Genomic DNA, 112,047 nt, shown 5'->3' on the forward strand with positions numbered 1-112,047 from the left:
CCCCCCCCCCCCCCCCCCCCCCCCCCCCCCCCCCCCCCCCCCCCCCCCCCCCCCCCCCCCCCCCCCCCCCCCCCCGCTACGGGAGTCACCCCCGCGGCGAGCGCGGAGTCCTGCGTTTGACGGCGTGCCGGCGCGGCGAGCGTGTCACGCGGGGGCGCAGGCGGGTTACCGCGGCTTCACGGCGCGGCTTGGCCTGGACTGGGCCGCGGGCGAGATCCATCAGCATGCGCAGCGCCTCGACCACCGAGCGCTGGCGCACGGCGGAACGGCCGATCGCGCCAAAGCGATGCTCGCGGTGAACGATGCGTCCGTCGCGCGCGGCGGCGGCGAAGTGGACGAGGCCAACCGGCTTGCCAGGCGTGGCACCGCCAGGGCCGGCAATGCCGGTGATGGCGACCGCAAGATCGACGCCGGCACGCTCCAGCGCACCGACCGCCATAGCTGTTGCGGTCTCCTTGCTGACGGCGCCGAAATTCGCAAGCGTGCCGGCCTCGACGCCGAGCATGGCGCGCTTGGCATCGTTGGAATAGGTGACGAAGCCGCGATCGATGACGTCTGACGAACCGGGGATGTCGGTCAGCGCGCCCGCGACGAGACCGCCGGTGCAGGACTCCGCGGTCGCGATCGTCAGCTTGCGCATCCGGCACAGATCGAGCAGCGAGCGGGAGAGGGCGCGTGCGTCGCTGCCAGCCATGGCCTAGACACTCCAGGGCAGACGGATGGTGGCGCTCGCGGTGGCCGCGATGCCTTCCTCGCGGCCGGTGAAGCCGAGCCGCTCGCTGGTGGTCGCCTTGACCGCGACCCGGGAAATGTCGACGCCGGAAATCTCGGCGATGCGCGCGCGCATGGTGTCGCGCAAGGGACCGATCTTCGGCCGCTCGCAGATCATGGTGACCTCGAGATTGGCGATGCGGCCGCCGCGCTGGGTGACGCGCTCGATGGCGTATTGCAAAAACTGGTCGGAGGAGGCGCCTTTCCACTTCGCGTCGCTGGGCGGAAAGTGCGATCCGATGTCGCCGTCAGCGAGCGCGCCGAGGATGGCGTCGACCAGCGCATGCAGGCCGACATCGCCGTCGGAATGGGCCAGGAAGCCTCTGGTGTGCGGCACGCGCACGCCGCAAATCATGAGATGGTCGCCCTCGCCGAAGGCGTGCACGTCATAGCCCGTGCCGGTCCTGATGTCGCCGAGCAGGCTGGCCAACCGCGCTTCCTCGCGCACGAAATCCTCGGGAGTGGTGAGCTTCATATTGGCAACATCGCCTTCAAAGGTTGCAACCGTCAATCCCGCCCATTCGGCAATCGCGGCATCGTCGGTGAAATCGCTGCGCCCGTCCTTGGCCGCGCGACGATGCGCTTCGAGGATGACGTCGAAGCGAAAGGATTGCGGCGTCTGTGCGATCCGCAACCGCGCCCGGTCCGGCGTGTCCTCGACATTGCCGTTCTCGCCGGTGACCTTGATGGTGTCGGTGACGGGAACGACGGGGATCGCGGCGCCGGTGCGGCTGGCCGCATCGATCGCGCGGGTGATCACGCCTTCCGAAACGAAAGGGCGCGCGGCGTCATGGATCAGGACGATGTCGGGCTTGTGCCTGGCGAGCGCTTCAAGCCCGGCGAGCACCGAGGCCTGCCGGGTCGCGCCGCCATTGACCGGAGCCTCGTGGCTGAGCCCTGCGACCGCTGCCGTGAACATGGCGCTGTCGTCGGGGTTCACGACCGGTTGAACCGCGAACACGTCCGCATGACGGCTGAAGGCCTCCATGGCGCGATAGATCACCGGTACGCCGCCGATCTCGCGATATTGCTTGGGGCCACCGGCGCCTGCGCGCAGGCCGCGTCCGGCCGCGACGAGAACGACCGCCGTGCGCTGTGATTTCGCCATAGGACTCAAATACTCATTTGATGATGAAGAGAGTCGGGGGTGGGGTGATTGCCGCATGCCTCTAGCACGGCAGGCCCGCAAAAAAAGGGGGTTTCCCCGGATTGTGGGAAACAGCATTTTGCTGCACTGCACTTGAAAGATCGGCAGAACTGTCTAAACTGTAGGCATGACGCTTGACTGCACAAGAATTGTGCGCAAGATAGGTCATGGCAGGCGCGATGAGGCGCTGCCAACGCAACGAGACCCCTGTGACCGGCTCGGCAGTATCTGGCTTTAAGCCATTGAAGATAGGCGATATTGATGTCGCCACCCCGGTCTTCCTGGCGCCGATGTCGGGGGTGACTGACTCGCCCGTCCGCCGGCTGGCCGCGGAGCTCGGCGCCGGTCTCGTCGTCTCCGAAATGACGGCCAGCGACGAACTCGCCAATGGCCATCATATGTCCCGGTTGCGCTGCGAAGCCACGGGTATTGGTCCGCACGTGGTCCAGCTCGCCGGCTGTGAGACGCACTGGATGGCAGAGGGCGCCCGGATCGCTGAAGCCGAAGGCGCAGATATCATCGACATCAACATGGGCTGTCCGGCCCGTCACGTCACCGGCGGCCAGTCCGGTTCCGCCTTGATGCGCGACCTCGACCACGCCGTGAGCCTGATCGAAGCGACGATCGCGGCGGTGAAGGTGCCCGTGACGTTGAAGATGCGGCTCGGCTGGGACGACCGCACCCGCAACGCACCGGAACTGGCGCGGCGCGCACAGGCATCAGGCGTCAAGCTCGTCACCGTGCACGGCCGCACCCGCTGCCAATTCTACAAGGGCGAGGCCGATTGGGACGGGATCCGCGCCGTGCGCGACGCCATCTCCATTCCGCTCGTCGTCAATGGCGATATCACGACTTACGAGAAGGCGCTCGCGGCGTTAGAGGCCTCCGGCGCCGATGCCGTGATGATCGGCCGCGGTGCGCAGGGACAGCCCTGGCTGCCCGGTGAGATCGGCCGGCGCCTGAAGGGCGGGGCGGCGGAAGCCACGCCGTCGCTCGAGACGCAGCTGCATTATGTCCGCACGCTCTATGAAGGCGTCTGCGCGCTCTACGGCCTGCGCGTCGGTCTGCGGCACGCACGAAAACATCTCGGCTGGGCCCTCGACGTCGCGGCCGATGTGAGCCGTGCGCCGGCCGAGAAGCTGAAATCCTGGCGCCAGAAAATCCTCACCTCGGAGGATCCGCGCCTTGTCCACCGGTCACTGCAAGATGCCTTCGACGACTTCGCATGGAGCGCCGCTGCATGAGCTCAGCCGCTGAACATCGTCGGCCGTTTCCGTCCGACAGCGATGCCATCCTGGACGCACTGCCCAATCCGACGCTGATGATCGGGCCGGACGGCAAGATCGTCGCCGCCAACATCGCAACCGAAGCCTTCTTCGATATCTCGACGCAGTTCTTGAAGCGGCAGTCGCTGAAAGAGCTGGTGCCGTTCGGCAGCCCCTTGCTGGCGCTGATTGACCAGGTGCGTTCGTCGAACGCACCGGTCAACGAATACAAGGTCGATCTGGGCACGCCACGCATGGGCGGAGACCGCCAGGTCGATCTGCACGTTGCCCCCGTCACGGAACGGCCCGGCCACATCGTGGTGATGCTCCAGGAGCGCTCCATCGCCGACAAGATGGACCGCCAGCTCACCCATCGCAGCGCCGCGCGCTCGGTGATCGCGCTCGCCGCGATGCTGGCGCATGAAATCAAGAACCCGCTCTCCGGCATCCGCGGCGCGGCGCAGCTCCTGGAGCAGCAGGCCTCCTCGGAAGACCGCATGCTGACGCGGCTGATCTGCGACGAGGCCGACCGCATCGTGACTCTGGTCGACCGCATGGAGGTGTTCGGCGACGAGCGCCCCGTGGTGCGCGGCCCCGTCAACATCCATTCGGTGCTCGATCACGTCAAACGGCTGGCGCAGTCCGGCTTTGCCCGCAACATCCGCTTCGTCGAGGACTACGATCCCTCGCTGCCGCCGGTGCTGGCGAACCAGGACCAGCTCATCCAGGTGTTCCTCAACCTCGTGAAGAACGCCGCCGAAGCGCTGATCGACGTTCCCGACGGCGAAATCCAGCTCACCACCGCGTTTCGTCCCGGCGTGCGCCTGTCAGTCCCCGGTCAAAAATCCCGTGTATCCCTGCCGCTCGAATTCTGCGTGAAGGACAACGGACCAGGCGTGCCGGACGATCTCCTGCCAAATCTGTTCGATCCCTTCGTCACCACCAAGCAGACCGGCTCGGGTCTGGGCCTCGCGCTGGTCGCAAAGATCATCGGGGACCACGGGGGCATCATCGAATGCGAATCTCAGCCGCGGAAGACCACCTTCCGCGTGCTGATGCCGATGTATTCCACATCGGTGAAACATGCCGATCAAAGCAGTCGCGACGGCTCTGCCGGGAAGTCGTCGTCTGCGTCACAGGGGGCAAAATGAGGATTAACGATGCCCGCAGGTAGTATTCTCGTTGCTGATGACGACACCGCCATCCGCACCGTTCTCAATCAGGCACTATCCCGCGCCGGCTACGAAGTGCGGCTGACCGGCAATGCCGCGACGCTGTGGCGCTGGGTCAGCCAGGGGGAGGGCGATCTCGTCATCACCGACGTGGTGATGCCCGACGAGAACGCGTTCGACCTGCTGCCGCGGATCAAGAAGATGCGGCCGAATTTGCCGGTCATCGTCATGAGCGCGCAAAATACCTTCATGACGGCGATCCGGGCCTCCGAGCGCGGCGCCTATGAATATCTGCCGAAGCCCTTCGACCTGAAGGAGCTGATCGCCATCGTCGGCCGTGCGCTGGCCGAGCCCAAGGAGCGGGTCGCGACGCCGAACGACGACGCCGAGATGGAGGCGATCCCGCTGGTCGGCCGCTCGCCGGCGATGCAGGAAATCTATCGCGTGCTGGCGCGGTTGATGCAGACCGACCTCACCGTGATGATCACGGGCGAGTCCGGTACCGGCAAGGAGTTGGTGGCGCGCGCGTTGCACGATTACGGCAAGCGCCGCAACGGCCCGTTCGTCGCGGTCAACATGGCGGCGATCCCGCGTGACTTGATCGAGTCCGAACTGTTCGGCCATGAGCGCGGTGCCTTCACCGGCGCCAACACCCGCGCCTCCGGCCGGTTCGAGCAGGCCGAGGGCGGCACGCTGTTCCTGGATGAGATCGGCGACATGCCGATGGAGGCGCAGACCCGCCTGCTGCGCGTGCTTCAGCAGGGCGAATACACCACGGTCGGCGGCCGCACTCCGATCAAGACCGACGTGCGCATCGTCGCGGCTTCCAACAAGGATCTGCGAGTCCTGATCCAGCAGGGCCTGTTCCGCGAAGATCTGTTCTTCCGCCTCAACGTCGTGCCGCTGCGGCTGCCGCCTTTGCGCGAGCGCATCGAGGATCTTCCGGATCTGATCCGTCATTTCTTCGCGCTGGCCGAGAAGGACGGACTGCCGCCGAAAAAGCTCGACACGCTGGCGCTGGAGCGGATGAAGCAGCACCGCTGGCCGGGCAATGTGCGCGAGCTCGAGAACCTCGCCCGCCGCCTCGCGGCGCTCTATCCGCAGGATGTGATCACCGGCTCCGTCATCGACGGCGAGCTGGCGCCACCCACGGTCAGCCCGGGTGCCGCAGTCCAGCATGGCGTCGACAATCTCGGCGGCGCCGTGGAAGCGTATCTCTCCTCGCACTTCCAGGGCTTCCCGAACGGCGTGCCGCCGCCGGGCCTCTATCACCGCATCTTGAAAGAGATCGAGGTGCCGCTGCTGACGGCCGCGCTCGCGGCGACCCGCGGCAACCAGATCCGTGCCGCCGATCTGCTCGGCCTCAACCGCAACACGCTGCGGAAGAAGATTCGGGATCTCGATATCCAGGTGTATCGGAGCGGGGGCTAGCCTTTCCGCAACGGACGGTGGCTCAGCTCCCCCTACCAAGCGGAGCTGAGCCTGTCCGGATCGCGCTGGCCGTTGTGGCTGACGCGGTGAGCAGAAGTCCCGATCGGACTGAAATGTTCCGCCGGAACATTCAAATGGTCATTCAGCCGCGGGACGCGGCCTCACACCTATCTGACAAATCGGCCTGATACCTGTATCGCGCTGGCGACGTTCGCATTGGGCTCCTGCACCCCGACACCATTGACCAGCAGGTCGGCCGCCACGATCAGCAGCAGCACGGCCGACACCATCATTGCGAGAAAGAACCTGTGCATCCCCGTCAAGCCGCTGGGGCCGGGATGCGTTCCCGCCCTCCGGCATGTCGCTGTGGATGCGCGGGTCAGTCGCGGCGTGGGCGCCGCGGAATTGTCGCAATTCGGCAACAATGTGGTACGAATACATCAGTATCCGCCCGCCGCGGACCCCGTTTTCAGCACCCATTGCCGGAATGACCAGCGCAGACACCTCGGCCGCATCCTTTGACACGGCCCCAGCGGAAGAGCCCCGGCGTTGGTCGGCGCGACGCTGGCTGGCGCCGTTCGCCGTGGCGTTGGCCCTGCTGTCGGCCTGCCTGACGTTCCTGGTCCTGACCGGCCTCACGTCGATCGAACCGACCCCTGCGGTTGTCCGCTCGTTCTATCTGATCAATGCGGCCACGATCCTGCTGCTGGTCGGCATCATCATCCGCGAACTCTGGCAGCTGATCCTGGCGCGACGGCGGGGTAGGGCGGCGGCGCGCCTCCATGTCCAGATCGTCAGCCTGTTCTCGATCGTGGCGGTGCTGCCGGCGGTGCTGGTCGCCGTCGTCGCCAACGTCACCATCGAGCGCGGCCTCGACCGCCTGTTCTCCGGCCCGACCAAGGAGGTGATCCAGAATTCGCTGACGATCGCGCGCGCCTACATGCAGGACCACGCTCAGCTGATCCGGGGCGACATTCTCGGCATGGCCAACGACATCGCCCACGCCCGGCCGCTCTACGACCAGGATCGCCGCTCGTTTCGCGAATTGCTGACCTCCAGCGCCGCCTCGCGCAACCTGCCGGGCGCGATGATCATCGACAAGAACACCAACATTCTCGAATCCGCCGACACCGGCATGCGGCTGGCCTATTCGCCGCCGGCACCGGACTTCCTCAGCAACGTCAACGAATCCGAGCCCGAAATCGCGGTGCTGCCCGATGCGAGCTTCGTCGCCGCGGTGGTCCGCTTGCGCGCCTTCAGCGACACTTTCCTCTACGTCGCGCGGCCGCTCGATCCGAATGTCGTCAACCAGCTCAAGCAGACCGAGGTCAGCGTCGCCGAATACGCCCAGATCGAGTCGCGCCGGCTCGGCATCCAGGTCGCGTTCGCGCTGATGTTCGCGGTGATCGCGCTGACCATCCTGATGGCCTCGGTGCTGATCGGCCTCAACTTCGCCAACTCGCTGGTCTCGCCGATCCGGCGGCTGATGAACGCAGCCCAGACGGTGTCGACGGGCGATCTCCACGTGAAAGTGCCGGTGCACCAGTCGGAAGGCGACCTCGCCCAGCTGGGTGAGACCTTCAACAAGATGACGGAGGAGTTGCGCAGCCAGCGCGACGAGCTCGTCAACGCCAGCGACCTCATCGACAGCCGCCGCCGCTTCATCGAGGCGGTGCTGTCGTCCGCGAGCGCCGGCATCATCGGCGTGGATAATTCAAGCAGCGTCGGCATTCTCAACCGTTCCGCCGAAAAGCTGATCGGGCACTCCGAAGCCGAGACGCTCGGCCATCCGCTCTCCGACGTGCTGCCCGAGCTCGAAGAGATGATGAAGAGCGCGCGGGAAGGGACCCAGCGCCTGGTGCAGGGGCAGATCACGATCACGCGGGACGGGCAGGAACGCAATCTGTCGGTCCGCGTCAGCGCCGAGAAGACCAGCCAGCCGCACGACAGCTACATCATCACGCTCGACGACATCACCGAGCTGGTCTCGGCGCAACGCACCTCGGCCTGGGGCGATGTCGCGCGCCGCATCGCGCATGAGATCAAGAACCCGCTGACCCCGATTCAGCTCTCCGCCGAGCGCATTCGCCGCAAATTCGGCAAGGACATCACCGAGGGCAAGGACAAGCAGATCTTCGAACAGTGCACCGACACCATCGTGCGTCAGGTCGACGACATCCGCCGCATGGTCGACGAGTTCTCGCGCTTTGCACGGATGCCGAAGCCGGTGATGGAGGGTGAGGACGTCGCCGACGCAGTGCGGCAGGCGGTCTTCCTGATGAAGGTCGCCCACCCCGAGATCGATATCGAGGCCGAGTTCAAGGAAGATCCGCTGCGCGCCCAGTTCGACCGGCGGCTGATCTCGCAGGCGGTCACCAACATTGTCAAGAACGCCACCGAGGCGATCGAGCAGGTCCCCCTGGAGGAGCTCGGCAAAGGCCGGATCGACGTCGTGGTCTCGCGCGAGGGCGAGGACGTTCTGATCGACGTCGTCGACAACGGTATTGGCCTGCCCAAGGTGGCGCGCTCGCGCCTGCTCGAGCCCTATGTGACGACACGCGCCAAGGGCACCGGCCTTGGGCTCGCGATCGTCGGGCGCGTGCTGGAAGACCATGGCGGGCGCATCGAACTGAAGGATGCCTCGGATTTCCGCGAGGGCCAGCGTGGCGCCTGGATGCGGATGCGTTTTGCGATCTCCGGCGCTCCCGCGAAAAGCGAGGGGGCCGAACCGGCAGCCGAGGCAACGGCCAAGCCGGACATCGGCGAAACGGCCACGCAATCCGTCAAGGATCCGGAAACAAAACAGGCGGCCGCCGAAACCAAAGAGCCGGCTGAAAAGACCAATGATTCAACGAAGATCGAAGCCTCAACAGGCAGCTGAGAAAACAGGCGACACATGGCAAGTGAAATTCTGATTGTCGATGATGAGGCCGATATTCGGGATCTCGTTGCGGGCATCCTCGAAGACGAGGGCTTCGTGACCCGGACCGCGCGCGACAGCGATACGGCGCTCGCCGAGATCGCCAACCGCAGGCCGCATCTGGTGTTCCTCGACATCTGGCTGCAGGGCTCCAAGCTCGACGGCTTGCAGCTCTTGGAGCAGGTCAAGAAGGACAACCCCGATCTGCCGGTCGTGATGATTTCCGGCCACGGCAACATCGAGACCGCGGTCGCCGCGATCAAGCGTGGCGCCTACGACTTCATCGAGAAGCCGTTCAAGACCGACCGGCTGATCCTGGTCGCCAACCGTGCACTTGAGAACTCGCGGCTCAAGCGCGAGGTCAAGGAGCTGAAGCAGCTCGCGCCGAGCGCAAGCTCGCTGGTCGGCCGCTCGCCCAGCATGAACCAGCTGCGCCAGACCATCGAGCGTGCGGCCAAGGCCAACAGCCGCATCCTGATCGTTGGCCCCGCCGGCGCCGGCAAGGAACTGACCGCCCGCACGTTGCACACGGCCTCGGGCCGCGCCGACGGCCCCTTCGTCGTCATCAACGCCGCTGCGATCACGCCCGAGCGGATGGAGCACGAGCTGTTCGGCATCGAGCAGTCCAACGGCGAGCACGCGCGCAAGCCCGGCGCGCTCGAAGAGGCCCACGGCGGCACGCTGTTCATCGACGAGATCGCGGACATGCCGCGCGAGACCCAGAACAAGATCTTGCGCGTGCTGGTCGAGCAGTCGTTCCAGCGCGTCGGCGGCAACGGCAAGGTGCAGGTCGACGTCCGCATCATTTCCTCCACCGCGCGCAACCTCGAAGAGGAGATCGCGGCCGGCCATTTCCGCGAGGACCTCTATCATCGGCTCTCGGTGGTGCCGATCCGCGTGCCCGCGCTGTCGGAGCGGCGTGAGGACATTCCGGAATTGATCGACTATTTCATGGAGCAGATCTCCGCGGGCAGCGGCCTGCCCAAGCGGCAGATCGGGCAGGACGCGATGGCGGTGCTGCAGTCGCATGTCTGGCCGGGCAATGTGCGCCAGCTCCGCAACAACGTTGAGAGAGTCATGATTCTGGCCGCGGGCGGGCCGGAGGTCATCATCACGGCCGACATGCTGCCGCAGGACGTCGGCTCCATGGTGCCGGCGATGCCGACCAGCAACAATGGCGAGCACATCATGGGCCTGCCGCTGCGCGAAGCGCGCGAAGTGTTCGAGCGCGACTATTTGATTGCACAGATCAGCCGTTTCTCAGGAAATATTTCTCGCACGGCCGAGTTTGTTGGCATGGAACGCTCGGCACTGCACCGGAAGTTGAAGGCGCTCGGCGTCGGCTAACGCTGCGACGTCGTTCGAATAGGCGAGGAAAATCATCGATTTCCGTAGTTTTTCGGGGCAATACGGCATGGGCTGCCGCGTGAAGCGGCTTGCCTAATAAGCCTACCTGTCCTCTAATTGAACCGCTGTCCCTCCGAGGGGGATCTCATGAGGGACGGCAACCGGACGAGGACCCCGAATTTTCAAAAGAGGGCCGCAACCGGCGCAATAAAAAGAAACTCAAAGCGAGAAAAAAACAATGGCGGCAGACCGCGCACAAAACCTGCAGGACACCTTCCTTAATCACGTTCGCAAAACCAAAACGCCACTGACGATCTTTCTGGTCAACGGAGTGAAGCTCCAGGGCATCGTGACCTGGTTCGACAATTTCTGTTTGCTGCTTCGGCGCGACGGTCACTCGCAGCTCGTCTACAAGCATGCGATCTCGACCATCATGCCGGGCGCTCCGATCCAGTTGTTCGAAGGCGGCGAGGACCAGCCGGCTTGAGAGTGATCTGATTGGAACCCCGGAATTTCGACGGGGATGTCGACCGTCCGCGGTCGGCAGGGGATAAGCAGACGGGGCGGGTGCTTGTCATCGGTCCCTATTTGCGGGTGCGCGCAGGCAATGCCGACGCGCAATCGGAAGCTCATGTCCTGCGTGACGCGGAAGCCCGGCTCGACGAAGCCGCCGGCCTCGCACGCGCGATTGATCTCGTCGTTGCCGACGCAATCATCGCGCCGATCAGCCAGATCCGCCCCGCGACCTATATCGGCAAGGGCAAGGTCGAGGAGATCGCCGCGCTCGCCAAGGGCCTCGATGTCGAGCTCGTGGTGATGGATTGCGCGCTTGCGCCGATCCAGCAGCGCAATCTCGAGAAGGAGCTGCAGGCAAAGGTGCTCGACCGCACCGGCCTCATCCTGGAAATCTTCGGCCGCCGCGCCAAGACCAAGGAAGGCTCGCTCCAGGTCGAGCTCGCGCACCTCAACTACCAACGTTCGCGCCTGGTGCGCTCATGGACCCATCTCGAACGCCAGCGCGGCGGCTTTGGATTCATGGGCGGTCCCGGCGAGACCCAGATCGAAGCCGACCGCCGCCTGATCCAGGAGCGCATCTCCAAGCTCGAGGGCGAACTGAAGAAGGTGCAGGCCACACGCCGCCTGCATCGCGCAGGCCGCCAGCGCGTCCCGTATCGCGTGGTCGCACTGGTCGGCTACACCAACGCCGGCAAGTCGACGCTGTTCAACCGCCTGACCCGCGCCGACGTGCAGGCCGCCGACATGCTGTTCGCCACGCTCGATCCGACCCTGCGCGCGCTCACCCTGCCGCATGGCGGCAAGGCGATGCTGTCGGACACCGTCGGTTTCATCTCCAATTTGCCGACGCAGCTCGTCGCCGCCTTCCGCGCCACGCTGGAGGAGGTGCTGGAAGCCGACGTCATCCTGCACGTGCGCGACATCTCGCACGACGACGCCGAGGCGCAGCAGAGCGACGTCGACGCCGTGCTGCGCCAGCTCGGCATCAATCCCGATGATTCAGGCCGCATCATCGAGGTCTGGAACAAGATCGACCGTTATGGTCCCGAACAGCGCGAAGAACTTTTGAACATCGCCGCGCGCAGGCCGGAGGATCATCCGGCGATGCTGGTGTCCGCTGTGTCGGGCGAGGGGGTCGACGCACTGCTCGCCGCAATCGAGGAGCGCTTGGCGGCCAAGCGCATCACGCTCGATCTCTCGATCGATGCCTCCGACGGCGCCGGCATCAGCTGGCTGCATCGGAATTCCGAGGTGCTGGCGAAAGAGCTGCACGACGGCCGCTTCGACATGACGGTACGGGTGGACGAGACCAAGCGGGATATCGTGGTGAACAGGTTCGACGCCGTGCCGCGACTGTCCGCGTAGACGCCGTCGCCCGCCAGTGAGTTGAGCTAACTGCTGCCTCAAGCAACGCTGTCGTCCCGGACAAGCGTAAGCGCAGATCCGGGACCCATAACCACAAGCGGCTGGAATTGGCACGCTGGTAGCTCCAGCGTGGTTCAACAATGTGCATTCGGGGTAATGGGTCCTGGCTTTCGCCAGGACGACGCTCGAGCTAGGAGCGGGCTTGGTTGCTTTTCTCCGCCGGCGCAGCGCTTTTCGCCTCACCTTTCGCCTCATTCCACAGCGCGTCCATCTCCGCGAGCGATGCCTGCTCCAGCGTCCGCCCCTGCGCCTCCAGCGCCCGCTCGATATAGGCAAAACGCCGCTCGAACTTCGCGTTGGTCGCGCGGAGCGCGGCTTCCGGATCTGCATCGACATGGCGGGCGAGATTGACCAGCGCGAACATCAGGTCGCCGGTCTCTTCCGCCAGGCCCTCGCTGTCGTTGCGGTCGAGTGCTGCCTCGATCTCATCGGCTTCCTCGCGGATTTTTGCCAGCACCGCGCGCGGATCGTTCCAGTCGAAGCCGACGGTGGAGGCCTTGCGCTGCAGCTCCATGGCGCGCGTCAGGGCGGGCTGGCCGGCCTTGACGCCCGAGAGCAATGATTTGTGCGGCGGCATTTGTTCCGGCGGCCGGCGCGCGGCGCGCTCGGCTTTCTCCTCGGCCTTGATGCGATCCCAGACTTCCTTGACGTGGGAGGAGGCGAGGTTGCCGTCCTTGTCGGCGAAAACGTGAGGATGGCGCCGGATCATTTTTCGCGTGATGGCCTCGACGACATCGCCAAAAGCAAAGGCGTTCTGCTCCGACGCCATCTGGGCGTGGAAGACGACCTGGAGCAGCAGGTCGCCGAGCTCCTCGCAGAGATCGTCGAGATCGCCGCGGCTGATGGCCTCGACTACCTCATAGGCTTCCTCAATCGTATAGGGCGCGATGGTCGCAAAATTCTGCTCGAGGTCCCAGGGGCAGCCGGTCACCGGCGTGCGCAGCGCCGCCATGATCTCGATCAGGCGGGAAATGTCGCGGGAAGGGGTCATTGCGGGGCAGTCTCCTGGCTCTCAAGCCTTATGCCAAAAGCGAGCCCCCGTTCCCAGCGTAGCGCGGCGGAACAGGGTGATTTCCACCGGTTGGCGGGCCGGATTGGCGAGCCGCGTGCGCAATGCTAAAGCGCGGGCCATGAGCGACGCATTTTCATCCGAAACCGCGCTGGTGCTGTTCTCCGGCGGCCAGGATTCCACCACCTGCCTCGCCTGGGCGCTGAATCGTTTTGCGCGCGTGGAGACGCTGGGGTTCGATTACGGCCAGCGCCACGCCATCGAGCTGGCCTGCCGCGACCGGCTGTTCGACGGCATCAAGGGCCTGCGCGCGGATTGGGCTTCCAGGCTCGGCGAGAGCCACACGCTGTCGATCCCGACGCTGGCGGCCGTGTCCGAGACGGCGCTGACGCGCGACGTCGCGATTGCGATGGGCGCCGACGGCCTGCCGAACACGTTCGTGCCCGGCCGCAACCTGGTGTTCCTGACATTCGCCGCGGCGCTGGCTTACCGGCGCGGCATCAGTCACATCGTCGGCGGCATGTGCGAGACCGACTATTCCGGCTATCCCGATTGCCGCGACGACACCATCCGCGCCATGCAGGCCGCGCTGTCGCTCGGCATGGCCCGCAAATTCGAGCTGCATACCCCGCTGATGTGGATCGACAAGGCCGCGACGTGGAGGCTCGCCCATGACCTCGGCGGCGACGGGCTGGTGGACCTCATCCGCGAGCAGTCGCACACCTGCTATCTCGGCGAACGCGGCGCGCAGCATGATTGGGGCTACGGTTGCGGCGAGTGCCCGGCCTGCAGCCTGCGGGCGAAGGGGTGGCGGGAGTATGTGGCGGGGCGGTGACGCCATAGACTCGGTGTCATCACCCGCGAAAGCGGGTGATCCAGTACTCCGAGACGATAGTGATAATCGCGAGGCCGCGGCGTACTGGATTCCCCGCCTTCGCGGGGAATGACAGTGTTGGTTGGGGTGAGGGTGTACCCAAAGCGACTATTGCGCAAAATCCTCAGCCTTCAGCTCGATCGGCTTGCCGTGCGGGGTGCGATCTGCCGCGTGATCCCACGCGTCGCGGTAGCGATGCAACGTCTCCGCAGACGCAACGCCCTTGCGCGCGACGAGACCCTCCAGCGTGGCGAGCCAATGGAGATAGTAGGTCTCGCCCGTATCGGGATCGCCGGCCGCCTGCGCGCGCTTGATCTCGGAGGCCAGGGCTGCCGCCCATTCGGGCCAGGTGAATACGCCGCGCTCGTGCAGCGTCAGCGCCATCGCAAACGCGTGCGCCTCCCAGGGTGCGCGGAACACCGGGCCGTCATCATCGCGCGGAATGCTCGGGATCGCTGCCGTCGCGGCAGCAGCAGCCGTGCTGCTCATCACGCCGGGTCCAGATACGGCTCGAACGCGTCGATCGAGACTTTCGAGGTTGGATCGCCATCCGCACCCCAGAGATCGCGGCCCTCGAACACGACCGTGTAGAGCCATTGCGGATTCTCGCCGAGCTCCATCGCCGCCGAGTCCGGAAACACGTGGCAGCCATGGTTCAGCTCGACAATTCCGACGTGGCCACGCACATAGCGCGGCAGGCGGGTGTGGGTTGCGGGATGAATGTTCTTCGTACGAACCTTGTCGCCGATCTTGAATTTCGCCGGCGCCGGAGCAGGACGGGCGAACTTGCCGCGCACCATGATGCGCTCGACCTGGCCGAGATCGAATTTGCCGTGCTTGAGCGCCTTGGCCGGCTGCATAGCGTGGCCGGCGGCGACTTCCTCCCGGGTGAGATAGCCTTTCTCGATCAGCATCTCCTCGAGCCCGAGAAACCATTTCTTGTAATAGGAGCTCGAGAGATAGACATGCGGCGGGATCGTCTCGCGATAGAAGCGCGAGGTGTCGATGTTGAAGGCGCCGGCCGCGCCCATCGCACGCACCATGGCGAGAACACGCGACTCCCATTCCTCGTGGAACACCGGCTCGTTCGGCTCGGGCTCGACCTTGCCGAAGCCGTCCATGCCGCCCATGTCGTGCACGCCGTTCATGACGGCGCCCCGGGCGCCTTGGGAAAGCCGGTGCCGATCATGGAATCGCGCGTGACCAGCTCGGCGAGCTGCTCCTCGCTCCAGCCGTCTGTGCCCGCGGGGCGCATCGGCAACACAAGAAAGCGCGTTTCGGCGGTCGAATCCCACACCCGGATTTCAACGTCCTTGGCGACCTGCACGCCGAAATCGGCGAGCACGCCGCGCGGGTCCTTCACCGCGCGTGAGCGATAGGGCGCGGCCTTGTACCAGACCGGCGGCAGCCCCAGCATTTCCCAGGGGTAGCAGGAGCACAGCGTGCACACGACCATGTTGTGACGCTGCGGCGTGTTCTCGACCACGACGAGGTGGTCGCCGACGCGGCTGACATGGCCGAGCGTGCCGATCGCCTTCGAGCCGTCCTCCAGCAGTGCCGTCTTGAACGCCGGATCGCTCCAGGCCTTGGCGACGACGCGCGCGCCGTTATGGGGACCGATCCGGGTCTCATAGGCCTGGATGATGGCGTCGAGCGCGGCCGGCTCGACATAGCCTTTTTCGGTCAGGATCGTCTCGAGCGCGCGCACGCGCAGCTCGGTCTCCGACAGCTCGGAATGGTCGTGATCGTGGTGATGATGATGGTCGCTCATGAGGCAAAGATAGTCCCAGAATCCGGGCGTTGTCGAGGCGAAGACTCTGCTAACATCACACCATGGGCTGGGCTGCAAGAACCGGAATAACCGCCGCAATCGCGGCTCTTGGCGCATTCGCGGCGCAGGATGCGCGCGCCGCGAATGGCGCCTATGCGGTCGATGCCGCCGACATTTCCGAGGTCGGCTCCTGCAAGGTGGAGAGCTGGATGTCGACGGCTTCCAACACGGATTTTTCGGCGGTCGCCAATCCCTCCTGTGTTGTCGACCCCTTCCGGCCGATCGAGCTGAGCCTGCAGACCATCCGGGCCCGCAGCGATGGCGACTGGAGCACGACGGTCGCTCCAAAAGCCAAGACGAATTTCATCCCGACCGGGATCGGCCGGTGGGGATTGTCGGCCTATGGCGGCGGATCGTTCGACGCGGCGACCGGCGATGCGCTATCCGCCTTTGCCGTCGTCCCCGCGACCTTCCGCCTGTCGGAGACCATGCGCATCAACGTCAATGGCGGCTGGCTCTGGGATCGCACGGTGGATCGCCACTACCTGACCTACGGCATCGGCTTCGACTGGAAATTCACCGACACCTTGCAATGGACGATCGAGGCTTACGGGCAAGCCGGCGCCTCCGAGATCGCAAGCGCCGTGCAGCCGCGTTTCCAGACCGGTGTCCGCTACCGACCGAACGAGATATTCTCCGTCGATGTGATCTACGGCCGCAACATCACCGGCGAAAATGCCAACTGGATCACCATCGGCACCACGATCCGGTTTCCGGTCCATGGAAGCGAACCCGAACATCGGCGTACCGGGCATCTGTGAGCGCCAGGAAGACCAAGACCAGGGGAGTTTGCGTTGCCTGACTATGTCAAGATCGAGAAGGGCCTCGGGCCGGAGGGGCGGATTGCGGTGGTGCGGTTCGACCGCGGCGATGGCATCAATGCGCTGTCGCCGGAGGCGCTGCGCCAGCTCACCGCGGCCGCGCGCAGTTTTGAGGATGACGCCGCGACCTCCGTCGTGGTGCTGACAGGCAGCGCGGACGCGTTCAGCGCCGGCTTCGACCTCAAGGATGCCGAAGGCCGCTCGCGCAAGGAGATGGACCTCGGCACGCTGCGGCGGCATCTCAAGCTCGGACCGCGCCTGACCCACGCCTGGCAGGAGATGGAGCAGATCACGATCGCCGCCATCGAGGGCTTTTGCGTCGGCGGTGGCGTGGCGCTGGCCGTCGCGCTCGACTTTCGCGTCATGGGACGCGATGCCCATCTGCGCGTGCCCGAGATCGGGCTCGGCATGAACATGAGCTGGCAAAGCATTCCGCGCATGCTGCATCTGATCGGCCCGGCTCGCACCAAGCAGGCGGTGATCCTGGCCGATCAGCGCATCAGCGCGGATGAGGCCTATGCGTGGGGCCTGGTCGAGCAGGTGGTCGATCCCGGCCATGCGTTCGATGCCGCGATGGAGCTTGCGCGCAAGGTGGCAGCGCAGCCGCCGCTCTCCGTCGCCATGACGAAACTCACGGTCAACCGGCTGGCGCACGCGCTGGATAATCTCGCCAGCCACATGGACGTCGACCAGTTCGCCCTGGCAAGCCTCAGCGAGGACCACAAGGAGGGCGTCGAGGCGTTCCTGACGCGACGCAAACCGAAGTTCAGAGGGCGGTAGAAACAGGCTGGGGCCATTGATTGCGCCGCGGACTATCCGTATACGCGGCGCTGGGACAAAATAGGCCCGATCAACGGGCCGGCAAACGACAATGACGATCGAGGGGGAGGGCCCATGACCACTAGCTCGCAGGCGCCTGAGGCGAAAGGGTTTCGCTGGAAGCTGATCGCGCCGCTCGCGGTGTGGCTGGTGATCTATCTGTTTCCGGTGCCGGCAGGGCTCAACGTCAATCAGTGGCACTATTTTGCCGTCTTCGCGGCCGTCATCACCGGGCTCATCCTGGAATCGATGCCGGTGGGCGCGGTCGGCCTGATCGGGCTGACGGTTGCCGGCGTCGGCGGTTATATCGATCCCGACCCGACCAAGTCGCTGCGCTGGATGCTGGCGGGCTTTGCCGAGAGCACGGTGTGGCTGATCGTCGGCGCCTTCGTGTTCTCGATCGGCTATCGCAAGAGCCAGCTGGGCCGGCGTATTGCGCTCGTGCTGGTGCAAAAGCTCGGCAGCAACACGCTTGGCCTCGGCTATGCGGTGGCGATATCGGACTTCTTGCTGGCGCCGGCGACGCCGTCCAACACCGCGCGCAGCGGCGGCATCGTCTATCCCATCATCAGCAACATCCCGCGCATCTACGGCTCCGAGCCTGGACCGACCGCCGGCAAGATCGGCACCTACGTGATGTGGACCGCGTTCGCGTCGACTGCCGTCACCAGCTCATTGTTTTTCACCGCGCTCGCACCCAATGCGGCGGCGCTGGCCATCGCCAAGAAGACCGTCGGAATCGACGTCAGCTGGGCGCAATGGTTCTTGGGCTTTGCGCCGCTCGGCCTCCTCCTGATGGTGCTGGTCCCACTGCTCAGCTACGCGGTCTGCCGCCCCGAGGTGAAGAGCAGCCCGGAAATTTCCGAATGGGCATCGAAGGAGCTCGCGGAGATGGGCCCGATGTCGCGCAACGAATGGATCATGCTGACGCTGATCTTGCTCGCGATGTTCCTGTGGATCGCGGGCTCGAGCCCGGACATCCGCGTGCCGCTTCTGGGCTCGAATTTCGTCAACGCCACCACCGTCGTGTTCATCGTGATCTCGCTGATGCTGGTGACGGGCGTGATCGAGTTTGCCGACATCGTCGCGGAGAAGAGCGCCTGGGAGGTGTTCTTCTACTTCACCTCGCTGCTGACGCTGGCCTCGGGTCTCAACGAGATCGGCTTCATCAAATGGTTCGCCACCGAATATGCAAAGCCGCTCGCCGGGCTGTCGCCGTCGACCGCGATGCTCCTGCTGGTCGCGCTGTTCTTCTGGATCCACTACTTCTTCTCGAGCATCACCTCGCATGCCGCCGCCGTGCTGCCCGTGGTGCTCGCGGTCGGATCCGGCATCCCCGACCTGCCGGTCACGACGCTCGCCATGCTCTGCATGTATTCGCTCGGCCTGATGGGTGTGATCTCGCCTTACGCCACGGGGCCGGCGCCGATGTATTTCGGCAGCGGTTATATCGGCAAGGGTCAGTTCTGGGGCTTTGGGCTGATCTTCGGGATGCTCTATTTCGGGGGGCTCCTGCTGATCGTATGGCCTTGGCTGAGGGTCACCTGAGCCGGGCGGGAGGCCAACACCGCGGCAGATGAATTTTCTTCAGCGGGGAGACATTTGGAAAACTTCGTCCAACTCCCCACAAATATCTGACATTGCAAGAGTGACCTGAAAGGGCGATGGTGCCTGCTGCGGTGCAGCGCGCTCCAGCCGAGTCCTCGTCGCAGTTTCACTCTCCGTCGCTTGATGCGACCGGTTCCCGGATGCCCCAAGGGCGAGCGGAACTATTGTGCATGAAGGCCGCCTCCATGAACGTCCACCCGTCGCTCGCGATCGGACAGCCGATCGAACAGCTTGATGCGATCTCAGGTCGCGCGATCTCACCTGCCGCGACTGCGCCTGACGCGATGGTCCGCTTCGAAGGCATCTCGAAAACCTATCCAGCCTATCGCGGCAAGCCCGGCGTTAATGCCCTGCAAAACATCGACTTCGCAATCCCGCGCGGTTCGATCACCGGAATCATCGGCCGCTCCGGCGCCGGCAAATCGAGCCTCGTCCGGCTCATCAACGGCCTGGAGAGGCCGACCACCGGCCGCGTCGTCGTCGATAACAGAGATATCTCGGCGCTCACAGGCCGCGAACTGCGGCTCGCGCAGCGCTCGATCGGCATGATCTTCCAGCACTTCAACCTGCTGTCCTCACGTACCGCAGCCGCCAACATCGCACTGCCGCTCGAGATCGCCGGCTGGGCCAAGGCCGATATCCGTGCCCGCGTGGCCGAGCTGCTGGCGCTGGTGGGCATCGCCGACAAGCACGACCGCTACCCGTCAGAACTCTCCGGCGGCCAGAAGCAGCGCGTGGGCATTGCCCGTGCGCTCGCGACCCGGCCGAGCGTGCTGCTGTCGGACGAGGCGACCTCGGCGCTCGATCCGCAGACCACGCGGGCGATCCTCGATCTGCTCGCGAACATCAACCGCGAGCTCGGCGTGACCGTCGTGCTGATCACCCACGAGATGTCCGTGGTGCGCCAGCTCGCCAAGGACGTCGTGGTGCTCGATGCCGGCCGCGTCGTCGAGAGCGGCCATGTCGCCGACATCTTCACTCACCCCAAGCATCCGATCACGCAATCCTTCCTGGCCGAAGTGATCGGAGACAGCCTGCCGGTGTCGCTGGCGAGCCGGATCGTTTCGGCGCCGCCTGCGGGCGGGCAGGCGGTGATCCGCGTCCAGGTGCGCGGGGCAGGGGCCGGCGACACGCTGGTGGCGCGGCTCGCGCGCGAACTCGGCCTCGACGTGTCGCTGCTGTCGGCCCGCATCGACGAGATCGGCGGCCAGCATGTGGGCTCGCTGACGCTTGGTATCCCTCTCGGCATGTCCAGCGGCGAGGACGCGACGACGCGCACGCTGGCCTGGCTCTCACAATTTCAATTTCCCGCGGAGCGTCTCGGCTATGTCGCCTGAACTCATCAACCTGATCGTCCAGGCGACCGGCGAGAGCCTGTACATGGTCGGGCTCGCGGCGCTGATCGGCACCGCCTTCGGCCTGCCGCTCGGCGTCTTTCTCGCGACCAGCCGGAAAGGCGAGCTGTTCGCGGCGCCCGTCGTCAATCGCGTACTCGGCATCGTCGTCAACGCGACGCGGTCCACGCCTTTCATCATTCTGGTCGTCGCCATCATCCCGTTCACGCGGCTGGTGGCCGGCACCTCGATCGGATCGACGGCCGCGATCGTGCCGTTGACGATCGCATCGGCGCCGTTCATCGCGCGCCTGGTCGAGGCCGCGATCCGCGAGGTCGATGGCGGCCTGATCGAGACCGCATCCTCGTTCGGGGCCTCGCCGATGCAGATCGTGTTCAAGGTGCTGATCCCCGAAGCGCTGCCAGGTCTTCTGCTGGCGCTGACGCTCGCGGTGGTCAGCCTGCTCGGCTATTCCGCCATGGTCGGCGCCGTCGGAGGCGGGGGCCTGGGCGATCTCGGCATCCGCTACGGCTATCAGCGCTTCATGCCGGAGATGATGCTGGCCGTCGTCGTGGTGCTGATCGCGCTGGTGCAGCTCGTGCAGAGCGCCGGCGATTATCTCGCGCGCCGGGTCAATCGCCGTCTGCGACATCACTGACGCCGTTTTAGACATTTCGAACAAGCAGGTTCTTGTCGGTCTGGAAGCATTCCAGACTTCGAGACACGACTGAGCGCATTCGTCGCACGCGTTGCGCACGCGTCTGGAGAAATTCTAACGCAGTTCCTATCGCACTCCGAAATCGCCTGCGTTAGGGCGAGGCATCAAAAACGGTACCGGCGAAGCCGGCAGTGCGTGGGGCCTCGACGTGACCGACTTCCAACTTGTTTCGCGTTCTGACACGCGTCGTCGACAGATACAGATTCTCTTCCTCGGAGCGGCCAGCACATTTGCTCTCGTCATTCCCTTCGGTGCCGTGGAGGCGCAGACGCAGATCCCCGCCGTCACCGTCGAAGCTCCGGCTCAGCGCGCCCGGCCTGCGGCGGTCGCTTCATCGCGAAGGTCAGGCGCGACACGCACCGCGCGCGCCGATCGTCGCTCTCCCGCGCAGCAAGCCGCGCCAACCCAATCGGCATCCTCGAACGGCGTCACGGGTGAACGCGCCAACGGTCCGGTGCGCGGTTTCGTTGCGACGCGCAGCGGCACCGCGACCAAGACGGATACGCCGCTGATCGAAACCCCGCAGTCCGTCTCCGTCGTCACGACCGACCAGGTCAGGAATCAGGGCGCGGTCTCGATCGGTGAGGCGCTGCGCTACACCGCCGGCGTCAGCGGCGACGTCAATGGCGGCTCCGACACTCGCTTCGGCGCCCTCCAGATTCGCGGCTTCGACACCACCATGTCCGGCCTCTACGTCGACGGCTTGCGGATTCCCTCCAGCAATTACGTGCACTTCAACGGTCTCGATCCCTACGGCGCAGAGCGTCTCGAAGTCCTCAAGGGCCCGTCCTCGGCGATGTATGGCGGCAGCGGCACCGGCGGCATCCTCAACTACGTGACCAAGCTGCCGACGGCGCAGCAGTTCGGCGAAGTCTCGATCTCCGGCGGCAGCTTCAACCGCTACCAGGGCCAGTTCGACGTGGGCGGTCCCGCCAACAAGGACGGCACCGTGCTGTGGCGCCTGACCGGCGTGGTGCGCGACGGCGAGACCCAGGTCGACTTCACCAAGGACAACCGCGTCTTCATCGCGCCGGCCGTCACGTTCAAGCCGAACGAGGACACCACTATCACGATCCTCGCCAACTACCAGCGCGACCGGGCAGGGTGGGGCCTTCAGTTTTTGCCGGCCTCGGGCACGGTTTGGCCGAACAACGGCCGCACCATCCCGGTCTCGTTCTTCGCGGGCGTGCCGAGCTTCAACGCGTTCAACACCGAAATCGCGACCGCCGGCTACCAGCTCTCGCACAATTTCACCGACAACATCACGTTCCGGCAGAATTTGCGCTATGCCTATCAGCACAACGAGGAGAAGGTGTTTTTCGGCGGAGCCTATACCGACGAGGCCGCGGGACAGCTCGCGCGTTTCGGCAGCTACAGCAACTCCTACATCAACTCCTTCGCGGTGGACAATCAGCTCCAGGGCAAGTTCACCACCGGCTTCCTCAGCCACACCACGCTGGTCGGAATCGACTACCGCAACACCAGCTTCCGCGACACCGCCTTTGGCGTCACGACATCCGCGCCCGAGATCAACGTCTTCAATCCGGTCTACAGCTACGACTGGACCATGGGCGCCATGAGCGACGATACCGGCGTCAAGCAGTCGCAAGTCGGCCTCTACGCCCAGGACCAGATCAAGCTCGGCCGGCTCTCGTTCCAGCTCAGTGGCCGCCAGGATTTCGTCACGACCCAGGTGGACAGCGGCGTCTTCAACACGTCAGTCGCGAAGGATGCATCGGCCTTCACCGGCCGCGCCGCATTGATGTACAATTTCGACAACGGCATCGCGCCTTATTTCAGCTATTCGGAATCGTTCCTGCCGGTGCTCGCCACCGGCCCGAGCGGACAGCTGCTCAATCCCGAGACCGGCGTGCAGTACGAGGTGGGCGTCAAGTATCAGCCGATCGGCTGGAACGCGCTGTTCACCTTCGCCGCCTTCGACCTGACGCGCGACAACGTCGTTACCTTTGCGCCTCCGCTCAACATTGCCGAACAGACCGGGCAAGTAAAATCGCGCGGCCTTGAGCTCGAAGGCACGATGTCGCTCGCCGACGGCTGGAACTTGCGCGCGGCCTATGCCTATGTCGATGCAATGGTCACGCAGGATCCGGTCAATGTCGGCAAGGCGCCGGTCACCGTGCCGCTCAACCGCGCCTCGCTGTGGAACGACTACACGCTTCAGACCGAGCCGCTCGCGGGCCTGCAGTTCGGCGGCGGCGTCCGCTATGTCGGCGCGACCTGGGGCGATGACGCCAACACGTTCAAGGTCGGATCCTCGACCGTGCTGGACGCGCTGCTCGCCTACACAAGGGACAATTGGCGGCTATCGCTGAACGTCACCAACCTCGCCGACACCCGCTATGTCGCCGCCTGCTACAGCCTGTCGGGCTGCTTCTACGCGGAGGGTCGCAAGGCCATCGGCAAGCTGACCTACCGCTGGTGAGTTGGAACGAGGGCGAACGATGAGAGCGATATTCGGCAGGCTGCATCGCTGGGCGGGACTGCTCACGGCCGGGTTCCTGTTCTTCTCCGGCATCACCGGGGCGATCATCTCCTGGGACCATGAGATCGACGAGGTCCTGAACAGCCATCTGTTCGACGTCAGCAGCAAGGGCCCGGCGATTCCCTCGATTGATCTCGCCAAGATGATCGAGCAGCGCGATCCCCGTGCGCGCGTGGTCTACCTGTTCATGACGCCGGAGGAGGGCCGCTCGCTGTGGTTCTTTGTCATGCCGCGGATCGATCCCGCGACCGGCAAGCGCTACGCGCTCGACTACAATCAGATCTTCCTCGATCCCAACACCGGCGTCGAGCTCGGCCGCCGCTACTGGGGCGCAGTGTGGCCGGTGACGCGCGAAAACTTCGTCTCGTTCCTCTACAAGCTGCACTACACCATGCACATCCCGGAATTCTGGGGCAGCGACCGCTGGGGTATGCGCCTGCTCGGGATCATCGCGATCATCTGGACCATCGACTGCTTCGTCGGCTTCTACCTGACGCTGCCCTCGCGGCGGCGCGCCAGGGCGGCGCGGGCGCCTCAGGTCACGCGCCAGCTCGAACGCGGCTTCTGGGCGCGCTGGGCGCCGGCATGGACCATCAAGCCGTCAGGCAGCGCCTACCGGATCAATTTCGACATCCACCGCGCTTTCAGCCTGTGGACCTGGGGCGTGCTGTTCATCATCGCCTTCACGGCGTTCTCGCTGAACCTCTATTTCGAGGTGTTCTCGCCGCTGATGAAGATGGTGTCGAACTACACGCCGACGCCCTATGAGCAGCGGCCGTATCGCGATCTCGACGATCCCATCGAGCCCAAGGTGACTTTCGCCGAGATCGCGGCGCGCGCTGCGGCCGACGGCAATGGGCGAGGGTGGACCGTCCCGGTCGGCTCTATCAATTACGGGCCGGCTCATGGCGTCTATGCCGCCGCCTTTTTCCATCCCGGCGACGATCACGGCGCCGGCGGGGTCGGCCCGGCGCAGCTCTATTACGACAGCGAGGACGGCCGTCCGATCGGCGAACGGCTGCCCTGGGTCGGCACCGCCGCCGACATCTTCGTGCAGGCGCAATTCCCGCTGCATTCGGGCCGCATCGTCGGGCTGTTCGGCCGCATCCTGATCTCGATCATGGGGCTGGTGGTGGCGGCACTCTCGGTCACCGGAATCGTGATCTGGTGGCGCAAGCGCCGCGCGCGTGTGCGCGTGCGGGAAACGGCTGCGATGCGGCTGAACCGGCAGCTCACACCGGCGGAGTAGGGCACCCGGCTTGCCGGATGAACCTTCCCGTCCGGCATCGGCACAAAGACAGGAGATCACCCCCAGCCTTTCGGACTTCGAATGAGATCGCTTGCCTTGCTCTGCCTGCTCGTCCTGGCGACGCCCGCTCATGCGGCGACGCCCGAGCAGCACTATCTCGACCTGCGCGATCGCTACATGGCGAAATTCTCGAAGGCTGCGGAAAACGACGAGACCACCAAGCAGCATGACGCGGCGCTCAAGGAGTTGACGGGCGTCCTGCGCGGCCTGGTGGGCCCAGTCGCGATCAAGGGACTGCCGGCCGACGGCAGGACGAACGCGGACACGCTCTTCAAGGGGGACTCCGGCTTCGGCCATCTCGACGGCCTCGGCTTCGCGTCCGAAGGCGACAAGATGCAGGCCGTCGTGACCACCACCGCGCTGCTCAAGCACTGGCTTCGCGAGCACCGCGAGGACGGCATGCCGCAGGAGATTGGCGCCGCGTTCAAGTCGGACCGCTTCTACTATCAGGCGATCCAGGACTCCGCCTTCGCCAAATATGCCGAGCTGCCGATCACGAAGCCCGCGGGCGCAAGCGCGGCGGTTGCTGTACTGGGCGTGCGCGGCAATGGCGATCTGAAGGGACCGCCGCATGAAATCGACGTCGTCGCGATCCAGGGCGACAAGGTCTTCTTTCTCGCCGTCAGCGACGCCGTGAAGACGGCCGAGATGCCGGCCTGCGAGAAAGTCTGGAAGCAGATGATGGCGAGGCCCATCGACAAGAAGGACCCGCGCGGCGACATCACCCGCGAAGACAATGCGATGACCGCGTACACGGCGTGCTTCGCCAAGGAAGCACCGAGCCAGGGCTGGTACGCGACGGCCGTGAAGAAGGCGCAGAGCCAGTTGGAGCTGCTGATGGCGCGGTAGCTGCGCAGCTTCAGGACACTCCGCACCTCATCCTGAGGAGCCCGCAACGCGGGCGTCTCGAAGGATGGCCACTGGCGAGAGCTGGGCCATTCATGGTTCGAGACGCGCGTTCCGCGCTCCTCACCATGAGGGTCTCAGATCAACGTGTGCTTCCACCCAAATTCCAGCCGCGGCCACCCTCGCCAAAAATCTCATATCCCGTCGCCGTCACTGCGACCGTGTCCTCGAGCTTGATGAACCCACGCTTCGGATGCTTCATCGTGGTCTCGATCGACACCACCATGCCTGTTTCGAGCGGCAGCCGGGCGTCGGTGTCGTCGTAGGGAACCGGACCCTTGGCGGTCAGGCGAGGGGCCTCGTGGCTAACGAGGCCCATGCCGTGGGCCAGAAACTCCGTGCAGTCGCGCTGGGTGATTTTCGCCAGCTGCCGCTCGGCCGCGACGTAGATGTCGCCGCCCATGGCGCCGGGCCGCACCGCGGCGAAGGCCGCGCGCTGGACCGCTTCGATCTCGGCCAGACAGTCCTTCAGCTCGGTATCGGGATCACCGAGCACGGCCATGCGCGCGAGGTCGCCGATATAGCCGTGATAATTACCGCCGGAATCGAGCGACAGCACGTCACCTTGCTCCCAGCGCTGCGCCGACGGCGCCCGGTTGTGGCTGTTGCCGCAGGCGAGCAGGCAGTATTCGAAGGTCAGCCCTCGATTGGCTTCGGCGATCCGCAGGGCGTCCGACAATTGCTGCTTGGTCGTGCCCGGCCCGTGCCCGGCGATCACCGCCAGCATCGAGGCGGTCACCAGTTCGGACGCCGTCTTGAGTTTTGCCAGCTCCTCCGCCGACTTGACCGCACGCAGCCGCTCCAGCACCAGCAGCGCGTCCTTGAGCTCGGCACCGGGCAGGGCGTCACTGAGCGCCCGGCCTGCATCCATCGGCAGGAACGCCATCTCGACCCCGACTCGCTTCAGGGGCACGCCGGCGCCGCGGATCAGGCTGACGGCCCGCGTGATCGCATCGACCGAGCCGTTGGACTCGGTCCGGACCTGCGCCACCCAGGGCGGCGCAACAGCGCGCTGATGGGTCTCCAGCCGGTGCCCGATATAGACCGCTTTCTCCGGCGCACCCTTGGGATAGACCAGGACCGGCAGATAGCGGCTGACGCCCAGCGCATCCATGTAGTCGAAGAAGATCGCGCGGTCGGCACCCAGCAGGTACTGCACATTGTGCTTGGAGGTCGCGACCAGAACGTCGAGGCCGGCGGCCTCCATCAGGCGGTCGAGCTTGGCGGCATCGAATGGAATGGCGCGCGAGCGGTCTGCGCGGGCGACGTTCTCCTGCATGACGAACCTCCCATGGTGGCGTGGGCATCAACCGCTGCCGCGGTTTGCCCGGGGCTTGTTTGGCACCAAGTGTGAGCCGAGAGCGGGGTTCTGGGTAGCTGCGGAATGATCTGGCCTGATCTGCACAGCCATATCTACGATTCGCATAAGGTATATTATGGAATATCTTTATATATAATCAGATCAGTTGTTTAGCTAGAATTCCTCGCATCGGACCTTCGTTCCTCGTCTCTTCCAGGTCGGCCGTCGCACCTCGCCCCGACTTTCGACCGCTACTGTGCATGGGGTTGTTTTCGCGTTTTTGAATCCGGTCCATGCCTCCGAAAGCCGATATTGCCGTGAGGATGTCCGGCTGCAATAAGCGAAGCTTCGTGAGATCGCAGATGACCTTCTGACCGTCCGTCCGTATAGGTTTGCATCTCAGAACAACAACAAACTTTCCGAGGAAGCAGACCCATGAGCTTTTCCCGCCGCACGCTTCTCAAGGCCTCCGCCGCGACCGCGGTCCTGGGCGGCCTCAGTGCGCCCCATGTGGCCCGCGCCCAGAGCGCCGAGTTCACCTACAAATACGCCAACAACCTGCCGGACACCCATCCGCTGAACGTGCGCGCCAAGGAGATGGCGGCGGCGATCAAGGCCGAGACCAGTGGCAAGTTCGACCTCCAGATCTTTCCGAACAACCAGCTCGGGTCCGACACCGACATGCTGAGCCAGATCCGGTCCGGCGGCGTCGAGTTCTTCACGCTGTCGGGACTGATCCTGTCGACCCTGGTGCCGGCGGCGTCCATCAACGGCATCGGCTTCGCGTTCCCGGACTACGGCACGGTCTGGAAGGCCATGGACGGCGATCTCGGCGCCTTTGTCCGCGGCGAGATCAAGAAGGCCGGGCTCGAGGTCATGGACAAGATCTGGGACAACGGCTTCCGCCAGACCACGTCGTCGAGCAAGCCGATCACCGGTCCGGACGATCTCAAGGGCTTCAAGATCCGCGTGCCGGTGTCGCCGTTGTGGACCTCGATGTTCAAGGCGTTCGATGCGGCGCCCGCCTCGATCAATTTCGCCGAGGTCTATTCCGCGCTGCAGACCAGGATCGTCGAGGGCCAGGAGAACCCGCTGGCGATCATCTCGACCGCCAAGCTCTACGAAGTCCAGAAATACTGCTCGCTCACCAACCACATGTGGGACGGCTTCTGGTTCCTGGCCAATCGCAAGGCCTGGAGCGCGCTGCCGGAGGATATTCGCACGGTCGTCGCCAAGAACATCAATGCGGCCGCGGTCAAGGAGCGTGAGGACACCGCCAAGCTCAATGCCAATCTGCAGCAGGAGCTCGCGGGCAAGGGCCTGACCTTCAACCAGCCCGCCGTTGCGCCGTTCCGCGACAAGCTGCGGTCCGCCGGCTTCTATGCCGAGTGGAAAGGCAAATATGGCGACCAGGCCTGGGACCTGCTGGAAAAGGCCGTCGGCAAGCTGTCGTAACGCGTTGGAGCCGTCATGGCTCATGTTGAGGTCGAAGTGAGCGGAGTGGCGGGCGAGGCGACTGTTCGGTCCCCTCGCCGATCTCCCTTGCTGGCCTCGACGGAGCGCGCACTCGGCCTCCTCGTCGAAATCCCTGCGGCGATCCTGGTCGTCGCCGAGATCGCGATCCTGTTTGCCGGCGTGGTCGCGCGCTACGGCCTGCACCGGCCGCTGATCTGGTCGGACGAGCTCGCCTCGATCCTGTTCCTGTGGCTCGCCATGCTGGGCGCGGCGGTCGCGTTCCGCCGTTCCGAGCACATGCGCATGACCGCGGTCGTCGGCAGCGCCACGCCGGCCACGCGGGCCTGGCTCGATCTCGTCGCGACCTGCGCGGCGCTGGCCTTTCTGGCGCTGATCGTCTGGCCGTCCTGGGACTACGCCTACGAGGAAAGCTTCATCACCACGCCGGCGCTGCAGATCTCCAATATGTGGCGCGCCGCGGCGCTTCCGGCCGGTATCTGCCTGATGGCGGCGTTCGCGCTGTTGCGGCTGCTGCGCGCAGCCGATTACCGCATGGTGCTGACGGCCGCGGTCGCCGTTGCCATCGTCGTCAGCTTGTTCTGGCTGGCGCAGCCTTATCTGCGACCGCTCGGCAATCTCAACCTCGTCATCTTCTTCGTGGGCGTCGCCGGCTTCTGCGTCTTTGCCGGCGTTCCCATCGCGTTCGGCTTCGGGCTCGCCATCTTCGGCTATCTGGCACTGACCACGCGCACGCCGGTCATGGTGCTGGTCGGACGGATGGACGAGGGCATGAGCCACCTCATTTTGCTCTCGGTGCCGCTGTTCGTATTCCTGGGGCTCCTGATTGAAATGACCGGCATGGCACGGGCCATGGTGGCGTTCCTAGCGAGCCTGCTCGGCCATGTCCGCGGCGGACTGCATTACGTCCTGGTCGGCGCGATGTACCTGGTCTCCGGCATCTCCGGCGCCAAGGCGGCCGACATGGCCGCGGTCGCGCCCGTGCTGTTCCCGGAGATGAAACAGCGCGGCGCCAAGCCCGGCGATCTCGTCGCGCTTCTGGCGGCGACCGGCGCGCAGACCGAGACCATTCCGCCGAGCCTCGTGCTGATCACGATCGGTTCGGTCACCGGCGTCTCGATCGCCGCTTTGTTCACCGGCGGCCTCTTGCCCGGCGTGGTGCTCGCGATCACGCTGTGCATGCTGGTGTGGTGGCGCTACCGCCACGAGGACATGAGCCATGTCCGCCGCGCCACAGGCGGCGAGATCGGCAAGACCTTCGTCATCGCCCTGCCCGCGCTCGCGCTGCCCTTCGTGATCCGCTACGCCGTGGTCGAAGGCATCGCGACCGCCACCGAAGTCTCCACCATCGGCATCGTCTATGGCGCCCTGGTCGGCCTGCTCGTCTACCGCCGCTTCGACTGGCGGCGGCTGTTTCCGATGCTGGTCGAGACCGCTGCGCTGTCGGGCGCGATCCTGCTGATCATCGGCACGGCCACCGGCATGGCCTGGGGCCTGACGCAATCAGGCTTCTCGCGCTCGCTGGCGTCCGCCATGACCGGATTGCCGGGCGGCGCGGCGACCTTCATCGCCGTCTCGATCCTGGCCTTCACCATCCTCGGCAGTGTGCTGGAGGGCATCCCCGCGATCGTGCTGTTCGGGCCGCTGTTGTTTCCGATTGCGCGTGCGGTCGGCGTGCACGAGGTGCACTATGCCATGGTGATCATTCTCGCCATGGGTATCGGGCTATTCGCCCCGCCCTTCGGGGTTGGCTATTATGCCGCCTGCGCCATTGGACGCGTCGATCCGGCCGAAGGCATCAGGCCGATCTGGGGCTATCTGCTGGCGCTACTGGTAGGATTGATCGTCGTCGCCGTGTTTCCGTGGATCTCCATCGGATTCCTGTAGGCCGGCGCATGAGGGAGGTGTCGATGAGCGAGCGGCAGAACCAGTACAATATCGGCCTCGACAAGACGCCCGCCAACTACGTGCCGCTGAGCCCGTTGAGCTTCCTCGCACGCAGCGCCGCGGTCTATCCCGATCACGTCAGCACGGTCTACGAGGGGCGCAGCTTCACCTGGCGCGAGACGCATGAGCGCTGCAAGCGCTTTGCTTCGTATCTTGCCGGCAAGGGCATCGGCGTCGGCGACACCGTCGCGGCGATGCTGCCGAACATTCCGGCGATGAACGAGGTGCATTTCGCCGTCCCCATGACCGGCGCCGTGCTCAACGCGCTGAACATCCGGCTCGATGCGCCTTCGATCGCATTTCAGCTCGACCATGGCGGCGCAAAGATCATTCTGGTCGATCCGGAATTCTCTAGCGTGATCACCGACGCGCTCGCCCAGATGACCGGCCCAAAACCGTTCGTGATCGACGTCGACGACGCCGCCTTCAAGGGCGGCGCGCGCATCGGCGAGATCGAGTACGAGGCCGCGCTCGCGCAAGGCGATTCTGACTTCACAGCGATCCTGCCGGGCGACGAATGGGACGCGATCGCGCTGAGCTACACCTCGGGCACGACGGGAAATCCCAAGGGCGTCGTCACGCATCATCGCGGCGCCTATCTGAATGCCGTCAGCAATATTCTCGCAGGCCAACTCGGCCAGCATCCGGTCTATCTCTGGACGCTACCGATGTTCCACTGCAACGGCTGGTGCTTCCCCTGGACCATTGCGGCGGCTGCCGGCATCAATGTCTGCCTGCGCAAGGTCGAGCCGACGAAGATCTTCGAGCTGATCAAGCAGCACGGCGTCACCCACATGTGCGGCGCGCCGATCGTCTACAACACGCTGATCAACGCGCCCGATGCACCGAAGGGCGGCGCCGCCCGCCACGTCGTCGGCCTGATCGCCGGTGCGGCGCCGCCGGTCGCGGTGCTCGAGGGCGCCGAGAGCATTGGCATCAAGCTGACGCACGTCTATGGCCTGACCGAGGTCTACGGCCCCGCCTCCGTCTGCGCCGAGCAGCCTGGCTGGGATGATCTGCCCGCCGCCGAGCGCGCCAGCCTGAAGCGGCGGCAGGGCGTGCCCTACCCGCTCGAGGAAGCCGTCACCGTCATCGATCCCCAGACCATGAGGCAAGTGCCGCGCGACGGCGAGACCATCGGCGAGGTCATGTTCCGCGGCAACATCGTGATGAAAGGCTATCTCAAGAACGACAAGGCGACCAAGGAGGCCTTCGAGGGCGGCTGGTTTCACACCGGCGATCTCGGCGTGCTCGACGCGCACGGCTACGTCATCATCAAGGATCGCTCCAAGGACATCATCATCTCCGGCGGCGAGAACATTTCCTCCGTCGAGGTCGAGGACATCCTCTACAAGCACCCCGCCGTGCTGTTCGCCGCCGTGGTCGCAAAGCCCGATCCGAAATGGGGTGAAGTGCCTTGCGCCTTCGTCGAGCTGAAGGACGGCGCGAGCGCGAGCGAAGCCGACATCATCGCCTTCTGCCGCTCGCATATGAGCGGCTTCAAGACGCCGAAGGCCGTGGTGTTCGGACCGATCCCGAAAACGTCAACGGGAAAGATCCAGAAATTCCTGCTGCGCAACGAAGCGGGATCGGCGAAGGCGATCTCGGCCTGAGCCGATTCCATGAGTCTGGCAACGCATTGAGAGGCCCCTGCCGTCCTAATTGCTTGATAAAGCTGGACAGGCAAGGCAACTTCCAGCCGGAATCGCCGACATCAATCCGGTGACCGATCCCGCTCAGCCTTCGCCGGTGAAGGCAAAGCTCCCTATCGAGGCTTTATGGCAGCCATCCCCGCCGACAAGTTGAAGCTCTTTCGCATCCGCCGCGCGCCAAAAGGCGGTCGTAAGGCAGCGCCGGGCCCGGACATCGAGGGAAAAATCCTCGATGCGGCAGAGTTCGTCTTTGGGCATTTCGGCTTTCGCGGAGCGACGACGGCCCTGATCGCAAAAAAAGCATCGATCGCGAAACCCCACATTTACTATTATTTCGAGGACAAGGAGGATCTGTATCGCGCGGTGCTGGAACGTGCGATGAACATGTGGGCACGAGACATGGACAGTCTCGACATGACGTCCGATGTCGAGACCATCCTCGTGCGCTACATCAGCAGGAAGATCGATTTCTCGCGAGATCACCCGCATCTGTCGCGCATCTATGCCAACGAAATCATCAGCGGCGCTCAATTCATCGGCAGCTTCATTGAAAAAGTCTCGACCCCGTTGCTGCTCGACAAGGTCAAGACGCTCGACCAATGGACCGCCAGCGGGGCGATTCGGCCGATCAGCGCCGTCGATCTTTTCTTCTGCATCTGGGCGATGACCCAGGCCTATGCCGATTATTCCAGCCAGATGATCATCATGAAAGGTAAGCGACAGCTCGAAGAGGCCGACTACACCGCGGCCAAGGCGACGATCGTCCAGCTCGTTCTCGGCGGACTTGGTCTTTCGGGCCCTGCCGAGGCTGGCGCCTAGCCCTTTGTTCGGCCGTTCGTTTTTCGCCAGCGGCCCTGTTTCCCCCTCTCCGCCATTACGCTCACGTGCGGGACATCCTAGCCAGAACCGCACTGGATTTCCGGTTGCAGCGAGGCGTTTTGCGCCGGTAGCCGGCGCCAGATCCGAAATTCGTGTTTGTAAAAATATTTTATCGATCGTAAAATGATTTTATCGATCGTTATAAAATGGCATGTCGCTTGCTTCGACCCGATCTTCCGCAAAGTGCGAGCACCCATAGCAGGGACTGCGGCTTCCAACGCCGTTGCCCTGCGCCAGCAAATCCGAGGTAGAGGACATGTCATCCAACAGCGGCGACGTTCCCACGCTGATCATCACCGGCGCCCATCCAAAGCTTTACAATCACGACCTTGCTCCAACCGCGCCTGAGGGCCGAACCTGGGGTGTCTTCAGCCTGTTTGCGATGTGGATGTCGGACGTCCATTCCGTGGGCGGCTACACATTCGCGGCGAGCCTGTTCTTTCTCGGCCTGACAGGCTGGCAGGTGCTGATCTCGATGCTGGTGGGTATCACGGCGGTCTACTTCCTGATGAACCTGATCGGACGGCCCTCGCTACGCTACGGCATTCCGTTCCCGGTCGTGGCCCGCATCTCGTTCGGGGTGATGGGCGCCAATCTCGCCGCCATGGTGCGGGGCGTCGTCGGCATTGTCTGGTACGGCGTGCAGACCTACTTCGCCTCGAAGGCGGTGCAAGTCCTGATCGTCACTCTGATGCCGTCGGCCGCCGATCTCACGCACAACAGCATCGCCGGCCTGTCGACGCTCGCATGGTTCAGCTTCCTTTTCATGTGGCTGTTCCAACTTCTCATCTTCCTCAGCGGGATGGAGCGCATCCGCCGCTTCATCGATTTCTGCGGACCCGTGGTCTACGTCGTCATGTTCGCGTTGGCGATCTGGATGTTATGGCAGGCCGGTTTCTCAAGCCTGTCTCTTCAACTCAGCCCGCCGGCCGCCACAACCGCGGCGACGATTGGCGTGATGGCGAATGCCGCGATGCTGATCGTGGCCTACTTTTCGGCGCTCCTGCTCAATTTCGGCGACTTCGCCCGGTTCGGCAAGGATGAGCAAGCCATGAAAACCGGCAATCTGCTCGGGCTTCCCGTCAACTTCCTGGTCTTCTCGATCATCACAGTGATCGTGACGGCCGGTACGCTGAAGGTGTTTGGCGAGGCGATCATGGATCCAGTGCTGATCGTGGAGAAGATCGGCAATCCGTTCGTCGTCGTTATCGGATCGATCACGTTCATCGTCGCGACGATGGGCATCAACATCGTCGCGAATTTCGTTTCGCCGGCTTACGACATCTCCAACCTGAATCCCCAGCGCATCAATTTCAGGCTGGGAGGCCTCATCACGTCGATCCTGTCGGTACTCGTCTGCCCCTGGCTGTTCGTGGCCAGCCCGTCGGCCATCACGCTGTTCGTCAGCATCTTCGGCTCTGCGCTCGGGCCCATGTTCGGCATCATGATCGCCGACTACTATCTCGTGAAAAAGGAAATCGTCGTGCTGGAGGACCTCTATACAATGTCACCAGCCGGTGAATTCCATTACGACGGCGGCTGGAACTACAAGGCGCTGATTGCACTTGCGGTGTCCGGCACTCTGTCGATCGGACTCTCGCTGGCAGGCGCCTATGGACTGATCTTCAACGTCGGCGACTGGGGTTGGCTCATCGGAGCCACTGCCGGCGGACTGATCTACCGAGCCCTCTCGAAGGAGCAAAGGCCGGTTTCCGTCATTGTCGGGGCGGGCGAATGACGTCGAAGTTGCGGATCCATCGCCATGTGGGCGGCGGCCCCGCAATACCCTTGGCATGCGCGTTCGGTCGAACGCGCATGCTACCCAGATACGACGTCGCAATGATCGGTGGCGATATCGCTACCTGCTGCGAGCCCCTTCGCCAGTCTGGACTGGATGCAGGTCTGCAACCGCTTCCTCCAGGATGGTAGCAACCTCCAGCAGCGAGATCACCAAGCGCGGCGTGCGCCTCAGCCTGTCGTCGATCGCGGCGGCGAACAGATCGTTCCGCTTCCGGCTACCGAGCAATCGCCACCGTCCAAAGGCGATCTTGTGGACGTTCCCGGAAACATATCCGACCGAGGCCCATAATTGCTCGGATTCCAGCAGGAGCTCGCCTGCCATCCGATCCATCACTGTGACGATCGCGAGCAGATCATCGGTCACGGTCGCCAGACCGAGCGCGCGGCTGCCCGGATTGTCGTCATGTGAACTCCGCTCGATCGAGGCCCTCGATAATGTCCTGGCCTGCAATCCGGCGAGTTTGTCCACAAGCGCGGCGAACCGAGAACGGGCCGCGCGGACGATATCTTCCAGGAAAGACAGATTGGTCTGCGCCGACCCCGACACGACGTGCGGTTTGATCGTTTTAAAATACATCAATGCTCCCGGAGGCAACCAACGTGAAAGTTGAAGTGCTGCCTAGATCTAAGGTCATCCGACCCGAGGTGCTTGAACGTCCTGAGCCACGATTGATCGAAACCGGCCTGGAAGGAAATCAGGCAAGGGCCTCAAAACCGAACGCAGAGTGGGTCGGTCGTGTTCGGCCGCGCAGTGGAGACACATCATGACCGATGATGGCCTCTACGGCGACCGGCTTGCGAAGCTATTTCCAATGATCAGCGAGCCGAGCTCGGGCCTCGTCAAGTCGCTACAAAAAGGAACGTTCGCCGCGGTGCGGATGGCATATTCCGGACCGGTCGGCGATCCGACGCTGCCATCGCCTCCGGACGAGGCCTTCGCACTTTGCCTTCGGCTGCAGTATCAGAGAGCCGAGTCGTGGCTGGATGGCCGATATGCGCTCAAGGGCGCCTTGAAAGACGAGACGAGCATCTACGATCTGCGATGTGAAACGGTCGTTCACTTCCGCGATCCCTTTGACTTTCTCTACCTGTATCTGCCGCACGGCACGCTAAATGAATTGGCGAGCCAGCTTGATCTTGGTCGCGTCGAATATGACGTTGTCGCGGGCGCGAACTTCCTGGATCCAGTCATGGCTCATCTGGGTGCTTGCCTTCTGCCGGCGCTCGAAAGACCGCATGAGGCCAACGAGCTTTTCGTGGGCCACGTCGCGATGGCGCTCAACACGCATTTTCTCAAGACCTATGCCGTCGGCCAACCTCGCAATCGCTCTCACCGCAGCGGATTGGCGCCATGGCAACTTCGGACCGCGAAGGCACTCCTTCGCGCAAATCTCGATGGCGAGATCGCGTTGGCCCGAATTGCCGCTGAGTGTGGCGTGTCAGCCGCCCACTTCGCCCGAGCATTCAGAGTCAGCACGGGAACACCGCCGCATCGATGGTTGATGAATCAGCGTATCGAGCAAAGCAAGAGCCTGCTGGCAAGCTCGCCCCTATCGCTCACGGAAATCGCCATCAAATGCGGCTTCGCGGATCAGAGCCATTTTACCAGAGCGTTCTCAGCAGCAACGGGTGCCACGCCAGGACGCTGGCGACTGGTCCGCAAAGCTTAATCCCGGATGACCATGTCCAGGAACGCAGCGGCCGTGTCGCCGGTGCGAGGTTTTCGGCTCGGCTCCCCGGTGCGCTCCCACCAGCAAGGCCGTGCTGCGTTACGCCTGGTGATCTTGCCTGGTAGACAATTGCCGCTGATACGGGAGAGACCTTCCGCTCGCGTCGCGAAAGCGAACGGAAGATATTCCTGCCCTCACATCTTCTTGTAGGCGTCAACCAAAGCCTGGCCGTCGGCTCCCGCCTTCTTGAGCCAGTCGGCGGTGAGCTGTTCGCCGATCTTCTGGAAGCCGGCCTTCAGGGCCGGGCTCGGCGGCTCGACCGTCATGCCCTTAGCCTTGAGCTGATCGATGTACCAGGTGCTCTTGTCCTGCCAAGCCTTCCAGCCGCGGGTTTCCGCGGTCGCGGCGGCCTTGAGGATGGCCTCCTGGGTCGGCTTGTCGAGCGCCTCGAACGCAGCCTTGTTGACGAAGGTGTAGTCCTTCGGGATCCAGGCTTGCACGTCATAGAAGTACTTCAGCGACTCCCATGCCTTCGCATCGTAGCCTGTGCCGCCTGACGACATGAAGGAGTTCACGACGCCGGTCGCAAGTGCCTGCGGCAGCTCGGCGGCCTGAATGGTGACGGACTGCGCACCGACCAGTTCGCCGATGCGCGCAGTTCCAACGTTATAAGCCCGCCATTTCAGGCCCTTCATGTCTTCGATGGTCGCAAGCGGCTTGCTGACATAGACGCCCTGCGGCGCCCACGGCACGACAAACAGGAGCTTGAGCCCCTGCGCCTCCAGCTTCTTCGTAATCAGCGGCTTCGACGCCTGGTACAGCTTCATGGCGTCCGGGAAGCTGGTCGCCAGAAACGGCACGACGTCGACCCCGAATACCGGATCCTCGTTCTCGTGGATCGACAGCAAGACTTCGCCCATCTGCGCCTGCCCGGTCATCACCGCGCGCTTGATGTCGGGCGCCTTGAACAGTGAGGCGCCCGGATGGACCGTGATCTGGAGCTTGCCGGACGTGGCGGCTTCGACGTCCTTGGCGAAGGCAACGAGGTTCTCGGAGTGCGGATTGTCGGCCGGATACGCCGCCGGCAGATTCCATTTGGTCTGAGCCAAAGCGGGTGTCGCGGCCAGCACGGCGCCGGCGATCAGGGATGCGCGGAATAAACGAGACATCATCGGGCTTCTCCTCACAGTCAATTCAAACGGTACGCTCAGTCTGGGAAAGCGAGCTTGGGCAAGAACATCACGATCTGCGGATATTCCGTGATGATGAACACGGCCGCGAGCAGCAGCACGAAGAACGGGAACGCCGCCCGCGCGACGGTCAAGGTATCACGCCCACTCATGTTCTGGAGCACGAACAGATTGAAACCGACCGGCGGCGTGATCTGCGCCATCTCGACGTGGATGATGAGATAGACGCCGAACCAGACCAGGTCGAGACCGGCCTGCTTGACCATCGGCAGCACGATCACGGCGGTCAGGACGATCATCGAGATGCCGTCGATCAGGCATCCCAGGATGATGTACATGATGCTCAGATACAGCGCGAGCATGCCCGGCGTGAGCTGCTGGCCCTGGACCCAGGTGGCGAGCGCCGCCGGAATGCCCGTATAGGCCATGGCTGCGGTCGTGTAGGCAGCGCCCGCCAGGATCAGCATGATCATGCAGGTCAAGCGCGTCGCGCTCATGATGCTCTCGAGGAAGTTCTTGCGCGTGAGCGTGCGGCTCCACCACGCCAGCAGCAGCGCGCCCGAAACGCCCCAGGCGGCGCATTCGGTCGCCGTCGCAAAGCCGAGCACGAGCGAGAGGAAGACCGCCAGGATCAGCAACAGGCAGGGCGCAAGCCTGGCCGACTCGCGCAGCTTCTGGCGAAACGGCATCGGGGGATCGCGCGGCGGAATCTTCTTCGGATTCAGCAGCGACCAGATGATGATGTAGCCGGAATAGAGCACCATCACGAGCACGCCGGGCAGAAAGCCGCCGAGGAACACCTGAAGCACGGAGACATTCGCCGTGACCGCATAGACCACCATCGGGATCGACGGCGGGATCAGCAGGCCGAGCGTGCCGGAGCCCGCGAGCGAGCCGAGACTGAGGCCCTTGTCGTAACCACGCTTGTCCAGTTCGGGCAGAGCAATCTTGCCGATGGTCGCACAGGTCGCCGCCGACGAGCCCGACACCGCCGCGAAGATGCCGCAGCCGATCACGTTGACATGAGTGAGGCGCCCCGGCAGCCACTGCACCCAGGGCGACAGGCCTCGAAACATCTCCTCGGATAATTTGGTGCGGAAGAGGATCTCGCCCATCCAGATGAACAGCGGCAGCGCGGCGAGCGTCCATGACGAGCTTGCGCTCCATGTCGTGGTCGCAAGCACCGAGCCGAGCGGCAGGCTCGTGGTCAGCGCCATCGCTACGAAGCCGACGAGGCCGAGCGAGACCGCGATCCAGATGCCGCTTCCCAGCAGCACGATCATGACGCCGAGCAGAATGAACGACAGTTCGATCATGCCGAGATTGGCCATCGTCAACCTCCGCCGCCCTGTGAGATCCGTTCGATGAATTCGTCCGGGGTCTCGTCCGGCGAGCCCTTCTCGTAGCTCGGCCGGTTGCCGCTGACGACACTGACCATTTCATCAATGAGCGCGATCGACAGGATCACGAGTCCGCCGGAAAACCCGAGCTGCGGAATCCAGAGCGGAAGCGCGACGACGCCCTGCGCCACGTCGTTGAAGCGCCAGGAATCGTAGGTCATCTGCACGGCATGCCGGGTGAAATAGAGGATGAAAGCAGCGGCAATGCCGAGGGCCACGACCTCCGCAACCTGTTTGGAGCGCCCATGCAAACGCTCCAGCAGCAGGCCGACCCGGATCATCTCGCCGCGCTTGAAGGTGTGAGCGAGGCCGAGGAATGCCATCGCGGCCATGCACCAGGAGGCGAAATCATCGCCGGCGGGAATGTTGACCGCAAACTGGCGCCCGATCGACATGATCATCATGATTGCAAAGATCGCAACCATGAAGGCGCCGGCGGCGTAGCCCGCACCGAGATAAAGGAGATCCAGCGCGCGTCGCACCGGTCCCCGGCTCGTGACATCGTCCCCTGCCAACGCGATCCCCATCCTCACACGAGGCGATTCAGACGGTCCCGGCGATCGCACGTCGCGCGCCGGTCCTGCATGAATATCGCCCCTGCCCAGCGCCCTGTCTTTCAGACGTTAGATCAACATGATGGGGCCAGCGCAAGCAAGGAGTATGCCGGCTCTCGCCGGAATTTCCACCGCAGGTTCAGCGGGTCTCGAGCCGCAGCCCGTCATACGCGGGCACCACTCCCGCCGGCAGCGACTGCCGGATCACCTCATAATCGACGTCGGCCGTCATGTTGGTGATGACGGCGCGCTTCGGCTTGAAGCGCTCGATCCAGGACAACGCGTCGTTGATGCTGAAATGGCTGACATGGCTGGTGTAGCGCAGGCCATCGACGATCCAGAGATCCAGATTTTCCAGGGCGCCCCAGCTCTCGCGCGGGATGTCGTTGAGGTCGGGTGTGTAGGCGGCATCGCCGATGCGATAGCCCAGCGCAGGAATGTTGCCATGCTGCACCAGGAAGGCGGTCATCGTCACCGGGCCGCCCTTCCCCTGGATGGTCTGGCTTTCACCAGCCTCGATCGACTGCGCCGTCAGGATCGGCGGGTAATCGCTGCCCGCCGGCGAGACGAAGCAATAGGAGAACCGCGACATGATGTCGTTCGCAGTCGTCTGGTTGAGATACGTCGGAATCCGCCGGCGCATGTGCATCACCACCGAACGCAGATCGTCCATGCCATGGGTCTGATCGGCGTGCTCGTGGGTCAGGAACACTGCATCGATGTGGTCGACATTGGTCGAGAGCAATTGCTCGCGCAGGTCCGGCGAGGTGTCGATCACGATACGCGTGGTGCCCTCGTCCGATGTCTGCTCGACCAGCAGCGAACAGCGGCGACGGCGGTTCTTGGGATTGTTGGGATCGCAGGCACCCCAGCCGAGTGCCGGGCGCGGCACGCCGGCGGAGGAGCCGCAGCCCAGGATCGTCAGCGTCAGCGTCATGCGGCTCCCAGTTCTAAGCTTTCACCCTGGAGAACAGGCGAAAGAAGTTTTCGCTTGTCTGGCGCGAGATCTCGTCAAACGACACGCCGCGTGTTTCGGCGAGCACTTTTGCGACCTCGACCACGTAGGCCGGTTCGTTGCGCTTGCCCCGGAACTTGCCCGGCGCAAGATAGGGCGAATCCGTTTCAACCAGAATACGGTCGGACGGGAGTTCGGCCGCAAGCGCGCGCAAGGCCTCGGACTTCTTGAAGGTCAGGATGCCCGTGAAGCCGATATAGAGCCCGAGCGAGACCGCCTTCAGCGCCAGCTCGCGCCCGCCGGTGTAACAATGCAACACCGCGCGAAACGATCCCTTTGCCGTCTCCTCTTCCAGGATACGGCCGCAATCCTCATCCGCCTCGCGGGTGTGGATCACCAGCGGCAAGCCGGTGGCGCGGGCGGCGGCGATGTGGGCACGAAAGCCCCTCGCCTGCGCCTCCGGCGAGCCGTTGTCGTAGAAATAGTCGAGCCCGGCTTCGCCGAGCGCGACGACCTTGGGGTGCTGCGTCAGTGCGATCAGCTCGTCCGGCGCGATGCCGTCTTCCTCGTCCGCGTTGTGCGGATGGGTGCCGACCGAGCAATAGACGTCGTCGTAGCGCTCGGCGATGGCCAGAAGCTGGTTCAGCTTTCTCACCCGCGTCGAAATGGTGACCATGCGGCCGATACCAGCCGCTCGCGCCCGCGACACGATCCCGTCGAGATCCTCCGCAAAGTCCGGAAAATCCAAATGGCAGTGGCTGTCGACCAACATGGTGCGAACGCCCTCAGGCTGCCGGCTCGATATAGCGCGGGAAGGCCGGCGTCGGCGCGGGCAGCGTTGTACCGGGCGCGATGCGCGTTGCGCCGCCGAGCGCGGCGAAGTTGCGCTCCCCTTCGGGGATCCCGAGGCTGTTCAACAGCAATCCCGAGGCCGTCGGCATCGCCGGCTGGGCCAGGATGGCGATCTGGCGCACGACTTCGGCGGTGACATAGAGCACCGTCCTCTGCCTGACAGGATCGGTCTTGGCGAGCGCCCACGGCGCTTCGCCCGCGAAATAGCGGTTGGCTTCGGCGACCACAGCCCATACGGCATTGAGCCAGTGATGGATTTGCTGCGTCGCCATCGCTTCGCGAGACGCCGCGAGCATGCCGTCAGCTTGTGACAGGATCGCCTTGTCGTTGTCGCTGAACTCGCCGGGCTCCGGGAGCACGCCGCCGAGCTGCTTGGCGATCATCGACAGCGAGCGCTGCGCGAGGTTGCCGAGATCGTTGGCGAGATCGGCATTGATGCGCGCGACGATGGCCTCGTGATTGTAGTTGCCGTCCTGGCCGAACGGGACCTCGCGCAGAAAGAAATAGCGCATCTGGTCGACGCCGTACTGGTCGGCGAGGTTGAAGGGATCAACCACGTTGCCGACCGACTTCGACATCTTCTCGCCCCTGCTGAACAGGAAACCATGGGCATAGACCCGCTTCGGAAGCGGGATCCCGGCCGACAGCAGGAAAGCCGGCCAGTACACCGCATGGAAGCGGATGATGTCCTTGCCGATGATGTGCACGTCGGCAGGCCAATAACGCCAGTTCTTGTCGCTCTCGTCGGGGAAACCGACGCCAGTGATGTAGTTGGTGAGCGCGTCGACCCAGACATACATCACGTGCTCTTCGTCGCCGGGCACCTTGACGCCCCAGTCGAACGTCGTGCGCGAGATCGACAGATCGCGCAGGCCGCCCTTGACGAAGCTCACCACCTCGTTCTTGCGGGAGTCGGGGCCGATGAAATTGGGCTGCGTCTCGTACAGCTTGAGCAGCCTGTCCTGATAGGCCGACAGGCGGAAGAAGTAGCTCTTCTCCTCGACCCATTCGACCGGCGTGCCCTGCGGCCCGAGCCGCACGCCGTCGTCGTTCAGGCGCGTCTCGTCCTCCGCGTAATAGGCTTCGTCGCGCACGGAATACCAGCCGGCATAGATGTCGGCATAGATATCCCCGTTCGCTTCCATGCGCCGCCATATCTCCTGGCTGGAGCGATGATGCTGTTCCTCGGTGGTGCGGATGAAACGGTCGAACGACACGTCGAGGCGCTCGTCCATCTGCTTGAAGCGGCCGGCATTGCGGGCTGCTAGCTCCGAGACGGACATTTTTTCGCTGGCCGCGGTCTGAACCATCTTCTGGCCGTGCTCGTCGGTGCCGGTCAGGAAGAACACGTCCTTGCCGTCGAGCCGCGCGAACCGCGCCAACGTATCGGTCGCGATCGCCTCGTAGGCGTGGCCTATATGTGGGCTGCCATTGGGATAGGCGATGGCGGTCGTGATGTAGAAGACTTTGTCGCGCGCGGGGACGGCCATGGGCGTGTTGGCCTGCGGCGCTGCGATGGACTTCGGCGCGCGCGGAGCCTTGGGCTTCGAGACATTGGGCTTCGGCGGCGCGGCGACAGGAGCTGGTGTGGCGGTCACGGCAGGCGTAGCCACCTTTGCCGTCTTGGCTATCTTCTTCGCCGAAGCCTCTTTTTTTGCCGAGGCCTTGGCTAGCTTTTTGGTCGCTGTCTTCACCGGCTTCTTTGCAACGACCTGCTTCTTCGCTGCCTTCTTTGCCGTCTTCGCGGCGCTCTTCCTCCCGCTTTTCTTGGCGGCTGTCTTTTTGGTCTTCGTGGCTTTCTTGACCTTTTTGGCAGCTTTGGGTGTGCGCGCCTTCACGGCCTTCTTCGCGGCTTTCTTGACGGCCTTCGTGGCAGCCTTCTTCTTGCTGCTCTTGCCCTTGGCGGTTTTCTTAGCTCGCGCTGCCACGACGAATTCCTTTACCGGCTTCTCGAAATTTGGAAACGAACCTGCGTTAGTTTATCGTCTTGAGCATGGCCCCATCGGAAAACCGCTGCACAGTTTTCCGGATCATGCTCTAGCGCGTCGCGTCCGCCAGCCAGCCGAACACCGAGAAAACCAAGGGCTTTCGCTCCAGATTGTAGGTTTCGGTGTCGCGCGCGGCGCGGACGATCTTTTCCCATACCTCAGCTAGGCGCGCAAGGCGCGGCAGATTCTGGTTGGCATTGGCCTCGTCGGCGTGCAGGCGTTCCGCGATCCAGCGATCGATGCCGTCGATGAAGGCGGCAAGCGCAACGCGGTCGCTGGTGCCGAGCGATTCGCCGAGCGTGTGCAATTCGCGCGGATCGACCTGCGGCAGTCGCGCCAGCAGCGCGGCCGTGCGCTGCTGGAGCTTCAGGGCGTCACCGCCGAGCAGCGTCAGCGCCCGCGCGACGCTGCCCTCGGACGCCTCCGCCGCCTCGCGCAACGCCGGATCATTCGGGTCGAGATCGGCAGCTGTTGCGGCTGCAGCAATCACGTCGTCGGTTGCGAGCGCGCGCAGGCGCAGCTTGCGGCAGCGCGACTGGATTGTGGCGAGCACACGCGCCGGCGCGTGGCTCACCAGCAGGAACAGCGATTGCTGCGGCGGCTCCTCGAGAATTTTCAGCAGCGCGTTGGCGGCATTCGGATTGAGCTCGTCGACGGTGTCGACGATGCAGACACGCCAGCCTTCGGCCGCTGCGGTCGAGCCGAAGAAGCCGATCGTCTCGCGCGTCTCGTCCACGGTGATCACGGTGCGCATCACGCCGCGATCATTGGCGGTGCGCTCCAGCGTCAGCAGGCCACCATGCGAGCTCGCCGCCACCTGCCGCGCCACGGCGTCATCACGATTGATGGCGAGGTCTTCGGCGCGCTGCACGAAGGGAGCGGACGGCTGGCCGTGAGCGAGCACGAAGCGCGCCATCCGATATGCCAGCGTCGCCTTGCCGATGCCTTGCGGCCCGCCAATCAGCCAGGCATGCGGGATGCGCCCGCTGCGATAGGCGGCCAGCAGCGCGGTCTCGGCCTCGCGATGGCCGAACAGAACGCTCGTCTCGCGCGGATGAGACATGGCAGTTTCGCGCTCGGTCTGACGCGGGCTCATATGGACACCACCGATGCCGGCGTCGGAAGCAGGCGATCGCGCAGCGCGGTCCAGACGCGCCCGGCAACCGTGTCGGGGTCAGAATTGGCGTCAATCAGCACGCAGCGCGCAGGATCGTCCGCTGCGATCTTGCGATAGGCCTCGCGCAGGCCCTGATGGAAACCGAGCTTCTCGGCCTCGAACCTGTCTGGCGTGCCGCTGCCGCGGCGAGCGGCCGCGCGCTGCAAGCCGATCTCGACCGGCAGGTCCAGAATGATGGTGAGGTCCGGTTTGAGATCGCCGATCGTGACCCGCTGCATCGCGTTGATCAGCGCCGCCGGCACCTGGCCGAGGCTGCCCTGATAGGCCCGCGTCGAATCGGCGAAGCGGTCGCAGAGCACCCAGGTGCCCTGGTTGAGCGCAGGCTGGATCACGGTGCGGACATGGTCGTCGCGGGCCGCCGCGAACAGCAGCGTCTCGGCCTCGGGTCCGAGCAGCTTGCCCATGCCTGACAGCACGAGGTGGCGCATGATCTCCGCGCCGGGCGAGCCCCCCGGCTCGCGGGTGACGAGGATGCGCATCCTGGCCGCCTTGAGACGGTCGGCGAGCTTCTTGATCTGGGTCGACTTGCCCGTGCCCTCGCCGCCTTCAAAGGTGACGAAACGCCCGCGTCCGGACGGCCACTTGACCGCGCTTTCACTCATGATCAGAGCTTCTCGGCGCCCGCACGGAACATGCCGATCACGAGCTCGCTGGCGCCGTCGATTGCACGCCGTACGGTCGAGCCGGTGCCGATCGCGTCAGCGGCATAGACCGGCGTCTCCACCGCGATGTTGCCGCTGCGCCAGACCCTGACCAGCCCGACCTTCTGCCCAGCCTCGACCGGCGCGCGCACCGGACCGCTATAGACGACGCGCGCGATCAGCTTGTCGGTGCCGTTCTTGTGCACCATCACTTTCACGGGCGTCTTGGCGACCAGTCTCACCGAGCGGCTCTCGCCGCCGAACACCTTGGCGTAGCCGACGGGCTGATCGGCCGCGATCAGCGTGCGGGTCTCGAAATTGCGAAAACCCCATTCCAGCATCTTCTTGGCTTCGGTGGCGCGATCTTCGGGGTCTTCCAGCCCGTTGACGACGACGATCAGCCGCGTGCCGTTCTGCACCGCCGAGCCGACCATGCCGTAGCCGCCTTCCTTGGTGTAGCCGGTCTTCAGTCCGTCGGCGCCTTCCATCGAATTGAGCAGCGGATTGCGATTGGGCTGGCGGATCTTGTTCCAGGTGTATTCCTTCTCGCCGAACAGTTTGTAGAATTCGGGGAAGTCGAGGATGATGTGCCGGGCGAGGATGCCGAGCTCGCGCACCGTCATCTTGTTGGCGGGGTCGGGCAAGCCGTTGGAATTGCCGAAGGTCGACTTCGTCAGGCCAAGCTCGCGGGCGCGCTTGGTCATGAAGTCGGCGGCGAAAATCCGCTCGTTGCCCGCCATGGCTTCGGCCAGCGCAATGCAGGCATCGTTGCCGCTCTGGATGATCGCCCCGTGCAGGAGATCGTCCACCGTGACCTTGCTGTTGATCGCAGCGAACATGGTCGAGCCGCCGGAAGGGGCGCCGCCCCTGCGCCAGGCGTTCTCGCTGATCCGGTATTCGTCAGTCAGCTTGATGTCGCCCTTCTTGATGGCGTTGAAGACGACCTCGGCGGTCATCAGCTTCATCATGCTGGAGGGCGCGCGCAGCTCGTCGGCGTTCTTCTCGAACAGCACACTGCCGCTCGAGGCCTCGATCAGGATAGCGGTCGGGGCGTCGCCGTCGAAGCCGGAGTCATCCGTTTTCTTGGCGCCCTGGACGCTCTGGTTGGCGGCGTAGAGGGCTCCGCCCCAGCCGATTGCCGCCACCAGAGCCGTCGCGATCAGCCCACGCGCCAGCGCTCCGGCGGTGAACCGGGGGCGCCCAAACGAGGAAAGATGAAATTCCATGGCCAAGCCCTGAGAGCGGCGTTCTAACAGTTGGAGCGGGTGCGAACAACACGGGGTGGCCGCTTGTCCCGAGATTGCACGATTCTCGTCCCGCCCCTATCGTGGCACCTCAGATTTTCTGACCAAACCCCTGAAACAAGGCGGAAAAGCGATGTCCTCCACCCGCGTGATCAAGGCCAACGGCATCGATCTGTTCATCCGTGAAGCCGGTCAGGGTCCGCTGGTGGTGCTGTGCCATGGCTGGCCGGAACTCTCCTATTCCTGGCGCCACCAGATCCCGGCGCTGGCGCAGGCCGGCTTTCGTGTCGTCGCCCCCGACATGCGCGGCTATGGCCAGAGCTCAGCGCCGCCCGAGGCGACAGCCTATTCGATCTTCGACACGGTCGGCGACATCGTCGGCCTCGTGCAGGCGCTTGGCGAGAGCAAAGCGATGGTGGTCGGCCACGATTGGGGTGCACCGGTGGCCTGGCACGCGGCGCTGTTCCGGCCGGACATCTTCACGGCGGTCGCCGGCCTGAGCGTGCCGCCGCCGTTCCGCGGCCGCGGCAAGCCGCTCGACCTCCTGCGCCAGGGCGGCATCACCAACTTCTATTGGCAGTATTTCCAGGCACCCGGCGTTGCCGAAGCCGAGTTCGAGCGTGACGTCGCGCGGACCATGCGCATCGTGCTCGGCGGGCGCGGCCTTGCCGATCCCTCCGCAGCCATGTTCGTGCTGGAGGGCAAGGGATTCCTCGGCCACGGCAACCCGGAGGAGCCTCTGCCGGCCTGGCTCAGCGAGACTGACCTTGCCTATTTCACCGAAACCTTCCGCAAGTCCGGTTTTCGTGGCGGGTTGAACTGGTATCGCAACCTCGACCGCAATTGGGAGCTGACGGCGCCCTGGCAGGATGCGCAGATCCATCAGCCCTCGCTCTTCATTGCCGGTTCGAAAGACGCCGTCATCACCGGCCTGATCGGAGCCAAGCGCATCAACGAGCTCGAGCGCGTGCTGCCCAATCTGAAGCGAAAGCTGATCATCGAGGGCGCCGGCCATTGGGTCCAGCAGGAGCGGCCCGACGAGGTGAATGCGGCGCTGGTGAGTTTCTTGAAGGAAAGCGCCGCTCAGTAGAGGCCGCGGCCGCTCAGGATGCCGCGGGCCTCGGCAGCGCCGTCCGAGGCGTAGGCGCCGGACGGAGCGCTCTCGGTCGCGTAGCGGCCGTCCCCGTCATAGGACACGGCGCGCGCGTTCTGGAGCGCCCGGCCCCGGTTGCGGCTCGAGGCCGACATTTCCGAGGTCGCACTGAGTGAAGCCATGTCGGCGGAGGTGTTGCCGAGATTGTAGGGCCGTCCCTCGGGCGTCGGAACTTCGCCGCGCATGGCGCCGCGGTTCGACGACGGCAGCTCCGGCACGAAGGGTCGCGCGGAGGCGACCCGGACCATCGAGGGCGACGGCGCCGGGGTCCCGGTGCGCAAGGTGGCCATCAGCTGGCGGTCGTCGGAGCCTTCCAGCGGCGCCCGGCCGACATATTCGACGCGGACCTTGGCGACCCCATTGCCTTTGAATTCAAGCAGTTCGGCGGCCTTGTTCGAGACGTCGATGAGCCGGTTGCCGTGATAGGGCCCGCGGTCATTGACGCGGACGATCAGCGACTTGCCGTTTGAGACGTTGGTCACCCGCGCATAGGACGGCATCGGCAGGGTCGGATGCGCCGCCGTCAGCGAGCCCATGTCGAACACTTCGCCATTGGCGGTCAGGCGGCCGTGGAAATCGTCGCCGTACCAGGACGCCATTCCCTCGGCGCGGTAGTTGACGTCCTCTTCGGGAACATAGGTCCGGCCGCCCACCACATAGGGCTTGCCGACGCGGTAGGCGCCGCCGCCCTTCGGGACCGGATCACCCAAAGCCACGACCCGGGGGCTCGAGGACACGCCGTATTTCGGATCGACCCGGCTGGCGAATTTGTTGGAGGATGCGCAATTGGCGAGCGCAAGGCAGGTCGCGACCGCCGCAACACCGCGCGCGGCCCGCAAAACCGAATCTGACCGTCGGATCCCCATTCGCCCCAAATACCACTTTGCCGGAGGCGTACCTAACCCGCTTTGACTACGGGCAGCGCTGTCCGGTCCTTTGCTCCAAGGCGGCCCACCACCGCGTCGGAAGTGGTAACGATAACGCAACCCGAACACGGCGGAAATGGGGAGCCCACAACGATCCCGCCGGGATGGTAAACGGGGCGTCTGCGTTCGCCCCGTTGAACTACGGGGCGCGGGCGCCCTGCTCTGTGCCACGGCTGGACATTCTGTTGCGCCAAATCCTCACTCCACCCCCATTGTCGCGCCGCTCCCTGGAATTCTTTTGACTGTGCAAGGCCGCCCGCGTTTTCTCGCGTGCAGGGCGGAATGGAATGAGACGATGATCGAGACGGTTTCGGCACTGATGGGTTTGGTAAGCGCGGGGATCTTCCTGGCCCATGCGTTTGAAGGTTACCGCACGAGGGCCTGAGGCACTCGCGCGGACGGCAAGCATCACCCTTTCAAGACGGCGCGTTCGGACATTTTTAGTCGATCCGATCGAGCATCGCAGACGAGAGCGGCAGGTGTCCCATGCGCAACCATGACCTCGTATCCGATGGCTTCCTGGCATTGACCGCCGGCGGTTTGGTCTTGCTGTGCTCCAGCCTCGTGGCATTGGCCTTCGCCTGAGCACCCAGCACGAAAAATACGCTTACCGCAGTCCAAGCAGCGAACGCCGATAGAGGCTGTCGCGGGCTTCGCTCAAGCAGACGAAGCTGCCGGTAAAACCCTGGCCGTACCGCTTCTGGCTTTTGCCGTAGTAGACACCTTTGCTGAAATCGAGCCAGACGACCCGGTCGTGCGGGCAATGACGCTGCGCCTGCGCCTCGTAGCGAAATGGCGTCAGCGGTGTGGCCGATACCTCAGCGCCGCCGCAGCCGACCAGGATTGCAGCAGAGAGCGCAATCGCGCCGGGCCATTTGCCGAAGCTGCTGCTAGATACTCCGCAAGATAGTCCGCAAGCCACCACCCGCCTCCCGATCCTGGCCGTCGCACGAAGGCCGCTCGGGCACGATAGCACGAAACAGCACGGTCCTCGGAAAGCGACAGGCGCCTCACGTCTTCCGCGGGCCATCTTGTCGGGTTACAGGAAGCGGGATGATCTTGGTGCGAGGATGCTGCTGAATGTCGGTTGAGCCTGGACCCGAACTCCGCACCGAACCGCGCCTGCCCTTGCCGCGCCTGGGCTTGATCGCGATGATCATCTTCGGCTCGCGCTGGCTGCAGCTGCCGCTCTATTTCGGTCTGATCGTGGCGCAATGCGTCTACATCGTGCTGTTCCTGAAGGAGCTCTGGCATCTGTCCTGGCACGCGATTGATCTCACCGAGCAGCAGATCATGATGAGCGTGCTGGCGCTGATCGACGTTGTGATGATCTCCAACCTGCTCGTGATGGTCATTGTCGGCGGCTACGAGACCTTCGTCTCGCGGCTCGACCTTCAGGGTCATCCGGACGAGCCGGAATGGCTCGGCCACGTCAACGCGAGCGTGCTGAAGATCAAGCTCGCCATGGCCATCATCGGCATCTCCTCGATCGCGCTCCTGCGCACCTTTATCGAGGCCGGCAATCTCGGGTCGAACCGCGCCGGATTCACCGAGACTGGCGTGATGTGGCAGGTGCTGATCCACCTCACCTTCATCGTCTCGGCCCTAGGCATAGCCTACGTCGACAAGCTCAGCGACTCCGGAATGCGCAAACATGCCGAGTAATGACCGCCCGCGCTCCGCCGATGGAGAGCTGTCTTTCAGGGCGGCACGCGCGGACGATGCGAAAGCGGTGTTCGACATCACCAAGGCTTCAATCGCAGGTCTGGCGCACGGATGCTATTCGCCGGCGCAGATCGAGAACTGGATGGGTGAGCGCACGCCCCGCTTCTACCAAGAGCTCATCGCCAGGGGACGCATGACCGTCTGCCTTCGCAACGGCGTCATCGTCGGCTTCGTCGACGCCGAGCCGGGCGAGGTCGCCCGATTGTTCGTACTGCCCGAGGCCGCCGGCTCCTGGCTTGGCCAGCGATTGCTCGACATCGGCATCGCCCAGGCGCGTGACGGACATAGCGGACCAATCCGTCTCGAAGCCACGATCAATGCCGAAGTCTTCTACCAACGATACGGCTTCAGAAGCACTGGCAGAGGGCAATTCTCTCACGGCCTCGGCGGCGAGCCCATCGAGATCGTCTACATGGAGCTGTGAGCGCCGACGGCGCGCCGTTCAGGATTTTGCCGCGAGCTGCTGAACCGCCTGTTGCAGGCATTCCTGGAACTTCTGGCCGACCTGTTCGCGCGATACGCCCCTGGCGGTAAGATCGGCCGAGACTTTGCCCACGACGTCGTCCATCGACTGGTTCTCCAGATGGTCCGTCACCAACGCCGTCGCGTAGCTGGCCGCGGCATCGCCGCTGAGGCCGAGCTGGGTGGCGGCCCAGAGCCCGAGGAGCTTGTTGGACCGGGCCGTGGCCTTGAACATGAGTTCCTCGTCGTGGACGAATTGGGCCTCGAAGCCCTGCTCGCGCTTGTCGAACGTGGTCATGGTCAGCTCCATTTCGGTTTTCGCTGATCGGGGTCGGACTGGCTGGAAGCGAACGTCTGCGTGGTTCAAATCTGGATCGTTGGAAGCTTCCGGCGGAAGCCAAACGCCGTCAAGCCCGCTGGGCGTGCCCAGACCGGGGGTGTGCAGGTCACCCACCAGCTCTACGCCAGCCAACCCGGCTAGGCAGAGATGTTTACCATTGATTAAGCAGACTCAGCGCCCCATGGCCCGGAGACATCGAGAGCTGACGCATGAACAAAGAACTGCGGGAGTTTCGACGGCTTGAACGGGTCTGCCTTGAGCAGGCAGCCCTCTCCACCATGGACCTGGCGCGAAGCGGGTTGCTCAAGGTCGCCGACGATTGTCGCGTCGCAGCCGAAGCGATCGAGGCGCAATCGCCTCGCAGATCTTTCGCAACCGCCGTTCAGGCGCTGAAGCAGGCGTTGAGCGTGACGCGCGTCCCTCACCGGCACTGAGGCCGGCGCTCGCGGGCAAAGACATTTTCGACGGGGCGACCGCGTGCGCTCAGCCCTTCGCTTCAGTCTGTTCACGTGCCAACCGTTCGGCTCTCAGCCGTTCCTTGTTGGCATAAAACGCCTTCTGCGCCGCTTCATGATCGCGCATGGCTTTTTCGGCTTCGATACGGCGTGTCGCATCGCGCGCCTGCCGCTGTTCGGGGGTCAAGGGCTTGCGCCGGTAGGAAATGTCTTCCGTCATGGCCAGATAACGCGGGGGTCAGGAAAGGGTTCCCCTTGGTCCCGCCGGGCGGCAGCGTGGGCCGACGGCATAAATGTTCGAAAACAACCCCATGCACAGTAGCCAAGTCCTTCTGCAGAAAGAACTTTTTTATCGCGCTTAAGACGCGTTTGACCCGCCGGCGATCTCGATGTCTGCAATAACGGGCAAATGGTCTGAGTAAGCCCGCGCCCCTTGGTCGGTCGAAACCTTCCCGATCGGGCTGTCGGAGGTCGCATAGATCCGGTCAAGCCGCAGCAGGGGCAAATGCGACGGGAAAGTTCGCAGCCGCGTACGGTTCGGGCAGGCCTGCGCGAGCACGCGCCGCACCGATTTGATCCAGAACCAGTCGTTGAAATCCCCGAGGACGACGGTCCTTCCAGGTCTCACCAGGCTCACCAGCGCCTGAGCCTGCGCATGGCGCTCGTGGATGCTCAAGCCGAGATGCGTGGCCACCACGCGGACATCGCCGACCGGCGTCAGCAGTCCCGCGGCGATCGCTCGGCGCGGCTCCCGCTCACGATACGACACGTCGACGATCTCGGGCGGGCCGGAGAATGGGAAGCGGCTCAGCAGCGTCTGGCCGTATTCGCCATCGGCCGTGACGATCGACTTGGCGTGAACACGGTGATCGCCGACGACACTCGCCAGCTTCGCAAACGGATCGTCCGATCGGGATCGCGAATCCACCTCCTGAAGCGCGACGACATCGGGAGCCCATTTGCGAATGATGGAACAGATCCCCTCGAGATCGAATTTCGGATTGAGATTGAAGGTGCCATGCACATTCCATGTCATGAAGCGCATCGGCGCCATCAGCGCCTCCCGGCGAGCCACGTCGCGACGAATTGCGCGCCTGCGCAGATCGCGAGCCAGCCCAGGAACGCCAGTGCGAGCAGCAATATGTTGGTCCAGGACGCATTCCTGGCGAGATCTGCGATCTGAGCACCCAAAACTGCCATGGCGAGAATGCCCGGCGTCATGCCGAGCAGCGTTCCGACCAGGAAGTCACGCAGCGGCAGCGTGCTCGCGCCAGCCACGACATTCACCACCGAGAACGGTGCGATCGGAATCATCCGGATGACGACGACGGCCAGAATGCCCTTGCCGACAACACGCTCCTGGATGCGCGCGGTACGTCGTCCGAGCAAACGCTGGAGGCGCTCGCGGCCGAGTGCCCGCCCGATCGCAAACAGGACAAAGGCGCTGAGCACGACCCCCGTCATGGCGGTGACGAAACCTAGCCATGGTCCGAGTGCGGCAGCAGTTGCCGCAATGAGCACGAGAACCGGAAACACGACCAACCCGCCGACGACGAAAGCCGCTATCGCGAATGGCGGCCCCCAGACGGACTGCGAATAGGCAGACAGAAGCGTCGACATCCGGCCGGCGTCGGCGAAATCGCTCAAGGACGTGTAGGACCAGGCCATTGCGAGTCCGCAAAGCGCCACGGCTATCGAGACCATCCCGATGATCGTCTTCGTGCTCCACATGCGCGATGCCGCCCGCTCCAGATGAAGAGGCCGCTCAGGGTCCGCCACCGGCTGAACCATCGTGGCCAGAGCGCTGGTCAGGACCGAAGATTCCACGTCGCGCAGCGCCTTCGTCCCACCTTCTCTTGAGACGTCGTCCAGGAGCGCAAATAGACGATCGTCGTTCTGCGCGACGGTCTGTTCATCGAGGCCGCAGAAATGGGCGATCAGGCGACGGCGGACCGAAGCGATGAAATTTCGATGCTCGTCCGATGTGGCTTCAAAGATCAGGTCACATTCGCTGTCGGCGCCCATCGATCGATTGTTTAGATTGGCCGAACCGATCCTCAAGATCCGATCGTCGACGATCATGAGCTTGCTGTGCACCATCACGGCCGCTTCCGTGTCCCCGTTCCCCGACACCGGGTAGACGAAGCGGATACGATCGGCGATGCCGGCTGAACTGAAGCAGTCGATGAAGGCGCCCCGGCCGTTCTGCATGGCCTGGGATTCCAGCCACGAGGAATGCAGTTTCGGAGTGACGACCACAACCCGAAGCGAAGGCACACGCAGCATCTGCTCCGCCAATTCGCGCGCGATCTTGGTGGCGCTGGTGAACTGGTTCTCGATGTACACGAAGCTCGTCGCTGACCGGATCGCTGCGATCAACGAGCGTTCGACTTCCCGGAGCGTCGAACCTGTCGGACAAACCACCTCGGTCCTGGCGATACCCACCGGCATATGCTCAGCTTCCACGGGCACATTCGCCGGCCAGCGCAAGCTCTTCAGCGGGCGCCGATCGTCAATCTGTTGGCCTGCCGCGCGCCAGCGTTGCTCCGCGAGGTCGAACAGCCACGCCGCCGCATCCCCGTCGACTATGCATTGAACATCATGAAACGGCAGGTATGGCTTGCCCTGGGGATCACAGCGCGATGCGTGATCGGCGCGATGGTCACTCGTGTCCCAGCGCCTGATCGTCAGATCGAGTCCGCCGACGAACGCCAGCGAACCGTCGACACAGACGATTTTCTGGTGTTGGGCCGACCCAAATGGAAGTGTGGAATCAAGATAAAACCGGACGCGGCCATCTGTGTCGGCGGTGAATTTCGCCGCGGAATTCCATTCCCTCTCGGAAGCGTAGAACGAGACAAAGTCCCAGATGAGAATGTTGATGCGCAAGGTGGGACGTCGCTGGACCAGCGCGCGCAGGAACGGGCCGAGCTGTTCCGGCAAGCCATCATCCGCTCGCCCGGACTCGCCGACCAGCCTGGTTTCACTATGGATATCCCAACCGACGATATAAACGAGGTCCTGCGCCTGCAGCAGGGCCTCCCGCAGGGCCGCGAAATAAGCGGCAGCATCGTTGAGAACCGCCACACGCCGCGCCTCGCACCGCCGCCAGACGGTGTCGCCGGGGATCAGGGTCGATGAGCTCTGAAGCAGGGAGGCCTCGCAATTTGCGTTCGCGTTGAAACGCGCTGAACGCGGAAGGGGTTCCCCAACCAGAACCAGGCTGACCGTTCGGCGTGTGCGGATTCCAGCGCCACAGTCTCCCCTCGCCGCTACTTGGTTCGGACAGTCTTTGCACCTGCGCCTTTCAAGGCGTCCGCAATCTTCTCGGGCGCATCGCCGTGAAAGTCCACGGAGACCTCGATTGGACCTTCCAGCTTCTGGTGCCCCTCCGGCGCAGGCGCGGCCTTGGCGTCAGGACCGGCGGTGCGTGTCCCCGACGTGTTCGCGCCACCGGCGGCCTGGACGAAGACGTCGCTTCGCGGCACGCCGCATTCCTGCACGACATGCTCAATCGCAAGCTCGGCGCCGCGGCGCGTGTCGAATTCTCCGATGATCGTACTTTCCAAGGGCGCCCTCCGTAGCTGGACGAGAGTGCGAACAACAGGCCAACGAGGGCCAGGTTCCTGAACGCGATTGCGTTCCTGGCAGCGTTTTAGGACGCGCGAACAAGAACCAATCCAAGAACCAATCCAAGAACCAATCATTGCGCGGGACGTTGAGTCCGCGATGTCAGACGCTTTTGATTATTTCCGGGCGCACGCGGTCCGGGCCCTTTGCAAGGCCCGGGCGATGCCGCGCGGACGAATGAAGCATCTCCAAACCGTCGTGGCCCGGATCTACCACCTGCTGACCAAAGAGGCTGCCTACGGGCCGAACCTGCAGCATATGGACGACTTCCGCGCAGCCCAGAAGCTCGAGAAATCGATCGACTGAACTGCAATGACGGTGAGGCTGCGTTCAGCTTCCCTTACGAGCTGTCCCTGCCTGCGACCCGCCAAGCCCGGGATTGATGGCGAGCGACGCACCGGCGGCGCCGCCGGCTTCATAGGCCGTCATCGATACCATCCGGCTGGCGCTGCGCTGGGTCCGCATCTTCAGGTCGAGTTTGTCGAACTCCGCATCGACCACCGAGGTCTTGAGAACCACCAGCCCGCGGCCGGTGCTTTCGTTGACCTGATCGCGACTGGCCTTGATCGCCACCAGCCTCTGCGCGATTGAGGCCACCATGCCGAGCGCGAAGGAAGCATTGGCCAGGTGCCGCTGCTGGTGCCGGAACCTGCTGTAGTCGAGCGAAGTCTTGAAGCGTCCAAGTTCGGCGCGCACAGCGCCGTCGATCAATTCAGCCAGATAATGCGCGACCTCGATATCGGCGCCGAGGCCGAAGAACACATAACTGTTCTCGCCGGCCGCGTTCTTCTCGCGCCAGACCCGACAATCGCAGAAAAGAGCGATCGCGCCGATGCAGTCGTCCAGCGGAATTCGCTTCTTGCGAAAAGTCTCGTAGACCCTCCGTTCGCATGGCGACGCCCGCAGTTCTACGTCGGACAGCGACAAATCGTGGCGATCCAGCAGCTCGGCAACCTTGGCGGCCGCAGACAGCGCCTCGTCCTCGGTGCAGCCATTGGCGATCGTCTTGGCGCGCAACGCCTGGATGCGGAGCTTGAGCTTGTCGAGCGCTGCCGGATTGGATGTTGGATTCACGGATTACCTGCCCCGGAAAGCCTGACCGATAGACCCCCGGTCGGATCGACTGGCGGAAGGGGTGGGATTCGAACCCACGGTACCCTTGCGGGCACGCCGGTTTTCAAGACCGGTGCCTTAAACCACTCGGCCACCCTTCCGGAGCAACAATTTCAGAGGGTTAGCAGCAGCGCGAGCTGAACGAAAAAAGGCCGTTACTACCGCTTTACTACCCAACGTGGTCAGTAAGTGCTCTTTACGGTGAGACCCATAGCGCCGTCAACGCTCGACCCTTCGGACTGGCACCAAGTAAGACCTACAGGGGCTTCTGTTCCGGGAACTTGCCGAGCCACTCGCCGACTTCGTCAGGCGCGCATGACGTCCAGAAGTCAACGAAATCGTGCGTTTGAGATCGATCGATCGAGCATTCGGTCGCATAATTGCCGTCGAGGTTTCCAGATGAGCGAGCCACACGCCACCGGTGGGAAATCGGCCAGCAAAGGCGCCTATGGTGCGCATCTGGCAGCCAGTTTCCGTTTGCCCGAACCTCCCACCCATGTCCGTCGTACCTTGCAGCGAGGGACCATCGCTGTCTCGGTGCTGAGAGGAGGAGCCACAGGAAAGCCAAGCGGCTCGCTCGGTTTTCTCGACGCCTATCAGGTGATCGTTCCACTCAAAAGTATTCGGCAGGAATTCTGGCAAGGCAGTCGGTTCGTCTCATCCGATCCCGTGCAAGGTGGAACAACCTACATCATCGATCTTAGAGAAGATCCTCGGGTCCTTTGTCGGAATCCCGGCGGCACTGTGCACTTTTACATGCCGATTTCGACCATGAAGGCCTACGCCGAACAGAATGACTTACCGGCATTCGCGGATTTCATCCATCGGCCGACGACCGGCCATGACGATCCTGTCATGCGTCATCTCTCCGAGACGGCTCTTGCGGCCTTGGACCGGCCCCACGCGACGACCGGACTTCTGCTCGATTCGATCCTTGATGCTGCGTGCATCAACGTGCTCGGACAATATGCGACGTTGAATGGCGCAAACAAAACTCGAACATACGGGCTGGCAGCATGGCAGGAACGTCGTGCGAAAGACCTAATAAACAGCCAGCTCGACGTCTCCATGGCCGAACTCGCCCGGGAATGCCGCATTTCGGTCGCCCATTTCGGTCGGGCCTTCAAGCGCACCACCGGAATGTCACCTCATCAGTGGCAGCTCGGTCGTCGCATGCAGCGGGCACAAGCAATGCTGTCAGGGTCGACGCTTTCGATAGCCGAGATTGCCCTTGCGTGCGGATTTTCCAGCCAAAGCCATTTCACCAATTCCTTCACGGAGAATGTGGGTGTCGGTCCCGGGCGTTGGCGTCGATCAGGTGACCAACCAGAGACCATCGATAACGGCTAAGGCCGGCGCCCTTCGACCAATGGATAGCCCGGGCGGATCAGTTTTCCGCAACCTGCGTCACAATTCTGGAAGATTTTACCTGCGATTCTGGAAGATTTTGCCTGCGCCCTGCGCACGATATTTATCGACCGGGGAAAGGGAGTCGCAGGTGGCAGTTCATGCGAAGGTTCGAGCCGAAGCCCCCTCGCCCTTATCGCCCCAGCGCGACAACGATCTTCATTCAGGAGAAACGACGACGTCGTTCGGAAACTTCCGCCTGGACCGCGCGCGCCGCTTGCTGACCAAGGACGGAAAGCCGGTGCGGATCGGCTCTCGCGCGCTCGACCTGTTGATCGTCCTGATCGATCGCGCCGGCGAGGTCGTCAGTCGGCGCGAGTTGGTCGATCTCGCATGGCGAGGCGTGGCCGTCGACGATGCGGGTGTCAGAGTACACATTGCATCGCTTCGCCGCGTTTTGGGAGACGGTCGCGACGGTGCACGCTACATCGTCAATGTCAGCGGTGTAGGTTACAGCTTCGTCGCATCCGTCACGCGAGAGGCCACCGAGGCGCCGTCTCTGCCGACCGCATCCCCGGCGCCCCGGCTCACGGGCCGCGTGCCGCCACCACCCCGGTTGCTGGTCGGCCGCGACGATGTTGTCAACAGCCTGGTCGAACTTCTCCTTGAACGTCGGTTCGTAAGTATCGTCGGCTCCGGAGGCATCGGGAAAACTACAACCGCGACAGCCGTTGCGGACCGTTTGCGAGCGGAGTTTGGTGACGACAATATTGCTTTTGTCGATCTCGGCGCCGTCTCTGACCCCGAACGGATACCCGAGGCTATCATCTCGGCAATTGGCTGCCGGATCGGAGGCGCCGATCCCGTTGAGGAGATTTTGAACTTCCTCACCGGCAGACGCGTGCTGATCATCTTTGATAGTTGCGAGCATCTCCTCGATTCAACATCCGGTCTGGCCGCGCGCTTGTTTCAACAAGCTCCAGCTGTCCATCTGCTGACGACGTCGCGAGAAGCGCTGCGTGTCGACGGCGAGACGATCCATTTGCTAAGCCCTCTCGCCTGCCCGATGGAGGAGTGCCCCACCGCAGCGCAGGCGCTGGCCACGCCAGCCGTGCAACTCTTCCTGGATCGCGCCAAGTTTAGCGGATTCAATGGCGAGCTGAGCGATATCGAGGCGCCGATCGTCTCCGGAATATGCCGAAGAACCGACGGAATTGCACTGGCAATCGAAATGGCGGCCAGCAGGGTTGGCACCTACGGTATTTCTGGGGTCGCCAACCTGATTGTCGGTAACGTTGACCTCGGCCTGGTTGGTCGCCGCGACGCGGCTCCCCGACATCGAACGCTCGAATCGATGCTCGACTGGAGCTTCAGGCTTCTCAATCGAGAGGAACAGCGCGTCCTATCCGCCCTCTCCATGCTCGTCGGTCTGTTCACAATGGACGCCGCGTGTTCGATCACGAACAATGGCGACCATGATAGCGCCAACGTCTCCAGAACGATCATGAGCTTGATCGACCGGTCTCTCGTCTGGGTTCATCGGGAAGGTGACACCGTCTTCTATCGGCTTCCCGACACGACTCGGGCATACGCGGCCGCCAAGCTGGCCGAGACCGAACAGACTGAATCGATTGCCGCGCGCCACGCGCTCTATTTTTCGAAGCTGTTCAAGGCCACCGCGCTCGAGCACGGCACCTATGCTGATATTGGACGTCACGCGCCGCATGTCGGAAATTTGCGAAAGGCACTCGAATGGACATTTTCCAACGAGAAGTCCCGCCCGCTTGGCGTTCAGCTTGCGGCCGACACCGCCCCGCTCTTTCTCGGTCTCTGGTTGTTGAACGAATGCCGGCACTGGTCACAACTGGCATTAAGCTTTAAAGACGACCTCGGCGAAATTCCCGAGAGCGAAGCGCGCCTGCAGGAAGCGCTGGCGGTGTCCACGATGTACACCCTCGGAAATACGCCGGAGGTTCGGAATGCCCTGGAGCGTGGGTTGGTTCTCTCCGAGGCTCTCGGGCAAGCGCCCCAACAGCTTCGCCTTCTGGGCGACCTGGCCCTCTTCTTCAACCGAACTGGCGATTTCGGAGCGGCGCTGGCCGCCGTGAAGCGCAGCGGAGCCATCGCAGAACGCAGCGATTCTCCTGAAGATCGCATCAATGCTGAATGGCTGATGGCAGCTTCCAGTCATATGGCAGGCGACCAATTGGCAACGATCGCCCACTACGAGCGCGGTTCCAGGCTTGAAGCCACGACCGGCCGCGCGAAAATCAATCTGTTCGGATACGACGATCGCCTGAGGGCCCAGATCTCGCTGGCACGCTGCGTTTGGCTCCGCGGATCCCCCGATAGCGCCTGCAAGCTGGCCATCAAGGCCATGGACGATGCGGCGGAGATATCTCTGCCAAGCAACTACACCATGGCGATCACCCACTCCGTACCTGTCTTGCTTTGGAGCGGCAACACCGTTGAGTCGGCCCTGTATATCGAGCGCTTGCTTGTACACGCCCAACGTTTATCGATCAAAACTCACACGTCTGCCGCATTGGCGCTGAGAGGAGAATGGCTCTTGATGACCGGAGACTTCTCGACCGGAGTTGAGACATTGCGACAAGCGCTCGAACGGCTTCGCCGCGAGCGCCTGCACATGCTCACTCCAACAGCGTCGATAGCTCTGGCGGATGGGCTATCCCAGTGCGGAAATCATGACGAGGCGCGCGCGACGATCGACGGCGCCCTGTCATCGGCCCGGGAAATGAATCAGCAATTCTACCTTCCGAGCCTTCTGCGCACACAAGGCCAAATTATCTTGAGAAGCCCCCAACCGGACTTCGAATCCGCCGAGTCATCCTTGCGCAAGTCCATTGAACTTGCGGGAATGCAGGCCTCCCCTGGTTGGGAATTAAAGGCTGCCGTGCCGCTGGCACGCTTGTTGATACAAACTCGCCGCATCCACGAAGCCCTCGCCCTCATCGGCCCAATCTATCGCGCGCATTCGGAGAAAACGGGCTCGACCGATCTCGTCGCCGCCGCAAGCATTCTGGAGGCGCCGTGCGACTTCCACGTCTGATCGGGTCGACCTCCCAGCCCGCCGTCCGTCTTGACGATCTCTCATCGGCAGATAACGGGGCCACGCAAATAGCGAGACCCCGGTTTGATTTCAAGGAGTCCGCACAGCCGTTGCGGGCAGCTAGATCGCCATGCCGCCCGAGACCTCGATTCGCTGGGCGTTGATCCAGCGGTTGTCCTCGGACAGCAGCGAAGCAATCATCGGCCCGACGTCGTCCGGGACACCAGGACGTCCGAGCGCAGTCATATCGGCGACACGTTTGTTAAGTGCTGGATTGTCGCGCACAATACCACCGCTGAAGTCGGTCTGCATTGCGCCGGGGGCCACAGCATTCACGGCGATCCCACGCGGGCCCAGTTCTTTGGCTTGATAACGCGTAAGGACCTCAATGGCGCCCTTCAACGCGCCGTACGGCGCGCTGCCGGGAATGATGATCCGGGCGAGGCCGCTGGAGATGTTCACGATCCTGCCGCCGTCTCTGATGAGCGGAAGCAATTTCTGCGTCAGGAAAAACACGCCCTTGAAATTCACCCTGTAGAGGGCATCGAGTTCGTCCTCAGTCGTCATTTCAAACGAATTGTGATGTGAAATGCCGGCATTGTTGACCAGATAATCGAAATGCGTTGCTCCGAGGCAAGCCAGGGCTTCCCGCACCTGCGCGACAAAGCCGCCAAATGCGCTCACGTCGCCGACATCCAGCTGCAAAGGTATGGCGCGGGATTCCATCTCTCTAACTTGCGCAGTCACCATGTCAGCTTCATTGCGTGCCGACTTGTATGTGAAGATGGTATCGACACCTCTGCGGGCAAGGCTGACCATCGTGTTACGCCCAAGACCGCGGCTGCCCCCCGTGACGATGGCGATTCGTCTACGCTGTTCCATCTGAATTCTCCTTGATCCTCGCGGCCCTTATCCTAAGTGCCACGAGGTCAAGATAGCGATGGGGCACCCTCCCGCGCGTTGTGAATTGCTAAGAATTGCTAAGACGACCAATGCACCTCAATGGAGCAACGTGACGCCACACTCTCCGTTCGACAGTGACTGCCTCTTTCGAGATATAGCAATATTTTGCAATCGATAACCCATATCGATCCGCCTTCAGACGTATCTTTTCCCTTTATCGCACATGTTGAGGTTTCACGATCGCAATGGCCGCGAAACCCGGAAAGAACGGATGATGTCCATCGGCGCACAAGTGGAGCGATCGTTCAATCGTCGAGACTGTCCCTTGCGAGATGAAAGTCTACTCGAAACGGAGGGCCTCTACCAGGAACAGTCCTGGCGTCGAGTCCACCCCGGCGTCGCCGCCAGAGACATCGTAATCTCGCGCTGGACCAACCTGCAGGATGCCACACTGCGTGCCGAAGCGACGACACCACCCGATCAATATTTTTTGGGAATCGCGCTCAAGGCGTCCCGCCTGACATTCGCCGGCGATGGGCAGGCGATCTTCGATGGCAACATGCCGGCAGGCACGCTGTACGTCTCGGCGCCGTCGAAGCGAATCATCGCGCAATTTCATTCGGCGTGTGATTTCCTGCACTTCCGCGTTTCTGCCGACTACATGATTTCACAGCAATCGACGCGACAGTTACTCGCGGCCGAAAGCATGAATGAACTGGTATTGTTGCGTGATCCTCTCGTCGATCAACTTGCAAAGGTGCTGACCGGGTATGGGAACACGACCAACAGGGAGTTTGCACGCTGCATAGGCCGGACCCTCGCCATGCATGTGGCTCGGCTCGAAGGCCCACAGATCAAGGTCAATGGCTTGCCCAAGTGGCGTCTGCGTCGTGTCGAAGAGTACGTCAAAGCGCATTTCGACCGCGACATCGGTCTTTCCGACCTCGCAAACATCGCCGGTCTCTCCCGCATGCACTTCGCGGCGCAATTCCGAATTGCGACTGGCTACCGTCCGCATGAATATCTCCAGCATCAGCGCATCGAACGTGCCAAGTCACTATTATCAAACACCGAAACGCCGCTGGTCGAGGTCGCGCTTGCCGTTGGCTTCTGCACGCAAGCGCATTTTTCCACGGTGTTCAAACGCACGACAGGCGAAACGCCTGCGCGCTGGAGATCAGAAAGCAAGAATGCTTCCTCTTCGGTTCAAAAAGCTACGCGGTGTGAGCACGCGGGACGCGCAGCCACCCAGACCGCAGCCGCGAGGCCATGCGAATCGGGAAATGGCTCGCATTCGCGAAACATGTTCCCGGCCGCGAAGCCCGGTTTGGTGTCGCTTCCGTTTCCGGGCCTCATTTGCCGCCCTCAAAAGCAAAACGGCGCCCCGTGAGGAGCGCCGCTTGAATTCTTCCTAGGTCCGGCCGGCTCAGTACCCGCAGGACGCACACCCCATCTGCACCGGGGCGTAATAGGAATAGCCCGGCTGGACCATCTCGACGCGCTGGCGCGTGGCGTATTGCGGCGGGATGCGCTCGTACTGGACGCTCGGCGGCGCCACCATTACGGTCTGCGGCACCATCACGGTGCGATACTGCGCCGGCGCGCGGTGCGCCACGACGGCGCCGGGCGAAACCATCACGGTCTCGTCGACGGTGCGGTATTGCGGCTGCACGTATTGCTGCTGGTAGCAGGTCGTGCACGGCGGCGGCGTGTAGCAATTGTAGCAGCCGGCGGAGGCTGCGCTCGTCATGGAAATCGCAGCGACGACGGTCGAGAAAACGACAGCGAGAGTGCGAGACATTATTGTGGTGCCCCAATTGCCCGAAATGGATTTGCGAAGGTCGCATCAGTATACGCGGCAAACCCTTGCTTTGCCGAAGTTCGTCGAGGCATCCTTAATGCAAACGGCCGGCTTGCGCCGGCCGTTCAGAACTTGTTGACCATGCACGGCGCGTGCGATCACGCGCGCACGAGACGCTGCTACTTCGAGCGCCGCTTCACCTCGCGCACCGCGCCGCGCGCGGCGCTGGTGGTGAGCGCGGCGTAGGCCTGAAGCGCGGTCGAGACGTTGCGCTTGCGGCCGATCGCCTGCCAGGCGGTGTCGCCCTTCGCTTCTTCCGCGGCGCGGCGCTTGGCCAGCTCCTCGTCGGAGACATCGAGGGTGATGCTGCGGTTCGGGATGTCGATGGCGATGCGATCGCCGGTCCTGACGAGACCGATGTTGCCGCCTTCGGCCGCTTCCGGCGACAGATGGCCGATCGACAGGCCCGACGAGCCGCCCGAGAAGCGTCCGTCGGTGACGAGCGCGCAGGCTTTGCCCAGCCCCATCGATTTCAGGTAGCTGGTCGGATACAGCATCTCCTGCATGCCGGGGCCGCCGCGCGGGCCTTCATAGATGATGACCACGACCTCGCCGGCGACGACCTTGCCGCCCAGAATGCCTTCGACGGCCGCGTCCTGGCTCTCGAACACGCGGGCGGGGCCGGAGAATTTCAGGATCGAGGCGTCGACGCCGGCGGTCTTCACGATGCAGCCGTCCTGCGCGAGGTTGCCGTAGAGCACGGCAAGACCGCCGTCCTTGCTGAAGGCGTGCTCGAGGTTGCGGACGACGCCCTTCTCGCGGTCGGAATCGAGCTCGTCGTAACGACGCTCCTGGCTGAACGCGACCTGCGTCGGGATGCCGCCGGGCGAGGCCCGGAAGAAGGTGCGGACAGACTCGCTCTTCGAGCGCTTGATGTCCCAGCGCTCCAGCGCGTCCCTCATGGTCGGCGCGTGCACGGTCGAGACCGAGGTGTCGATCAGGCCGGCGCGATCGAGCTCGCCCAGGATGCCCATGATGCCGCCGGCGCGATGGACGTCCTCGACATGCACGTCGGCGACCGACGGTGCGACCTTGCACAGCACGGGCACGCGCCGCGAGAGACGGTCGATGTCCTGCATGGTGAACTTGACCTCGCCTTCATGGGCGGCGGCGAGCAGATGCAGCACGGTGTTGGTCGAGCCGCCCATCGCGATGTCCAGCGTCATCGCGTTCTCGAACGCCTTGAAGTTCGCGACATTGCGCGGCAGCACCGAGGCGTCGTCCTGCTCGTAGTGGCGGCGCACGATGTCGACGATGGTGTGGCCGGCCTCGACGAACAGGCGTTTGCGATCGGCGTGGGTTGCGACCACCGTGCCGTTGCCGGGGAGCGCAAGGCCAAGGGCTTCCGTGAGGCAGTTCATCGAATTGGCCGTGAACATGCCCGAGCACGAACCGCAGGTCGGGCACGCCGAGCGCTCGATCACCTTGACGTCCTCGTCGCTAACCTTGGAGTCGGCGGCTGCGACCATGGCATCGATCAGGTCGACCGCCTTGGTCTTGCCCTGCAGCGTGACCTTGCCGGCCTCCATCGGTCCGCCCGAGACGAACACGGCGGGGATGTTGAGCCGCAGCGCCGCCATCAGCATGCCGGGCGTGATCTTGTCGCAATTGGAGATGCAGACCATGCCGTCGGCGCAATGGGCGTTGACCATGTACTCGACGCTGTCGGCGATCAGTTCGCGCGACGGCAGGCTGTAGAGCATGCCGTCATGGCCCATCGCGATGCCGTCGTCGACCGCGATGGTGTTGAACTCTTTCGCCACGCCGCCGGCCTGCTCGATCTCGCGGGCGACGAGCTGGCCGAGGTCCTTGAGATGGACGTGGCCGGGCACGAACTGGGTGAAGGAATTGACCACCGCGATGATCGGCTTGCCGAAATCGCCATCCTTCATGCCGGTTGCGCGCCAGAGGCCGCGGGCGCCCGCCATGTTGCGGCCGTGGGTGGTGGTGCGGGAGCGATAGGCTGGCATGGCGGTTTCCGTCCTCGGGTTTGGCCGGCCGGGCGGGGCAAATTTTCGAAGCCGCCTCAGGCCTTTCCGGCCGGATAGCGCACGGGGGGAACGCGCGCAACGGGAACTTGGGCCGGACAGGGCTCCCCTGCTCCCGGCGCGGGCTCTCTCACCTGCCCCGGACGCAGCGCAGCGTCTCTTCGACGGTGCGCTGCAGAGCCGGGGCCCATCTGGCAGCGAGTGCTATGGCTTCCTGGGTCCCGGCTCGCGCCTCGCGCGTCCGGGACACGAGAGCTGAAGTCCTATTGCAACTCGGGATCGAGCCGGTCTCGCAGCCAATCTCCGATCACCGAGACCGCCAGCGTGGTCACCACGATGGTGGTGGCCGGCGCCAGCATGATCCAGGGTGCCCGGGTCAGGTACTCGCGGCCGTAGCCGACCATGTTGCCGAGGCTGGTCATCGGCGGCTGCACGCCGAGGCCGAGAAAGGACAGGCCCGACTCCATCAGGATCACCTCGGGAAAGACCAGCGTGGTCGACACGATCAGGGTCGAGGCGATGTTGGGCAGGATATGCCGGAGGTAAATTCGCGCCGGCGTCGCGCCGAGCTGCCGGACCGCCGCCGCATAGCCTTGGGCATTGGCGGAAATGGCAAGGCCCCGCGCGATACGGGCGTAGCGCTCCCAGCCGAAAAATCCCATCAGGCCGATCAGGAGCGGCAGCGAATTGCCGAAGAAGGCGAGCACTGCGAGCGCCATGATCAGGAAAGGCATGCTGGCCTGGAAGTCGGACAGCATCAGCACGAGCTGCTCGACGGGCCCGCGGAAATGCGCGGCGAGGAAGCCGAGCGTGGTGCCGACAATGGCTGAAATGGCCGTCGCGCCGAAGGCGATCAGGAGCGAGATGCGGATCGAAACGAGCAGCCGCGACAGCACGTCGCGGCCGAGTTCGTCGGTGCCGAGCCAGTGCGCGACATTGCCGGGACTAGCGAGACGATTGCGCAGGTCGAGCTGGGTATAGCCGTAGGGGGCGATCTTCTCGGCGAAGGCCGCGATCACCAGCATCGCGACGATCCAGCCGATCGCGATGGCGACCGAGACCGGGATCGCCGGGAGGCTCATGCGGCGGCGGGCCGACGTGTCTTTCAGCGTGGCGTCGGTCATGCATGCGCTCCCTTCATGCGTGCGCCCCCTTGGCGCGCAGGCGCGGGTCGAGGAAGCCGTAGAGGAAGTCAACGATCAGGTTCGAGGTGACCATGGTCATCGCCACCAGCAACAGGATGCACTGCACGACGGCGAGGTCGCGGTTGGCGACGGCGACGACGAGCAGGCGCCCTACCCCCGGCCACGAAAACACGCTCTCGACCACGACCGCGCCCGCGATCAGCGTGCCCACCATGAAGCCCAGTATGGTGACGGTCGGGATCGCCGCGTTGGGCAGCGCATGCGACGTCACGACTTTTCGCCACGGCACGCCCTTCGCCGAGGCGGTGCGGATATAGGGCTGGCCCAGCACCTCCAGCATGGCGCTACGGGTGAAGCGCGCCAGCACCGCGGCGCCGCCAAGGCTGAGTGTCACGATCGGCAGGATGGCGTGACGCCAGCTGTCCTGCCCGCCCGAGGGCAGCCATCCGAGTTGCACGGCGAAGACGAGCACGAGCAGCAGCGCCAGCACAAAACTCGGCACGGTGAAGCCGGCGACCGCCGTCATCATCACCGCGCGGTCGATTCCCGAGCCCCGGTGCAGCGCCGCGTAGATTCCGGCGGGAATGCCGAGCGCGACCTTGAATGCGAAGGCCGGCAGCGTCAGCGCCAGGGTTGCCGGAATCCGCTCCAGGACAAGCTCGATCGCAGGCCGCCCGTCGCGCATGGAACGGCCGAGCTCGCCCTTGGCGATCGCACCAAAATAATCGAGATACTGAAACCAGATGGGATCATCGAGGCCCCACGCCCTGCGGAAGGCGGCGAGGACTTCCGGCGGCGCTTCCGGTCCCAAAATCATCAGCGCGGGATCGCCCGAGAGACGCAGCACCACGAAGGCGAAGGTGACGACAAGCACGATCGTCAACGCCGCGCGTCCGATCCGAATGGCGAAATAGCGTCCCATCAGGCCGCATCCCGCGTCTCGACGTGCGGCCCCGCCACAAGGTGGCAGGCGACCTGCCTGTCGCCACCGACGTTCGACAGCGCTGGCACCTCGCTTGCACAACGCGCGATTGCGCGCGGGCAGCGCGGATGGAAGGCGCAGCCCTGGGGACGCGCCGCCGGGTTCGGCGGATCGCCTGCCAGCACAATGCGGCCTGCGCTGCGGCGGCCCGGCGCGGGCGATGCCGAGACCAGTGCTTGCGTGTACGGGTGCTCCGGCCGCGCGAACAGATCATCGGCGCACCCGATCTCGACGATGCGGCCGAGATACATCACGGCCACCACATTGCTGATCTGCCGGACGACCCGCAAATCGTGGCTGATGAAGAGCAAGGTCAGCGCAAGCTGCGCCTGGAGATCGGCGAGCAGATTCACCACCTGAGCCTGGATCGAGACGTCGAGCGCGCTGACCGGCTCGTCACAGACCAGGAAATCCGGCTTTGTCGCCAGCGCCCGCGCCAGCACGATGCGCTGGCGCTGTCCGCCGGAGAGCGCACCCGGATAGCGCGCACCATGTGCGGGTGTCAGTTCGACCGCGCGCAGCAATTCGCGGACCCGCTCCTCGCGCTCGAGGGGCGTCCCGAGACCGTGAATGTCCAGAGGCTCACGGATTTGGGCGGCGACCGGCAACCGCCGGTCCAGCGCCCCCAGCGGATCCTGGAAGATCATCTGCATGTGCGCGCGTTGCGCACGCCATGCGGTCGTTCCGGGCGTTGCCATCGGCTTGTCGTCGAACCGCACCTCGCCGTGATCCGGCGGCTCGAGGCCGAGCACGATGCGGCCGGTGGTCGACTTTCCCGAGCCGGACTCGCCGACGAGGCCCAGCGTCTCGCCCCTGGGAATCGTCAGCGACACGCCATCGACTGCATGAATGGCGGCACTTCGGCCGAACATCCCGGAGCGCATGCTATAACTGCGCGAAATCGAGGACACTTCGACGAGCGGACGGCTCATTCGGCGGCGATCCCGAGCAGTGCGCGACGCGAAGCCTCGGCGCGGATGCAGGCCACGGCGCGATCCTCCGCGATCGGCGCGAGGCTTGGAGCCACAATGCCGCACGGCGCTTCTGCCAGCGCACAACGCGGCGCGAAGGCACAGCCATCAGGCATGCTCGCGGGATCGGGCACCGTTCCGGGAATGGCGGTCAGGCGGCGCCTCGGTCCGTCGAGCGGCGGCAGCGCACCGATCAGGCCCTGCGCATAGGGATGGACGGGATCGGCGAAGAGCTGGTTCGCCGGCGCCTCCTCGACAATGCGGCCCGCATACATCACGGCCACGCGGTCGCAGTTTTCCGCGACCACGCCGAGATCGTGGCTGATCAGGACCATCGCCATGCCCATCTCGCGGCGGATAGTCGAGAGCAGTTCTAAAATCTGCGCCTGAATCGTGGCGTCGAGCGCCGTAGTCGGCTCATCCGCGATCAGCAGGTCTGGATTTCCGGCGAGCGCCATCGCGATCATGATGCGCTGGACCTGGCCGCCGGAAAATTCGTGCGGATAGGCTTCGAGCCTGCGCGTCGCGTCGGGAATGCCGACCAGATCGAGCAGCCGCCGCGCTTCCGCTTTCACCGCGCCACCCGAGATATCGCGATGCAGCGCCAAGGACTCGCAGAGCTGCTTGCGGATGGTCAGCACGGGATTGAGTGCGCTCGCGGGATCCTGGAAGATCATGGCGACGCGCCCGCCCCTGATACGGTCGAGCTCGGCGGCGGGCGCACCGAGGATCTCGCGACTGTCGAGACGAACGGAGCCCGAGACGCGGGCATTCCGCGGCAACAGGCCGAGTGCCGCAAGCCACGTCACCGACTTACCCGATCCGGACTCGCCGACGAGGCCAAGCGCCTCGCCCTTGTGCAAGGCGAGATCGACACCGCGCAGGACTGGCACGCCGTGGAAGGCGACGCTGAGGTCCTTGATGCTGATCAGCGGCGCCACCGATCAGGCCTCGAAATTGCCGGCGCGGAAATCCATCGCGAAGGCGGGCGACGCCTTCCACTTGATCGACTTCGGCTTGGCCGTGAAGGTCGCGTTCTGGTGCAGCACCGTATAGGCCGGGTCTTCGCGCTCGGCGATCTCCAGCATGCGGCGGAACGCCTTCTTGCGGGCGGCACGATCGATCGAGGTTTCCAGGAACTCCGAGAGCGTGTTCAGCTCGGCATTTGTCCACTCGCCGATCTGCTGCTGCTGGCCGTTGGGGCCGTGCTGGGCAACCAGCGACGATACGGGATCGTTGAAGGCGGCCGAGTTCGACCAGTCGCGGACCGCGCGCGTCGGCGCACGTTCCATGATCTGCGACCAGTTCTCCTTGGTTTCGATCTGGACGTTGAGACCGACCGACTTCCACATCTCGACCAGCACTTGCGCGGTCGCGACCTGGTTGGTGTAGTAATTGTTGAGCAGGCGATACGGAATAGGGTCGCCCTTGTAGTTGGCCTGCTTCAGCAGCTCCTGCGCCAGCTTGGGATCGTAGGCCGGCACGTTCCAATCGGCATTGAACATGTCGCCGTAGAACTCCCACTGCAGGCCCTTCGGGACGCGGGTGCGACCGGCCCACAGGCTGTCGACGATCGCCTGGCGGTCGATCGCATGGGTGAAGGCGCGCCTTACAAGCGGATTGGCGAGCTGGGCGTGGTTCTTGTCGAATACGGTCAGACGATGATTGAGGATGGTGCCGCCCTGCACTTCGAAGGTCGCGTTCTTCTCGATGCCCGCGATCTGGTCCGGCGGGATGTCGCAGGCGAACTGGTACTCGCCCGACAGCAGCCCGTTGATGCGGCTCGCGACCTCCGGGACCTCGAGGAAGCGAATGCGCTTGAGCGGTGGACGGCCGCCCCAATATTCGTCGTGGGCTTCCAGCGTCAGCGACACGTCGGGCTTGAGTTCGACAACCTTGTAGGGCCCGGTGGTAACAGGCTTGCGCGCCCAGTCGAGATAGCTCGCGGATTCAGCCCAGGCGCGGCGGTTCGCGATATCTGAGCCGTAGCGCGACAGCCGACCCTCGATCGTGACGTCGGGCGTCGCGTTGTAGAAGCGCACGGTGTATTTATCGACGGCATCGACGCGGACGAGATCCGGCCAGATCCGGCGTGCAACCGCCGGAACGTCCGGCGGCAGTTCCTTGCCCGGCCGCGGCGTCGGAATTTTCTCAAAGGCCTGGATGGTGCTGCGGCTCTTGGCCTCGGTCTCACCGAACATGCGCTCGCGGCTGAACGTGAAGACGACGTCCTCCGCCGTCAGCTCGTCGCCATTGTGGAATTTGACGCCCTGGCGCAGCTTCACCTCGACAGTCTGGTCGTCGATACGGCGCCACTCGGTGGCAAGCCCCGGCACGGCCTCAAGGCTGCCGCGCCAGTTCTTGGAGATCAGGCCTTCCCAGATCGAGGAGAAGAACACCCGCTCGCCGACATTGGACTGCTCGCGCAGCACGTCGAGCACGTTCGAATTCGTCACCTTCTGCACCGCGATGGTGACCGAGGGACGGTTGTCGGCCTGCCCGATCGCAAAGCGCGGCAGCAGCAGCGTGCCTGCGGCAATGCTGCCGGACTTCAGGATGGTACGGCGCGTGAGCTTGCTCATGATGATAACCCCTGCCGGTTTTTTTGTCGGCTATTCGGCGAGACCGAGCGCGGCCAGATGGGCTGCGCCAGCGCGGACGTCGTCGTGGTTGCGAAGTTCGAGGATCAGTCGGGGGTTTGAGGTCAGCCGGCCCAGCGCGCGGAACACGGCGATCCACGGGATGTTGCCCTCGCCCGGCGCCCAATGCCGGTCAGCAAAGCCGTCGGTATCCTGGAGATGCACATGCGCCAGCATGTCGCCGGCGGTCTCGACATAGTAGTCGACCGGCGGCGCGCCGGTGGAGATGTGCGCGTAGTTGGCGTGGCCGGTGTCGAGGGAGACGCGCACCTTGCTGCTTTCGAGCGCCTTGGCGAGACGCACGCGATCGCGCGGATCCTTGTCCTCGATGTTCTCGATGACGATCTCGCAGCCGATGGTTTCGGCGCGCACGATCACCTCGGCGAGTGTCGCCTTGACGCGTTCGACGAGATTGCCGCGATTATCTGGATAGAGGTCGAGGTTGTTGTGGTCCCAGGTCGTGAATGGCGAATGGATCACCATCTGCGTCGCGCCGAGAAACTCGGCGGCTTCGAGGCCTTGAAGCAGGCGTTTCGTCACGACTTGGCGGATCATCGGGTCGTGGCTACCGATCGCGAAGCCCCAGAACGGTCCGTGGATGCCGAGCCGGCCGGTGTGACCTGAGAGCATCTGCTTGATTTCGCTAGCAGCACTTCGCCAGTCGCCGTCGAGCAAGTCCGCGCGAAAAAAATCCTGAATTTCGAGATCGCGCTGCCGTTCGAGAAGCCAGTCGCGATGGGCAGGGATCGATTTGATGGACAATGCGGCGCCCAGTACCGGCTTCGACATGGCTTGCTCCTCGGCCGTCAACAATGACGGGAGCAGCGCTAGACCAGTTCAATGACAGGCCGGTGAAATGCAGGTTCCGCAGCGCTGAGGAGATGTGGACATCCCCGCGATCGCGTGCATCGAATTCAGGCAGCGGCGAGTGCAGACGCATGCATCTGCGCTCGGATCAAGCGCGATGAAATCCGTAGTGATCCGGAATGGAATCCTATTCTGATGTCGCGTACATCGCGGGACATCGATCGGCGGCCTTCCAAGGGCATCACCCTCTGATCGCGCAACATGGGGTTGGGGGACCACATGGGGCGGGGGGATCAAAGGCTGGGGCAAGGTTACGAGGTCCGGACTCCTAGGCACTCCGGACCTCGGGACTTTCTAGATTGAACGTGATTTCGCGCCGCCGGCTTGATCAGCCGTGCGGCGCGAAGTCGTTTTGGCGTCGTTATGCCGACACGGGCGCTAGCGCGTCTGGGGCTCGATCGTCACCGTGCAGTCGCCCTGCCCTTGCGTCGCCACCACGATGTTGCCCGCGGGAGCGCCGAGGGCGATCGGCGCGGACGAGCCGCCGCCGGGCATCTGGACAGTCACGCTCAGAGAATCGGTTCGCGCGGTCGAGCCTACGGTCGAGGGCTCTGCCTGGGCCACATTGCCCGAGGCGTCACGCCGCATGATCTGGCAGTTCACATTGCTGCCCCCGGCCGCGCTCCCTCCTGCCGCAGCCATGCCCGATGAGGTGCCGCCGCTCATTTGCGCACGTGCTCGCGACGGATCGCGGGGCACCTGGCTCACGATGCGATGCGTCCGCGGCTCCACAATGACGACGTCATCGCCGGTCGCAAAATATTCGTAGTCGCGATATTCGGGCTCGATCGAGACGATCTCGGGCGGAAGCCTGTGAAGGCGCACGCGCGAGGGAATGGTCTCGCCGACCCGGATCGAAATGTTCAGATTGCGCTCCGGCTCCGCCAGGCGTGCACGGCTCACCGTTTCAGAAATCCGCACCTGCTTCTCGGAGGTTACCTGCGCCTGCTGATTGGCTTGCGTGTTGGTCTGCGTGGTCTGGTTGGCTTGGTTGGTCTGCGTGCCCGAACTGGCAGGTGCGCTCTGCGCATTGTTGGTCGGGGCCGTCCGGTTCGTGTCGGTCGCGGTGGCCGGCCGGTTGTTCTGCTGCGCCGGCGGCTGCTGCTCGGCCGCGTTGCGCGGCGGCTGGGTCTGGTTGCGCTCGTTCTGGTTGGCTGCGGCACCCGTGCGCTCGTTCTGCTGGCTAGACGTGCCGGACTTGGACTTCTCGGACTCCGCCGTTGATTTCTGCGGCGCGGATTTGTCCTGCTTCGTCTCAGCACTGCTCTTGCTGTCGCGTCCGGGTTTCGTGCTCTCGGCATCGCGGTTGCGATCGCGCGAGGGCTCGCGGGATTCTTGCGCCTGATCCTTCGATTTCGGCTGGTTGCGCTCGGCAGAACTGGCCGGCTGGCGCTTATCGTCACTCGCGTCCTGCCTGGCAGCGCCGCCCTTCTCCTCGCGGCCCGCGCCCTGCAATCGTTCCTGGGCGCCCTGCGCGCGCTCTTGAGCACGCTCCTGAACACGCTCTTGGCCGCCGCCGTGTTGCGGTGCGGCGCCTTTCGCCGGCTCCTCGGTCCGTCTCGGCTCGTCCCTTCGCTCACCGGGTGCCTGGGCGTAGGCGAAGCCGGAAGCAAGCATCAGTCCGATAGCTGCGGTCGATAACATCAAGTGCTTGCGCATGGTCCCTCTCCTCGGAAATTCGCAACAACAGACGCGAACGTTCTGTGGGTGCGAAGGTTCCTGATCAGGAACGAGGGCCGATCACGCGGTTCTCACATCTCACGGGTCTCACATGGGGTCCTTCAGCGTGAGCCGCGCCGTGAATGTCACGCTGGTCTTTCCGACCAGCGCCATGCCTTCGACCTCGGCGCCGTCGGCGGAATAGTCGCCCGAAAAGCCGCAGGTCACTTCCCTGCCGCCGAACGCGAGTGTCTTGCCGACGGCCTCGGTGTGCTGATTGACGGTCATGTCGCCGCGCCATTTCCCGTTCCGGAAGGTGTAGCTGCCGGTGTAATAGAAATAGCTGTCACCGCCCATGATGCGGCCATCGCAGAGCACGACGACGCCTTTGGCCTGGCCGCGCTTGCCGTCGCGCATCTCGATCTCAAAGATGTAGAGGCCGTTGAGGACCTTCTGTGGGTTGGCGCCCTGCTCGGGCTCATCGCCGGCCGACATCGCTCATCTCCCGTTCAAACCGGCACATTCCGTTCGAGATCTTCAAGCCACGCCGCCGCGCTCGAATCCGACGGCGCGCGCCAGTCACCGCGCGGCGACAATGAGCCGCCGGCCGAAACCTTGGGGCCGTTCGGCATCGCCGAGCGCTTGAACTGGCTGAAAGCGAAGAAGCGGCGCAGAAACACCTCCAGCCAGCGGCGTATCTCGGGAAGGTCATAGGCCTTGCGCTTATCGGTCGGGAATGCCGGCGGCCATTCGCCCTGAGCAACGTCTTTCCAGGCCTGCAGCGCCATGAACGCGATCTTGGATGGCCGCATGCCGAACCGCAGCGTGTAGAACAGGTTGAAATCCTGGAGCTCGTAGGGACCGACGGAAGCTTCCGTGCTCTGTGGCTTCTCGCCCGGCTTGGCCGGAACCAGCTCCGGCGAGATTTCCGCCGACAGGATCGATCCAAGCGTTTGGTTGACGTCGTCGCTGAACTGCTTGGAAGCAATCACCCAGCGGATCAGATGCTGAATCAGCGTCTTCGGCACCCCGGCATTGACGTTATAATGCGCCATCTGGTCGCCGACGCCGTAGGTGCACCAGCCCAGCGCGAGCTCGGAGAGATCGCCGGTGCCAATCACGATGCCGCCGTGATGATTGGCGAGCCGGAACAGATAGTCCGTGCGCAGGCCCGCCTGCACATTCTCGAAGGTGACGTCGTAGACCTTCTCGCCCTTGCCGAAGGGATGGCCGATGTCCTTCAGCATTTGCGTCGCCGTGGTGCGAATGTCGAGCTCCTGCCAACTCGTCTGCAACGCCTTCATCAGCGCCAGCGCATTGGTCTTGCTCTCGCTGCCGGTGGCAAAGCCCGGCATGGTGTAGGCGAGAATGTTTTCGCGCGGCAGGCCAAGCAAATCGACCGCCTTGGCGGCGACGATCAAAGCGTGGGTGGAATCGAGCCCGCCCGAGACGCCGATGACGACGCGCTTGGTGCCTGTCGCGCGCATACGCTGGACCAGGCCCGCGACCTGAATGTTGTAGGCCTCATAGCAGTCCTGCTCGAGCAGGCTCTCGTCGCTCGGCACGAACGGAAAGCGCTCGACCTTGCGCAGGAAGCCGATATCGGCGGCCGGCGGCTTCAGGGCAAAAGTCACTTTCCGGAAGAAACCCTCGCGCTGCCGGCGGTTGTCGTCGAAGGTTCCCATCAGCGCGCGCTCCTGCCTGAGCAGGTCGAGATCGACGTCGGCCAACGTGATCTGGCCGCCCTGGCGGAACCGCTCCCCCTCGGCCAGCAGCACGCCGTTCTCGTAGATCGAGGTCTGGCCATCCCAGGCCAGATCCGTGGTCGATTCCCCTGCCCCGGCGGCGGAATAGACGTAGGCCGCGAGGCAGCGCGCCGAAGTCGATTGGCACAAGAGCGCGCGCGAGCGGGCGCGACCGATCGTGATCGGGCTGCCCGAGAGATTGATCAGCACGCTCGCGCCCGCGAGTGCGAGCTCGGAGGCCGGCGTCACCGGGATCCACATGTCCTCGCAGATCTCGACGCCGATGGTCAGGCCCGGAACGTCCTCGGCCGCGAACAGGAGGTCGACACCGAACGGAGCATGCAGCCCGCCAAAGGCGACCATCTCTCCGACCATACCGGCGCCGGAGGCGAAATGCCGTCCCTCGTAGAATTCGCGATAGGTCGGCAGGTAGCTCTTGGGCACGACGCCCAGGACCTTGCCGCGATGGATGACGACCGCGCAATTGTAGATCCGATTGCCAAAGCGCAGCGGCGCGCCGACGATCAGGATGGTCATCAGGGCCGAGGATGCCTCAACGATGGCCACAAGCCCGCGCTCGACCGCATCGAGCAGCGGATCCTGCTTCACAAGATCTTCGATCGCATAGCCGGACAGACACAGCTCCGGAAACACGGCAACCGCCACTGACTGTTCGTGGCAGTCCTTCGCCGCCGCCAGAACCGCCGTCGCGTTGGCCGTGGGATCGGCCACATGAGAGGTGGTGACGCAGGCCGCCACGCGCGCAAATCCGTGGGCATAGATCGAGTGGAAACTCATCGAGCACAGTCCCTTTGTCTCGTCGCGACCGGCCTCCGCCAGCTCTGGACTCCATTTAACCCATCGACATGGCCCCGTGCAGGCCATTCGACGGCATGCATAACGGATTTGCAGCTTCGCTGCCCGGCGCCCGGCCCTTGGAGGCGGTGTCAGGCTCTGCGCACCAGCATGCCGGGCAGATCGTCGCACAGCCATTCGGCGATCCGGGGCCAGGCATGGCCATGGGTCCGCGCCCCCATGAACAGGCCAAGATGGTTGCTGGGCTCGGAGGCCGCCGCAACGAAGGCCGGCGGTGTGCCGAGCAAACCGGCGGTGGCGAGCGCCTGCGCAGCCGGCACGACGTCGTCATCGAGCCCGGCCAGCAGGAAGACCGGCGCCTTGACGTCCTTCAGATCAATCACGCGGCCGAGTGCCGTGAATTGGCCGCGCGCGATCCGGTTCTCTCGGAAGATCCAGTTGACGATCTCGAGATAATAGGTGCCGGGCAGATTGAGAGGCTCGGCGTTCCAGCGCTCGAAGCGTGCCAGCAGCGCCGCACCTTCCTCGCCGGAGAGGTCGCTCTGCAGCGCCGTCGCGATGTCGTCGCGGCTCGGCGCCTTCGACCAGACCCGCAGCATCTCCTCGCCGCTGACATTGCCGCCGCCGCGGGCGACGAGCTGGTCATAGACCATCTCCGGCGCGTTGCGGGCGAGCTGCGACAGCCTGGAGTCGATCGAGAGGTCGACGGGCGCGCCTGCCAGCACCAGCCGCCGCACCTTGGCGGGAAAGCGCGCCGCATAGAGCAGCGACAGCCAGCCACCCTGGCACAGGCCGACGAGATCGACCGGGGCGCCGATCTCGTCGACGGCGACGTTGAGATCGCCGAGATAGCTGTCGATCGAGAGATAGCGCATGTCGGGTGCGGCCGAGCGCCAGTCGGTGAGATAGACCCGGTCGATGCCGCCATTTTGCAGGGACTGCACCACGCTGTGGCCGGGCGCGAAGTCGGCGATCAGGGCCCGGTGCAGCGCATAGGGCGCGCAGACCAGTGCCGGGAGGCCGGAGCCCGTTCGCGTGCAATCGCGCAGGCGCATGGTCGCAAGCTCCAGCGCGACGGAGTTGGGCGTGGTCCACGGCAGACTGCTGTCGGCCTGCTCCGGCGGACCGCGGTCGAGCCATCCGAAGCAGGCGTCCATGGCAAGCCGAGCTGCTGCGAACGGCCACAGCAGCGGGTCATCCGGGACCGGGCCCGGTGCGCGCTGCTGTTTGCCGGTCTTCTCCGCCATGGCTATCTCACGGTCCTCACAGGAAGGCCTCGAAGCTGACGAGCGAAATACCGCGCTCGCGAAAACTCTGATGGGTCGCGGCCACCGAGCCGTCGAGATCGATGCCGCGGCAGGCGTCCTCGATGACTGCGACCTCGAACCCCGCCTTGCGGGCATCCTCCGCCGAGAAGCGGACGCAGAAGTCGAACGCGAGGCCGGCGACGAAGACGGTGTTCAACTCGCGTTCGCGCAAATATCCGAGCAGGCCGGTCGGCGTTTTCCTATCGTTCTCGAACAGCGCCGAATAGGAATCGATGCCGCGCCGAAACCCCTTCCGCACCACGAGATTTGCGCGAGTGGCGTCGAGATCGCGATGAAATTCAGCGCCGGCCGTGCCCTGCACGCAATGGCTCGGCCAGAGCACCTGGACGCCATAGTCAAGCGCAATGGTCTCGAACGGCTGTTTGCCCGTATGGTTCGGGGCAAAGGAGACATGATCGCGGGGATGCCAGTCCTGGGTCAGCACCACATTGGCGAATTTTTGGGCGATCCGATTGATGGCGGGGACAACCTTCTCGCCGCCGGGCACGGCGAGCGCCCCGCCCGTGCAAAAATCGTTCTGCACGTCGATGATCAGGAGCACGTCGCGGTCGGAAATCTTCATCGCAAGGTCCATTCCAGGCCATCCCGCGCGACCGGCGCCGAAGGCCACGCCGCCAGTGTCGATCTTCCCGCGCTGCTTCGCAACCACCGAGGGGGTGCGGCGATATGCGCGAATGCACCCCGTCGGGACCGGGATGCAACGGTTTGGGCTGATGCGTGTTGACTAGATCCACCCGGGGACGGATTCTGGCAGCCGTTCGCGTCTTGCGATCGGATAGAGCGGAGAAAGCGGTTCCCGCAGCCGGAAAGGCTGCGGCAGCCATACGCACATGACCATCGGCAAGACAGGACAGATTCTTCTCGCCGATATCGGCGGCACCAATGCGCGCTTCGCGCTCAGTCAGGGCGACCAGACCGGACCGATCGACTACGTCAAAGTGGCAGACTTCCCGACCGTCCGGGAAGCCATCGCCGATGTTCTCGCGCGTCGCTGCCACGGCCTACCGCCCCCAAGGGCCGTGCTGGCCGTGGCGGGCCCGGTGACCAACAACCGCTGCGTCATGACCAACAGCCCCTGGGTCATCGACGGCAACGAGCTCCAGCCGGCCTTCGGCTTCGACAGCGTCCATGTGCTCAACGATTTCGAGGTGGTGGCCTGGTCCCTGCCCGCCCTGCAGCCCGCCGACCTGATCCCGCTCGGCGGGCAAGATGGCCTTCCCGGAGAGCCGTTGCTGGTGGTCGGCCCCGGAACCGGCTTTGGCGTTTCCTGCCTGGTCGAGCGCCATGGCGCACGACTGGCGGTCGTCACTGAGGCCGGCCACGCGACCCTGCCGGCGGAGGACGAGCGCGAGGAACGCGTCATCGCCTGCATGCGCCGACGCCTCGGCCATGTCTCCATCGAGCGTGGCGCGTTGTCCGGTTCCGGCCTGCAAAGCCTCTACGAGGCGCTGGCCGAGATTGACGGCGCTCAGGTGCCGCATCGCGATGCTGCCGCCATCACGAAGGCCGCCCTGGAAGGCAGTTGCGAGCTCAGCCGCAAGACGCTGGAGATGTTTTGCGCCATTCTCGGCTCGGTCGCGGGCAATCTCGCGGTGACCTTCGGCGCACGCGGCGGCGTCTATATCGCCGGCGGAATCGTGCCGCGCTTTCCCGACTTCCTTGCAGCTTCCGCATTCCGGGCGCGCTTCGAAGCCAAGGGACGCTTCCAGGACTATCTCCGCGACATCCCGACCCGGCTGGTCACCAAACCCGATGCGAGTTTCCTCGGCCTCAAGATGTTCGCCGAGCACAACCAGCCTTAACGGCGCGCGCCTCCGTTCGCGCCCAGTAATTCACAGCTGATTAACGAGCACGCGCGCGCGACGCGGGATCGTGCTTGCGCGCACGTCCCGGATGAGAAACAATCCTGGCTTGTGTGTGGCGTAGTTGCGGGGGCGTGACATGCGTAAGCAGGATCTGGGTTTCGACTATCACCGCTATCACCGCCTGCTGCTCGAGGCGGACGACGATGGCAAGCGGCTGGCCCTGATCGAGCTCTTGATCGAGGAAAAGGCGCGTGACCGCCTCGCCGCCCAGCGCGCTTCGGACCGCGCCGCCATGACGGCCCACACCATCGCTACCGTGCTAAAGAACGGGCGCCAGTGAAACGAGTGATTGCGCTACGGTGCCCGCAAACGCGGCATCAATTGCCATTTCGTTAACGATCCCTCGAAAGCTCGCGTCAAACTTTTTGCTCTAGGAGTTCCCTCACCTGATCCAATTCAGGGGCAACAAAGGGGGGAATGAACATGAGCATGATTTCGATCGCCGCGATGCCGGCCACCATCGAAACCCGTTTGGCCGATTCTTCATTCAAGACCATCTTGCTGTTTTGCTGCACGGGCCTGGTCGCCTCGTTCGGCCTGATGGCGCGCGGCATCGATCTCGGCGCCGGCCTGATGTGAGACCGCAACAAATTCCGTTGCGAAATGGCCGCCCCTGACGGGCGGCCATTTTTGTTTTGGTCTCAGTGCGGGGTCTTAGCTGCCGCTTCCGGAAACATCGAATCGATCATCGCCCTGAGCTGATCGATCGAAATCGGCTTGCGCAGGATCGGCCGCCGTCGGAGCAAGGACGGCAGCAGCTCCGGACCGTAGCCCGTGGCGAACAAAAACGGCTTGCCGCGACGCTCGATCAGGTCGGCGACCGGATCGACGTAGACCCCCTTGAGATTGATGTCGAGGATCGCAAGATCGTACTGCGCGGTCATGGCGAAAGCACTGGCGTCCCGCACATTGTCCGCTTCCGCGGCGACGTGGTGGCCGAGTTCCTCCACCATGTCCGCCATCATCATCCGGATCAACGTCTCGTCTTCGACCAGGAAAACGGAGAGTCCGTCCGCCATATCAACCCCGCAATCAGCTTCCGAAGCTAATCATAACCGAATCGCGAAGAGGATTCACGAATTCGTGGCGGGGGCCGTTAATTCGGACACGCCCGATCCGATTCAACTTGATCAATCCAGTCCTCGTTCGTGGCTGAGCCGCACCATCTCCTGTACGAAGACCTGCTTCTGCTTGTCATCGAGGCTCGAATAGAGGGGTTCGGCGGCGTCGGCGACATTACGCTGGTCGGCAGCGCGGTCGATGAGAAATTGGGCCTCGTTGCGCATCTGCTCGACGATGTCGTCGGGAGGATCCCGCTTGGCGCGCGCAACCCGCAGGTTGAGCCGCTCCGCACCGTTATGCCCGAGGTAGTGCATGGCGCTCGAGAATCCGTACCAGTGCTTCTCCTGCTCGGGCGTGAGGTTCAGTTCGGTCTTGATCCGCTCGATATAGGAGTCGCTGTTGGTGACGATCTGGTCGGCGGTCAATTGCGGCGCGCCGGTCTGGGTCAGGACCGTGACATCCTGCGGCGCGTTCTTCGCCTCCTTGCTCGCCTTGGCGCCCTTGCCCGCCTTGGCGCTCTTGGCATCCTTGTCCTTGCCGGCGCCCTGCTTGGCGTCCTTGGCCGCATCCTTGCTTGCGTCCCTGCTCGCATCCTTGGCTGCAGGCGCCTGATTGCCATTATTGCCAACGCCGAGCACGCCGGTGAAAACGCCGACCACACCGCCGATCGCGCCGCCGAGCACGCCGCCGACTGGCCCGGCCGCCTTGTTCCCGGCCGCCGCTCCTTCCTGAACGCCTTTGACCAGGCCTTGAGCGTTCGCCACCGCGGCTGCGCCGAGCAGCAACACGAAAACGGATCCCAGCGCGAACCATCGCCGCAGGTTAAGCCGCGCGAGCGGCGCCGGGTTGATCATTCTGGTCTCCATCTCGATCTGATTAGGCTGTTGGGGGTGAGAACCACTCGCCAGTTGCAACTCTATCGTTTTCACCGCTTCGAGGTCTAGCCACCGACAATTGCTATCCACGCCCGAAAAGTGTTTGGCCCGAGGCGCTTATGCAGGTTTATTCGAGACTGCGGCGTAATTGCGCATGCATCGACCGGGCAGGTCGGCGCAAAGTGTGCGTCGCAAAATGACCGATTGTGGTTCATGGCCCGCGCAGGACATCGAGGGCACTGCCACCTTCCCGGACACAACGTTAGTTCTAGGCGCAAGCCGTTCGGTTTTCTCGACAGAAGCAATCAATCATGATCTGATCGCGCTACCAATTTGCCTTCGAAGCCGACGGCATCAATAAGAAACGTCGAACAAGAAACTTTCAAAAAGAAAGCAGAACTCGGAAGAGTTCAGAGGAAACGCCAGAACAATAAAACACCCAAGCGAGGAAACGAGATGTCACGCAAGACACTGACGCGACGTCAATTTGTGGCTGCCACTGCAATGTCCTCCACGGCGCTGATCGCGGCGCCCTATGTCCGAGGCGCTTACGCCGCCGGCAAACTTTCGATCGGCTTCTGGGACCACTGGGTGCCCGGCGCCAACGATGCCTCGACCGCTCTCGTCAAGGAATGGGGCGAGAAGGAGAAGGTCGAGGTTTCGATCGACTACATCACCAGCAACAACAAGAAGATCGAGCTGACCGCAGCGGCCGAAGCCCAGGCCAAGTCCGGTCACGATATTCTCCAGATGCCGAGCTGGTGGCCGCACGCTTATTCCGAGAATCTCGAGCCGCTCAACGACGTCATGGAGCCGCTCATCAAGCAGAACGGTGAGGTGAACGACACCGTCAAATATCTCGGGCGGTCGGGCGGCAAATGGCTCGCAGTGCCCGCGACGCCGGGAAGCCAGATCAAAGGCCCCTGCTCCCGCATAGATCTGATGAAGAAACACGCCGGCATCGACGTGCAGGAGATGTATCCGGTCGGCGCTCCGCCGAAGGCGGACAACTGGACCATGGAGACGTTCCTGAAGGCGGCCGAGGCCTGCCACAAGGCCGGCTTCCCCTTCGGCATCGGTCTCGGCGAGACCACCGACAGCGTCGACACTGCCGGCGCGATCTTCCAGTCGTTCGGCGCCGAGCTCGTCAACGCCAAGGGCGATATCACCGTCAAGACCGACGCGGTGCGGCAGGCGCTCGAATTCTACAAGAAGCTGATCGCCGTCCTGCCCACCGACGCGCCGTCCTGGGACGATGCCTCCAACAACAAATGGCTGATCTCAGGCCGCGGCGCGATGATCCTGAATCCGCCGAGCGCCTGGGCGGTCGCCAAGCGCGACGCACCGCAAGTCGCCGAACAGTGCTGGACGCACGGCTTCCCGTCCGGTCCGAAGGGCCGTTTTGCGCCCTTCCTGCCATACTTCTGGGGCGTCTGGGCCTTTGGCAAGAACAAGGAAGCGGCCAAGAGCTTGCTCGTTCACCTGTCCTCGCCAGCGGCGATCGAGAAGTTCGTCGCGGCGAGCGGCGGGTACGATCTCCCGGCCTACGCGAACATGACGAAGTTCAAGACTTGGGCCGAGGAAGGGCCGCCGAAGGGCACACTCTTCCACTATCCGGATCCCTACAAGCAGCAGACGATGTCGATCGCCGCGTCTCCGGCGCCGCCGAAGATCGCCCAGCAGATCTACTTCCAGGCGACGCTGACCAAGATGGCGCTGCGCTTTGCACAAGGAGAGAAGTTGGAAACCGCGCTCGCCTGGGCCGAGGGCGAGTGCGAAGGCTTCATGCGGACCTGAGCCGGGTATGTGCCATGGCGGTTCACGCTTCGGGCGTGGGCCGCCGAGGCACCCCTCGCTCGATCCGCTTGCCGAATGAAGCCGACGGCTGCGCCGGCTTCGCCGTTCCAGATATCCTGCTAGGTGTCCTGCAAAGAGGCTAAATTCATGGCCGATGTCGTCGTTGAGCAAGGCCGTCCCGCTCGAGCTGCGAGCCCGCGCAAACGGGCGAGCCTGCGCAATGCAATGGGACGGAAATCGACCGTAGCGTTCTTCCTGACGCTGCCGCTGATCCTCCTGATCGCCCTGCTCGTACTTTATCCCGCCTTCTACTCGGTCTACCTGGCGACGCTGAACAAGGCGATGACAAAATTCGTCGGCCTCACCAACTTCACCTTTCTGTTCAAGCGCGAAACGTTCTGGATGGTGGTGAGACAGTCCTGCATTTTTGCGATCACCGCCGTGGTCTTCAAAGCGCTGATCGGCTTCATCGTCGCGCATTTCGTCCACAACATTCCCGGCAAGAAGCAACGTAAATGGCGCGGCATGCTGCTGGTGCCCTGGGTGATCCCGCCGGCGATGAGCACGCTGGCATGGCTGTGGCTGTTCGACCCCTCCTACAGCGCCTTCAACTATACGCTCTCGTTCTTCGGCATCGGTCCCATCCCGTGGCTCGGTGATACCTTCTGGGCGCGTTTCTCCGTCATCCTCGTCAACGTCTGGTACGGCGCGCCGTTCTTCCTGATCATGTACCTGGCCGCGTTGAAATCCGTACCCGATCAGCTCTACGAAGCCGCAGCAATCGACGGCGCCAATTGGTGGCAGAAGATCTGGCACATCACCTTGCCGATGATGCGCAACATCATCGCCATCACCACGCTGTTCTCGCTGATCGTCACTTTCGCCAATTTCGACATCGTGCGCATCCTCACCTCCGGCGGTCCGCTCGACCGGACGCACCTGTTCGCCACCTGGGCGTTCCAGGTCGGCATCCAGAGCAGCGACATTCCGCTCGGCGCCTGCGTCTCGCTGTTCATGGTGCCGATCCTCGCCGTCGCAGCGGTCTTCATCCTGCGCGATGTCAACAAACGTGGGAACGAAGCCTGATGAGCACGCTCGCAATCGACAAGGCCGGACCGACACGCAAGGTCAAGCTTCGAAGCATGAGCCGCGACCGCACCTGGGCGCTGCGCTGGTCCTACTTTTTCCTGGTGCTGTTTGCGATCTTCTTCCTGATCCCGCCGATCTACATGCTGATCACCTCGCTCAAGAGCAGCGCGGAGATCTCGGCCGCCACCAATCCGTGGTGGGTATTTCATCCGACCCTCTCGAATTATGTCGAGCTACTGACCTCGAACCAGTTCCTGCGATTCTTCTGGAATTCGTCGATGATCTCGATCGTGGTCGTGATCGTGACGATGTTGATCAGCATTCCGGCGGCGTTTGCATTGGCGCGGATGAAGTTCTGGGGCTCGGCGACGCTCGCGACCGGCGTGTTCCTGACCTATCTCATTCCGGACAGCCTTCTGTTCATTCCGCTGTTCAAGGTGCTCGCGACCGTCCAGGAGTTCACCGGCATCCCCCTGCTCAACCGGTGGTACGTGCTGGTGTTCATCTATCCGACGCTGACCGTGCCGTTCTGCACCTGGATCATGATCGGTTATTTCGCCTCGATCCCGAAGGAGCTGGACGAGGCGGCTCTGATCGACGGCGCCTCCTGGCTGCAGACCCTGACGCGGATTTTCATCCCCGTTGCCCTGCCCGGCCTGATCGCAGCGACCATCTTCGCCTTCACCGTGTCCTGGGCGCAGTTCCTCTATCCGCTGGTGTTCACGACATCCATCGACCAGCTCGTGCTGCCGGTCGGCATCACCACCACGCTGATCAAGGGCGACGTCTTCAACTGGGGTCAGATCATGACCGGCGCGCTGCTCGGCGCTGCCCCGCCCCTGGTCATCTACGCCTTCCTGATGGACTATTACATTGCCGGCCTGACCGCCGGCGCGACAAAGGGTTGATGTCTTATGGCTGAGGTTGCGTTGCGGAAGGTGGTCAAGCGTTACGACGACGTCGAGGCGGTGCGCGGCATCGATCTCGACATCTCCGACCATGAGTTCATCGTGCTCGTCGGCCCCTCCGGCTGCGGCAAGTCGACGACGTTGCGGATGATCGCGGGGCTCGAGGACATCACCGACGGCGACATCATGATCGGCGGGGACGTCGTCAACGACGTGCCGCCGAAGGACCGCGACATCGCCATGGTGTTTCAGAACTACGCGCTCTACCCGCACATGACGGTCGCGGAGAACATGTCGTTCGGGCTGCGGCTCAAGCACTATCCCAAGGCCGAGATCAAGGCGCGGGTGACCGAAGCCGCCCGCCTCCTCGACATCACCGACCTGATCGACCGCAAGCCGAAGCAGCTCTCCGGCGGCCAGCGCCAGCGCGTTGCGATGGGCCGGGCCATCGTGCGTAACCCAAAGGTCTTCCTGTTCGACGAGCCGCTGTCCAATCTCGATGCCAAGCTGCGCGTGCAGATGCGGATCGAGATCAAGAAGGTGCACCAGAAGGTGCGTACCACGACGGTCTACGTCACCCACGACCAGGTCGAGGCGATGACGCTGGCGGATCGCGTGGTGGTGATGAACAAGGGGCGGATCGAGCAGATCGGCACCCCGAACGAGCTCTACCACAAGCCGGCCACGCGCTTCGTCGCGGGCTTCATCGGCTCGCCGGCGATGAACTTCATTCCGTGCCGGCTCGAGGATTTCGGCGGCAAGCTCAACATCCGCCTGACGGACCGCATCTCATTCCCGTTGCCGCCGGCCCGCGCCGCCCGTTACAGCGCGCTGCCCCGAGCTGAAAACCTGTTGCTCGGCATCCGTCCCGAACATCTCACGGAATCGCATGCGCATCTGGAGCCGGGTGTCGAGACCTTCGACACCGTGCTTGATGTCACCGAGCCGATGGGAATGGAGACGCTGGTCTATTTCGGACTGGAAGGCACGCCCGTCTGCGGCCGCGTCGATCCCAATGCGGGCGCCAAGGACGGGGCACCCATGCGTTTGGCGATGGACCTCAACAATATGCACCTGCTAAACGAGGCGACCGGCGTCGTGTTGTGACGGCCGGCCAAGAAACTCGCGCAGGTAGGGACGATGTCGACCAACAAGAAGAAAATCTTTGTCACGCAAACTTTGTCGCAAGGGGCCCGCGCCCTCCTCACCCAGCGCGATGACATCGAGCTCATCGAGTTTCCGAACCTGATCTCCGCCAGGGATTTCGAGGCATTGCTGAAGAGCCACGCGCCGGTCCATGGCGTGGCGCTCGGCGCCACCGCTTTCGGCGAGACCGAGCTCGAAGCCTCGAAGGACATGAAGGTGGTGACCCGGATCGGCGTCGGTTACGACGCCGTCGACGTACCAGCCCTCTCCCGCCGCAAGGTGCCGCTGATGGTCGCGGGCAGCGCGAACTCGCCCTCGGTCGCAGAGCAGGCGCTGTTCATGATGCTGACACTGGCAAAACGCGCGCAGGAGATGCATTCCTGCGTCAAGGACGGCAAATGGGCCGACCGCCTCGGCATGCTGCCGTTCGATCTCTACGGCAAGACCGTCCTCATCATCGGCTTCGGCCGCATCGGCACCCGCACCGCCAAGCGCTGCCTGGCGATGGACATGAATGTGCAGGTCTATGATCCCTATAAGCCCGCCACAGAGATCAAAGCAGCAGGCTGCGAGCCGGTCGCCGATCTCGATGCCGCGCTGCCGCACGCCGATTTCGTCACCATCCACTGCCCGAAGACGCCAGAGACCGTCGGCCTGTTCGATGCTGACAGGATCGGCCGGATGAAGCCGAAATCCTATCTGATCAACACCGCGCGCGGTGGCATCGTGAAGGAGACGGCGCTGTACGACGCACTGGTCTCGGGCAAGCTCGCCGGTGCCGGCATCGACGTGTTCGAGGTCGAACCGCCGCCGGTCAGCAACGCGCTGTTCGCGCTGCCCAACGTCATCATGGCGCCGCATGTCGCCGGCGTCACGGTCGAGGCGGTGAGCCGGATGAGCGAGCAGACCGCGCGCAACATCCTCAGTGTGCTGGACGGCGATCCCATCCGGCAGAACATCATCAATCAGGATGTCCTGGGCTGAGCTGGTCTCCCGGGCGGTTCTTCTGGGCGGACGATCAACCCGCCCGCCTTCGGAACGCCAGAATGAGTCCCATTTTGGTGCAGATCGAGCCCTCACTCAGCCTTAATCAAACCCGCGTAATAGGTCCGGCTGCGGCGGCAGTGGGACAGACTTGCCGGCCGCGTCGAGCTGGAGGATGGACCCTTGTCAGAGATCGACCCGACCGACCACGCGTTGGCGACCATCGCCAGCATCCTGGAGCACCCTGAACCCGTCCTCGTCGTGCGCGAGACCGAGACCGTGCGCGAGACCGAGACCGTCACCGTGACCGAAATGGTGGTTGCTGGTGAGGATGGGGTCGCGGACGAGCACGCTGTGGTCGACGAGCATCCGGTTGTCGAGGAGCAGCCGCTGGTGCCGGAGCATACCGATGCCGACGGCTACAGCAAGGTCGGCCCCGGGCCGATGGTGGCGATCCGTCTGAAATGGACGGTCCATCGCGGCGACGACGGCCAGTTCTACGTCCACGAAACCATCGGCGAGCAGTCCGTGCCCGTGGTCAGCGGCCCTATGACCGGCGAGGCCGCGGTGCATTTCGTCGACACGCACGAGGACGAGGCCCATCGGCGCTTCGAAGAGCTGCGCAGCGAGATCGCCGGCCGCAGCTCGCTCGCCGATTACGAGCGCAAGGGCGAAGCCTAGCGCGCTTCCGAGCGAACTGGATACGGGTTCGGCTTATCGCCGTCCGAGATAATCCTTCTTCACGAGCTCGACGCCTGCGTGCCGCAACAGGTCGTAGGCCGTCGTGACGTGAAAGAAGAACTGCGGCACGCTGAAGGTCAGCAGCAGCGTCCGCCCGGTGAAGGGCAACTCGGTCCCGTTCTTCAGCCTGAAGAAGACATTCCGTTCCGCCGCAGCATTGATCTCCGCGCGCGGCAGGCTTTCGATGAACTCGATCGACGTCGCAATGCGGGCCTGCAGCCCGGCCATGTCGTGCTCCAGCACCGGCAGCGTCACCGGCTCGCAGTCGGCCAGCAAGGCCGCGGCGACCGTGGCATGGCGGCAGGCCTCGCCGATCTGTTGCGCCAGATCGTACATGTCGGGCGCAATGCGCATGCCGAGCAGGACGGCCGGGTTGAACTTCCGGGCTTCGGCATAGGCAACGCCCTTGTCGAGCAGCACGGACAGATTGCGCAGATACGGCACGAAGACGCCGACCGAGGCGTCATGCATCGAAATCGTCACTTCAAAATTCCCTTCACTTCCGCCTCGCCAGCGACGGGCATCTGGTCTAAATCCAAGCCTCAAGACAGGCTTCGAGAGCTGCACAATGACAGCTTGGGCATGGGTGGAAAAGAGATGATCGTTCGAATGACCATTCGAATTCTGGCGACTTTGACCGTGGTCCTGCTGGCAAACCTTTCGGCGCAGGCACAGCAGGCGGCGCCGTCCCGCCTCGACGAGATCGTCAAGCGCGGCACTTTGCGCGTCGGCATGACCGGCGACTACAAGCCTTTCACGTATCTCGACAAGACGACGCAGCAGTTCAACGGCTTCGATGTCGACATGGCGGAGGCGCTCGGCAAAGCGCTCGGCGTCAAGGTTGAATTCGTGCCGACGGCCTGGCCAAAGCTGATGAAGGATTTCGAGGCCGATCAGTTCGACATCGCCATGGGCGGCGTCTCGGTCACGATGGACCGGCAGAAGAGGGGTTTCTTCTCCACCCCGATCATGCGCGAGGGCAAGACGCCGATCGCGCGCTGTGCTGACGTCGGCAAATACCAGAGCATCACCGACATCGACAAGAAGGGCACCCGCGTGATCGTCAATCCCGGCGGCACCAACGAGCGCTTCGCCCGTGCCAACATCAAGGAGGCCGACATCACCGTCTTCCCGGACAATACCGTGATCTTCGACGAGATCGCCAAAGGCAATGCCGACCTGATGATGACCGACGCCTCCGAGACGCGCTACCAGCAGAAACAGCATCAAGGCGTGCTCTGCGCGGTGCATCCCGACAAGCCGTTCGATTTCTCCGAGAAGGCCTATTGGCTCCAGCGCGACATGGCGCTGAAGGCGTTCGTCGACCAATGGCTGCACATTTCCATGCAGGACGGCAGCTACAAGAAGATCTACGCCGCCTGGTTCGATTAGGGCCGCGTCCTCCTGTCGCTTACCCTCCGCCAAACTTTGGGCCGGCTCCGGTGTTATTGAACCCCCAACCACCGGAGCACGACTCATACCGTGACAGTGATCTAGATCACTTTTTGCGATCGAACTGGGGCGTAAGCGTCGGTGCGGGGACCACCCGTTTCAGGAGATGCGAAATGAGGAAGCTGTTGGCCACGGCCGCATTCCTTTTGGCGAGCACCGCTGCGCAGGCGCAGTACACCTTCGACTATGGCGGGCACACCATCCGCATCGATCCCGACCGCGGCACGGTGCAAATCCCCGGCGTCTACGACAACACCGGCCAGGGCAAGGCGAAGAAGGCCAAGACCGATGCCAAGGGGGCTCCGAAAGCGGACCCGCAGGCACCGCAACAAGCCAAGGTTGACCCGCAGCCGCCGGCCAATCCAGCACTGGTCACCGCGCCCCCGGCGGCCGAGCAGGCCCCTGTCCAAGCTCCCGTGGCCGTCGCGCCTCCTGCCCCGCCGGCACCTCCCGCCACCACGGCAAACAATGCTCCGGCGGAAGACGCGCTTGTGCCGCCGCCTCAGCCGGCCCCAAGTGCTGCCCCGACGGTGGCCGCAGTACCGCCCGCACCGCCGCCGCCGCCGGCTCCGACCGTCGCAGCCGCGCCTCCGGCGCCATCTCCGCCTCCCGTCCCGGCGCCTGCGCCCGCCCCCGTTCAATCGGCCGCCGTCGCGCCGCCGGCACCCGCAGCCGCACCCACGCGCGACCTCAATTCACCGCTCGGCGTCTGGCTCACCGAGGAGAAGGAAGGCAAGGTCCGGATCGAGCAATGCGGCAGCAATCTCTGCGGCTATTCGGTCGATTCGAAATCGAACCAGAATGGCGAGCAGGTTCTGATCAACATGAAGCCCGGCAAGGACCAGAACAAGGACCCAAAATGGTCCGGCCGCATCCTCGATCCGAACTCCGGCTCGACCTATGATTCAACCATCGCGTTGAAGGGCACCGATCGCCTGCGCGTGCAGGGCTGCGCCTTCGGCGGCATGTTCTGCGGCGGCCAGACCTGGACGCGGGTGAACTGACTTCGGGGCGACACTCTGACTGAGACAAAGGGCCCGCAATGCGGGCCCTTTCGCTTTCGCCGCCAAATCGATTGCGACGTGCGCGACATCACAGAGCGCCTCGCGCGCGTGACAGCCCTCACATCGCGGGTTCGGCGTCCATGTCACGATCCCCGCATGATCAACCCTAGGGGCGTGTCATGAACGGATTTCGCAAGGCTCTCTTCGCCACAATTATCGTCATCGCGTTGCCGGCCGCGCAGGCGAGCGCCAGCACTTTCGACGGCGCATGGAATGTCCGTATCTCGTCGTCGAGTGAGACCTGCGGTAACGGCTCGACCGTCGCGATCGGCATCAACAACGGTCAGATCGCCTCGAGCAGCGCAATGGTGACGGCGTCAGGCCGCGTCGCGGACGCGGGCAGCATCAACGTCACCTTGAGCACCGGCATCAAGCGCGCCGTCGGCTTCGGCCGGCTCAGCGGCACTTCGGGCTCCGGTACCTGGCGCGGCAGCATGTGCACGGGCACGTGGACAGCGGAGCGGATGTAAGCGCTCGTGTCCCGGACGCGGTGCAGCGTGCAACGCTGCTCCGCAGAGCCGGGAGCCAACGTTCTTCGTGGATCCCAAATCTCTGGGTCCCGGATCGGCGCCGCACCGCCTTGCGGCGATGCGTCTTGTCCGGGAGGCTAGCCGACGGCCGCCCCATACTCCGCGTCGGTCACCGGCTCCAACCAGGTCGAGAACACGCCGTCGAGCGCTTCCTGCATGGCGATGTGGGTCATGCCGTTCGTCGGCGACCCGCCGTGCCAGTGCAGCTCGCCCGGTGGAATCCAGACGGTGTCGCCGGGACGGATCTCCCTGATCGGCCCGCCCTTGGACTGGACCCGGCCGACTCCCGAAATCACATAGAGCGTCTGCCCGAGCGGATGGTGGTGCCAGTTGGTGCGCGCGCCCGGTTCGAACGAGACGCGCGAGCAGTTCAGCCGCGCCGGGGCGGGCGCCATGATCACGGGGTCCTGCCACACGGTGCCGGTGAAGTGTTCCCCGGGCGCACGGCGTGTCGGCCGCGTGCCTGCTACAGTGATGTCCATTGGATTTACCTCGTTTCCTTACCGATTACTTCTTGCTTGCGGCGTAGCGCGCCTTGGTCTCGGCGTTCATGGGATAGAGGCCCGGGAGCACCGCGCCATTGTTCACCTCGTTGACGATCCAGGCTTCCATCCGCTCCTGCTCGACGCCCTCATTGAGCACGTGCTCGAGCATTGCCTGCGGGATCAGCACGCAGCCGTCCTGGTCGGCGACCACGATGTCGTTCGGGAACACCGCAACGCCGCCGCAGCCGATCGGCTCGCCCCAGCCGACGAAGGTCAGGCCGGCAACCGACGGCGGCGCGGCATAGCCGTCGCACCAGACCGGCAGGTTGGTGCCGAGCACGCCCTCGACGTCGCGCACGACACCGTCGGTGACGAGTGCGGTGACGCCGCGCTTCATCATGCGCGCGCACAGGATGTCGCCGAAGATGCCGGCGTCGGTGATGCCCATGGCATCGACCACGGCGATGCAGCCCTCCGGCATCGCCTCGATCGCGGTGCGGGTCGAGATCGGCGACGACCAGGATTCCGGCGTCGCCAGATCCTCGCGCGCCGGCACGAAGCGCAGCGTGAAGGCCGGTCCCACCAGGCGCGGCAGACCCGGGCGCAGCGGACGCGCGCCGCGCATCCAGATGTTGCGCAGGCCCTTCTTCAGCAGGACCGTGGTGATGGTAGCAGTGGTGATGCCGGCGAGGGTCTTGCGGGCTTCGGGGGACAGCGACATGGAAACAGACGAGCTCCGGGATGGGCGGGAAAGAACGCGCGCATCTTGCGGGGTGCGGGCCTTGCGTCAAGGGCCAACAAGCTACCAATCATGCAGGGCCGCAGCGCAGTTATGCGTCGCGATAACAAGGCTTTATCGCCTCCCCCTGCATTAATTTATTGGACTTGCGGGCGCATTTACGCGAAGCAGGAACAAGCGGAGCTCAAGGCCGAGCCCGCGTATCTCCAGAAGCCCGATTTCGACAGCCCATGTCCGCGACGCTTCCCCCGCCCCGCCTTCTGCCCAGTGGCGACAGCGCCGTCACGGTCGAGTTCAGCCGTACCATCGACGACGACGCGAACCAGCGCGTGCTGGCGCTCGACAAGGCGCTCGCAGCAAGCCCGATCGATGGCATCACGGAGTCCGTGCCGACCTATCGCTCGCTGCTGGTGCATTACGATCCCGGCAGGATCGGCTTCGACGCACTTGGCGAAAAGCTGCTCGCGCTCGCCAGCCAGCCGCTGCCGCCGGCCACCAGGGCGCGCCGCTGGCGCATTCCCGTCGCCTATGGCGGCGAGCACGGCATCGACCTCGAGGACGTCGCGAAGACGCTGAACACCACACCCGACGACATCGTCGCGCGCCACGTCGCCGGCGACTATAAGGTCGCCATGATCGGCTTCACGCCGGGCTGGTCCTATCTCAGCGGCCTCGACAAATCCCTGCAGATGTCGCGACGGCAGAATCCGCGGCTGCTGACGCCTGCCGGCACCATCTCGATCGGCGGCATCCAGGCCGGAATCCAGTGCCTGGCAGCCCCGAGCGGCTGGCACCTGCTCGGCCGCACGCCGGTGCGGACCTATCAGCTCCACCGCAATCCGACCTTCCTCACCGAACCCGGCGATCGCGTGACGTTTTTCGCCATCGACCACAAGACGTTCGAGGAACAGGACCGCGCCGCCGAGGCCGGCGAGATCATTGCCGAGCAGGTGGTCGCATGAGCCGGCTCGTGATCGCCAGCATCGGGCCCGCAAGCTCGGTCCAGGACGGCGGACGCCATGGCGCGCAACGCTATGGCCTGACGGTCAGCGGAGCGATGGACCGCCTCTCGCTCGCGGCAGCGAACACGCTTGTCGGCAACGAACCGTTTGCAGCCGCTGTCGAGGTCGGCCCGTTCGGCGCCTCGTTCACCGCGCGCGACGGTGCCGTGCGCGTCGCGATCTCAGGCGCGCCGCGCAATGCGGACGTCGCCGGCAGTCCAGTCGCCATGGACACATCGGTGACGCTGAAGGACGGCGAGACGCTGACGCTGGGTTTTGCTCGCGGCGGTGCGTTCACTTATCTGGCGATCGAAGGCGGGATCAAGGGCGAGCCGGTGTTCGGCAGTCTCGCGGTCAACGCCCGTGCCGGTCTCGGCAGCCCCTACCCGCGCCCGTTGCAGGCCGGCGACGAATTCACCGTCGATGCCGCAAGCGGTGCACCGGAACTGCGTATCGAATTGCCGAAGCCATCGAGCGGTCCGATTCGCGTACTGCTCGGACCGCAGGACGACGAATTCGACGACGCCAACAAGGCGCTGTTCCTCGACAGCGAGTGGAAGATCTCGGCGACGTCAGATCGCATGGGCTACCGGCTGGAAGGTCCCGCGATCAAGCATCTGCACGGCCACAACATCGTCTCCGACGGCACGGTCAACGGCAGCATCCAGGTGCCCGGCAACGGCGCGCCGATCGCGCTGATGATGGATCGCGGCACCTCCGGCGGCTACCCAAAGATCGCGACCGTGATCACGGCCGATGTCGGCCGTCTCGCGCAGACCTCCGCAGGAACGGCGTTCCGCTTCAAGGCCGTCAGCATGGCCGAGGCGCAGGACGAGGCAAGGAAATTCTCGCAACTGATCCGCAACCTGTCCGATCGCCTGCGCTCCGCCGACACCGTCGCGCTCAACATCGAAGCGCTCAGCGATGCCAACGTCGCGGGCTATGCTGTCAGTGCCGTCGACGCCGGGACCTGGCAGGTCGCAGCCGAGCCGTAAACGACAAGACGACCAGAGATGGAGAGCAGCCCATGAAGACGATCGATCTCAATTGCGATCTCGGCGAAGGTTTTGGCGCGTGGGAGATGGGCAACGATGCCGCGATGATCGAACTGGCGAGCTCAGTCAACGTCGCCTGCGGCTTCCACGCCGGCGATCCCGATATCATGCGCCGGACGGTCGAGCTGGCGAAGGCGCGCGGCGTCTCGGTCGGCGCGCATCCTGGATATCGCGACCTGCATGGCTTCGGCCGCCATCCGATCGCGGGCCTGAAGGCCTCCGAGATCGAGAACCTCGTCGCCTACCAGATCGGCGCGCTGCAGGCGATCGCGACCGCAGCCGGCCACAAGGTCACGCATGTGAAGGCGCATGGCGCACTCTCCAACGTCGCCTGCGAGGACGATATGACCGCGAAGGCGATCGCGGCCGGCATCAAGGCGGTCGATCCCGGCTTGATCTTTGTCGTGCTCGCCAATTCGAAGCTGGTGAAGGCCGGCGAAGCCGCCAATCTGCCGATGGTGCATGAGGTGTTCGCCGACCGCGCCTATGAGGACGACGGCAATCTCGTCTCGCGCAAGAAGGAGGGCGCGGTGCTGCATGACGCCAAGGCGATCGCCGACCGCGTGGTGCGCATGGTGCAGGACGGTGCGGTGGTTTCGGTCACGGGCAAGGTCATCAAGATGCGAATCGACACGGTGTGCATCCACGGCGATACGCCCGGCGCGGTCGAGATCGCGCGCGGTCTGCGGCAGGCTTTGAAGGACGCAGGGATCGAGGTCGCGCCGTTCAGGCGCGGGGCGTGAGGTTGGTCCGTAGGGTGGGTTAGCGAAGCGTAACCCACCCTGGCTCAGCGCATGCGGAACGAAGTTGGTAGGTTACGCCTTCGGCTAACCCACCCTACGCGGGTCATCAGAACGGGTGCACCGAGAGCGTGCCGAACACGATGGCGGCGATGACCGCGAAGGCGCTGTACATCGCGGCATGATGCACACTCGCCCCGGTCCGCCGCGAGAGCGAGCGCGCGTAGAAGTGCAGCCTGGCTTCCGCCGATAGCTCGCGCATGGTCGATCTCCAACGCCCCATTTGCGGGATTATGAGGGATCAACCGGGGTGGCGGGCAAGAGTCCCGCGGAAATAGCGATGCAGGTTCTCTGAAGACCCCGCAGCGCAGGAGCAAATTCTCCCTGCGTGCAGGTTCCGAGAATCTTATTCGTTCAAATCCGAGCCAGTTGGAACTGACTCGGATGACGGTGAGATGACAGCTAGTAGACGTCAGCCTGGAACCGGCCCGTCTTCTTGAGCTCGGCGACAAAACTGACGGCTTCGTCGGTCGAACGCGCCCCGAACTGGGCGACGATATCGACCAGCGCGCGCTCGACGTCCTTGGCCATGCGCTTGGCATCGCCGCAGATGTAGAGATGCGCCCCCTCGGCAAGCCACGTCCACAGCTCGCGGCCGACCTCGCGCATGCGGTCCTGCACGTAGAACTTCTTCTCGCCGTCGCGCGACCACGCCAGCGACATGCGCGTGAGCAGGCCCGAGGTCTTCATCGCGTTGAGCTCCTCCTGGTAGAAGAAGTCGCAATCGCTGCGCTGATGGCCGAAGAACAGCCAGTTCTTGCCGGGCGCACCGGTCGCCTTGCGGTCGAACAGGAAGGCGCGGAACGGCGCAATGCCGGTGCCGGGGCCGATCATGATGATTGGCGTCTTCGGATCCTGTGGCAGGCCGAAATTGTGCGCCTTCTGCACATAGACCTTGAGCTTCTCGCCCTCCGCGATGCGCTCGCCGAGGAAAGTCGAGGCGACGCCGATACGCTTGCGCTTGCCGATCACGTAGCGCACGGAATCGACCGTCAGCGACAACTTTCCAGGCGTCGCATTGTGCGACGACGAGATCGAATAGAGCCGCGGCTGCAGCGGCTCCAGCGCCTCGACGAAGGCTTCAGGATGCGGCCGCGTGCCCGAGAACTTCTGCAGCGCCGCCATGACGTCGAGCGTGGCGGCATCGCCATCGGGATCCTCGCCCTGCGCCAGTGCCCGCGCCTTCTCGCGCTGCGCGCCGCCAGTGATGAAGGAGAGCAGTTCGAACAGCGTGTCGGGCGCCGGCGACAGCGAGACGTCGTCGATCAGCACCTCGCGCAGCGTCTTGCCATTGACCTTGGTGGTGTGGGACGCGCCGAGCAACGCGATGACCTGGTCGACGAGACCGAGCTCGTTGCGCGCGAACACGCCAAAACTGTCACCGACGACATAGTCGAGCTTGCTCTCGGAGAGATCGAACTCGACGTGATAGGTTTCCTTCTCGGACTTTCCCTTGTTGAGAAGACGGCGCGACAGGAAGGTCGCCGCAACAGGGTTGTCGCGCGAGCGGCCGGGCTCGGCGATCGTCACGGTCACGGCGGGGGCCGCCACAGCGTCTTGCTTGTCGCCAGCCTTTGCCGCCGGCGCCTTGTCCAGCTCTTCATGCAGTGACTTCAGCATCCGCGCGGTTTCCTTGCCGCCGGGGACGCAAAGGTTGAGCCGCGCTTCACTGCGGCTCGCGATCGCCTCCGAATAGTCGTGGCAATTGTAGCCGCACTGCCCGCAATCCTGCTGCGCCATCGCCGCCATCATCTTGCGCCGCACGGGACGGCCTTCGGCGAGTTTCATCCGATCGGCGATCGGCATGGTCTGGTCGTGCCACGGCGCTTCACCGTCATCACCATCACCGCCTTGCATGACAGCAGCGCCCTGCTCGGCCGACAGCGGCGTGGCCGCGTCAGGCGACAGCAGCCCGGCAAAGAAGCCGTTCAGCCAGGAGCGTTGCGCGTCGGAGAACGGGGCACTCGTGGGAATGATGTCGAGTTTGGGTGGAGGGCTGATCTGGTTCATGAAGACACCTCGGCATCGGCAAGCTTGCGCAGCGTCTCGCCGTCGTGGCGGCGCGCAAAGGACAGGAACGTCTCGTCGGGCGACGAGCGATGGGCGATATAGGCCTTGAGCAACCCTTCGACCGTCTTCGGCGCGTCTTCGGCCTTGAGGTCGTGGTAGACCTCCTGCCCGACGTCGGCGTCAGGACCGAACCCGCCGCCGGTGAAGAGATGATAGCCCTCGACAGTGTCCTCGTCGTTCACCGGCACGCGCGCCCCGATCAGGCCGATGTCGCTGATGTAGTGCTGGGCACAGGAATGGTGGCAGCCGGTGACGTGGATGTTGACCGGCTTGTCCATCTCGACGCGCGGCTCGCACCAGTCGCCGATCTCGGCAGCGTGGCGTTTGGTGTTGGAGGCGGCAAAGCGGCAACCGGCATTGCCGGTGCAGGCGATCAGGCCGGCGCGGATGTGCGACGCCTCGACCGCGAGCCCGATCTGCTTGATCGCCGCGATGGCAAGCTCGACATTCTCGTCGCGCACCCCTGATATCAGCAGGTTCTGCCAGACGGTCAGACGGATCTCGCCGTCACCGAGGTCCCGCGCCACCTTGGCGAGGCCCCGCATCTGATCGCAGCTGATCTTGCCGAGCGTCAGCGACACGCCGATCCAGTTGAGGCCGTCCTGCCTCTGCTTGTGCACGCCGACATGCGCCATGCGGTCCGCGGCCGGCCGCGGCGCAAACGCCTCTTCCGGCACGCGCGTAAACGGCGTCTTCAGCCGCTCTTCGACGAGCTTGAGGAAACCGTCATGGCCCATCGCGTCGAGCACGTATTTCAACCGCGCCTTGTTGCGGTTGGTGCGGTCGCCGTGTTCGATGAAGACGCGCACGATGGCGTCGGCAACGGCGGTCGCGTTTTCAGGCTTCACGACGATGCCGGAATATTTGGCAAAGTCCTTGTGGCCGGTGATGCCGCCGAGGCCGAGGCGGAACCAGGTCCCGGGCTCGACGCCGAAGCCGTCCTTCACCTCGACCGCCGTGAAAGCGATGTCGTTGGTCTCCTCGAGCACGGCGATCCTGCCGGCACCGTCGAAGGCGACGTTGAACTTGCGCGGCAAGCCATACAACGAGCGATCGTTCAGGATGTGGTAGTGCCACTCGCGCGCACAAGGCCGTGTGTCGATCAGCTCCTGCGGATCGATGCCCGCCGTCGGCGTTCCCGTCACGTTGCGGATGTTGTCGGCGCCGGAGCCGCGCGAGCACAGGCCGAGGTCCTGAATGCCCTCGATCAGCTTCACGGCGTTCTTCGGCGGGATCTCGCGAAGCTGCAGGTTGGCGCGCGTCGTGACGTGGCTGTAGGGACCGCACGTTTCATCGGCGAGATCGGCAAGGCCGGTCAGCTGCCAATGCTTCATGATGCCGTTCGGAATGCGGAGACGGCACATGTAGGAGTCCTGCGTCGGCGCGACGTAGAAGATGCCGTAATAGCGCCAGCGGAAATTGTCCGCCGGGCTCGGCGGCGTATTGTCGAGCGCCTGCTGGCGGAGACGCGGATACGCATCGAAGGGATGCTCGTCGCGCTTGACCTTCTCCTGGTCGGCGAGCTTCTTGCCCGCGGCGATGACCTTGTCCTGCGCCTTGATGTGCACGGCATCGGGACCGGTCGGCTCGGTGTTCGCCTTGCCGGCGCCGCCGCCGAGACCGCGACCGACGCGACTGATCTGCAGACCGGTCGTGAAGCCTTCGAGATAGCGTTTCTGGTCGTCGGTAAAGTCGACTGAGACGGTGTCGAGTTTCATGGTCAGTAACGAAGCTCCTGCGGCCACCTGGGTGGTATCGACGGAAAGTGCACGACCCGCGAGGAGCTCGGCTGGCTCGAGAGCCGGCTGTGCACCCAACGGTCCGATCAGCTTCGTTGCTGGGGACTGGCGCAGCAGGCATCTGTGACAGGCTGGCCGCACTGCAACATTCAAGTTGCGTGCCAGCTTCGACGAAATGAAAATGTGTGTCGTATCAAGCAATTAAGAGCGCAAAAGGGAACTCAGGGCTCTGGAGCTCTTACGAAATTCGAGCAGTCGGCCTAAAATTTAGACTCGGATCTCCGGCGCTCAAAAACGGTGCAGGCCCGAATCACACCTTCCAGCGGCCTACCGCGAAGGCTTCGAGATGCCCCCGAATATTGGCGGGATCGAAGGCGGGGCCGGCGAATGCGCCGAATGCCGCGGGGGCTTGAGCGGGCGGCCGGCGGCCGAGGGCGCCGTCGTAGAGGTCGGGCCTGAACACGGCCATGGCCGTCTTGACGCCGTCGGCCGTCAGCGTCGTCTGCCCCCAGCGAACCATCTGCGCATAAAGCCAGGCGGCCTGGACCGGATCGGGGCGCCCTGCTTCCTCGCGTCCCACCAGGAGGTAGCTGCCGCTCTCGCGAAAGGTGCCATCCGGCGAAATCTTGAGGCGTCCCGTGAGGGTGCGCTGAATGACTTCGGCATCGACACCGATCCGCTCGGGCTGCGCCAGGATCTGCGCCGCTTCGGTCCGGTTTTCCGGATGCTCGATGAACTCGGCGGCTTTCACCGCCGCGCGCACCAGGCTGGCGACCACGTCCGGATTCTTGTCGGCCCAGACCTGGCGGAGCGCCAGCACCTTCTCCGCCGCATGGGCCAGGATGTCGGAGACGAAATGCAGGATGTGGCCGATCCCGAGATCGACCGCGATCGAATTCCAGGGCGCGCCGACGCAGAACGCATCGACATGCCCATTTGCGAGACTGTCGACCATATAGGGCGGCGGAAGCACCACCAGCCGCACGTCCTCGTCGGGATCGACGCCGGCCGCCGCCATCCAGAACCGCAATTGATAATTGTGGGTCGAGAACGGGAAGGTCATGCCGAAGGTCAACGGATCGGCCCCCGCTTTGCGCCGCTTGGCGACCACGCGCGCCAATGCTTTTGCCGTGGCGAGCGGATCGAAGCGGTCGCCGTCGATCTCCTCCATCAGCCCGGCATGAAGCGCCGGCGAGACTGTGATCGCGTTACCGTTGATGCCGAGATTGAAGGGCGCCGCAATCGGCACCTTGACATGCCCGAGACCGAGCGAGGACGCGATCGCGACGGGCGCGAGCAGGTGCGCGGCGTCGAACAAGCCGATATTGAGCTTGTCGCGGACGTTGGACCAGGAGACCTCGCGGACCAGTTCGACCTCGAGCCCTTCGGCCGCGGCAAATCCCTTGTCGACGGCAACGATCAGCGCTGCGGCATCGACCAGCGGAATGAACCCGATGCGGAGGGGAGTGGTCATTTCAGCATCTCCGACGCGGTGATGATCGACTGGGCGATCTCGCCGATTTTCTTCTTCTCGCGCATCGCGGTGGAGCGCAGCAGCACATAGGCCTCGTCCTCGGTCAGGCCCTTCACCTTCATCAGGATGCCCTTGGCCTTCTCGATGACCTTGCGATCCTCGAGCTGCGACTTGGTACGCTCCAGTTCCTCCTGGAGTTTTGCGAAGGCATTGAAGCGCGACACGCAGAGGTCGAGGATCGGCTTGATGCGCTCCTTCCTCAGCCCGTCGACGATATAGGCGGAGACCCCCGCCTCGACCGAGGCCTGGATCGAGGATGAATCGCTCTGGTCGACGAACATCGCGATCGGCCGCTTCACGGCGCGGCTGACCTGGAACATCGCTTCCAGCACGTCGCGACTGGGGTTTTCCAGATCGATCAGGATGATATCAGGGTCGACCGCATAAATACGGGCGAGCAGGCTCTGCATCTCGCGGATATGGACGATCTGCGTGAATCCGGCCTCCCGCAACCCTTCTTCGAGGATCGCAGCCCGGATCGGGCTTTCATCGACGATCACGATTTTGGGCGACTGTTCGGCGCTCATTGCTCACTCACCACCAGTGATTCATCCATAGCATGCCCGCCGGCCATGCAAAGGGTTGTAATTATGGGCAATTGGGACTAGCTCAACCCTGTCAATCAGGCAGATTTGGATATGGATCAGACGGCTGCGCCGAAGGTCAGCTTCGTGTCGCTCGGGTGCCCCAAGGCTTTGGTGGATTCCGAGCGCATCATCACGCGCCTGCGCGCCGAGGGCTATGAGCTCGCCCGCAAGCATGACGGGGCCGACATCGTCATCGTCAACACCTGCGGCTTCCTCGACAGCGCCAAGCAGGAATCGCTCTCGGCGATCGGCGAGGCCATGGCCGAGAACGGCAAGGTGATCGTGACGGGCTGCATGGGCGCGGAACCCGAGCAGATCGAGCAGGCCTATCCCGGCGTGCTCTCCATCACCGGCCCGCAGCAATATGAGAGCGTGCTGGACGCCGTGCATCGCGCGCTGCCGCCTGCCCACAATCCGCATCTCGATCTGGTGCCGCCGCAGGGCATCAAGCTGACGCCGCGGCACTACGCCTATTTGAAGATCTCCGAGGGCTGCAACAACCGCTGCACCTTCTGCATCATTCCGAAGCTGCGCGGCGACCTGGTCTCGCGTCCGGCCAACGACGTGCTGCGCGAGGCCGAGCGCCTGGTCGGCGCCGGCGTCAAGGAGCTGCTGGTGATCTCGCAGGACACCTCGGCCTATGGCGTCGATCTGAAATACGCCGAGAGTCCGTGGAAGGATCGCCAGGTCCGCGCCAAATTCATCGACCTCGCGCGCGAGCTCGGCGAATTGGGCGCCTGGGTCCGCTTGCAATATGTCTACCCCTACCCGCATGTCGACGAGGTCATCGCGCTGATGAACGAGGGCAAGGTGCTGCCCTATCTCGACATCCCGTTCCAGCACGCGAGCCCCGAGGTGCTGAAGGCGATGAAGCGCCCGGCAGCGCAGGACAAGACGCTGGCGCGCATCAAGCGCTGGCGCGAGCAATGTCCCGATCTCGCTCTGCGCTCGACCTTCATCGTCGGCTTCCCCGGCGAAACCGACGCGGACTTTGCCTATCTGCTCGACTGGCTGGACGAAGCCGAGATCGATCGGCTCGGCTGCTTCAAGTACGAGCCGGTCGCCGGCGCGACCGCGAACGCGATCGAGAACCCCGTGCCGGAAGAGATCAAGCAGGAGCGCTACAACGCGCTGATGGCGCGCCAGCAGAAAATCTCCGCGCGCAGGCTGAAGCGCAAGGTGGGCACCCGCCAGCAGATCATCATCGACGAGGTCGGCCCGACCGTCTCAAAGGGCCGCTCCAAGGCCGATGCGCCGGAGATCGACGGCGCCGTCTACCTGTCGAGCCGCCGCCCCTTGCGCGTCGGCGAGATCGTCACCGCCAAGATCGAACGCGCCGACCAATACGACCTGCACGGCAGCGTCGCGGGATTCTGATCTTCCGCTGTCGCGGTCAGTGCAGCGACGAACTCTCCGCTCCCTCTCCCGCAAGCGGGAGAGGTCGCGAGCCGTCGCTAAGCTACGGCAACATCACGCCCGCCGTTCGCTTCTCCCGACGCCTGCTGTTCGTCACGTGCGGCGAACACTTCCTTGGCTGCGAACAGCCCGTTCAGCGCCGCCGGGAAGCCCGCATAGACGGCCATCTGCATGATGACCTCCACGATCTCGTCGCGAGACAGCCCGACGTTCAGACCCGCCTCGATATGCACCTTGAGCTGAGGCGCGGCATTTCCGAGGGCCGTCAGCGCGGCGATCGTCGCGATCTCGCGATCGCGCAGGCCGAGGCCCGGGCGGCAGTAAATGTCGCCGAACGGAAACTCGATCACGTATCGTGCGAAATCCGGAGCAATGTCGGCGAGCGAGGCGACGACCGCTTCACCAGCTCTGCCGTCAATGCGTAACAGGGCCCGCTGTCCGCGATCGAAGCGGCTTTCGTCTTGCGTTTGGGCGTGCGTCATTTTCCTTCGTCCTCTGTTCGTCGCTGGCATAGCCGGCGATCTTGGTATCAAGGACGAGCAGGCATTCCTGGAGTTCGGCAATCTGCGTGCGCACCTGTTCGCGGTGGACTTCCAGCATCTGCCGCCGGCTTGAGCCGGTAGCGTCGCCTTCGTCACGAAGCGCCGCGTAACGCAACATGTCCCGGATCGGCATTCCCGTGGTCTTGAGCCGACCAAGGAATGCGATCCATGTGAGGATCGATGCGTCAAAGTCACGCTGGCCGGAGCGATCCCGGTCGGCGTATGGCAGCAGCCCGATGCGCTCGTAGTAGCGCAGCGTGTGCGTCGACAGGCCGGTTCGTTTTGCGAGGTCGCCGATCTTCATGTGTGCCCGTTCTCGTACTGACGCATGTACAGATACCCCTTCGAGCGCGCTCTAAGTCAAGGGGGATCGAAGGTGCAAAGATTTCGGCGCGCCGGCGGGGCGGCAGCGTCGCGGCAATCCGGGCTTCAAGATCCCGCCAGCCATTTCGGCACCCAGCGCTCCGGCCGCGGCGCGCGGGCAAGATCGGCTTGTGCCTCGGACAGCTTCGCAGGCTCGCCGTCGATGCTCGGGCGCACATCGTATTCGAAGTTGGGCATGACGCGGCCGTCGGCATAAAGCCCGAAGTTCATCGCGTACCACAGCCCGAGCTCAGGCTGCGCGCGGCGCATCTCCTCGCGCAGATCGCGCAGCAGGGATTCGATCGCGGCGGCTTCCTCGAACGGCTGCGGCCCGCCCGTCAGCACACGCGCCTGGTATTGCCTGCCGACGATCGCGATCTCGAAGCTCGTCCTATCCCAGGGCTTCTTGCCCTTCGGTAGATGCGCGGCGAGGCGCCAGCCGAGTTCGGCCATCAAGCGATGATTGGCCCAGTAGTCTTCGCGATCCCGGCTCCATTTTTCCATGAAACCGCGAAAGTCGGGCAGCTCCGACGGATCGTCATCGGGCGCCGCCATCTCCCCGCTCAGCCGTCCGATGAGCCATTGCGCAAGTTCGACCGTCTGGCATTCGACTTCGTCGTGCGGCTTCAGATCGCTCCAGGCCTTGTCGAATTGTTGCGACGTCAGTTTTGCGAGCAGGCCATCGAGGCTCGGTGCCAGCAGCTCGTAATCGCCCTCGGACCCAAGCCCCACGATCGGCGGATTGTCACGGTCGAGACCCGCGCCATACCAGCCGCCAACAGCCGAGCCATCCGGCAACCGCATGAACAGCGAAAACCTGTCGCGCAAGGGACTGCCGTCGACAATCGGAGCGTGATCGGAGAATTGGCCTTGCAAGGAGAAGCAGCCGACGCTGCCCCAGGGGCGCCCCTCCAACCAGCCGGCGAAGTCCAGCAACAGCGACGGCGCCTCGATGCCCGGCGGAAACGCGCCGCGAATGCTGTCGAGGTCGATCGGATAAGGCGTGTCGGACAAGGTTTAAAACTATCTGGTTGGTCCCGCCCCTCTTGGTCCGAACCGTCATGCGTTCGGTTCGAGCCAATTCGCGTCCTGTGATCACAAACGCGCTAGAGACACAATGGTTTCCAGGCGCGCATCTCTCACCTGCCCCATGCACGCTGCGCGTGTGGTTTGTAAAGCGCCCGCTTGACAAGCCCCACCTTTCGCATGTATTGCCGCGCACCATGATCAACGCTCGGACCCATCAGCGCACCGAAATGCTCCGCCGTCGCTCCCGCGACGATGAGAGGGTGCGCCATGTCCGACGACGCCGCTGAAGCACTGAATTCAGCGTAAGTTTTCGAGAAGGCCGCACCCGCAAGGTGCGGCCTTTTTGCTGTTCGCGCGCCCTTTTCCCCCGCCTCCAGAGGAGTTCGACATGACCAACGCCACCCATCCGTATGACGCGTTGATGGACATCACCGCTCGGCCCAAGGCCGTGTTCGTCCGTGGCGCCGGCTCCTACCTCTGGGACGACAACCGCAAGCGCTATCTCGATTTCGTGCAGGGCTGGGCCGTCAACTGCCTCGGCCACTCCCCGCCCGCGATCGCCGACGCGCTTGCCGCGCAGGCCAAGCGGCTGCTGACGCCGAGCCCGGCCTTCTACAACGAGCCCAGCCTGAAGCTCGCGCAGGCACTGGTCGCAAACAGCGCGTTCGACCAGGTGTTCTTCGCCAATTCCGGCGCGGAAGCCAACGAGGGCGCGATCAAGCTCGCGCGCAAATATGGCGGCATCCACAGAGGTGGCGCATTCGAGATCATCAGCTTCGAAGGCAGCTTTCACGGCCGCACGCTGGCGACGATGTCGGCCTCGGGCAAGAAGGCCTTTGAGCCGCTGTTCGAGCCGAAGGTCGCCGGCTTCAAGAAGGCGAAGCTCAACGACATCGCGTCGGTCGAAAAGCTGATCGACGACAACACCGTCGCTGTGATGCTCGAGCCTATCCAGGGTGAATCAGGCGTGTGGCCGGCGACCGATCAGTTCTTGCAGGAGTTGCGCGCGCTCACCGACGCACACGGCCTCCTCCTGATCTTCGACGAAATCCAGACCGGCATGGGCCGGACCGGCAAGCTCTTCCACTACGAGCACACCGGCATCGCGCCTGATATCATGACGCTCGGCAAGGGCATCGGCGGCGGCGTGCCGCTCGCGGCGCTGCTCGCGACCGACCGCGCCGCCTGCTTCGAGCACGGCGACCAGGGTGGCACGTTCAACGGCAACCCGATCATGTGCGCGGTGGGGCTCGCGGTGCTCGACGAGGTCAACAAGCCGGAGTTCCTGAAGACGGCGACCGAAACCGGGCTGCTGCTCGAAAGCGAATTGCAGAAGGTCTCGGCGCGGCATGGGCTCGGCGAAGTGCGTGGCCGCGGCCTCCTGCTCGCGCTCGACCTCAAGCTGCCGATCGCGCCCGGCATCGTCGCGCAGGCGTTCGAGGCCGGCGTGCTGCTGAACGCGCCGCAGGTCGACACGTTGCGCTTCATGCCGGCGCTGAACGTCACGCGGGCCGAGATCGCCGAGATGATCGATTGTCTGGACGGGATTTTGACCAGGGCAGGCGCGGCACGGCGCGTGGCGTGACGCGTTCGTCGTTGCGAGGAGCGAAGCGACGAAGCAATCCAGACTGCCTCAATGGAAAGATTCTGGATTGCTTCGCTTCGCTCGCAATGACGGCGAGCTACGGCTTCAAGATCGACGCGCCGGTGGTCTTGCGGCTTTCGAGATCGATATGCGCCTTGGCGGCGTCCTTGAGCGCGTAGGCATGGTTGATCGGCACGTGCAGCTTGCCGTTGATGACAGCGGCGAACAGCGTGTCGGCGCCTTCCAGCAATTCCTTGCGCGTGCCGATATAGTCGTTGAGCTTGGGCCGGGTCGCAAACAGCGAGCCGTGAGTGTTGAGCTCGGCGATCGAGAATGGCGGCACCGGGCCTGAGGCATTGCCGAAGGAGACGAACATCCCGCGCGGCTTCAGGCAGGACAGCGAGCCCGGGAACGTCGCCTTGCCGACACCGTCATAAACCACGTCGCAGCCCTCGTTGCGGCTGATCTGTTTGACGCGCGCGACGAAGTCTTCCTCGTTGTAGAGGATGACATGGTCGCAGCCATTGGCCTCGGCAAGCGCAGCCTTCTCGCGCGAGCCGACGGTACCGATAACGTGGGCGCCCATTGCCCTCGCCCATTGGCAGGCGAGCAGGCCGATGCCGCCCGCCGCGGCATGGATCAGCACGCGATGATGCGGCTCGACCTTGAAGGTCTTGTGCAGGAGATACCAGACCGTCAACCCCTTCAGCATCAGCACGGCGCCCTGCTCGTGGGTGATGTGGTCGGGCAGCTTGACCAGCCGCTCCCAGGGGATGTTGCGCTCCCCGGTATAGGCGCCGAGATTGTGGTAGTAGGCGACGCGGTCGCCCGGATGGAAATTCGTCACGCCCGGCCCGACTGCGAGAACCTCGCCCGAGGCCTCGTTGCCGGCGATGAAGGGCAGCCCCGGCGCCTTGTAGAGGCCGGTGCGGTAATAGACGTCGATGAAGTTCAGGCCGACAGCATGCTGGCGGATGCGCACCTCGCCGGGCCCGGGCGCCGGAACATCGACGCTCTCATAGACCAGGGCTTCGGGGCCTCCGACCTTGTGCACACGGACGGCTTTGGTCATCACCTGACCTCCTCTTCTGGCGGACCAGCGAAAGACATCGCGCCCGCCTTGTCAACTCGACCCGGCTGAACGTCTAGACCGACGGCTTGCCGGTTTTCCTGCGGTTGCGTTTTGCCAGCACGTTGAAGAACTCGACCGCCGCCGAGAACGCAATCGCGAAATAGATGTAGCCGCGCGGGATGTGGAATTGGAATCCGTCCGCAACCAGCGCGACGCCGATCAGCACCAGGAAGGCCAGCGCCAGCATTTTCGTGGTCGGGTGCTCCGCGACGAATCGCGACACCGGCCCGGACGAAATGTACATGATGAGACAGGCTATCACGACGGCCGCGATCATGATCTCGAGGTCCTGCGCCATGCCGATCGCGGTGATGATCGAGTCCAGCGAGAACACCATGTCAATGATGACGATCTGCACGATCACCCAGAAGAAAGCGTTACGAGGGGACTTCTCCTCGCCCTCGCCGTCATCGGCTTCGACCTCGCCGTGAATTTCGTGCGTCGCCTTCGCGATCAGGAACAGGCCGCCGCCGATCAGGATCAGGTCGCGCCAGGAGAAGCCGTAACCCGAAAACGAAAACACCGGCGCGGTCAGGCCGATCAGCCAGACCAGGAGGCTGAGCAGGATGATGCGGAAGATCAGCGCCAGCGCCAGCCCGATCTGGCGGGCGCGGTGCGCCTGCTTCTCGGGAATGCGCGAGACGATCACCGACAGGAAGATGACGTTGTCGATGCCGAGTACGATCTCGAGCGCGGTCAGGGTGAGGAGCGCGGCCCAGGCTTCGGGGCTGGTCGACAGGTGCATCATGCGAAGGATCTTGTCAGCCGTATCAATGCGTCGCTAAAGCTGATCCAGAGCGCGATCGCGCAGAGCGCGACAGTCACGCCGGTGCCGACGCGAAAGTCCATCTGCAGCGTGTAGAAGGAGAGCAGAGCCCAGATCGCGATCAGCGACATCGTCAGCCAACGCAGCCGCACGACGCGCACGGGATGCAGCACGTGGAACGGCACGAAGGTCAGCACCACCAGGGCCGCGACCAGCAGCGTCGAGAGCAGCGGCGACCAGTGCAGCAGGAACAGATAGAACGCCGCCGCATTCCACAGCGCCGGAAAACCGCGGAAATGATTGTCCTCCGCCTTCATGCGCAGATCGGCGAAATATAATGCGCTGGTGACGATGATGGCGACGCCGAGCAAGGGTGCTGCGACCGGCAGCAGCAAGCCGCTGGCCACGATCGCATAGGCCGGCACGAAGACGTAGGTGACGAAATCGACCACGAGATCGAGCACGTCGCCCGACCAGTTCGGCTGCACGTCCTTGACGTTGAGCCGCCGCGCGATCGGCCCGTCGATCGCGTCGATGATGAGGGCGACGCCCAGCCATTGAAACATCGCCGCCCAGTGCTCGCGCACGGCCTCAAGCATCGCCAGCAGCGCGATCGCCGCACCGAACGCGGTGAAGATGTGCACCGAGAAGGCGGCGGCGCGGATCGCGGGCCTGGGCTTCAGGGAATCCTCTTGGCTGTCCATGGCTTCTGCTATCAGAATGACACCGGTTTGCACATAAGCCATTGCGGCGCCCGGTCGCACAATTCGTCATAAAATCAGGGAAATATCAGTGGGCTTGAATTTGCCGCGGGGCGTGTCAAATGTCGTTCCATGACAGATGCATCGACACTCTTTGACGCGGCCGTAATCGGCGGCGGACCGGCGGGACTTGGCGCGGCCATCGCATTGGCGCAGGCAGGCGCACGGACCGCACTGGTGGCGCGTCGCGTGCCCTATGCCGACAATCGCACCACGGCGCTACTCGGTGCCTCCGTCGATCTGCTGGAGAGCCTCGACGTCTGGCCGCGCTGCAAGGACAAGGCGGCCGCGCTTGAAATCATGCGGCTCGTCGACGACACCGGCCGGCTGTTTCGCAGCCCCGAGGTCCGGTTCTCCTGCCACGAAATCGGCCTCGATGCCTTCGGTTACAATATCGACAACCGCTCGCTGATGCTGGCGCTGGAGGCGCGCGCGGCCGAACTGCCCGATGTCGTCCGTTTCGACGACGAGGCCGAAACTGTCGTCATCGAAGCCGATGACGTCGCGATCCGCACCGCGGCTGCGCAATTTCTCTCGGCCCGCCTCGTGGTCGGCGCCGACGGCCGGCATTCGCTGTGCCGCCAAGCCTCCGGCATCGCGGTGACGCGGCGCGAGCTGACCCAGACGGCGCTGACCTTCAATGTCGGCCACGCGCGGCCCCATCGCAACGTCTCGACCGAGTTCCACACGCCGCAGGGTCCTTGCGTGTTCGTGCCCCTGCCCGGCGATCGCTCTAGCGTCGTCTGGGTCTCGGCGCCTGCGGACGCAGAGCGACTTCGCGGCCTGAGCGACGAGGAATTGTCCGCCGCGATCGAGAAGCAGTCGCATTCGATCCTCGGACGCATGACGGTCGAGCCAGGCCGCCATCTGTTCCCGCTGGCGATCGAACGTCCAAAATCCTTTGGTCGCGACCGCATCGCGCTGGTCGGCGAAGCCGCCCATGTGGTTCCCCCGATCGGCGCCCAGGGCCTCAATCTCGGCCTTCGCGATGCCGCCGACATTGCGAGGCTCGCAGGCGAGGCCATCGCATCGGGCCAGGATCCCGGCGCGCCCGACGTGCTCAAGCGTTACGACCGGGCCCGGCGCCCGGACATCCTGAGCCGGACTTTTGCGATCGACATCGCCAACCGCTCGCTGCTCAACGATTTCCTGCCGCTCCAGCCTGTCCGCGCGGTCGGCATGCACCTGCTTGGCGCGATCGGCCCGCTGCGCCGCTTCGCCATGCGCGAGGGGCTGACGCCGACTTGGCGGAAGTAACCGCCGCTCAAGGAAACGCCAGCCGCCCGGTCTGGATCGCCCACATCACGCTGGTCAGCGTGACAACGGACGCAAAGGTCCCAAGGAGCACTGCGACGGAGGCGGATTCGATCCAGGCGTCGTTCTGCCGGGCGATGACGAACACGTTCAACGCCGGCGGCAGCGAGGCCATCAGCACGGCGGTCGCGGCCCAGGGCTGCGCGAACGGGCCGAACGCCAGCATCAGGCCGAAAGCTGCGAGCGGGTGGATCAGGAGCTTGATCGCGATCACGCCCGGCACTTCCCACGGGACCCGATCGAACGGACGGAGCGCCACGGTGACGCCGAGCACGAACAGCGCGGTCGGGGCGGCTGCGTTCTGGAGGAAGGTGATGGTGCGATCGAGCGCGACCGGCATCTCGATATGCAGCGATGCGAAGGCCGCGCCGAAACAGGCCGACATGATCAGCGGGTTGAGCACGATCTGCTTCAGCACGACGCCGAAGGCATGCACGATCGAGGGATGATCGCGGTCCGAGAGCTCAATCAGCAGCGGCACGATCGTGAACAGAAAGATGCTGTCGCAGCAGAAGATCAGCGCAGTCGGCGCCGAGGCCTTCGGCCCGAGCACGGCGAGCGCCAGGCCCGGTCCCATGTAGCCGATATTACCGTAGCCGCCCGAGAGCCCGGCAAGCGTCGCCTCGCGCAGTGTCAGCCGGCCGAGAACCTTGCCGATCACCAGCGCGAGTGTGAACGCCGCAACCGTCGACAGCGTGGTCGCGACCAGGAACGGCGGGTTGTTCAATTCCGAAAACGGCGTCTTCGACATGATCGCAAACAGCAGCGCCGGCAGCGACACATAGAGCAGGAAGAAGTTCATCCAGGCGAGGCCCGATTCCGGAAGCGACTTGACCTTGCCACAGGCGAATCCAACGAAGATTAAGCCGAAATAAGGTAGAGCCAGATTGAGGATATCGACCATTGATGAAGTGTTTTCTGAAGATTGTGGGGTTATCTGCCCCGCAACCGCGGGTTAATTCCAGATCAGGGCACTAGCATCGGCCACAATCCTGGTCTATCGACGGGGAATGATTAAAGCGCGGACCGCCAAATTCCAGATCGGACAGGTCGTGCGCCACCGGATCTTCTCGTTCCGGGGCGTGATCTTCGACATCGATCCGGAATTCAACAACACCGAGGAGTGGTGGCTGTCGATCCCCGAGGAGGTGCGGCCCCACAAGGACCAGCCGTTCTATCACCTGCTCGCGGAGAACTCGGAGTCGGAATACGTCGCCTATGTCTCCGAACAGAATCTCGTGCCGGACGATTCCGGCGAGCCGGTCCGGCATTCCCAGGTCGCCGAGATCTTCGTCAAGGACAAGACCGGCGGTTACCGCCCGCGGAATCCATCGCTGAACTGAGTTTCGCCGCCACCAACTGGCCAGCAAAAAAGGCGCTCGAACCGAGCGCCTTTTTCATGTGCGGGATTGATCGCTGATTACTTCTGTCCGGCCGGAGCGGCGCCAGGCGCTTGCTGCTGCTTCTTCTGCAGCTCTTCAGCCTTCTTCTGGAGCTCTTCCTGCAGCTTCCTCTGGGTTTCCTCAAACACCTTCGGATCGGTCGGCGGACCGTCATAGGCCTTCTGGAATTCGCCGGCGAGCGGCAGCGGCAGCGTCAGCGGCGCGCCGTTGGCATTGATCGCCTGAACAACGAGGTTCTGGCCCTTCTTCATGTTGTTGATGAACTCGGGCGTGGCTTCGTAGTCGGACATGCAGCCGTTCTGGAAGCAGATCACATACGGGCTCTGCAACGGCGGATTGTTGTCCACGATGATGCGGGTGCCGTGCACCAGCTGCATGCCGAGCGGCAGCGTCACGCGCAGGATCTTCTTCGGCTCGCCTTCGGGCTCGATGATGACGGCCGCGATGACCGGCTGGCCCGACTCGATACGGCCATCCTTGCCGGTGAAGCAGACCTGCTTGGCGTTGGCGTCCTGGCCCTTGAGGCAGAACTTGGTCCAGGGGGCATAGATCAGCTGGATCTGCTGATCGGCCGGCTGGGCCGCGCCCTGCTGCGCCGGAGCGCCTTGGGCGGGTGCCGGTTGGGCGGGCGCCTGAGCGG

At 64.0% G+C, this 112,047-nt stretch carries 108 protein-coding genes and 1 tRNA gene (1 of these 109 only partly in view); 50 read left to right on the forward strand and 59 right to left on the reverse strand.

The window, feature by feature from the left end; genetic code table 11:
• Positions 1 to 85: 85 nt before the first annotated feature.
• Together AC0L3A_RS03375 and AC0L3A_RS03380 are read right to left on the reverse strand one after the other, a co-directional pair.
• Complete coding sequence (locus AC0L3A_RS03375) at positions 86 to 694, reverse strand: CinA family protein (protein ID WP_219684280.1); 609 nt, start codon at positions 692 to 694, stop codon at positions 86 to 88.
• A gap of 3 nt (positions 695 to 697) precedes the next feature.
• A complete protein-coding gene (locus AC0L3A_RS03380; protein ID WP_354128230.1) occupies positions 698 to 1,879 on the reverse strand; it encodes a bifunctional 2-C-methyl-D-erythritol 4-phosphate cytidylyltransferase/2-C-methyl-D-erythritol 2,4-cyclodiphosphate synthase in 1,182 nt (393 codons plus the stop codon).
• A gap of 281 nt (positions 1,880 to 2,160) precedes the next feature.
• Here AC0L3A_RS03380 and dusB point away from each other — a divergent pair, with 281 nt between their 5' ends.
• From dusB to ntrC, 3 genes are read left to right on the forward strand one after another with little or no spacing between them, the layout of a single operon-like run.
• Complete coding sequence (gene dusB / locus AC0L3A_RS03385; protein ID WP_219684284.1) at positions 2,161 to 3,162, forward strand: tRNA dihydrouridine synthase DusB; 1,002 nt, start codon at positions 2,161 to 2,163, stop codon at positions 3,160 to 3,162.
• Positions 3,159 to 4,334 (forward strand): two-component system sensor histidine kinase NtrB, encoded by a 1,176-nt coding sequence (locus tag AC0L3A_RS03390; RefSeq protein ID WP_007591135.1) that lies wholly within the window; start codon positions 3,159 to 3,161, stop codon positions 4,332 to 4,334. Before dusB ends, AC0L3A_RS03390 begins: the two co-directional genes overlap by 4 nt.
• A 9-nt stretch (positions 4,335 to 4,343) precedes the next feature.
• Positions 4,344 to 5,786, forward strand: a complete 1,443-nt coding sequence (gene ntrC / locus AC0L3A_RS03395; protein ID WP_007591133.1) for a nitrogen regulation protein NR(I) — start codon at positions 4,344 to 4,346, stop codon at positions 5,784 to 5,786.
• A gap of 167 nt (positions 5,787 to 5,953) precedes the next feature.
• Here the strand turns inward: ntrC and AC0L3A_RS03400 are convergent, their stop codons facing one another.
• Complete coding sequence (locus AC0L3A_RS03400) at positions 5,954 to 6,100, reverse strand: hypothetical protein (protein ID WP_219684372.1); 147 nt, start codon at positions 6,098 to 6,100, stop codon at positions 5,954 to 5,956.
• A 173-nt stretch (positions 6,101 to 6,273) separates the two neighbouring features.
• Between AC0L3A_RS03400 and AC0L3A_RS03405 the strand changes: the two genes are divergently transcribed.
• The 4 genes from AC0L3A_RS03405 to hflX all read left to right on the forward strand — a co-directional run bounded on the left by AC0L3A_RS03405 (position 6,274) and on the right by hflX (position 11,934).
• Positions 6,274 to 8,667 carry a sensor histidine kinase gene (locus AC0L3A_RS03405; protein WP_219684285.1) on the forward strand — a complete coding sequence of 798 codons (2,394 nt, stop codon included), beginning with the start codon at positions 6,274 to 6,276 and terminating at the stop codon, positions 8,665 to 8,667.
• Between the two features lie 15 nt (positions 8,668 to 8,682).
• Complete coding sequence (gene ntrX / locus AC0L3A_RS03410; RefSeq protein ID WP_007591127.1) at positions 8,683 to 10,053, forward strand: nitrogen assimilation response regulator NtrX; 1,371 nt, start codon at positions 8,683 to 8,685, stop codon at positions 10,051 to 10,053.
• Between the two features lie 238 nt (positions 10,054 to 10,291).
• Positions 10,292 to 10,540 (forward strand): RNA chaperone Hfq, encoded by a 249-nt coding sequence (hfq, locus tag AC0L3A_RS03415; protein WP_007591126.1) that lies wholly within the window; start codon positions 10,292 to 10,294, stop codon positions 10,538 to 10,540.
• A gap of 11 nt (positions 10,541 to 10,551) precedes the next feature.
• Positions 10,552 to 11,934, forward strand: coding sequence for a GTPase HflX (gene hflX, locus AC0L3A_RS03420; RefSeq protein ID WP_007591124.1), 1,383 nt, complete (start codon positions 10,552 to 10,554; stop codon positions 11,932 to 11,934).
• A gap of 190 nt (positions 11,935 to 12,124) precedes the next feature.
• Here hflX and mazG read toward each other — a convergent pair whose 3' ends face one another.
• Positions 12,125 to 12,985: a nucleoside triphosphate pyrophosphohydrolase gene (gene mazG / locus AC0L3A_RS03425; RefSeq protein ID WP_007591123.1), complete on the reverse strand. Its 861-nt coding sequence runs from the start codon at positions 12,983 to 12,985 to the stop codon at positions 12,125 to 12,127.
• 139 nt (positions 12,986 to 13,124) lie between these two features.
• Here mazG and queC point away from each other — a divergent pair, with 139 nt between their 5' ends.
• Positions 13,125 to 13,838: a 7-cyano-7-deazaguanine synthase QueC gene (gene queC, locus AC0L3A_RS03430; RefSeq protein ID WP_219684288.1), complete on the forward strand. Its 714-nt coding sequence runs from the start codon at positions 13,125 to 13,127 to the stop codon at positions 13,836 to 13,838.
• Between the two features lie 147 nt (positions 13,839 to 13,985).
• Here queC and AC0L3A_RS03435 read toward each other — a convergent pair whose 3' ends face one another.
• From AC0L3A_RS03435 to nthA, 3 genes are read right to left on the reverse strand one after another with little or no spacing between them, the layout of a single operon-like run.
• Positions 13,986 to 14,366, reverse strand: coding sequence for a nitrile hydratase accessory protein (locus AC0L3A_RS03435; RefSeq protein WP_007591121.1), 381 nt, complete (start codon positions 14,364 to 14,366; stop codon positions 13,986 to 13,988).
• On the reverse strand, positions 14,366 to 15,025 hold the full coding sequence (nthB, locus tag AC0L3A_RS03440; protein WP_007591120.1) for a nitrile hydratase subunit beta: 660 nt from the start codon (positions 15,023 to 15,025) through the stop codon (positions 14,366 to 14,368). Before nthB ends, AC0L3A_RS03435 begins: the two co-directional genes overlap by 1 nt.
• Entirely contained in the window at positions 15,022 to 15,648 is a 627-nt protein-coding gene (gene nthA / locus AC0L3A_RS03445; RefSeq protein ID WP_007591118.1) for a nitrile hydratase subunit alpha, read from the reverse strand. The genes nthB and nthA overlap by 4 nt, the downstream gene beginning before the upstream one ends.
• Positions 15,649 to 15,710: 62 nt before the next feature.
• Here nthA and AC0L3A_RS03450 point away from each other — a divergent pair, with 62 nt between their 5' ends.
• The 8 genes from AC0L3A_RS03450 (at position 15,711) to AC0L3A_RS03485 (ending at position 25,669) form a co-directional block, all read left to right on the forward strand.
• Entirely contained in the window at positions 15,711 to 16,469 is a 759-nt protein-coding gene (locus AC0L3A_RS03450; RefSeq protein ID WP_219684289.1) for a hypothetical protein, read from the forward strand.
• Positions 16,470 to 16,502: 33 nt separating this feature from the next.
• Positions 16,503 to 17,309 carry an enoyl-CoA hydratase/isomerase family protein gene (locus tag AC0L3A_RS03455; protein ID WP_007591115.1) on the forward strand — a complete coding sequence of 269 codons (807 nt, stop codon included), beginning with the start codon at positions 16,503 to 16,505 and terminating at the stop codon, positions 17,307 to 17,309.
• A gap of 114 nt (positions 17,310 to 17,423) precedes the next feature.
• Positions 17,424 to 18,896: a DASS family sodium-coupled anion symporter gene (locus tag AC0L3A_RS03460; protein WP_007591112.1), complete on the forward strand. Its 1,473-nt coding sequence runs from the start codon at positions 17,424 to 17,426 to the stop codon at positions 18,894 to 18,896.
• A gap of 230 nt (positions 18,897 to 19,126) precedes the next feature.
• The gene (locus AC0L3A_RS03465; protein WP_354128231.1) at positions 19,127 to 20,293 is read left to right on the forward strand and encodes a methionine ABC transporter ATP-binding protein; all 1,167 of its coding nucleotides are present in this window, start codon (positions 19,127 to 19,129) and stop codon (positions 20,291 to 20,293) included.
• Positions 20,283 to 20,948 carry a methionine ABC transporter permease gene (locus AC0L3A_RS03470; RefSeq protein ID WP_219684292.1) on the forward strand — a complete coding sequence of 222 codons (666 nt, stop codon included), beginning with the start codon at positions 20,283 to 20,285 and terminating at the stop codon, positions 20,946 to 20,948. The genes AC0L3A_RS03465 and AC0L3A_RS03470 overlap by 11 nt, the downstream gene beginning before the upstream one ends.
• Before the next feature lie 208 nt (positions 20,949 to 21,156).
• On the forward strand, positions 21,157 to 23,451 hold the full coding sequence (locus tag AC0L3A_RS03475; protein ID WP_473253595.1) for a TonB-dependent siderophore receptor: 2,295 nt from the start codon (positions 21,157 to 21,159) through the stop codon (positions 23,449 to 23,451).
• Between the two features lie 19 nt (positions 23,452 to 23,470).
• Positions 23,471 to 24,760, forward strand: a complete 1,290-nt coding sequence (fsrB, locus tag AC0L3A_RS03480; protein ID WP_473253596.1) for a siderophore utilization protein FsrB — start codon at positions 23,471 to 23,473, stop codon at positions 24,758 to 24,760.
• Between the two features lie 81 nt (positions 24,761 to 24,841).
• Positions 24,842 to 25,669 (forward strand): hypothetical protein, encoded by an 828-nt coding sequence (locus AC0L3A_RS03485; RefSeq protein ID WP_219684295.1) that lies wholly within the window; start codon positions 24,842 to 24,844, stop codon positions 25,667 to 25,669.
• 139 nt (positions 25,670 to 25,808) lie between these two features.
• Here AC0L3A_RS03485 and AC0L3A_RS03490 read toward each other — a convergent pair whose 3' ends face one another.
• A complete protein-coding gene (locus AC0L3A_RS03490; protein WP_219684297.1) occupies positions 25,809 to 27,005 on the reverse strand; it encodes a M24 family metallopeptidase in 1,197 nt (398 codons plus the stop codon).
• A gap of 456 nt (positions 27,006 to 27,461) precedes the next feature.
• Between AC0L3A_RS03490 and AC0L3A_RS03495 the strand changes: the two genes are divergently transcribed.
• The 5 genes from AC0L3A_RS03495 (at position 27,462) to AC0L3A_RS03515 (ending at position 34,715) form a co-directional block, all read left to right on the forward strand.
• Entirely contained in the window at positions 27,462 to 28,481 is a 1,020-nt protein-coding gene (locus AC0L3A_RS03495; RefSeq protein ID WP_473253597.1) for a TRAP transporter substrate-binding protein, read from the forward strand.
• A gap of 15 nt (positions 28,482 to 28,496) precedes the next feature.
• Positions 28,497 to 30,386, forward strand: a complete 1,890-nt coding sequence (locus AC0L3A_RS03500) for a TRAP transporter large permease (RefSeq protein ID WP_354160726.1) — start codon at positions 28,497 to 28,499, stop codon at positions 30,384 to 30,386.
• 23 nt (positions 30,387 to 30,409) lie between these two features.
• The gene (locus AC0L3A_RS03505) at positions 30,410 to 32,059 is read left to right on the forward strand and encodes an acyl-CoA synthetase (protein ID WP_473253598.1); all 1,650 of its coding nucleotides are present in this window, start codon (positions 30,410 to 30,412) and stop codon (positions 32,057 to 32,059) included.
• Between the two features lie 165 nt (positions 32,060 to 32,224).
• Positions 32,225 to 32,917 carry a TetR/AcrR family transcriptional regulator gene (locus AC0L3A_RS03510; protein WP_007591097.1) on the forward strand — a complete coding sequence of 231 codons (693 nt, stop codon included), beginning with the start codon at positions 32,225 to 32,227 and terminating at the stop codon, positions 32,915 to 32,917.
• Between the two features lie 316 nt (positions 32,918 to 33,233).
• The gene (locus AC0L3A_RS03515; RefSeq protein ID WP_473253599.1) at positions 33,234 to 34,715 is read left to right on the forward strand and encodes an NCS1 family nucleobase:cation symporter-1; all 1,482 of its coding nucleotides are present in this window, start codon (positions 33,234 to 33,236) and stop codon (positions 34,713 to 34,715) included.
• Positions 34,716 to 34,835: 120 nt separating this feature from the next.
• Here the strand turns inward: AC0L3A_RS03515 and AC0L3A_RS03520 are convergent, their stop codons facing one another.
• Positions 34,836 to 35,354, reverse strand: a complete 519-nt coding sequence (locus AC0L3A_RS03520) for a hypothetical protein (RefSeq protein ID WP_354128236.1) — start codon at positions 35,352 to 35,354, stop codon at positions 34,836 to 34,838.
• 187 nt (positions 35,355 to 35,541) lie between these two features.
• On the opposite strand from AC0L3A_RS03520, the gene AC0L3A_RS03525 reads away from it, so the two are divergent.
• Positions 35,542 to 36,447, forward strand: coding sequence for a helix-turn-helix domain-containing protein (locus tag AC0L3A_RS03525; protein ID WP_473253600.1), 906 nt, complete (start codon positions 35,542 to 35,544; stop codon positions 36,445 to 36,447).
• Positions 36,448 to 36,641: 194 nt separating this feature from the next.
• Here the strand turns inward: AC0L3A_RS03525 and AC0L3A_RS03530 are convergent, their stop codons facing one another.
• The 9 genes from AC0L3A_RS03530 to AC0L3A_RS03570 form a co-directional block, all read right to left on the reverse strand.
• Entirely contained in the window at positions 36,642 to 37,619 is a 978-nt protein-coding gene (locus tag AC0L3A_RS03530) for a TRAP transporter substrate-binding protein (RefSeq protein WP_007591093.1), read from the reverse strand.
• A 35-nt stretch (positions 37,620 to 37,654) separates the two neighbouring features.
• Positions 37,655 to 38,968, reverse strand: a complete 1,314-nt coding sequence (locus AC0L3A_RS03535) for a TRAP transporter large permease (RefSeq protein WP_007591091.1) — start codon at positions 38,966 to 38,968, stop codon at positions 37,655 to 37,657.
• Positions 38,969 to 38,970: 2 nt separating this feature from the next.
• Positions 38,971 to 39,564, reverse strand: coding sequence for a TRAP transporter small permease (locus AC0L3A_RS03540; RefSeq protein ID WP_007591089.1), 594 nt, complete (start codon positions 39,562 to 39,564; stop codon positions 38,971 to 38,973).
• A gap of 166 nt (positions 39,565 to 39,730) precedes the next feature.
• A complete protein-coding gene (locus AC0L3A_RS03545; RefSeq protein ID WP_007591086.1) occupies positions 39,731 to 40,528 on the reverse strand; it encodes an MBL fold metallo-hydrolase in 798 nt (265 codons plus the stop codon).
• A gap of 13 nt (positions 40,529 to 40,541) precedes the next feature.
• Entirely contained in the window at positions 40,542 to 41,318 is a 777-nt protein-coding gene (locus tag AC0L3A_RS03550; protein WP_219684310.1) for a TatD family hydrolase, read from the reverse strand.
• Between the two features lie 13 nt (positions 41,319 to 41,331).
• The gene (gene metG, locus AC0L3A_RS03555; protein WP_473253601.1) at positions 41,332 to 43,326 is read right to left on the reverse strand and encodes a methionine--tRNA ligase; all 1,995 of its coding nucleotides are present in this window, start codon (positions 43,324 to 43,326) and stop codon (positions 41,332 to 41,334) included.
• Positions 43,327 to 43,435: 109 nt separating this feature from the next.
• Complete coding sequence (locus AC0L3A_RS03560; RefSeq protein ID WP_007591080.1) at positions 43,436 to 44,482, reverse strand: DNA polymerase III subunit delta'; 1,047 nt, start codon at positions 44,480 to 44,482, stop codon at positions 43,436 to 43,438.
• Positions 44,479 to 45,165, reverse strand: a complete 687-nt coding sequence (gene tmk, locus AC0L3A_RS03565; protein WP_007591078.1) for a dTMP kinase — start codon at positions 45,163 to 45,165, stop codon at positions 44,479 to 44,481. Before tmk ends, AC0L3A_RS03560 begins: the two co-directional genes overlap by 4 nt.
• 2 nt (positions 45,166 to 45,167) lie before the next feature.
• Entirely contained in the window at positions 45,168 to 46,430 is a 1,263-nt protein-coding gene (locus tag AC0L3A_RS03570) for a D-alanyl-D-alanine carboxypeptidase family protein (protein WP_007591076.1), read from the reverse strand.
• A gap of 151 nt (positions 46,431 to 46,581) precedes the next feature.
• Between AC0L3A_RS03570 and AC0L3A_RS03575 the strand changes: the two genes are divergently transcribed.
• A complete protein-coding gene (locus AC0L3A_RS03575) occupies positions 46,582 to 47,538 on the forward strand; it encodes an alpha/beta fold hydrolase (protein ID WP_007591074.1) in 957 nt (318 codons plus the stop codon).
• Here AC0L3A_RS03575 and AC0L3A_RS03580 read toward each other — a convergent pair.
• Together AC0L3A_RS03580 and AC0L3A_RS03585 are read right to left on the reverse strand one after the other, a co-directional pair.
• The gene (locus AC0L3A_RS03580) at positions 47,532 to 48,467 is read right to left on the reverse strand and encodes a septal ring lytic transglycosylase RlpA family protein (RefSeq protein ID WP_473253602.1); all 936 of its coding nucleotides are present in this window, start codon (positions 48,465 to 48,467) and stop codon (positions 47,532 to 47,534) included. The genes AC0L3A_RS03575 and AC0L3A_RS03580 overlap by 7 nt on opposite strands.
• A 667-nt stretch (positions 48,468 to 49,134) precedes the next feature.
• On the reverse strand, positions 49,135 to 49,449 hold the full coding sequence (locus tag AC0L3A_RS03585; RefSeq protein ID WP_007591066.1) for a hypothetical protein: 315 nt from the start codon (positions 49,447 to 49,449) through the stop codon (positions 49,135 to 49,137).
• Positions 49,450 to 49,607: 158 nt separating this feature from the next.
• On the opposite strand from AC0L3A_RS03585, the gene AC0L3A_RS03590 reads away from it, so the two are divergent.
• Both AC0L3A_RS03590 and AC0L3A_RS03595 read left to right on the forward strand, forming a co-directional pair.
• Positions 49,608 to 50,192: a TIGR00645 family protein gene (locus tag AC0L3A_RS03590; protein WP_007591065.1), complete on the forward strand. Its 585-nt coding sequence runs from the start codon at positions 49,608 to 49,610 to the stop codon at positions 50,190 to 50,192.
• Entirely contained in the window at positions 50,182 to 50,676 is a 495-nt protein-coding gene (locus AC0L3A_RS03595; protein ID WP_473253603.1) for a GNAT family N-acetyltransferase, read from the forward strand. The genes AC0L3A_RS03590 and AC0L3A_RS03595 overlap by 11 nt, the downstream gene beginning before the upstream one ends.
• Positions 50,677 to 50,694: 18 nt before the next feature.
• Here the strand turns inward: AC0L3A_RS03595 and AC0L3A_RS03600 are convergent, their stop codons facing one another.
• Positions 50,695 to 51,012: a DUF1476 domain-containing protein gene (locus tag AC0L3A_RS03600; protein ID WP_473253604.1), complete on the reverse strand. Its 318-nt coding sequence runs from the start codon at positions 51,010 to 51,012 to the stop codon at positions 50,695 to 50,697.
• 251 nt (positions 51,013 to 51,263) lie between these two features.
• Between AC0L3A_RS03600 and AC0L3A_RS03605 the strand changes: the two genes are divergently transcribed.
• On the forward strand, positions 51,264 to 51,488 hold the full coding sequence (locus AC0L3A_RS03605; protein ID WP_007591061.1) for a hypothetical protein: 225 nt from the start codon (positions 51,264 to 51,266) through the stop codon (positions 51,486 to 51,488).
• Positions 51,489 to 51,537: 49 nt separating this feature from the next.
• Here the strand turns inward: AC0L3A_RS03605 and AC0L3A_RS03610 are convergent, their stop codons facing one another.
• From AC0L3A_RS03610 to AC0L3A_RS03620, 3 genes are all read right to left on the reverse strand, one after another.
• Positions 51,538 to 51,729, reverse strand: a complete 192-nt coding sequence (locus AC0L3A_RS03610; protein WP_007591059.1) for a hypothetical protein — start codon at positions 51,727 to 51,729, stop codon at positions 51,538 to 51,540.
• A gap of 138 nt (positions 51,730 to 51,867) precedes the next feature.
• On the reverse strand, positions 51,868 to 52,563 hold the full coding sequence (locus AC0L3A_RS03615; RefSeq protein ID WP_473253605.1) for an endonuclease/exonuclease/phosphatase family protein: 696 nt from the start codon (positions 52,561 to 52,563) through the stop codon (positions 51,868 to 51,870).
• Positions 52,563 to 53,960: a VTT domain-containing protein gene (locus tag AC0L3A_RS03620; RefSeq protein WP_473253606.1), complete on the reverse strand. Its 1,398-nt coding sequence runs from the start codon at positions 53,958 to 53,960 to the stop codon at positions 52,563 to 52,565. Before AC0L3A_RS03620 ends, AC0L3A_RS03615 begins: the two co-directional genes overlap by 1 nt.
• On the opposite strand from AC0L3A_RS03620, the gene AC0L3A_RS03625 reads away from it, so the two are divergent.
• Positions 53,961 to 54,650 (forward strand): hypothetical protein, encoded by a 690-nt coding sequence (locus tag AC0L3A_RS03625; protein WP_473253607.1) that lies wholly within the window; start codon positions 53,961 to 53,963, stop codon positions 54,648 to 54,650.
• Positions 54,651 to 54,781: 131 nt separating this feature from the next.
• On the opposite strand, the gene AC0L3A_RS03630 is transcribed toward AC0L3A_RS03625, so the two are convergent.
• On the reverse strand, positions 54,782 to 55,078 hold the full coding sequence (locus tag AC0L3A_RS03630) for a hypothetical protein (protein WP_219684322.1): 297 nt from the start codon (positions 55,076 to 55,078) through the stop codon (positions 54,782 to 54,784).
• Positions 55,079 to 55,238: 160 nt separating this feature from the next.
• Between AC0L3A_RS03630 and AC0L3A_RS03635 the strand changes: the two genes are divergently transcribed.
• On the forward strand, positions 55,239 to 55,445 hold the full coding sequence (locus tag AC0L3A_RS03635) for a hypothetical protein (protein WP_007591053.1): 207 nt from the start codon (positions 55,239 to 55,241) through the stop codon (positions 55,443 to 55,445).
• Positions 55,446 to 55,469: 24 nt separating this feature from the next.
• Here AC0L3A_RS03635 and AC0L3A_RS03640 read toward each other — a convergent pair whose 3' ends face one another.
• Complete coding sequence (locus tag AC0L3A_RS03640; RefSeq protein WP_473253608.1) at positions 55,470 to 56,213, reverse strand: DUF7168 domain-containing protein; 744 nt, start codon at positions 56,211 to 56,213, stop codon at positions 55,470 to 55,472.
• Between the two features lie 50 nt (positions 56,214 to 56,263).
• A tRNA-Ser gene (locus AC0L3A_RS03645) sits at positions 56,264 to 56,353 on the reverse strand.
• A 298-nt stretch (positions 56,354 to 56,651) separates the two neighbouring features.
• Here AC0L3A_RS03645 and AC0L3A_RS03650 point away from each other — a divergent pair.
• Both AC0L3A_RS03650 and AC0L3A_RS03655 read left to right on the forward strand, forming a co-directional pair.
• Positions 56,652 to 57,602, forward strand: coding sequence for a helix-turn-helix domain-containing protein (locus tag AC0L3A_RS03650; protein ID WP_219684324.1), 951 nt, complete (start codon positions 56,652 to 56,654; stop codon positions 57,600 to 57,602).
• A gap of 148 nt (positions 57,603 to 57,750) precedes the next feature.
• Positions 57,751 to 60,669 (forward strand): ATP-binding protein, encoded by a 2,919-nt coding sequence (locus AC0L3A_RS03655; RefSeq protein ID WP_473253609.1) that lies wholly within the window; start codon positions 57,751 to 57,753, stop codon positions 60,667 to 60,669.
• Between the two features lie 120 nt (positions 60,670 to 60,789).
• Here AC0L3A_RS03655 and AC0L3A_RS03660 read toward each other — a convergent pair whose 3' ends face one another.
• Positions 60,790 to 61,551 carry an SDR family NAD(P)-dependent oxidoreductase gene (locus AC0L3A_RS03660; RefSeq protein ID WP_219684327.1) on the reverse strand — a complete coding sequence of 254 codons (762 nt, stop codon included), beginning with the start codon at positions 61,549 to 61,551 and terminating at the stop codon, positions 60,790 to 60,792.
• A gap of 292 nt (positions 61,552 to 61,843) precedes the next feature.
• On the opposite strand from AC0L3A_RS03660, the gene AC0L3A_RS03665 reads away from it, so the two are divergent.
• Positions 61,844 to 62,962 carry a helix-turn-helix domain-containing protein gene (locus AC0L3A_RS03665; RefSeq protein WP_473253610.1) on the forward strand — a complete coding sequence of 373 codons (1,119 nt, stop codon included), beginning with the start codon at positions 61,844 to 61,846 and terminating at the stop codon, positions 62,960 to 62,962.
• A 36-nt stretch (positions 62,963 to 62,998) separates the two neighbouring features.
• On the opposite strand, the gene AC0L3A_RS03670 is transcribed toward AC0L3A_RS03665, so the two are convergent.
• The 13 genes from AC0L3A_RS03670 to pncA form a co-directional block, all read right to left on the reverse strand.
• Positions 62,999 to 63,322: a hypothetical protein gene (locus tag AC0L3A_RS03670; protein ID WP_219684370.1), complete on the reverse strand. Its 324-nt coding sequence runs from the start codon at positions 63,320 to 63,322 to the stop codon at positions 62,999 to 63,001.
• 230 nt (positions 63,323 to 63,552) lie between these two features.
• The gene (gene ilvD, locus AC0L3A_RS03675) at positions 63,553 to 65,403 is read right to left on the reverse strand and encodes a dihydroxy-acid dehydratase (protein ID WP_007590964.1); all 1,851 of its coding nucleotides are present in this window, start codon (positions 65,401 to 65,403) and stop codon (positions 63,553 to 63,555) included.
• Positions 65,404 to 65,684: 281 nt separating this feature from the next.
• Positions 65,685 to 66,545, reverse strand: a complete 861-nt coding sequence (locus AC0L3A_RS03680) for an ABC transporter permease (protein ID WP_473253611.1) — start codon at positions 66,543 to 66,545, stop codon at positions 65,685 to 65,687.
• A 13-nt stretch (positions 66,546 to 66,558) separates the two neighbouring features.
• A complete protein-coding gene (locus AC0L3A_RS03685; RefSeq protein WP_456764320.1) occupies positions 66,559 to 67,488 on the reverse strand; it encodes an ABC transporter permease in 930 nt (309 codons plus the stop codon).
• Complete coding sequence (locus AC0L3A_RS03690) at positions 67,488 to 68,480, reverse strand: ABC transporter ATP-binding protein (RefSeq protein ID WP_473253612.1); 993 nt, start codon at positions 68,478 to 68,480, stop codon at positions 67,488 to 67,490. The genes AC0L3A_RS03685 and AC0L3A_RS03690 overlap by 1 nt, the downstream gene beginning before the upstream one ends.
• Positions 68,477 to 69,460, reverse strand: a complete 984-nt coding sequence (locus AC0L3A_RS03695; protein WP_007590957.1) for an ABC transporter ATP-binding protein — start codon at positions 69,458 to 69,460, stop codon at positions 68,477 to 68,479. Before AC0L3A_RS03695 ends, AC0L3A_RS03690 begins: the two co-directional genes overlap by 4 nt.
• Positions 69,461 to 69,463: 3 nt before the next feature.
• The gene (locus AC0L3A_RS03700) at positions 69,464 to 71,101 is read right to left on the reverse strand and encodes an ABC transporter substrate-binding protein (protein WP_007590955.1); all 1,638 of its coding nucleotides are present in this window, start codon (positions 71,099 to 71,101) and stop codon (positions 69,464 to 69,466) included.
• Positions 71,102 to 71,131: 30 nt separating this feature from the next.
• Complete coding sequence (locus tag AC0L3A_RS03705) at positions 71,132 to 71,947, reverse strand: sugar phosphate isomerase/epimerase family protein (protein ID WP_007590953.1); 816 nt, start codon at positions 71,945 to 71,947, stop codon at positions 71,132 to 71,134.
• Between the two features lie 456 nt (positions 71,948 to 72,403).
• Positions 72,404 to 73,684, reverse strand: coding sequence for a DUF1236 domain-containing protein (locus AC0L3A_RS03710; RefSeq protein ID WP_473253613.1), 1,281 nt, complete (start codon positions 73,682 to 73,684; stop codon positions 72,404 to 72,406).
• 108 nt (positions 73,685 to 73,792) lie between these two features.
• On the reverse strand, positions 73,793 to 74,179 hold the full coding sequence (locus AC0L3A_RS03715) for a GrlR family regulatory protein (protein ID WP_473253615.1): 387 nt from the start codon (positions 74,177 to 74,179) through the stop codon (positions 73,793 to 73,795).
• Between the two features lie 14 nt (positions 74,180 to 74,193).
• The gene (locus AC0L3A_RS03720) at positions 74,194 to 76,227 is read right to left on the reverse strand and encodes an NAD(+) synthase (RefSeq protein WP_473253616.1); all 2,034 of its coding nucleotides are present in this window, start codon (positions 76,225 to 76,227) and stop codon (positions 74,194 to 74,196) included.
• A 149-nt stretch (positions 76,228 to 76,376) separates the two neighbouring features.
• Positions 76,377 to 77,492 carry an alpha/beta fold hydrolase gene (locus AC0L3A_RS03725; RefSeq protein WP_473253617.1) on the reverse strand — a complete coding sequence of 372 codons (1,116 nt, stop codon included), beginning with the start codon at positions 77,490 to 77,492 and terminating at the stop codon, positions 76,377 to 76,379.
• Between the two features lie 16 nt (positions 77,493 to 77,508).
• A complete protein-coding gene (gene pncA / locus AC0L3A_RS03730; RefSeq protein ID WP_473253618.1) occupies positions 77,509 to 78,147 on the reverse strand; it encodes a bifunctional nicotinamidase/pyrazinamidase in 639 nt (212 codons plus the stop codon).
• A gap of 256 nt (positions 78,148 to 78,403) precedes the next feature.
• On the opposite strand from pncA, the gene glk reads away from it, so the two are divergent.
• From glk to AC0L3A_RS03745, 3 genes are all read left to right on the forward strand, one after another.
• Positions 78,404 to 79,375, forward strand: coding sequence for a glucokinase (gene glk, locus AC0L3A_RS03735; RefSeq protein WP_473253619.1), 972 nt, complete (start codon positions 78,404 to 78,406; stop codon positions 79,373 to 79,375).
• A 139-nt stretch (positions 79,376 to 79,514) separates the two neighbouring features.
• Positions 79,515 to 79,718 (forward strand): hypothetical protein, encoded by a 204-nt coding sequence (locus tag AC0L3A_RS03740; RefSeq protein ID WP_007590943.1) that lies wholly within the window; start codon positions 79,515 to 79,517, stop codon positions 79,716 to 79,718.
• A 143-nt stretch (positions 79,719 to 79,861) separates the two neighbouring features.
• Positions 79,862 to 80,017 carry a hypothetical protein gene (locus AC0L3A_RS03745; protein ID WP_007590942.1) on the forward strand — a complete coding sequence of 52 codons (156 nt, stop codon included), beginning with the start codon at positions 79,862 to 79,864 and terminating at the stop codon, positions 80,015 to 80,017.
• Between the two features lie 62 nt (positions 80,018 to 80,079).
• Here the strand turns inward: AC0L3A_RS03745 and AC0L3A_RS03750 are convergent, their stop codons facing one another.
• A complete protein-coding gene (locus AC0L3A_RS03750) occupies positions 80,080 to 80,457 on the reverse strand; it encodes a response regulator (protein WP_007590941.1) in 378 nt (125 codons plus the stop codon).
• Between the two features lie 111 nt (positions 80,458 to 80,568).
• The gene (locus AC0L3A_RS03755) at positions 80,569 to 81,354 is read right to left on the reverse strand and encodes a Spy/CpxP family protein refolding chaperone (RefSeq protein WP_473253620.1); all 786 of its coding nucleotides are present in this window, start codon (positions 81,352 to 81,354) and stop codon (positions 80,569 to 80,571) included.
• A gap of 477 nt (positions 81,355 to 81,831) precedes the next feature.
• Between AC0L3A_RS03755 and AC0L3A_RS03760 the strand changes: the two genes are divergently transcribed.
• The 6 genes from AC0L3A_RS03760 to AC0L3A_RS03785 all read left to right on the forward strand — a co-directional run bounded on the left by AC0L3A_RS03760 (position 81,832) and on the right by AC0L3A_RS03785 (position 87,980).
• Complete coding sequence (locus AC0L3A_RS03760; RefSeq protein WP_007590930.1) at positions 81,832 to 83,172, forward strand: ABC transporter substrate-binding protein; 1,341 nt, start codon at positions 81,832 to 81,834, stop codon at positions 83,170 to 83,172.
• Positions 83,173 to 83,319: 147 nt separating this feature from the next.
• Entirely contained in the window at positions 83,320 to 84,258 is a 939-nt protein-coding gene (locus tag AC0L3A_RS03765; RefSeq protein WP_219684341.1) for a carbohydrate ABC transporter permease, read from the forward strand.
• Positions 84,258 to 85,169: a carbohydrate ABC transporter permease gene (locus AC0L3A_RS03770; protein ID WP_219684342.1), complete on the forward strand. Its 912-nt coding sequence runs from the start codon at positions 84,258 to 84,260 to the stop codon at positions 85,167 to 85,169. Before AC0L3A_RS03765 ends, AC0L3A_RS03770 begins: the two co-directional genes overlap by 1 nt.
• Before the next feature lie 6 nt (positions 85,170 to 85,175).
• Positions 85,176 to 86,276 carry an ABC transporter ATP-binding protein gene (locus tag AC0L3A_RS03775; RefSeq protein ID WP_473253621.1) on the forward strand — a complete coding sequence of 367 codons (1,101 nt, stop codon included), beginning with the start codon at positions 85,176 to 85,178 and terminating at the stop codon, positions 86,274 to 86,276.
• Between the two features lie 33 nt (positions 86,277 to 86,309).
• The gene (locus AC0L3A_RS03780) at positions 86,310 to 87,299 is read left to right on the forward strand and encodes a hydroxyacid dehydrogenase (RefSeq protein WP_473253622.1); all 990 of its coding nucleotides are present in this window, start codon (positions 86,310 to 86,312) and stop codon (positions 87,297 to 87,299) included.
• Between the two features lie 183 nt (positions 87,300 to 87,482).
• Positions 87,483 to 87,980 carry a hypothetical protein gene (locus tag AC0L3A_RS03785; protein ID WP_473253623.1) on the forward strand — a complete coding sequence of 166 codons (498 nt, stop codon included), beginning with the start codon at positions 87,483 to 87,485 and terminating at the stop codon, positions 87,978 to 87,980.
• Between the two features lie 33 nt (positions 87,981 to 88,013).
• Here AC0L3A_RS03785 and AC0L3A_RS03790 read toward each other — a convergent pair whose 3' ends face one another.
• Entirely contained in the window at positions 88,014 to 88,511 is a 498-nt protein-coding gene (locus AC0L3A_RS03790) for a DUF1993 domain-containing protein (RefSeq protein WP_473253681.1), read from the reverse strand.
• Positions 88,512 to 88,649: 138 nt separating this feature from the next.
• Between AC0L3A_RS03790 and AC0L3A_RS03795 the strand changes: the two genes are divergently transcribed.
• The 3 genes from AC0L3A_RS03795 to AC0L3A_RS03805 all read left to right on the forward strand — a co-directional run bounded on the left by AC0L3A_RS03795 (position 88,650) and on the right by AC0L3A_RS03805 (position 91,026).
• A complete protein-coding gene (locus AC0L3A_RS03795) occupies positions 88,650 to 89,432 on the forward strand; it encodes a transporter substrate-binding domain-containing protein (protein WP_473253624.1) in 783 nt (260 codons plus the stop codon).
• 173 nt (positions 89,433 to 89,605) lie between these two features.
• Positions 89,606 to 90,496, forward strand: a complete 891-nt coding sequence (locus AC0L3A_RS03800) for a DUF2147 domain-containing protein (RefSeq protein ID WP_473253625.1) — start codon at positions 89,606 to 89,608, stop codon at positions 90,494 to 90,496.
• A 179-nt stretch (positions 90,497 to 90,675) separates the two neighbouring features.
• Positions 90,676 to 91,026: a hypothetical protein gene (locus AC0L3A_RS03805; RefSeq protein WP_007590916.1), complete on the forward strand. Its 351-nt coding sequence runs from the start codon at positions 90,676 to 90,678 to the stop codon at positions 91,024 to 91,026.
• Between the two features lie 137 nt (positions 91,027 to 91,163).
• Here the strand turns inward: AC0L3A_RS03805 and AC0L3A_RS03810 are convergent, their stop codons facing one another.
• Together AC0L3A_RS03810 and AC0L3A_RS03815 are read right to left on the reverse strand one after the other, a co-directional pair.
• Complete coding sequence (locus AC0L3A_RS03810) at positions 91,164 to 91,568, reverse strand: (R)-mandelonitrile lyase (RefSeq protein WP_007590914.1); 405 nt, start codon at positions 91,566 to 91,568, stop codon at positions 91,164 to 91,166.
• Between the two features lie 25 nt (positions 91,569 to 91,593).
• Entirely contained in the window at positions 91,594 to 92,292 is a 699-nt protein-coding gene (locus tag AC0L3A_RS03815) for a ribonuclease activity regulator RraA (RefSeq protein WP_007590912.1), read from the reverse strand.
• A 248-nt stretch (positions 92,293 to 92,540) separates the two neighbouring features.
• Here AC0L3A_RS03815 and pxpB point away from each other — a divergent pair, with 248 nt between their 5' ends.
• Genes pxpB through AC0L3A_RS03830 form a run of 3 tightly spaced genes read left to right on the forward strand, consistent with a single transcriptional unit; the run spans position 92,541 to position 95,109 of the window.
• Positions 92,541 to 93,272: a 5-oxoprolinase subunit PxpB gene (gene pxpB, locus AC0L3A_RS03820; protein WP_007590911.1), complete on the forward strand. Its 732-nt coding sequence runs from the start codon at positions 92,541 to 92,543 to the stop codon at positions 93,270 to 93,272.
• Positions 93,269 to 94,306 carry a 5-oxoprolinase subunit C family protein gene (locus AC0L3A_RS03825; protein ID WP_219684352.1) on the forward strand — a complete coding sequence of 346 codons (1,038 nt, stop codon included), beginning with the start codon at positions 93,269 to 93,271 and terminating at the stop codon, positions 94,304 to 94,306. The genes pxpB and AC0L3A_RS03825 overlap by 4 nt, the downstream gene beginning before the upstream one ends.
• Positions 94,307 to 94,338: 32 nt before the next feature.
• Entirely contained in the window at positions 94,339 to 95,109 is a 771-nt protein-coding gene (locus tag AC0L3A_RS03830) for a LamB/YcsF family protein (protein WP_473253627.1), read from the forward strand.
• Between the two features lie 106 nt (positions 95,110 to 95,215).
• On the opposite strand, the gene AC0L3A_RS03835 is transcribed toward AC0L3A_RS03830, so the two are convergent.
• The 5 genes from AC0L3A_RS03835 to AC0L3A_RS03855 form a co-directional block, all read right to left on the reverse strand.
• Positions 95,216 to 95,368, reverse strand: a complete 153-nt coding sequence (locus AC0L3A_RS03835) for a hypothetical protein (RefSeq protein WP_007590908.1) — start codon at positions 95,366 to 95,368, stop codon at positions 95,216 to 95,218.
• A 200-nt stretch (positions 95,369 to 95,568) separates the two neighbouring features.
• On the reverse strand, positions 95,569 to 97,176 hold the full coding sequence (locus AC0L3A_RS03840; protein WP_473253628.1) for a sulfite reductase subunit alpha: 1,608 nt from the start codon (positions 97,174 to 97,176) through the stop codon (positions 95,569 to 95,571).
• Entirely contained in the window at positions 97,173 to 98,954 is a 1,782-nt protein-coding gene (locus AC0L3A_RS03845) for a NirA family protein (protein WP_473253629.1), read from the reverse strand. The genes AC0L3A_RS03840 and AC0L3A_RS03845 overlap by 4 nt, the downstream gene beginning before the upstream one ends.
• A 331-nt stretch (positions 98,955 to 99,285) precedes the next feature.
• The gene (locus AC0L3A_RS03850) at positions 99,286 to 100,449 is read right to left on the reverse strand and encodes a CmpA/NrtA family ABC transporter substrate-binding protein (RefSeq protein ID WP_007590902.1); all 1,164 of its coding nucleotides are present in this window, start codon (positions 100,447 to 100,449) and stop codon (positions 99,286 to 99,288) included.
• Positions 100,446 to 101,036, reverse strand: coding sequence for an ANTAR domain-containing response regulator (locus AC0L3A_RS03855; protein WP_007590901.1), 591 nt, complete (start codon positions 101,034 to 101,036; stop codon positions 100,446 to 100,448). Before AC0L3A_RS03855 ends, AC0L3A_RS03850 begins: the two co-directional genes overlap by 4 nt.
• A 111-nt stretch (positions 101,037 to 101,147) precedes the next feature.
• Between AC0L3A_RS03855 and rimO the strand changes: the two genes are divergently transcribed.
• Positions 101,148 to 102,473 (forward strand): 30S ribosomal protein S12 methylthiotransferase RimO, encoded by a 1,326-nt coding sequence (rimO, locus tag AC0L3A_RS03860; RefSeq protein WP_007590900.1) that lies wholly within the window; start codon positions 101,148 to 101,150, stop codon positions 102,471 to 102,473.
• Positions 102,474 to 102,550: 77 nt separating this feature from the next.
• On the opposite strand, the gene AC0L3A_RS03865 is transcribed toward rimO, so the two are convergent.
• From AC0L3A_RS03865 to AC0L3A_RS03875, 3 genes are all read right to left on the reverse strand, one after another.
• A complete protein-coding gene (locus AC0L3A_RS03865; RefSeq protein WP_473253630.1) occupies positions 102,551 to 102,994 on the reverse strand; it encodes a carboxymuconolactone decarboxylase family protein in 444 nt (147 codons plus the stop codon).
• A complete protein-coding gene (locus AC0L3A_RS03870; RefSeq protein WP_007590893.1) occupies positions 102,927 to 103,358 on the reverse strand; it encodes a MerR family transcriptional regulator in 432 nt (143 codons plus the stop codon). The genes AC0L3A_RS03865 and AC0L3A_RS03870 overlap by 68 nt, the downstream gene beginning before the upstream one ends.
• A gap of 125 nt (positions 103,359 to 103,483) precedes the next feature.
• Positions 103,484 to 104,431 carry a hypothetical protein gene (locus AC0L3A_RS03875; protein ID WP_473253631.1) on the reverse strand — a complete coding sequence of 316 codons (948 nt, stop codon included), beginning with the start codon at positions 104,429 to 104,431 and terminating at the stop codon, positions 103,484 to 103,486.
• A 403-nt stretch (positions 104,432 to 104,834) separates the two neighbouring features.
• On the opposite strand from AC0L3A_RS03875, the gene AC0L3A_RS03880 reads away from it, so the two are divergent.
• Complete coding sequence (locus tag AC0L3A_RS03880; protein ID WP_473253632.1) at positions 104,835 to 106,031, forward strand: acetylornithine transaminase; 1,197 nt, start codon at positions 104,835 to 104,837, stop codon at positions 106,029 to 106,031.
• Positions 106,032 to 106,128: 97 nt separating this feature from the next.
• Here AC0L3A_RS03880 and AC0L3A_RS03885 read toward each other — a convergent pair whose 3' ends face one another.
• The 3 genes from AC0L3A_RS03885 to pcsA all read right to left on the reverse strand — a co-directional run bounded on the left by AC0L3A_RS03885 (position 106,129) and on the right by pcsA (position 108,675).
• Positions 106,129 to 107,103, reverse strand: coding sequence for a quinone oxidoreductase family protein (locus AC0L3A_RS03885; protein WP_007590887.1), 975 nt, complete (start codon positions 107,101 to 107,103; stop codon positions 106,129 to 106,131).
• 73 nt (positions 107,104 to 107,176) lie between these two features.
• Entirely contained in the window at positions 107,177 to 107,911 is a 735-nt protein-coding gene (locus AC0L3A_RS03890) for a TerC family protein (protein ID WP_473253633.1), read from the reverse strand.
• Positions 107,908 to 108,675: a phosphatidylcholine synthase gene (pcsA, locus tag AC0L3A_RS03895; protein WP_007590883.1), complete on the reverse strand. Its 768-nt coding sequence runs from the start codon at positions 108,673 to 108,675 to the stop codon at positions 107,908 to 107,910. Before pcsA ends, AC0L3A_RS03890 begins: the two co-directional genes overlap by 4 nt.
• 87 nt (positions 108,676 to 108,762) lie before the next feature.
• Between pcsA and AC0L3A_RS03900 the strand changes: the two genes are divergently transcribed.
• Entirely contained in the window at positions 108,763 to 109,947 is a 1,185-nt protein-coding gene (locus AC0L3A_RS03900; protein ID WP_007590881.1) for a UbiH/UbiF family hydroxylase, read from the forward strand.
• Between the two features lie 7 nt (positions 109,948 to 109,954).
• On the opposite strand, the gene AC0L3A_RS03905 is transcribed toward AC0L3A_RS03900, so the two are convergent.
• Positions 109,955 to 110,908 (reverse strand): AEC family transporter, encoded by a 954-nt coding sequence (locus AC0L3A_RS03905; RefSeq protein ID WP_354160822.1) that lies wholly within the window; start codon positions 110,906 to 110,908, stop codon positions 109,955 to 109,957.
• Positions 110,909 to 111,014: 106 nt separating this feature from the next.
• Here AC0L3A_RS03905 and hspQ point away from each other — a divergent pair, with 106 nt between their 5' ends.
• Complete coding sequence (hspQ, locus tag AC0L3A_RS03910; protein ID WP_007590865.1) at positions 111,015 to 111,347, forward strand: heat shock protein HspQ; 333 nt, start codon at positions 111,015 to 111,017, stop codon at positions 111,345 to 111,347.
• 77 nt (positions 111,348 to 111,424) lie between these two features.
• On the opposite strand, the gene AC0L3A_RS03915 is transcribed toward hspQ, so the two are convergent.
• Positions 111,425 to 112,047, reverse strand: partial view of an invasion associated locus B family protein gene (locus AC0L3A_RS03915; RefSeq protein WP_219684367.1) — the 3' portion only. 181 nt of this gene lie beyond the right edge of the window; the window shows 623 of its 804 coding nt (coding positions 182-804); its start codon lies off the right edge, out of view — the gene reads right to left on this strand; the stop codon is at positions 111,425 to 111,427.

This window comes from Bradyrhizobium sp. MI1.3, from assembly GCF_055811695.1.

Coding starts and splice junctions, on each gene's coding strand:
- AC0L3A_RS03560 (WP_007591080.1), bottom strand. CDS start 44,482: ATGAGCCCGCGTCAGACCGAGCGCGAAACTGCCATGTCTCATCCGCGC.
- AC0L3A_RS03615 (WP_473253605.1), bottom strand. CDS start 52,563: ATGGCGCCGATGCGCTTCATGACATGGAATGTGCATGGCACCTTCAAT.
- AC0L3A_RS03815 (WP_007590912.1), bottom strand. CDS start 92,292: ATGTCGCTGTCCCCCGAAGCCCGCAAGACCCTCGCCGGCATCACCACT.
- AC0L3A_RS03375 (WP_219684280.1), bottom strand. CDS start 694: ATGGCTGGCAGCGACGCACGCGCCCTCTCCCGCTCGCTGCTCGATCTG.
- AC0L3A_RS03750 (WP_007590941.1), bottom strand. CDS start 80,457: ATGGCGGACGGACTCTCCGTTTTCCTGGTCGAAGACGAGACGTTGATC.
- AC0L3A_RS03650 (WP_219684324.1), top strand. CDS start 56,652: ATGAGCGAGCCACACGCCACCGGTGGGAAATCGGCCAGCAAAGGCGCC.
- AC0L3A_RS03515 (WP_473253599.1), top strand. CDS start 33,234: ATGTCATCCAACAGCGGCGACGTTCCCACGCTGATCATCACCGGCGCC.
- AC0L3A_RS03505 (WP_473253598.1), top strand. CDS start 30,410: ATGAGCGAGCGGCAGAACCAGTACAATATCGGCCTCGACAAGACGCCC.
- AC0L3A_RS03520 (WP_354128236.1), bottom strand. CDS start 35,354: ATGTATTTTAAAACGATCAAACCGCACGTCGTGTCGGGGTCGGCGCAG.
- AC0L3A_RS03725 (WP_473253617.1), bottom strand. CDS start 77,492: ATGGCGGAGAAGACCGGCAAACAGCAGCGCGCACCGGGCCCGGTCCCG.
- queC (WP_219684288.1), top strand. CDS start 13,125: ATGAGCGACGCATTTTCATCCGAAACCGCGCTGGTGCTGTTCTCCGGC.
- AC0L3A_RS03740 (WP_007590943.1), top strand. CDS start 79,515: ATGCGTAAGCAGGATCTGGGTTTCGACTATCACCGCTATCACCGCCTG.
- AC0L3A_RS03380 (WP_354128230.1), bottom strand. CDS start 1,879: ATGGCGAAATCACAGCGCACGGCGGTCGTTCTCGTCGCGGCCGGACGC.
- hfq (WP_007591126.1), top strand. CDS start 10,292: ATGGCGGCAGACCGCGCACAAAACCTGCAGGACACCTTCCTTAATCAC.
- nthB (WP_007591120.1), bottom strand. CDS start 15,025: ATGAACGGCGTGCACGACATGGGCGGCATGGACGGCTTCGGCAAGGTC.
- AC0L3A_RS03635 (WP_007591053.1), top strand. CDS start 55,239: ATGTCAGACGCTTTTGATTATTTCCGGGCGCACGCGGTCCGGGCCCTT.
- AC0L3A_RS03685 (WP_456764320.1), bottom strand. CDS start 67,488: ATGGGACGCTATTTCGCCATTCGGATCGGACGCGCGGCGTTGACGATC.
- AC0L3A_RS03545 (WP_007591086.1), bottom strand. CDS start 40,528: ATGACGCTGACGCTGACGATCCTGGGCTGCGGCTCCTCCGCCGGCGTG.
- AC0L3A_RS03660 (WP_219684327.1), bottom strand. CDS start 61,551: ATGGAACAGCGTAGACGAATCGCCATCGTCACGGGGGGCAGCCGCGGT.
- ilvD (WP_007590964.1), bottom strand. CDS start 65,403: ATGCCAGCCTATCGCTCCCGCACCACCACCCACGGCCGCAACATGGCG.
- AC0L3A_RS03670 (WP_219684370.1), bottom strand. CDS start 63,322: ATGACGAGCGCAGCCTCCGCCGGCTGCTACAATTGCTACACGCCGCCG.
- pcsA (WP_007590883.1), bottom strand. CDS start 108,675: ATGGCTTATGTGCAAACCGGTGTCATTCTGATAGCAGAAGCCATGGAC.
- AC0L3A_RS03865 (WP_473253630.1), bottom strand. CDS start 102,994: ATGACGCACGCCCAAACGCAAGACGAAAGCCGCTTCGATCGCGGACAG.
- AC0L3A_RS03485 (WP_219684295.1), top strand. CDS start 24,842: ATGAGATCGCTTGCCTTGCTCTGCCTGCTCGTCCTGGCGACGCCCGCT.
- AC0L3A_RS03755 (WP_473253620.1), bottom strand. CDS start 81,354: ATGATCAACCCGGCGCCGCTCGCGCGGCTTAACCTGCGGCGATGGTTC.
- AC0L3A_RS03490 (WP_219684297.1), bottom strand. CDS start 27,005: ATGCAGGAGAACGTCGCCCGCGCAGACCGCTCGCGCGCCATTCCATTC.
- ntrX (WP_007591127.1), top strand. CDS start 8,683: ATGGCAAGTGAAATTCTGATTGTCGATGATGAGGCCGATATTCGGGAT.
- AC0L3A_RS03680 (WP_473253611.1), bottom strand. CDS start 66,545: ATGACCGACGCCACGCTGAAAGACACGTCGGCCCGCCGCCGCATGAGC.
- AC0L3A_RS03885 (WP_007590887.1), bottom strand. CDS start 107,103: ATGACCAAAGCCGTCCGTGTGCACAAGGTCGGAGGCCCCGAAGCCCTG.
- AC0L3A_RS03405 (WP_219684285.1), top strand. CDS start 6,274: ATGACCAGCGCAGACACCTCGGCCGCATCCTTTGACACGGCCCCAGCG.
- AC0L3A_RS03665 (WP_473253610.1), top strand. CDS start 61,844: ATGATGTCCATCGGCGCACAAGTGGAGCGATCGTTCAATCGTCGAGAC.
- AC0L3A_RS03900 (WP_007590881.1), top strand. CDS start 108,763: ATGACAGATGCATCGACACTCTTTGACGCGGCCGTAATCGGCGGCGGA.
- AC0L3A_RS03575 (WP_007591074.1), top strand. CDS start 46,582: ATGTCCTCCACCCGCGTGATCAAGGCCAACGGCATCGATCTGTTCATC.
- AC0L3A_RS03850 (WP_007590902.1), bottom strand. CDS start 100,449: ATGACCACTCCCCTCCGCATCGGGTTCATTCCGCTGGTCGATGCCGCA.
- AC0L3A_RS03840 (WP_473253628.1), bottom strand. CDS start 97,176: ATGAACCAGATCAGCCCTCCACCCAAACTCGACATCATTCCCACGAGT.
- AC0L3A_RS03805 (WP_007590916.1), top strand. CDS start 90,676: ATGAACGGATTTCGCAAGGCTCTCTTCGCCACAATTATCGTCATCGCG.
- AC0L3A_RS03760 (WP_007590930.1), top strand. CDS start 81,832: ATGTCACGCAAGACACTGACGCGACGTCAATTTGTGGCTGCCACTGCA.
- AC0L3A_RS03580 (WP_473253602.1), bottom strand. CDS start 48,467: ATGGGGATCCGACGGTCAGATTCGGTTTTGCGGGCCGCGCGCGGTGTT.
- AC0L3A_RS03770 (WP_219684342.1), top strand. CDS start 84,258: ATGAGCACGCTCGCAATCGACAAGGCCGGACCGACACGCAAGGTCAAG.
- AC0L3A_RS03625 (WP_473253607.1), top strand. CDS start 53,961: ATGCTCAGCTTCCACGGGCACATTCGCCGGCCAGCGCAAGCTCTTCAG.
- AC0L3A_RS03390 (WP_007591135.1), top strand. CDS start 3,159: ATGAGCTCAGCCGCTGAACATCGTCGGCCGTTTCCGTCCGACAGCGAT.
- fsrB (WP_473253596.1), top strand. CDS start 23,471: ATGAGAGCGATATTCGGCAGGCTGCATCGCTGGGCGGGACTGCTCACG.
- AC0L3A_RS03540 (WP_007591089.1), bottom strand. CDS start 39,564: ATGGGGATCGCGTTGGCAGGGGACGATGTCACGAGCCGGGGACCGGTG.
- nthA (WP_007591118.1), bottom strand. CDS start 15,648: ATGAGCGACCATCATCATCACCACGATCACGACCATTCCGAGCTGTCG.
- AC0L3A_RS03465 (WP_354128231.1), top strand. CDS start 19,127: ATGAAGGCCGCCTCCATGAACGTCCACCCGTCGCTCGCGATCGGACAG.
- AC0L3A_RS03705 (WP_007590953.1), bottom strand. CDS start 71,947: ATGTCGAAGCCGGTACTGGGCGCCGCATTGTCCATCAAATCGATCCCT.
- AC0L3A_RS03710 (WP_473253613.1), bottom strand. CDS start 73,684: ATGCGCAAGCACTTGATGTTATCGACCGCAGCTATCGGACTGATGCTT.
- AC0L3A_RS03460 (WP_007591112.1), top strand. CDS start 17,424: ATGACCACTAGCTCGCAGGCGCCTGAGGCGAAAGGGTTTCGCTGGAAG.
- AC0L3A_RS03745 (WP_007590942.1), top strand. CDS start 79,862: ATGAGCATGATTTCGATCGCCGCGATGCCGGCCACCATCGAAACCCGT.
- AC0L3A_RS03905 (WP_354160822.1), bottom strand. CDS start 110,908: ATGGTCGATATCCTCAATCTGGCTCTACCTTATTTCGGCTTAATCTTC.
- hspQ (WP_007590865.1), top strand. CDS start 111,015: ATGATTAAAGCGCGGACCGCCAAATTCCAGATCGGACAGGTCGTGCGC.
- AC0L3A_RS03855 (WP_007590901.1), bottom strand. CDS start 101,036: ATGAGCGCCGAACAGTCGCCCAAAATCGTGATCGTCGATGAAAGCCCG.
- AC0L3A_RS03715 (WP_473253615.1), bottom strand. CDS start 74,179: ATGTCGGCCGGCGATGAGCCCGAGCAGGGCGCCAACCCACAGAAGGTC.
- AC0L3A_RS03550 (WP_219684310.1), bottom strand. CDS start 41,318: ATGTTGGTCGACAGCCACTGCCATTTGGATTTTCCGGACTTTGCGGAG.
- AC0L3A_RS03470 (WP_219684292.1), top strand. CDS start 20,283: ATGTCGCCTGAACTCATCAACCTGATCGTCCAGGCGACCGGCGAGAGC.
- AC0L3A_RS03495 (WP_473253597.1), top strand. CDS start 27,462: ATGAGCTTTTCCCGCCGCACGCTTCTCAAGGCCTCCGCCGCGACCGCG.
- AC0L3A_RS03450 (WP_219684289.1), top strand. CDS start 15,711: ATGGGCTGGGCTGCAAGAACCGGAATAACCGCCGCAATCGCGGCTCTT.
- AC0L3A_RS03765 (WP_219684341.1), top strand. CDS start 83,320: ATGGCCGATGTCGTCGTTGAGCAAGGCCGTCCCGCTCGAGCTGCGAGC.
- AC0L3A_RS03525 (WP_473253600.1), top strand. CDS start 35,542: ATGACCGATGATGGCCTCTACGGCGACCGGCTTGCGAAGCTATTTCCA.
- AC0L3A_RS03600 (WP_473253604.1), bottom strand. CDS start 51,012: ATGACCACGTTCGACAAGCGCGAGCAGGGCTTCGAGGCCCAATTCGTC.
- AC0L3A_RS03720 (WP_473253616.1), bottom strand. CDS start 76,227: ATGAGTTTCCACTCGATCTATGCCCACGGATTTGCGCGCGTGGCGGCC.
- AC0L3A_RS03800 (WP_473253625.1), top strand. CDS start 89,606: ATGAGGAAGCTGTTGGCCACGGCCGCATTCCTTTTGGCGAGCACCGCT.
- AC0L3A_RS03830 (WP_473253627.1), top strand. CDS start 94,339: ATGAAGACGATCGATCTCAATTGCGATCTCGGCGAAGGTTTTGGCGCG.
- AC0L3A_RS03400 (WP_219684372.1), bottom strand. CDS start 6,100: ATGCACAGGTTCTTTCTCGCAATGATGGTGTCGGCCGTGCTGCTGCTG.
- AC0L3A_RS03825 (WP_219684352.1), top strand. CDS start 93,269: ATGAGCCGGCTCGTGATCGCCAGCATCGGGCCCGCAAGCTCGGTCCAG.
- AC0L3A_RS03605 (WP_007591061.1), top strand. CDS start 51,264: ATGAACAAAGAACTGCGGGAGTTTCGACGGCTTGAACGGGTCTGCCTT.
- AC0L3A_RS03510 (WP_007591097.1), top strand. CDS start 32,225: ATGGCAGCCATCCCCGCCGACAAGTTGAAGCTCTTTCGCATCCGCCGC.
- ntrC (WP_007591133.1), top strand. CDS start 4,344: ATGCCCGCAGGTAGTATTCTCGTTGCTGATGACGACACCGCCATCCGC.
- AC0L3A_RS03890 (WP_473253633.1), bottom strand. CDS start 107,911: ATGATGCACCTGTCGACCAGCCCCGAAGCCTGGGCCGCGCTCCTCACC.
- AC0L3A_RS03435 (WP_007591121.1), bottom strand. CDS start 14,366: ATGAGCAGCACGGCTGCTGCTGCCGCGACGGCAGCGATCCCGAGCATT.
- pxpB (WP_007590911.1), top strand. CDS start 92,541: ATGTCCGCGACGCTTCCCCCGCCCCGCCTTCTGCCCAGTGGCGACAGC.
- AC0L3A_RS03790 (WP_473253681.1), bottom strand. CDS start 88,511: ATGCATGACGCCTCGGTCGGCGTCTTCGTGCCGTATCTGCGCAATCTG.
- AC0L3A_RS03535 (WP_007591091.1), bottom strand. CDS start 38,968: ATGGCCAATCTCGGCATGATCGAACTGTCGTTCATTCTGCTCGGCGTC.
- AC0L3A_RS03795 (WP_473253624.1), top strand. CDS start 88,650: ATGACCATTCGAATTCTGGCGACTTTGACCGTGGTCCTGCTGGCAAAC.
- AC0L3A_RS03690 (WP_473253612.1), bottom strand. CDS start 68,480: ATGAGCCGTCCGCTCGTCGAAGTGTCCTCGATTTCGCGCAGTTATAGC.
- AC0L3A_RS03620 (WP_473253606.1), bottom strand. CDS start 53,960: ATGCCGGTGGGTATCGCCAGGACCGAGGTGGTTTGTCCGACAGGTTCG.
- AC0L3A_RS03610 (WP_007591059.1), bottom strand. CDS start 51,729: ATGACGGAAGACATTTCCTACCGGCGCAAGCCCTTGACCCCCGAACAG.
- AC0L3A_RS03780 (WP_473253622.1), top strand. CDS start 86,310: ATGTCGACCAACAAGAAGAAAATCTTTGTCACGCAAACTTTGTCGCAA.
- AC0L3A_RS03845 (WP_473253629.1), bottom strand. CDS start 98,954: ATGAAACTCGACACCGTCTCAGTCGACTTTACCGACGACCAGAAACGC.
- rimO (WP_007590900.1), top strand. CDS start 101,148: ATGGATCAGACGGCTGCGCCGAAGGTCAGCTTCGTGTCGCTCGGGTGC.
- AC0L3A_RS03570 (WP_007591076.1), bottom strand. CDS start 46,430: ATGGAATTTCATCTTTCCTCGTTTGGGCGCCCCCGGTTCACCGCCGGA.
- AC0L3A_RS03530 (WP_007591093.1), bottom strand. CDS start 37,619: ATGATGTCTCGTTTATTCCGCGCATCCCTGATCGCCGGCGCCGTGCTG.
- AC0L3A_RS03880 (WP_473253632.1), top strand. CDS start 104,835: ATGACCAACGCCACCCATCCGTATGACGCGTTGATGGACATCACCGCT.
- AC0L3A_RS03835 (WP_007590908.1), bottom strand. CDS start 95,368: ATGCGCGAGCTATCGGCGGAAGCCAGGCTGCACTTCTACGCGCGCTCG.
- AC0L3A_RS03590 (WP_007591065.1), top strand. CDS start 49,608: ATGTCGGTTGAGCCTGGACCCGAACTCCGCACCGAACCGCGCCTGCCC.
- AC0L3A_RS03595 (WP_473253603.1), top strand. CDS start 50,182: ATGCCGAGTAATGACCGCCCGCGCTCCGCCGATGGAGAGCTGTCTTTC.
- AC0L3A_RS03775 (WP_473253621.1), top strand. CDS start 85,176: ATGGCTGAGGTTGCGTTGCGGAAGGTGGTCAAGCGTTACGACGACGTC.
- AC0L3A_RS03700 (WP_007590955.1), bottom strand. CDS start 71,101: ATGAGCAAGCTCACGCGCCGTACCATCCTGAAGTCCGGCAGCATTGCC.
- AC0L3A_RS03810 (WP_007590914.1), bottom strand. CDS start 91,568: ATGGACATCACTGTAGCAGGCACGCGGCCGACACGCCGTGCGCCCGGG.
- AC0L3A_RS03500 (WP_354160726.1), top strand. CDS start 28,497: ATGGCTCATGTTGAGGTCGAAGTGAGCGGAGTGGCGGGCGAGGCGACT.
- AC0L3A_RS03870 (WP_007590893.1), bottom strand. CDS start 103,358: ATGAAGATCGGCGACCTCGCAAAACGAACCGGCCTGTCGACGCACACG.
- tmk (WP_007591078.1), bottom strand. CDS start 45,165: ATGAGTGAAAGCGCGGTCAAGTGGCCGTCCGGACGCGGGCGTTTCGTC.
- glk (WP_473253619.1), top strand. CDS start 78,404: ATGACCATCGGCAAGACAGGACAGATTCTTCTCGCCGATATCGGCGGC.
- pncA (WP_473253618.1), bottom strand. CDS start 78,147: ATGGACCTTGCGATGAAGATTTCCGACCGCGACGTGCTCCTGATCATC.
- mazG (WP_007591123.1), bottom strand. CDS start 12,985: ATGACCCCTTCCCGCGACATTTCCCGCCTGATCGAGATCATGGCGGCG.